Origin of the sequence: Sphingomicrobium nitratireducens, from assembly GCF_026157035.1 — a bacterium.
Lineage (GTDB): Bacteria > Pseudomonadota > Alphaproteobacteria > Sphingomonadales > Sphingomonadaceae > Sphingomicrobium > Sphingomicrobium nitratireducens.
Genome location: NZ_JANJZA010000001.1, coordinates 1,999,451 through 2,101,414, shown reverse-complemented (window position 1 = coordinate 2,101,414; position 101,964 = coordinate 1,999,451). Strand labels below are relative to the sequence as shown.

Below are 101,964 nucleotides of genomic sequence, written 5' to 3'. Positions count from 1 at the left end.
ATCATCTCGACGGTGGCGAAGCGCGACAGCGCGCTGGCGGGCGTGAGCTTCGGCGGCAAGGCCGGCAAGGTCGACGTGCGGGTCGGATACGAAGCGATCTTCAACGGTCGCGAAACGGTCCACTCGGGCGCGTTCCGCATCCGCCTGCCGCTCGGCGGCAGCCGCTAAGCGAAACCGCCTACACGGCCCAAACAAGAGGCCCGGGAGGAAACTCCCGGGCCTTTTTGTCAGCGGCATGGCCGGGCGTGGCTTTGCGGTCGCACCTCGCGCTCGCGCACCGTCCGACCGCCATTTCCCGCTCGGCCACGGTTGCCGAGGGGGAAAATGCAGCTTAGGACAATGAATTGAGGCGATTCCTCTTCGGGGACCGCCGGGCGGCAAGATCGCCATATCGTCAAGTGGGGGGAAGCCTAGTGCTCCTGGGGGCAACAGTCCGGATGCGCGAAACCCATGTCAGGGGCATGGGGCGTATGCGGCAGGTGAACGACCCCACCAGTTTCACCCGAAAATTCGAGATCGAACGCGTATGACCAAGACCAAGACCAAGACGGCGCCCAAGAAGGGGCCCGAGCAGAATGTCGACCAGGCGATCGCCAAGGCGCAGCAGGGGAACGTGAACGTCACTCCCGCCAAGGCGGTCGAGATGGCGGGCAAGCTCTACGCCGCCGGCAAGTACGGACAGGCCGAGAAGGTCTGTCGCCAGATTCTCCAGGCGCGCCCCGGAATCGCGGACGCGCACAACGTGCTCGGCGTGACCCTCCATGCGCTCGGCAAGCGCGAGGAAGGCGTCGCCTCCCTCAAGCGCGCGATCTCGCTCACCCCGCAGGCGGCGAGCTACCACGCCAATCTCGGCGAGGTGCTGCGCCAGCAGGGCAAGCTCGACGAGGCCAAGGAAGCGCTCGAGCGGGCGATCAAGCTCGACGAGAAGAACGCCCAGGCCTACAACAATCTCGGCATCATCGCCTTCGACCAGAAGCGCTTCAAGGATGCCATCGCGAGCTACCGCAAGGCGCTCGAGATCCGGCCCGAAATGGCCGAAGCGCACAACAATCTCGGCAATGCCCTGCGCATCGCGCGTGACTTCAAGGGCGCGATCGAGGCCTACCAGGATGCGCTCGTCCAGCGCGAGGTGTACCCCGAAGCCTATAACAATCTCGGCACCCTGCTCCAGCAGCAGGGCAAGACCGAGGAGGCCGAGCATGCGCTGCGCAAGGCCATCCAGCAGTCGCCGCGCTACGTCGAGGCGCGCAACAACCTCGCAGGGCTCTACGGGGCGCAGTCGAAGGACGTCGACGCGCTGCGGATCCTTTCGGAGACGCTCAAGTTCGCCCCGCAGGACGCTTCCGCACTGGTGCTCACCGCGCGCATCCAGATGCGCCGCAACGCCCACCAGGCCGCCGAACAGGCGCTCCGCCTCGTACTCAAGGCCAACGGCGACAATGCCGAGGCGCTCAGCCTGATGGGCCAGCTGCTGCACGAGACGGACCGCTACGACGAGGCGATCGAGGTGCTCGAGAAGGCGCTCAAGATCAATCCGCGCCAGCCCGAAGCCCGCAACTTCTATGGCGTCGCCCTGAAGTCGGTCGGCCGCCTCGACGAGGCGCGCGAGCACATGATGAGCGCGCTCGAGGAAAATCCGAACCTGCTCGGCGCCTATGCCAACCTCAACGACCTTGTCGACTTCAAGAAGGAAGACAAGCTGTTCAAGCAGATGGACGAGATCTTCGGCCGCGCTAAGAACAAGGAAGCGCCGGCGCTGCTGCCGCTCCATTTCGCCTACGCCAAGGCGCTCGACGATCGCGGCGAGCACGAGAAGGCGCTCGAGCACTACATCACGGGCGGCAAGATGAAGCGCGCCCAGCTCGATTATACCGAGGCCGACACGCACGGCTTCTTCGATTCGATCCGCGAAGCCTTCCCCAAGGAGGTGTTCGAGAACCGCAAGTTCGAAGGGCTCGACGAAGATCGCCTGGTCTTCATCGTCGGGATGCCGCGTTCGGGCTCGACGCTGACCGAGCAGATCATCTCCGCGCACGACGACATTTTCGGTGCAGGCGAGGTCAAGTATCTCTCGATGTCGCTCGGCCGCCTGCGCGACCGTTTCCCCTCGCTGCCGAAATATCCGGACATGGTCGAGGCGATGAACCCCGCGCAGATGAAGATCGTCGGCGAGAACTACGTCAAGCTGATCAGCCAGCAGGCGGGCGATTCCAAGCGCATCACCGACAAGCTCCTGACCAACTATTTCTTCGTCGGGCTCATCCACCTGATCTTCCCCAACGCGAAGATCGTGAACACGATGCGCAATCCGGTCGACACCTGCCTGTCGGGCTTCACCAAGCTGTTCAAGGACGACATGCCCCACAGCTACGACCTCGGCGAACTCGGCCGCTACTACGGCAAGTACAAGCAGCTGATGGACCACTGGAACGAAGTGCTGCCCAAGGGCACCATCCACACTGTCCAGTACGAGGAAATGGTGGCCGACACCGAGACCCAGGCCAAGGCGCTGATCGACTATATCGGCCTGCCCTGGCAGGATAAGTGTCTCGAATTCTACAAGTCGAAGCGCCCGGTGAAGACCGCCAGCGTGGCGCAGGTCCGCAAGCCCATCTACAAGGGCTCGGTCGAGCGCTGGAAGAAGTATGGCGACGGGCTCCAGCCGCTGGTCGACGCGATCGAGCAGAAGCCCGCGAGCTAAGGCGATCCGCCCCGACGCTCGTCAGGAACGGCGGGCGTCGGCGGCGGGCCGACAATCGGACGAGACCGGCATGGCCCATCTCACCCACCTGCAGCGGCTCGAAGCCGAGAGCATCCATATCCTGCGCGAAACGGTCGCCGAGACCGAGCGCCCGGTGATGCTCTATTCGATCGGCAAGGACAGCGCCGTAATGCTGCACCTTGCGCGCAAGGCCTTCCATCCCGGTCCGCTGCCCTTCCCGCTGCTCCACGTCGACACGACCTGGAAATTCCGGGACATGTACGCGCTGCGCGACAAGGTCGGAGCCGAGGACGGCACCGAACTCCTCGTCTATCGCAACCCCGAGGCCGAGGCGAAGGGCATCAACCCGTTCGACCATGGTCCGCTCCACACCGACATGTGGAAAACCGAGGGGCTCAAGCAGGCGCTCGACAAGTACAAGTTCGACGCGGCCTTCGGCGGCGCGCGCCGCGACGAGGAGAAGAGCCGCGCCAAGGAGCGCATCTTTTCTTTCCGCAGCGCCTCGCACCGCTGGGATCCCAAGCAGCAGCGCCCCGAACTCTGGTCGCTCTACAATGTGCGTCGCTCGAACGGCGAAACGATGCGCGTCTTCCCGCTGTCCAACTGGACCGAGCTCGACATCTGGCAGTACATCATGTCCGAGGGCATCGAGATCGTGCCGCTTTACACCGCGGCGAAGCGCCCGACGGTGGAACGTGACGGTCTGATCCTGATGGTCGACGACGACCGCTTCAAGCTGGCCGACGGCGAGCAGGTGGTCGAACGCTCGGTGCGGTTCCGCACGCTCGGCTGCTATCCGCTCTCCGGCGCGGTCGAGAGCGAGGCCGACACGATCGAGAAGGTGGTGCAGGAAATGCTGCTGACCGCGACCAGCGAACGGCAGGGCCGCATCATCGACCGCGATGCGGGCGCCGGCAGCATGGAGAAGAAGAAGCAGGAGGGCTATTTCTGATGAGCCGTCCGACCGTCACCGACCAGGCGCTGATCGAGAGCGATATCACGGCCTTTCTCGACCGCCAGCGCGAGAAGGAACTGCTGCGCTTCATCACCTGCGGGAGCGTGGACGACGGAAAGTCGACGCTGATCGGGCGCCTGCTTTACGACAGCCGCCAGATCTTCGAGGACCAGATGGCCGCGCTCGAAGCCGACAGCAAGTCGGTCGGCACGCAGGGCGAGAAGATCGACTTCGCGCTGCTCGTCGACGGGCTTTCCGCCGAGCGCGAGCAGGGCATCACGATTGACGTTGCCTACCGCTTCTTCGCGACCGACAAGCGCAAGTTCATCGTCGCGGACACGCCGGGCCACGAACAATATACGCGCAACATGGTGACGGGCGCGTCCACCGCCGACCTCGCCGTACTGCTGGTCGATGCGCGCAAGGGCGTGCTGACCCAGACGCGGCGCCATTCCTATCTCGCCCATCTCGTCGGGATCCGCCGCTTCGTGCTGGCGGTCAACAAGATGGACCTCGTTGATTTCGACCGCGATGCGTTCCTGTCGATCGTCGCCGACTATCGCGCCTTTGCCGAGCGGCTGGGGATCGAGGACTGGCAGGCGATCCCCGTTTCCGGGCTGGGCGGCGACAATATTGCGTGCAGGAGCGACAATACGCCTTGGTATGACGGGCCGAGCCTGATCGAGCATCTCGAGAACGTGCCGCTCGACGCGCAGGGCGAAGAGGCCAAGCCGCTGCGCATGCCGGTCCAGTGGGTCAATCGCCCCAATCAGGATTTCCGCGGATTTTCGGGACAGATCGCCTCGGGCGCGGTCAAGCCCGGCGATGCCGTTCGGGTCGTGCCCTCGGGGCGAACCAGCCGGATCGAGCGGATCGTGACGATGGACGGCGACCTCGACGAAGCGGTCGCGGGCCAGTCGGTCACGCTCACCTTCGCCGACGAGATCGATTGCTCGCGCGGCGACGTGATCGCGGCCGCCGACGCGCCGCCCGAGGCTGCCGACCAGTTCGAGGCGACCTTGGTGTGGATGGCGGACGAGCCGCTGCTCCCGGGACGCGGCTACTGGCTCAAGCTGGGCACCCAGACGGTGACCGCGCGCATGCAGCCGCCCAAGCACCAGGTCAACGTCAACACGCTCGACAAGCTGGCCTCGAAAACGCTCTCGCTCAACGAGATCGGGGTCACCGAGATCGCGACCGACCGCGACCTCGTGTTCGAGCCCTATCACGACGAGGCGGGCGGGCCGTCCAACCGCGTGATGGGCGGCTTCATCCTGATCGACAAGCTGACCAACGCGACCGTCGCGGCCGGCATGATCCACTTCGCGCTGCGGCGTGCGCAGAACATCCACCCGCAGGCGCTCGACATCGACCGCCAGACGCGCGCGATCCAGATGGGGCAGCGTCCCGCCGTGCTGTGGTTCACCGGCCTGTCGGGCGCGGGCAAGTCGACCATCGCCAACCTCGTCGAGAAGAAGCTGGTTGCGCGTGGGCGCCACACCTTCCTCCTCGACGGCGACAATGTCCGTCACGGGCTCAACAAGGACCTGGGCTTCACCGACGCCGACCGCATCGAGAATATCCGGCGCATCGGCGAGGTCGCCAAGCTGATGACCGAAGCGGGCCTGATCGTGCTGACCGCCTTCATCTCGCCCTTCCGCGCCGAACGGCAGCTGGTGCGCGACATGCTCGACGACGGGACCTTCATCGAGATCTTCGTCGACACGCCGCTCGATGTCGCCGAACGCCGCGACGTGAAGGGCCTCTATGCCAAGGCGCGCGCGGGCAAGATCAAGAACTTCACCGGCATCGACAGCCCCTACGAGCCGCCGCTCGAACCCGACGTGCAGATCGACACCACCCGGCTGTCCGCCGATCAGGCCGCCGATGCGGTTGTCGACGCGCTCGTGCGCAGGCTGGAGGATTAGGCGGAAACCTCGGCTTTTCGGCGCGTTGGTGCGGCGATGTATCGAAACAAACTCGGATGGAAGGACCGTGCCGGGTCCATTGCGCTTGTCGTCGGGCTGCACGTCGCGGTGGCTGCCGCCGCGCTGACCGCGGGCGGCGTGGTGACCGTTCCCACGGTCGACGAGGCGCTGCAGACCTTCGACGTGATCGTCCCCGAACCGCCCCCGCCGATCATCGAGGAGATTCCGGAGCCCGAGCCCAAGGCACCGCGCGAGGAAGGCGCCGCCTCGGCCAAGAATATCGAAAGCGACGCGACCCCGGTTGAGGCGCCCAAGCCGGTCATCAAGACCCCGACCCCCAATCCGATCGTCGCGTCGCCGACGCCCAACGAGGGCAATGACCCGACGCAGGGTGCTTCGGATGTGAAAGGCGAAGGGACGGGCGCCGGCGGGTCCGGCACCGGGACCGGTTCGGGCAGCGGCGGCGACGGCAAGGGCGGCGGCGGCGGGACGCGGCCGAGCGTCATCAACACGCTGCGGACAAAGGATTATCCCAAGCCGCTGCGCGCGCAGTGGAACCGCGCGGGGCCGGTCTTCGCGCGCTTCTGGGTCGACACGAACGGGCGTGCCAGCCAGTGCCGCATCGACCGTTCGAGTGGCAATCCGGCGATCGATGCCGAGACCTGCCGCCTGGTCGAAACGCGCGTGCGTTTCCGCCCCGCGACCGACGCCAGCGGCAAGCCCTACGGGACCTGGTACGGCTATATTCAGCGCCCGCTCTGATCGCCTGTCCGGGACGGACAACGGCTCGGTGGCAATTTGTCGGACGATGGGCCATTGAACCATCGAAGATGCCGCTGAGCGGCGTGGAAAGGGAATATTCGAGCGAATGACGGCCTCGCGCTCTTCGACATTGCTCCTGTTCGGGGCGACCGGCGATCTTGCCCGGCGCATGCTGCTTCCCTCGCTCTACGGCCTGTTCGCCGACGGCCTTCTGCCCGATGATCTGTCGGTCGTCGCCGCATCGCGGAGCGAGCTCTCCGACGATGAATTTCGCGAGCAGGCGATCGAGGCGCTGCGCACCCACCTCCCGCGCGACTTCTATAGCGAGGTCAACGCGCGCCGTTTCGCCAAGCGTATCCGTTACCAGCCGATCGATGTGACCACGCCCGAGGGCTATGACGAACTTGCCGCGAGCATCGATGTCGACAAGGGGGTGAGCATCTTCCTCTCGACCGCGCCGTCGCTGTTCAAGGACACGATCGAGGGGCTCGAGCGGGTCGGGCTGGCAGGGCCCACGGTCAAGCTGGCGCTCGAAAAGCCGCTCGGCACCGACCTCGCCAGCAGCCGCGAAATCAACGACGCGGTCGCTGCCGCCTTCCCCGAAGAGCGCATCTTCCGCATCGACCATTATCTGGGCAAGGAAACGGTCCAGAACCTCCTCGCACTTCGTTTCGCTAACGTTATGTTCGAGCCGTTGTGGAACGCTGCCCATATCGACCACGTGCAGATCACCGTCGCCGAGGAGGTCGGGCTCGAGGGGCGCGCGGACTATTACGATACGGCGGGCGCGGTGCGCGACATGCTCCAGAACCACATGCTGCAACTGCTCGCGCTGGTCGCGATGGAGCCGCCGGCGGACTACGATCCGACCGCAGTGCGCGAGGAGAAGGTCAAGGTGCTGCGCGCCTTGAAGCCGTTCACCGAGGCCGATGCGCGGCGCGACCTCGTGCTGGGTCAGTATGGCGCTGGCCGGATGAAGGGCGAGGATGTCGCCGCCTATGCCGAGGAACTGGGCGAGGCGAGCGATACCGAGACCTATGTCGCGTTGAAGGCGCATGTCGAGAACTGGCGCTGGGCGGGCGTGCCCTTCTACCTGCGCCACGGCAAGAGGCTGGCGCGTCGCAAGACCGAGGTCGTCATCCAGTTCAAGTGCGTGCCGCACTCGATCTTCGCCGAGCGCGGGGCGACGACCAGCCCCAACGAGCTGATCATCTCGATCCAGCCCGAAGAGAATATCCGGTTGAAGGTGATGGCCAAGACGCCGGGCCTCGACCGCGAGGGCATACGCCTGCGCGAAGTGCCGCTCGACGTGACGATGGAAGGCGCCTTCGCTGACTATCGCCGCCGGATCGCCTATGAGCGGTTGCTGCTCGACCTGATCGAGGGCGACCCGACCCTGTTCGTGCGCCGCGACGAGGTCGAGGCGCAATGGCAATGGATCGACGGCTTGCGCGGCGCCTGGAAGGCTGCTGGCATCAAGCCGCAACAGTATGAGGCCGGAAGCTGGGGCCCCGAGGATTCGGCGGAACTGGCGGCCGGCGATGGAAGGACATGGAATGATTGAGGCCGAATTCTGGGACTATGACGATTGCGAGGAGATGGCGGACGCGGTCGCGGGCGACATCGGCTTCATCGTCGACAGCGCGATCGAGGCGCGCGGCGAGAGCCTGCTCGCCTTCCCGGGCGGGTCGACGCCGGGGCCGATCCTCGCCAAGCTGGCCGAGAAGAAGCTTCCCTGGCGCAAGGTGACGATCATCCCGGGCGACGAGCGGCTGGTGCCGGTCGACGACGAGCGTTCGAACATCCGCCAGATCGCGCAGGCCATGCTGCCGACCGGCGCGCGCGTCTATCCGATCGTGTCCGCCGAGGCCGAGGATTACGTGATGGCAGGCCATGCCGCCGACGCGCGGCTCAAGAGCCTCAAGTGGCCCCCCGACCTGGTTTGGCTGGGCATGGGCACCGACGGGCATACCGCCTCGCTGTTCCCGGGGCCCGACCTCGACGACGCGATGGATGCGCCCAAGGCCAAGCTCGCCATGGGGATCAGGCCCGATCCGATGCCTGCGGGTGCCGAGGTCGACCGCGTGTCGCTGACCCGCGCCGCGATCCTCTCGGCACGCACGATCATCGTCACGATTACCGGGCAGGAAAAGCGCGAGATTCTCGAACGCGCGCTCGAGGATGGCCAATCGTCCAAGCTGCCGATCGCGCGCGTGCTGGCCGAAAGCGAATTCCCGATCGACATCCACTGGTGCCCCTAGGGACTTCATGACCCGCCTAGACCCCCGCATCGCTGCCGTCACCGACCGCATCATCGAGCGGTCGAAGCAGACGCGCAGTGCTTATCTCGATTTCATCCGCGCCGAAGACGAGCGCGGGATCGACCGCGGGCGCTTGAGCTGCGGCAATTTCGCTCACGGCTTTGCTGCGGCGGAAGGCGACAAGGCGGCGATCCGGACCTTCGCGGGTCCCAATCTTGGGATCGTCACCGCCTATAACGACATGCTGAGCGCGCACGCGCCATACTACCGCTACCCCGAGCAGATGAAGGTCTTCGCGCGCGAGGCCGGCGCCACTGCGCAGGTTGCAGGCGGAGTGCCCGCGATGTGCGACGGGGTGACGCAGGGCCAGCCTGGAATGGACCTGTCGCTGATGAGCCGCGACAATATCGCTTGCGGGACGGCGATCGCGCTGTCGCATGGCATGTTCGAAGGCATCGCGATGCTCGGCATCTGCGACAAGATCGTGCCCGGCCTTTTGATCGGGGCGCTGCGCTTCGGTCACCTGCCCGCGCTGCTGGTGCCGGCGGGGCCGATGCCCTCCGGGCTCGCCAACAAGGAAAAGCAGCGCGTGCGCCAGCTCTATGCCGAGGGCCAGGCGACCAAGGAAGAACTGCTCGCGGCCGAGAGCGCTTCCTATCATGGCATGGGCACTTGCACCTTCTACGGCACTGCCAATTCGAACCAGATGATGATGGAGTTGATGGGGCTCCACGTGCCCGGCGCCGCATTCGCCAATCCGGGAACGAAGCTGCGCCAGATGCTGACCCGCGCCGCCGTGCACCGATTGGCGGGGCTGGCCAAGGAGAAGGCGCGCCCGCTCGGCCACTGCGTCGACGAGCGCGCGATCGTCAACGCGATCGTCGGGTTGCTCGCCACGGGCGGCTCGACCAACCACGCGATCCACATTCCCGCCATCGCCCGTGCAGCCGGGATCAAGGTCGACTGGCAGGACTTTGCCGAGTTGTCGGCAGCCGTCCCCTTATTGGCGCGCGTGTACCCGAACGGTTCTGGAGACGTAAACGACTTTCACCACGCTGGTGGTTTGGCGTTCGTCACCAAGGAGCTTCTGGCCGCGGGGCTGCTCCACGGCGACCTGCTCAGCGCGGGTGCCGACGACTTCGCGGCCTTCGCGACCGCGCCGGTCGAGAAAGGCGACGAGATCGAGTGGCGCGAGGTCGGCGCGAGCGGCAACGACGCGTTGCTGCGCGGGGTCGACGGCGCCTTCAGTCCCGACGGCGGGATGCGGCTGGTCACGGGCAACCTCGGTCGCGCCATCTTCAAGACGAGCGCGGTCGATAAAGAGCGCTGGACCATCGAGGCATCCGCGCGCGTCTTTGCCGATCAGAAGGACGTGGTCGCCGCCTTCGAGGCGGGGGAACTCGACCGCGACGTCGTGGTCGTGGTGCGCTTCCAGGGCCCGCGCGCCAACGGCATGCCCGAGCTGCACAAGCTGACCCCGCCGCTGGGCGTGCTGCAGGATCGCGGCCACCGCGTCGCGCTGGTCACCGACGGGCGCATGTCGGGGGCGAGCGGCAAGGTGCCCGCCGCCATCCATTGCTGCCCCGAAGCGCTCGGCGGCGGGCCGCTCGCCATGGTGCAGGACGGCGACACGATTCGCCTGTGCGCGACCACCGGCAGCCTCGAGGTTGTCGGCGTCGATCTCGCCGCCCGCGAGGCCGCCGCCGCGCCGCCGCCGCCGGTCGGCACGGGCCGAGAACTGTTCGCGCTGATGCGAGGTCATGCCGACGATGCGGAAAAAGGCGGCAGCGCGATGCTCGCCGCGATGGAGGACCTGTTTTGAAACCCAGGAAAACGACCATCGACGATCTCATGCGCATGGCGCCGGTCATCCCGGTGCTGGTGCTCGACGGCAAGCTCGATCCCGTCGCGCTCGCCGAAACGCTGGTCGCCTCGGGCCTGCCTGTCATCGAGGTCACGCTGCGCACCGAGGGCGCGCTCGGTGCGATGGAGGCGATGGCAGGCGTCGACGGCGCGATCGTGGGCGCAGGCACCGTACTCGACGCGGTCCAGCTCTACGAGGCGATGGACTATGGCGCCCAGTTCATCGTCTCGCCGGGCCTCACCGACGGGCTCGCCAAGGCGGCGCGCGACAAGGGCGTGCCCTTCCTTCCGGGCGTCGCCAATGCCGGCGACATCATGCGCGGGCGCGACATGGGATTGAGGCGCTTCAAGTTTTTCCCTGCCGAGGCGTCGGGTGGCATCAAGGCGCTCAAGGCGCTTGCCGGTCCGTTCGCCGACCTGCGCTTCTGCCCGACCGGCGGCATCCGCGAGGACACGGCGAAGGACTGGCTCGCACTCGAGCAGGTGCTGTGCGTGGGCGGCAGCTGGATCGCGCCGCCGGGCGAAACCGACCTCGAGGCGGTCGCCCGGCGCGCGAGCGCGGCAGCGCGGCTCTAGGCCGGCCTTACGCCTCGTCGAGCGGTCGGCCGTGCCGCTCCTTCCAGAAGAGCAGGGCGCACACCACCGACAGGCCGACGAAGAAGATCGGATACCAAAGGCCCGCATAGATATCGCCGGTCGCCGCGACGATCGCGAACGCGGTGACGGGCAGGAAGCCGCCGACCCAGCCGGTGCCGATATGATAGGGCAGGCTCATCGCGGTGTAGCGGATGCGCGTCGGGAACATCTCGACGAGCGCGGCGGCCTGCGGCCCGTAGAGCGCGGTTGCGGCGATGGTGAAGACGATCAGCCAGAAATAGAGCGTCGCATGGTCGATCTCGTCGAGGTTGGCGGCCTCGGGATAGCCCGCCGCGGCCAGCGCCGGGGCAATGGCGTCGGCGCTCCCGTCGATCGCGACGATGTCCTCGCCCACGACCATGCGGGTCGCCCCGTCATCGCTCGCGACGCGCGCATAGGAAATGCCCTTGGCCGACAGCGCCTTCGACGCGACGTCGCACGGCGAGGAGAAGTCCGCCTTGCCGATCAGGTCGAACTGGACCGAGCAGCTCGCAAGGTCGGTCTCGAGGATTACCGGCGCGTCCGCCTGGGCCTGCGCGAGGCGCGGATTGACCGCATCGGCAATAGCGTGGAAGCCCGGCATGAAGGCGAAGAGGCCGATCAGCATGCCGCCGACCATCACCGGCTTGCGGCCGACCCTGTCCGAAAGCCAGCCGAAGAAGACGTAGAGCGGCGCCGAGACGATCGTGACGATGAGGATGATCCAGTTCACCTCGGCGCCCGGAAGGCCGAGATTCTTCTCGAGGAAGACCTGCACGTAGAAGAAGGCGCAGTACCAAAGCGCGCCCTGCGCGGCCATGAAGCCGAAGAAGGCGGTGGCGACCTTCTTGAGGCTTTCCTTTTCGGCGAAGGCTTCGCGCAGCGGAGTCTTGGTGACCGCACCCTCGTCGCGCAGTTTCTGGAAGGCCGGGCTCTCCGATAGCTTGAGCCGCATCCACACCGAGATGAGAAGCAGCAGCACCGAGGCGAGGAAAGGGATGCGCCAGCCCCATTCGAGGAAGGCGTCTTCGCCGATCGCGGTGCGCGTCGCGTAGATGACGACAAGCGCCGCGATCAGGCCGAAGGCCGCCGAGGACTGGATCCAGCCGGTCGCCGCGCCGCGCTTGTCGTCGTCGGCATGCTCGGCGACGTAGATCGCGGCCCCGCCATATTCGCCGCCCAGCGCAGTGCCCTGGCAGATGCGCAACAGGATGAGGAGGACGGGAGCGATCATGCCGACCGCGGCATAGGTCGGCAGCAGCCCGATCGCGAAGGTCGCGCCGCCCATCAGGCTGACGGTCGTGAGGAAGGTCGCTTTGCGCCCGACCCGGTCGCCCATCGCCCCGAAGATGATCGCGCCCAGCGGGCGGAAAGCGAAACCGGCCGCGAACAGGCCGAGCGCGGCAAGCACGCCGGCGGTCTCGCCGAGCCCGGCGAAGAACACCTTGCCGATCGTGCTGGCGAGCGCGCCGAAGATGAAGAAGTCGTACCACTCGAACGCGGTCCCCGCGCTCGACGCGGTGACCACCTTGGCCATCGACCAGTCCTTGGTCGGTGCAGTCATCTGTAATTCCCCCGAAAAAACCTCTCGGGGTTCGGTTTAGCGACCGTGCCTCAATCCGCAACCGCGCTGTTGGCGACGTCGATGACGAAGCGGTGGGCGATGTCGCCTTTCTTGAGCGTGTCCCACGCGCGCGAAATCTCGTCGCCAGTGATTACCTCGATGTCGGGAACGATGCCGTGCTGTGCGCAGAAATCGAGCATCTCCTGCGTCTCTGCGATCCCGCCTATCAGCGTGCCGGCGACCGAACGGTTGCCGAAGATGAGCGTGCCCGCGTTGGTGCCGGGCAGCGGCTCGGGCGCGCCGACGATGACGTGGGTGCCGAACGGGCGCAGAAGCGCGACGTAGGGGTCGATGTCGTGCCCCACCGGCACGGTGTCGAGGATCAGGTGGAAGCGCCCCGCCGCGGCCTCCATCGCCGCCGGGTCCTTCGACACCAGCACGTCGCTCGCGCCCGCTTTCTTCGCCGCGTCCGTCTTTTCGGGCGAGGTGGTGACGACGGTCACCTCGGCCCCCATCGCGGCGGCGAGCTTGACCGCCATGTCGCCGAGGCCGCCCATGCCGACGACGGCGACGCGCATGCCGGGCCCTGCGTTGAAGCGGCGGAGCGGCGAATAAGTGGTGATGCCCGCGCACAGGAGCGGGGCGGCGTGGGCCATGTCGATGCTGTCGGGCACGCGGCAGACGAACTCCTCGCGGCACACGATGTCGGTCGAATAGCCGCCCTGCGTCAGCTCGCCGTTGCGGTCGGGAATCCCGTAGGTGAAAGTCGACCCTTCGACGCAGAACTGCTCGAGGCTCTCGTTGCAGAACTCGCATTGCTGGCAACTGTCGACCATGCAGCCGATCGCGGCGCGGTCGCCGACCTTGTAGTGCGTGACCGCCGGCCCGACCGCCGTGACCGTGCCGACGATCTCGTGGCCGGGGATCATCGGATAGTGGCTCATGCCCCAGTCGTCGTGCGCGAAGTGGAGATCGCTGTGACAGATGCCGCAATGACTGATCGCGATCGCCACGTCGTTGTCGCGCAGGTCGCGACGCTCGAACGTCATCTGGTGTGGGGTATCCTGGGCGTTCTCGACGCCCCAACCGACGGTCTGGGTGGGCATGGACTCGTCTCCTCTTGCGGGGGAACTCGTCGCTTACCGTGTTTGGCCGCCTACCACCAGCCGATGAGCTTCCACCACGGCAGGCCGATGCCCAGCCAGACGACCATGTGGAACAGCGAGACGACGAAGCCGATGCGGAACCAGTCGGGGACGCTGTGATAGCCGAGGCCGAAGTAGATCACGACCGGGCCGGTCGAATAGTGCGTGAGGCACCCGCACAGGTTCGAGAAATAGGCGATCAGCGCGATCGACAGGAGAGGCGGGGCGCCCGCGGCGAGCGCGACCGCGATGAACGCGCCGGCCATTGCGGTGATGTGTCCGGTAAGCATCGAGAAACCGTACATCGAGTAGAAGTAGACGGCGGCAAGGATCAGTGCCGCCGACAGGGGCGCCAGACCCGAGGCGTAGGCGCCCGCACCGTTCGCGAACCAGTCGATGACGCCCGTCTCGCGCAAGTGGTCGGCCATCATCACGAGCCCGCCGAGCCAGACGAGCGCGTCCCACGCGCCCCAGGTCCCGGCCATGTCGCGCCAGCGCTGCGCGCCCGTGAATAGAAGGACGGCGATGCCGAGCAATGCGACGACCGTCGTATGGAGGCCGTGCAGCGGGCCGGTCGCCCACAGTAGGAGCAGCAGTCCGAGCGTAGCGAGCAGGATCTTCTCGGCACGGTCCATCGGGCCGAGTGCGGCCAGTTCGGCCTCGGCGGTAGCGCGCGCGGCGCTGACGTCGAGCTTGGGCGGCTTGACCAGCCTCTCCATCAGCAGCGGCAACAGGGCGATGGCGGCCAGCCCCGGGACGATCGATCCCAGCGCCCACTTGGCCCAGCCGAACTGGACGCCAGCGATCGTTTCGGCCGCTTCGCTGACGAGCGGGTTGGCGGCCATGGCGGTGAGGAACATCGCCGCCGTGACGAGGTTGAAGTGCGCGCCGCACGCGACGAGGTAGCGCGACACGCCGGCGCGTTCTTCCTCGCTGCCGAGCGACCGGCACAGGCTGTCGACGATGGGCGCGAGGATGCCGCCGCCGCGCGCCGTGTTGGACGGGATGACGGGAGCGAGAACGAGTTCGGCCGCGCCGATCCCGTAGGCGAGCCCGCGTTCGGAGCGTCCGAGCTTGTGGACGAGGCCCAGCGCGATGCGCCGCCCGAGCCCCGTGCGCACCACTGCCCCGGCGATCAGGAATGCGGCGACGACAAGCCAGACCGTGGTGTCGGCAAAGCCCGTCAGCGCGGTCTGCAGCGCGTCCTTCGACGTCGGGCCAAGCGCGCCGGTGACGATGAGAACGAGGATGCCGAGAAGGACGATGCTGGCCATCGCGAACGGCCGCAGCAGCAGGCCGAGGATGGTCGCCGCAAACACGGCGAGCGTGTGCCAGCCTTCGGGCGCGACGCCCTGCGGCACCGGCGCGATCCAGATGGCGAGGCCCAGCACGAGGCTGGGAATGAGGCGCAGCCAGCGCGCTTCGAGCGGCGTGTCGGAAGTTCCCCCGTTCATGGGCAGCGATTGGGACGCAAAAGCGGGGCTACGTCAAGCGCGGCACCACCGCTTGCGCCGAGCGCCGCTCAGTCGCGGGCGCGTTTGAGGAGGCGTTCGGCCTGCTTCAAGTGCGGGAGATCGACCATCCTGCCGCCGACCATCAGCACGCCCGCGCCCGCCTCTGCGGCGAACGCGTCGACGATCGCGCGGGCGTGCGCGACTTCCTCGTCCGAGGGCGTGAAGGCCTTATTGATAACGGGCACCTGCGCCGGGTGGATGGCCAGCTTGCCGGTGAAGCCTTCCGCTGCCGCGGCGCGCGCTTCGACTTCGAGCCCTTCGAGGTCCCTGACGTCGGTATAGACGCCATCGATCGGCTCGACCCCGGCGGACACCGCGCCCGCAAGGCACAATGAGCGCGCCATCTTGTAGGTGAAGGCGAGTTCGCCATTCGCGTCATACTTGCTCGACGCCCCGAGCGCGGCGGAAAGATCCTCCGCGCCCCAGCTCATCGCGGCCAGCGGCGAATTGTCGAGCCGGTACGAGAGCAGGCCGAACAGGCTCGCGGCGGTCTCGGTGACGATCGCGTGGATCGGGATGTCGCCAGTCAGGTGCGCGAGGTGGACGACGTCTTCGCCGCTTTCCGCCTTGGGCAGCACGATGCCCTCGAAGTCGGCATTGGCGATGAGCTTCAGATCGTCGCGGATGAATTCCGACCCGATCGGATTGATGCGCACCCACCAGCGAGGGCCGCCCTCGCGCCTCAATTCCTTGAGGATCGCGCGCGCGTCCTTCTTGGCGCCGGGCGCGACACTGTCTTCGAGGTCGAAGATGATCGCGTCGGCATCGCCTTCGATGGCCTTGCCGATCTTCTTCTCGCTGTCGGCGGGAACGAACAGCCAGCTGCGCGGGGAGGGGTGGCTCATGCGTCTTTCTTTTTGAGGAGCGCGGAACGCTTGAAGGTGCAGACCGTCTCGCCGCGCTGGTTCTTCGCGCGATGCTCCCAGGTGACGATGCCGGCATTGGGGCGCGATTTGCTCTCGCGTAAGCCCAGCACCTCGGTCTCGCAGGTCAGCGTGTCGCCGACGAACACGGGGGCGGGAAACTTGACCTCGTCATAGCCAAGGTTGGCGATCAGCGTGCCGAGCGTGGTGTCGCCGACCGACACGCCCACGATCAGCGAGAAGGTGAAGCAGCTGTTGACGAGCGGCTTGCCGAACTCGGTCTGGGCCGCGGCCTCGTGGTCGAGGTGGAGCGGCTGCGGATTGTGGGTCAGCGTCGAGATCAACAGGTTGTCGGTCTCGGTCACCGTGCGGGTGATGGCGTGGGTGATGCGATCGCCCACCTGCCATTCGTCGAAGAAGCGTCCTGCCATGAAGGCAGGCTTAGAGGTCAGGCCGCCTTCTCGCAACCGACGGGTTCGAGCACGCTCTTCAGCTTCATCTTGAGCTCGTGCATGCCGATATTCTCGACCGCATCGACCTGGTCCTGCGCGCGCACCACGTTGGCGATGTGCCCGACGATCTGCATCACGATGTCGACCGTCTGGAGCGCGACGCCATGGCTGGTGACGACCTCGATATCGGTCGCCAGCTCGTCACCCATCTCCTCGAGGAGGAGGCGGGCATGGTCGAGTTCATGGGCAAGGCGCTCGTCGAGCGCGGTCACGGTCCTGGTCATGATTTAAGCCCATAAGGGCCAAAGGGTTAAGATGGCGTGAGCAGGATCTCGGCAACCGCCTCGGTAATCGCCGCGCCGTCGAGCCGATAAGCCGCGTAGAGGTCGGACAGACTGCCGGTCTGGCCGAATTTCTCGACGCCCAGGGGCGCGACGCGGTGGCCGAGCACGCCGCCGAGCCACGACAGGCTGGCGGGCGCGGCATCGCACAAGGTGACGAGCCCTGCGCCGGGCGCGAGGCGCGCGAGCAATGTCTCGGCATGGCTGGGGCTGCGCTCGCCCTGCCAGCGGGCGGCCTGCGCCTCGGTCCAGCCACGGTGCAAGAGGTCGGGCGAAGTCACCGCGAGGAGGCCGAGGCCCGGAATGTCGGCGCTGAGCTCCTCGTGCGCCGCGAGCGCCTCGGGCATCAGCGCGCCCATCGCCACAATCGCCGCTTCCGCGCCCTCTGCGGGCTGCCGCAGCCAGTAGCCGCCGGCCAGCGCGCCGGCTTTCCAGTCGTCATTGTCGCGCGTCACCTGTTCGACCGGGCGGGTCGAAAGGCGCAAATAGGTCGATTCGCCGTGGGAATCGTCGATCAGGCGGAACGCCTCTTCCATCATCGCGGCGAGTTCGTCGGCGAAGGCGGGTTCGTAGTGGCGCAGGTTCGGCTGGCCCATCGCGATCAGCGGCGGGTTGATGGACTGGTGCGCGCCGCCTTCCGGCCCCAGCGTCAGTCCCGACGGGGTCGCGACGAGGAGGAAGCGCGCATCCTGGTAGCAGCCGTAATTGAGGCTATCGAGCCCGCGCGCGATGAACGGGTCGTAGAGCGTCCCGATCGGGAAAAGCCGCTCGTTCCAGTGATCGCCGGTGAGGCCGGCGGCGGCGAGCATCAGGAACAGGTTCGATTCGGCGATACCCAGCTCGATATGCTGGCCCTGGTCGTTGGCGCCCCATTTCTGCGCGCTCGGGATCTTGGCCTCGGCAAACACGTCGATACGCCTTTCACGGCGGTAGAGGCCGCGGCTGTTCACCCAGGCACCCAGGTTGGTCGACACGGTGACATCTGGCGAGGTGGTGAGGATGCGGTCGGCCAGCTCGCCGCCTTCCTTCGACAGGTCCATCAGGATGCGTCCGAAGGCGGCCTGCGTGGACTGTTCCTCGCCCTGCGGGGCGGGGAGCGAAGGGATGGGGACGCTGCCGAAGCTGCGCGCGCGTTTTTCGCGCAGGATTCGGGTTTCCTCGAGCACCGCTTCGACCTTGGCACGAAGATTGTCGCCGAGCCCCGCGAGCGGGGTGAATTCGTCGCCTTCGGCAATTCCCATCGCATCACGCAGCGCGTGCGCCTGCGTCGGGTTCATCAGCCCTGCGTGATTGTCCTTGTGCCCCGCGAAGGGCAAGCCGAACCCCTTGACCGTCCAGGCGATGAAGAAGGTCGGCGTGTCGTCCTTCTTCGCCTCCTCGAACGCCTCCACCAGCGTTTCCATGCAGTGGCCGCCAAGGTCGGTCATCAGCGCGCCCAGCGCCTCGTCATCATGGGCCTTCAGGAAATCGGAGGCCTTTTTGCCGAGGTCTGCCTCGAGCCGCGCGCGCCATGCCGCGCCGCCCTGGTAATGGAGCGCCGAGAAATCGGCATTGGGGAGCGCGTCGAGCCATTCCCGGACCGGCTTGCCGCCCTTGGCGCCGAGCGCCTTCTTCAGCTTGCGACCGTAGCGCAATTCGACCGTCTTCCACCCGCAGGCGGAAAACATCTCGTCGAACCGCTCGAACATCCGGTCGGCCGAGGTCGCATCGAGGCTCTGGCGGTTATAGTCGACGATCCACCAGAGATTGCGGACGTCGTGCTTGGCGCCTTCGATGATGGCTTCGTAGATATTTCCTTCGTCGAGTTCGGCATCGCCGATCAGCGCGACGAAGCGCCCGCGTTCTTCCTCGGCGAGCTTTCCGTGAGCGGTGAGATAGTCCTGCATCAGGCTGGAAAAGAGGGTGATCGCGACGCCCAGCCCGACGCTGCCGGTCGAGAAGTCGACCGGGATCTTGTCCTTGGTGCGGCTGGGGTAGGACTGCGCCCCGCCGAAGCCGCGCAAATTCTCGAGTTGTTCGCGCGTCTGGCTGCCGAGCAGATAGTGGATCGCGTGGAGCACCGGCCCGGCGTGCGGCTTGACCGCAACGCGGTCGTTGGGACCGAGCGCATGAAAGTAGAGCGCGCTCATAATCGCGGTCATCGACGCGCAGCTCGCCTGGTGCCCGCCGACCTTGACCCCGTCGGCCTTGGGACGGACGTGGTTGGCGTGGTGAATCGTCCAGGCGCTCAGGAAACGTAGGCGGTCGTCGAGCGCGGAAAGGGCGGCAATGTCGGGCTTGCTCATGGCGACTGCCCTACGGCCTCGCCTTGCCAGCGCCAAGTCCCCTGACGTGCGAAAGATTCCGTTAACGGGCGCCATCGAAGCGTGATATTTTGCGCGATCAGCCATCGTGGGGGACATGCCATGGCGACCGTTGCACCCAATCTACCTCGAACCGGGGACGCCGTGACCGTCAAGGGCATCGACCGGTGGATCTTCGTCGCCATGGCGCTGTGGTTCATCGCCATCGTGCTGGTCGGATTCATTCCCGACTCGCAGATGAAAATCGCGCTGATCGCGGCAGGCCAGCGCCCGGCCTTTCCGCTGGTCGCCCATCTGCACGCGCTGTGCATGGGCAGCTTCCTTGTGCTGCTGCTCGCCCAGTCCACGCTGATGGCGACGGGCCGCGGTGCCTATCATCGCCAGCTGGGCGTGGCGGCGTTCGTGCTCGTGCCCGTGCTGGTGCTCGTCGGTTTTCTCCTGGTGCGGACCAATTACGCGCTGCTGCTCGGCATGGCCGCCGACGCCCCGCCCGACGGCAAGGCTGAGGTGGCGGGCATGCTCAACGTTTGGGAAAACATCATGCTGCTCCAGATCAGGATCGGCCTGCTGTTCGCGATCTACATGACGATCGCGCTGCGCGCGCGCAAACGCGATTCCGGGCTGCACAAGCGGATGATGTTCCTCGCCATCGCGCCCGCGCTCCCCGCTGCCTTCGACCGGATGACGTGGCTTCCCAACACGATGCCCACCAGTCCGCTCGGCCCCGACCTGTGGGTGCTGTTCGCCATCGCGCCGATGTTCCTGTGGGATGTGGTGCGCAACGCCCGCGTCCACCGAGCCTACTGGATCTGGCTGCTCGTCGCTGCACCTTTCACGGTCTTCGTTCATACGATGTGGGACACGCCGTGGTGGCACGCGATGGTGCGTTCGATGATGGGTGCGTAGTGCCTAGGCGGCGCCGGTCGCCAGCCAGGCGATGTAGAGCGCGTAGGCCCCTAGGAAGGCGATCCCCTCGTGGCGGTGGATCGTCCAGCCGGTGCGCAGGAAGGCCAGCAGCATCGCAGTGGTGCCCACGAGCACCCAGACGTCGAAGTTCGCGATCTGCGCGGGTGCGGCGAGCGGGTGGACGAGTGCCGTCATGCCGAGAATTCCGAAGATGTTGTAGATGCCGCTGCCCACGATGTTGCCGAGCGCGACGTCCGGCTCCTTCTTGAGCGCGGCGGCGATACAGGCGACCAGCTCGGGGAGCGACGTGCCGGCCGCGACGATCGTGAGGCCGATGACGGCTTCCGAGACGCCCCAGCCGCGCGCGAGTTCGACCGCGCCGTCGACCAGGAATTGCGCCCCGAACACGACGCCTGCGATCCCGGCGGCGGTCATCGGGACGAGAAGCAGCAGGCGCTGGCCCTTGTCGGGCTTTTGCTTCTGGTTGCGCTCGTGCCGCTCGGCCTCGACGTCGTGCCGGTCCTTGTCGGTCAGGTAGGCGGCAATGATGTAGGTGACGAGCATCATCACGAGGAGGATGCCCGACAGACGGTCGAACCCGCCGATCAGCACGCCCGCCAGCACCGCAAGCGTGCCCATGCCGAGCGCGAACCCGTCGCGGTAGAAAGCGGGCGGCGCGATCGGGAGCGGGATGATCACCGCCGAGACGCCGAGGATCAGCAGGATATTGGCGATATTCGAGCCGACCACGTTGCCCACCGCGATGTCGGGCGAGCCGGACAGCGCGGCCTGGAGGCTGGTGACGAGTTCGGGCGCCGAGGTGCCGAAGCCGACGATGACGAGCCCGGCCAGCAGCGGCGACACGCCCGCGCGGCGCGCGATGCCTACCGTGCCGCGCACAAGCCACTCGCCGCCGAGCGCGAGCAGCACGAGGCCGGCAAGGATCGAGAGCCACACGGTCATTGCCATGGGGATTAGCGAGGGACGCGCGCCCGCGCCAGCGACATCGGCAGGGCGGACGGATCCGATTTCTTGACGACGTTATCTGTGGGGAGTTCGGATCGACAGATTGCTGGCGATTATCGACGCGGAACCGGAGCGCTGAACCTTCCTCCGGCGCGCGATCAGCCAAAGGCGAGGGCGGGGTCGTCGCGTTCGCGCTGGTCGGTGCCGAAGATGGCGACGCAATTGCGACCCTGGCGCTTGGCGCGATAGAGCGCGCGGTCGGCCCGGTCGAGGCACTCGGCGAGCGAATGGCGGCCGGAATAGGGGGCGATCCCGAAGCTGGCGCTGAGTGCGTGGTCGTCCGCCATGTCGGGCTGGCGATGGCGCGCGAACGCTTCGCGCAGCCGTTCGGCGATCTTCTCGCCTTCCGCGATCGAGGCGCCGGGCAGCGCGATCACGAATTCCTCGCCGCCCAGTCGACCGGCGAGGCGCGAGGCGCCCCCCATCAGCCCGGCGAAATGGCGGATAACCTCGTCGCCCGTGGCATGGCCGTAATTGTCGTTGATCGACTTGAAATGGTCGATGTCGGCGACCACCAGAACGCCGACGGAAGGGCGGTGCTGGCGGACCGCATCGGTGAAGGCGCGGCGGTTGAACAGGTCGGTCAGCCCGTCGCGTTCGGAACGGTCGCGGTAGGTGCCGATCACGCGCGTGACGATCGCGGCGATGATGAACAGGACGACGGCCGGCACCGCGAAACTGGTCGTCACCAGCAGGAATTCGGGCAGCCAGTCGGGCCCCAGGCCCGGATAGGCGCGGCCCGCATCGAGCAGGGTCGGGAAGAAGGGAATACGCACGACGTCCGTCAGCAGCATCACCCCCATCGACACGAACAGGCCGTCGCGGATGAACGAACGCGGCGAGCGCCAGATCGTGGACAGGGCATCGCCATAGGCGACGAGGCCAGCGGCCATGGCGGGAAGCGCCTCGACCCCGATCGGCGCGCCGACCGCGACCAGCGTCACCGACAGGCCGCACAGCACCGTCATGACCAGCGCCACGAGCGTCGACGAGCGCTGCTGCCCGATCGACAGGCGCACCGCCTGCGTCACGCAATAGAGCGTCAGCGGGTCGAAGACGTAGAGGGCGGCGCGCGTGGCGGGCGCCGTGCCGCCATTGGCGAACAGCCAGGTATTGACCGCGCCCACGCCGAGCGCCCCCACCAGCCAGCCGAGCGAGGCATGGCGCTGCGTTCCCATCCGCACGACCAGCGCGAGCAGCGCGAGCCCGGCGATGAGGCCGAGCATCAGCGTGTACAGGCTGACGGTCGTGTCCACGGGTCGGTCGGGCCCGGTTTCAGGCGCTCAGGAGGCGGATCGGATTTTCGATGAACGACTTCATTTCCTGGAGGAAGGACGCGGCGTCCCATCCGTCGACCACGCGGTGGTCGCAGGACAGCGAGAGGTTCATCTTCTTCTTGGCGACCAGTTCGCCGTCCTCGATCACGGGCAGTTCCTGCATCTTGTTGACCGCGATGATCGCGACCTGCGGGGGCGCGATGACCGGGGTCGAGGTGATGCCGCCCATCGGCCCGAGGCTCGACAGCGAGATCGTCGCGCCCTGCAAATCGTCGCGAGCGATCTTGCCCGTGCGCGCCTCGCCGGCGAGCCGGTTGATGTCGCGCGCGAGCTGCCACACCGACTTGCCGTGCGCGTCCTTGATCACCGGGACCATCAGCCCGCTATCGGTCTGCGCGGCCATGCCGAGATGCATCGCGCCGTGGCGCGTGATGACATTGGCCTCGTCGTCATAGGTCGCATTCAGCATCGGCCAGGCGGGCAGCGCCTTGGCCATCGCGGTGATCAGGAAGGGCAGGACGGTCAGCTTGGGATTGTCGCCGCGATCCTTGTTCATCATCGCGCGCGTGTCCTCGAGCGCGGTGACGTCGAATTCCTCGACCAGCGTGAAGTGCGGAATCTTGCGCTTGGCCGCCTGCATGTTCTCGGCGATCTTGCGGCGCATTCCGACGACCTTGATCGTCTCGTCGGCGCGGGTGGCCGAGCCGCCGTGGGAAACGCTGCCGCCATTGTAGAGGAGGTAGGCGTCGAGATCGGCGTGGCGCACGCGGTCGCTGGTGGTCTTCACCTGCGCGAGGTCGATCCCGAGATCGCGCGCGCGCTGGCGCACGGTGGGCGAGGCGAGGACGTGCGCGCCCTTCGCCTGCGGTTCGGGTTCGGGCTCCGGCGAAGGTGCGGGCGCAGGCGCAGGGGCCTCGGCCTTGTCCATCACCGGCAACTCTTCTTCCTGCGCCTCGGTCGGCTCCTCGGCGCCGTCGGCGATCGGCATTTCCTCGTCGCTCTCGGGGGCCGGCTCTTCGACGGGCGATTCCCCGTCGGTTTCGATCTCGACCAGCACCGAGCCGATCGCAATCTGGTCGCCGACCTCGCCCGCGAGCTTGACGACCTTGCCCGCGACCGGGCTCTCCATCTCGACGGTCGCCTTGTCGGTCATCATGTCCGCAAGGTGCGCGTCTTCCTCGATGACGTCGCCGACCTTGACGTGCCATTCGACGATCTCGGCTTCCGCGATGCCTTCGCCGATGTCCGGCAGCTTGAACTTGTACGTAGCCATCAGTCAGCCATCACCTTGTCTAGCGCCTTCTTGATGCGCGCAGGTCCGGGGAAATAGGTCCATTCGTAGGAGTGCGGGTAGGGCGTGTCCCAACCGGTCACGCGCTCCACCGGCGCCTCGAGATGGTAGAAGCAGCGCTCGGTCACCAGCGCCGACAGTTCGGCGCCGAACCCGCTGGTGCGCGGGGCCTCGTGGACGATGAGGCAGCGACCCGTTTTCTTCACCGATTGCTCGATCGCCTCGATGTCGAGCGGGACGAGGGTGCGCAGGTCGATCACTTCCGCGTCGATCCCGGCTTCCTCCATCGCGGCCAGCGCGACGTGCACCATCGTGCCGTAGGCGAGCACGGTCAGCGCTTCGCCCTCGCGAACGATGTTCGCCTTGCCGAGCGGGACGGTGAAATGACCTTCCGGCACCTCGGCCTCGGCGCGCTTGGTCCAGGGCTGGACCGGGCGGTCGTGGTGACCGTCGAACGGGCCGTTATAGATGCGCTTGGGCTCGAAAAAGACGACCGGATCGGGATCCTCGATCGCGGCGATCAGCAGGCCCTTGGCGTCGTACGGATTGGACGGGATCACCACCTTGAGCCCCGCGATGTGCGTGAACAGGCTCTCGGGGCTCTGGCTGTGCGTCTGGCCGCCGTAGATGCCGCCGCCATAAGGCGAGCGGATGACCATCGGCATCGTCCACTCGGCCGCGGTGCGATAGCGCATTTTGGCGATTTCCGAGACGATCTGGTCGTAGGCGGGGTAGATATAGTCCGCGAACTGGATCTCGATGACGGGCTTCAGGCCATAGGCCGCCATGCCGACCGCGACCGCCGCGATACCGTTCTCGCTGATCGGCGCGTCGAAGCAGCGGGTCTTGCCGAATTCCTTCTGCAGCCCTTCGGTGGCGCGGAACACGCCGCCGAAATAGCCGACATCCTCGCCGAAGACGACGATGTCCTCGTCCTCGCGCATCATTACCTTGTGGGCCGAATTGATGGCCTGGATCATGTTCATGACGGCCATTATTCGCCCTCCTTGAGCGCCGCATCGCGCTGCTCGGCAATGTGCCACGGCATCTCGGCGTAGACGTCCTCGAACATGGTCTCCTTGCCCTCGTCGCCCTGCTCGGAAAGGACGCCCAATTTCTCGGCTTCCTTCTGCGCGGCGCGCACGGTGGCACTGGTTTCCTCGAGCAACGCCGCCTCTCGGTCCTCGTCCCACTCGTCGAGCTTGACGAGGTGGCGGCGCAGGCGCTCGACCGGGTCGCCCAGCGGCCACATCTCGCCCGCTTCCTTGGGGCGGTAGCCAGACGGGTCGTCGGAGGTGGAGTGGCCTTCGGCGCGGTAGGTGAAGAACTCGATCAGCGTCGGGCCCTTGTTCGAGCGCGCGCGCTCGGCCGCCCAGTTGACCGCGGCATAGACGGCTAGCGCGTCGTTCCCGTCGACGCGCAGCCCCGCGATGCCGTAGCCGACCGCGCGCGACGCGAAGGTCGCCTGCTCGGCGCCCGCGATCCCCGAGAAGCTCGAGATGGCCCACTGGTTGTTGACCGTCGCGAGGATGACGGGAGCCTGGTAGACGCTCGCAAAGGTCAGCGCGGCGTGGAAATCGCCTTCCGCAGTCGCGCCGTCGCCGATCCAGCCCATCGCAATGCGGCTGTCACCCTTGATCGCGCTCGCCATCGCCCAGCCGACCGCCTGCGGATATTGGGTCGCGAGGTTACCCGAAATGGAGAAGAAGCCCTTCTCCTTGTCCGAATACATGATCGGCAGCTGGCGGCCCTTCATATGGTCGCCCGCGTTCGAGTAGATCTGGCACATCATCTTCACCAGCGGGTAGCCGCGCGACACGAGCAGGCCCTGCTGGCGATAGGTGGGGAAGTGGATGTCCTCGTCGTGCATCGCGGCGGCCGCGCTGGTCGCGATCGCCTCTTCGCCGGTGCACTTCATGTAGAAGCTGGTCTTGCCCTGCCGCTGGGCGCGGTACATGCGATCGTCGAACACGCGCACGGTGACCATGTCGCGGTAGATCTTGCGCAGCACCTCGGCCGAAAGGCGCGGGTCCCACGGGCCGACCGCATCGTCATTGTCGTCGAGCACGCGCACGAGGTGCGTTGTCAGCGGATGCGTTTCCTCGGCCGCGCACAGCGCGTCGGGGCGCGGCGCCTCGCCGGCGGCGGGCACCTCGATATGGCTATAGTCGGGCTTTTCGCCCGGCCGAGCGGGAGGCTCGGGAACATGCAGCGCCAGCGCCGGCCGGTTGGGGCGCTTTTCGGATCGGGCCATTCTATCCCTCTTTCAGGCCGCTACGCGGGGGTAGCGACGAACAAGTCGTCGCCCCCCTAACGAATGAAATGGCAAAAATGAAGCGTGGGCCTCAATCGCGGTGCGGGACGCTCTCGCCCGAACCGCCCGTATAGGCGTCGCCCGCTCCCTCCTGGAACCAGAAGGGCTTCAGGCCGCCTTCGCCGCCCGCGATGGTGGTGAGGGTCGAATCCATCAGGCGTCCGCCCAGCATCACCATGTTGACCGTGCGCGTGTTCTTGATGTCCTCGAGTGGATTGGCATCGAGCACGACGAGATCGGCGAGCTTGCCCGCGACGATGCTACCGAGTTGGTGGTCGAGCCCGAGCGACTTGGCCGGGTTGAGCGTGCCCGAACGCAGCGATTCGAGTTCGCTCATGCCGCCCAGTTCGAAGCTCCACATTTCCCAATGGGCACCGAGCCCCTCGCGCTGGCCGTGCGCACCGATGTTGGTCAAGACGCCCACATCGTTCAATTTTTTGGCAGTCGCGGCGACCCGCTGGAGGTTGTTCTCCTCGACCGGGAAGAAGGTGCCGCGGCGGCTCGATGCATCGAGATTGGCGCGCGGGACCCAGCGCGACAGGATCGGCTCGGCCCAGGGCTGGGTCGTCATGTACCACCACATCTCGCCCCACGGGCCGCCATAGGCGACGTTGAGCGTGGGCGTATAGGCGGTGACGTTGTCATCGCTCTTGCCGCCCCAGAAGTCGGTGACGTCCTCGTAGATGTTGGCGACCGGGATGGCGTGCTCGATGGTGGTGTGGCCGTCGGCGACCATCGTCATGTTGTGCATGAACAGGCTGCCGCCCTCGGGCACCACGTCCATCTGAAGTTCGCGCGCGGCGGCGAGCACCATCTGGCGCTGGTCGCGGCGCGGCTGGTTGTAGCTCTTCACGCTCCATGCCCCCATCGCCTTGAGGCGGCGAAGGTGCGAGCGCGCGTCGTCCATGCTGTCGATCTGCGCGGTGAAGGGCGTGGTCGCACCGTAAAGGATGGTGCCGGTCGAGAAGATGCGCGGGGCGAGGATACGCCCGGCCTTCTGGTACTCGGAGGCCGCGAACACGGTGTAGCTGTTGTTCGACGGGTCCTGCACCGTGGTCACCCCGTAGGCGAGCGAAGCGGCGTGGCTCCAGTTCTGCTGCGGAATCGTAAGTCCCGCGCCCATCGGCCCGTGCCAGTGCGCATCGATCAGGCCCGGGATGATCGTCTTGCCGGTGACGTCGATGATCGGGGTGCCGGCGGGATAGGTCATCGCGGCGGTGGGTCCGACCGCGCTGATCGTGTCGCCATCGATCAGGATGGTGCCGTTCTCGATCACCTCGTCGCCGTTCATGGTGATGATGCGCGCACCGGTCAGCGCGAGCTGGCCGGTCGGCTTCTTGAGCGTTGCCGCTATGGCGAGGTCGGCCATTTTTTCGGTCTTGCCGTCGGCAAGGCTTGCCGGGTCGAGCACCGCGCGGCGGTAGAGCGTGGGGCCTTCGGAGAAATAGAGCGTGCCTGAATCCGCCGACCAGTGGACCCAGTCGCCGACATCGGTGGTGACCTTGGCCTGCGGCAGCGATTCGTCCTTGGGGCTGAGCGTCTGGGTGCGGCCCGAGCGCGCGAACGGCAGGACATAGGTCTGGAAGCGTTCGGTGAAGGCGACCCAGTTCTCGTCGGGCGAGAGGCGGTAGTCGCCTGCGAACTCGCTCGAGAAATGGGTCTGCGTCTCGCGCGTCTCGAGGTCGACCGACTTGAGGACGGTCGCATCCTCCTCGCCGGTAACGAAGAACAGGCGCGAGCCGTCGCGGCCCCATTGCGGGTCGACGCCCGATTTGGACACGCGCATCGGCTCGCCGCCCGACAGGCGCGCGACGTAAAGCCCGGGTTCGCGGCTGTAGAGCGGGCTGGTGATATAGCCGCCGCCGGTGCGGCGATAGGCGATGCGGCTGCCATCGGGCGAGAAGGCCGGTTCGACATAATGGCCGGGCGGCAGCGCGAGCGCGCGGGCGCGGCTTCCGTCAGCGCGCGCGACCATGATGCGCGAAAGGTCGCGATCGTCCCATTCGACCCAGGCGATTTGGCTGCCGTCGCGCGAATAGGTCGGGTAGGACTGCATGCGTTCGGTGGCCGCGGTCAGCGGGCGCGTGCTACCCGAGGCCATGTCGCGGACGTGGAGCTTGCCGAGCGCCTCGAACACGGTGTGGCGCGCATCGGGGCTGACCGTGACGAAGCGCAGCGCCTTGGTGGTGAAGCTGTCGGGCGCGACTTCCTGCTTGAAGCGCACCGGGTCGGCGACGAAGCGCGTGCCCGAGACGTGGAACGGGATTTCGCGCACCGCGCCGGTGGCGACGTTGGCCCGGTGGATGCCGCCCTTTGCCCAGAAGACGATATCGCGCCCGTCGGGCGTCCACGCCATGTGCGGATAGACGCCGTGGACCGCCCATGTCTCCTGCATGTCGCGGTCGAAAATGTCGGTCACCGGCGTCATGCGCCCGCTGCCCAAGTCCATCACCATCAGCACGCTTTTCGCGCGCACGCGGCGGATGAAGGCGAGGCTCTTGCCGTCGGGCGAGGGGGTCGGGCGGATCGCGCCGCCTGCGCCCGAGACCATCGTCTCGATCTCGCCCGTCTCGCGGTCGAGGCGACGGATGACGTAGATCTCGCCGTTGACGTCCTTGCTATATTCGAACGTGTCGCCGGGCGTCGCGTCGTCGGAGAAATAGAGGTAGCGCCCGTCGGGCGAAAATGCGGGTTCGCCCGTATCCTTCTGGTCGGTGCGCCGCTTGGTCATCTGCACGCCGCCCGAGCCTCCGGACTTGTGGTAGAGCCACATCTCGCCCGCGCCCAGCGAGCGCGCGGAGGTGAAATGCTTGCGCCCAACGACATAGTCGCCGTCGGGCGTCCATTCGGGCTGGTTGAGCAAGCGGAAGCTTTCGTCGGAGACCTGCACCGGCTCGCTGCCGTCGCGGTTCATCACCCACAGATTGTCGCCCCCCGAGCGGTCCGACGTGAAGGCGATCTGGCGCCCGTCGGGGGAGAAGACGGGCTGCATGTCCCACTGGTGCCCGGTCGCGATCGGCACCGCCTCGCCGCCCTCGATGGGCAGGAGGTAGAGGTCGCCGAGGAGGTCGAACACGATTTCCCGTCCGTTGGGCGAGACGTCGAGGCTCATCCAGGTGCCGCTGGTCGTGTCGATCGCGACCTGCTCGCCCGGCCCGCGCAGGGCGGCGACATCCCAATCCTCGTCCTTCTCCTCGTCTTCCTCCATCGCCGCATCGATGGCCGGCGTCGGCTCGGGCCCCTCGTCATGCTCGTGCTGGGCAAAGGCGGGTGCGGCAAGAGCGATGCTGGCAACGCCGAGAAGAAGGATGCGCTTCATGATAGTCCCCCTGATTGTTGCGCGGGGTTATGGCGCAGGAAAATGCGAATTGGCAACGCACGCTTCGACCGACGGCAATTGACGCAGGCGAGCGGGCGGGGCTAGGGGCGGCGCATGACCGACGAGACCAACAAAGAGGGCGAAGGCACCGCCAGCCCCAAGACCGATTTTCCGGACCGCCTCAGCATGGATCCGCGCAGCCCGCATTTCGACCAGGAACTGCTCGAAAAGGGGGTCGGCATTCGTTTCAACGGGGTCGAGAAGGTCAATGTCGAGGAATATTGCCTGTCGGAAGGCTGGATCCGCATTGCCGCGGGCAAGAGCCGCGACCGGCACGGCAACCCGATGACGATCAAGCTCAAGGGCAAGGTCGAGCCCTTCTGGTACGCGGACCAGCAGAAGGAGGGCTAGGCCCTCTCAAGCCCTGACCTAGGCAGCGTAGAGGCGGTCGAGGAAATCGGCCGTGGCGTGCTGCAGCCGTTCGGCATTCTCCGACAGGCGCGCGGCGGCCTCGCTGACCTCGTCCGACAGGCGCGCGGCCTTGTCGGCGGCCTCGGCCACCCCGGTGCAGTGACGCGACATGCTGTCGACCGACAGCGCGCTCTCCTCGGCGGTCTGCTCGATCAGCAGCGACGTATCGCGCTGCTTCTCGACCTCGAATTCGAGCGTCGCGGCATGGTCGAGCAATCGCGCCATCGCCTGCGCGACATCGCTGAACGCGCCTTCCGCGCCCGCCGCCCCTTCGCCGATCGAGCCGATCAGCGTGGCGATTTCCTCGGTCGCGGTACCGGCCTGCGCGGCGAGCCCCTTCACCTCGCCCGCCACGACCGCAAAGCCGCGCCCCGCATCGCCCGCGCGCGCCGCCTCGATGGTGGCGTTGAGGGCGAGGAGGTTGGTCTGGTTGGCGACCCCGCGGATCAATTCCACGAACTGCTGGATGTTTGCCGTGCGTTCGGACAGCACCTTCAGCGACTGGCCGCCCCGGTCGGTCGAACCGCGCGCGGTCTCGCTCAGCGAGCGCTGCTCGCGGCTGGTGTCGGCGACCGACGAAATCGAGCGTGTCAGCGAGACCACGCCCTTGGTGACTTGGTCGGCGCTGTCGGCGGCCATCTTCGCCTGGTGCATCGCATCCGACGCCTGCTGGCCGGTGGTACGCGAGAAGTCGGCCATCGCGCCCGCGCTGTTCTTGAGCTGGGCGGCGGCAGCACCGACCGCAGTGATGATTTCCGAGATCGACCCCTCGAAGCTGGCGGCAAGGTCGTTGACCGCGCGGGCACGCGCCTCGCGCGCGGCCTTTTCCGCTTGCTCGCGGCGAACGCGCTCGTCCGCCATCTTCTCTTCCGCGCGGCGCTGCGCTTCGAGCGCCTCGCGCATCTCGCGGCGCGCCTCGTCGGCCTGTTCGGCCGCGCCGAAGCTGACCGAGCGCGCTTCGCCCTGCTCGTTCAACGCCTCGCTGAACATCGCCGCCATCTTGGACAAAAGCGCCGCCACGACCGCGATCGCGGCGATGTGAATGGGCGTGCGCGACAGCGCGATCCCGTCGGGATAGAGCCAGTAGGGAATGGCGTGACCGACGAGTAGATGGTGGAGCGCGATGCCGGCCGCGCCCAGCACCACCGGGCGCCAGTCGCACATCATCGTGGTCGCGGCGAGGCCGAGGAAAAAGAAGAAGTGCGCCTCGGTCTGCCAGCCCTGGTCCTGCATCATGTAGAGCAGGATTGCCGGCTGCAGCGTCGCCATCAGCGCGATCGTGGTCGAGGAGTAGAAATTGTAGCGTTTGCGCACGGCGGCGAGGTGCGCGATGGCGCTGGTCGCCGCCGACAAGGCAATCGCCGCATTGGGCATGTAGGTCGGCATGAACAGACCGATCGCGAAGAAGGTCGCGCTGCACGCCCAGCAGTACCACACGACCGCCATCATCCCGCGGATGCGGAAGTCTAGCAATTCCTCGTGCGTCTCGGACGCATGGCGGCCCGCGCCGACTATCCTGCCGAGCGGGCCGTCAAACAGTAGGGAGATACCGGAACGCGCCATGCGGCCATCAATGCCGCAAAATGGTTGCGGCTTCCTTTACCGCGGCGCCGGTTCCCGTAGGGAAGGGTTACAGGCCGGGCGTTGCGGGGGTCGCGTCGACCGGATAGGTGCGGACCTTTTTCGCGCGGCGATAGTCCATGTATTTCTTGGCAGCCCAGCCGGCGGTCAGTGCGACACCGAGCGGGCCGAGCCCGCGCTTGGCGATGAAGGGCAGGGCGGTGGCCGCGGCGGCGCCGATGGCCCCGCCGCCAAGCTGCTCGGCGACCCTGCGACCTGCGACGGCGGTGATGATGTTCTTCAGCATGTGAGCGCTCCTTTCGCGCGTGTTTCCATTTGCCAATACGACGCGCGTCTCGCCGATCCGTTCCTCCCCGTCCGCCTGGTCGGCGCAAAATCCCAACGCTTGGTGGGAATTTTCACCACAAGGCCCTTCCGATTGTGGCGCGTGTCGGAGAAAATCTTCATTTTCTGCCAAAAAATCCATTTGGCACGCTCCCTGCATTTGTTTGGGCGAGGCCCACGGCAACAGCCCGGCCTCGCAAAAAGGGAGAAAGAAAATGTTCGGTCACAAGCTCCAGCGCCAGATGCTCGCGATTGTCGCGTCGCTGCTGATGAGCACCATCGTCGTCGGCTCCACCGTGATGCCGACCGATGCCGTCGCCAGCCCGATCCAGAGCGCCACCTATGCCTGATTTGACCCCCATCGAAGCGAAGAAGAAGGTCCGCGTGGCCCAGATCGAGCGCATCGAGCCGATCGCCCCGCGTCCCGCGCCCCGCATGGAGCGCATGGGCACGCAGGTCACCTCGATCCTCTCCGGCCCTATCTTTACCCGGGCCCGCGACATCATCGCCGCCAACGTCAACGAGCTGCTCGACCGCAGCGAGGACCCGGCGAAGATGATCCGCATGATCATCGCGGAGATGGAGGAAGTGCTGGTCGAGGTCCGCGCCACTGCGGCCCGCTCGATCGCCGACATCAAGGAAATGCGCCGCGCCAGCGACCGCCTGCGTTCGCTCGAGACGAGCTGGACCGAGCGGGCCGAACTGGCGCTGTCGAAGGACCGCGAGGATCTCGCCAAGCAGGCCCTGGTCGAAAAGGCCAAGGTCAGCGAGATGATCGAGGGCCTCGGCGAGGAAATCGGCCAGATCGAGGAAGTGCTGCGCGGCTATGAGGCGGATATCGCCAAGCTGCAGAACAAGCTGCGCGAAGCCCGCGCCCGCCAGGCCTCGATCGCCTCGCGGATCGAGAGCGCGATGACCCGCGCGAGGGCCCGCGAAGTGATCTATGGTGAGCGTACCGAGGATGCATTCTCGCGCTTCGAAATGCTCGAGCGCCGCGCCGACCTCGCCGAGGGCCATGCCGAAGCGCTGGGCCTGTCGGGTCCCAAGAGCCTCGAGGACGAAATCGCCGAGTTGCGCACCGCCGAGAAGGTCGATGCCGAGCTCGCGAAGATGAAAGCCGCGCTCGCGGCGAAGAATTAAGGGAAGGAAAAGGGGAACATGGCCAAGGACTATCGCTACTCGCTGGCACGGGCCGACAAGAAACTCGCAGGTGTGTGCGCCCGCATGGGCGACCAGTTCGGGATCGACCCGACCTTCATCCGCGTCGCCTTCGCCGCCACCTTCCTGTTCATCAAGTGGGAAGCCGCGCTGATCGCCTATGTCGCGATGGGCATCTACTATTCGATCCAGCGCAAGCGCGAGGTCGATGCCGGTCGCGGTGCCTACGAAAGCGACTTCGAGAAGATGGCGCGCATCGGCAAGCGCCGTGGTTCGACCCACGACCTGCGCACCAAGCTCGACGATGCCGACCGCCGCATGATGGCGATCGACCACCACCTCAACAGCGCGGACAGCGACGAGCTCGCCCGCGAAATCGAAAAGCTTCGTGAGGAGAAGTGATGATGGATCCGCTCAGCATTGGAATCGTCGGCGCCAGCACCCTTGCAGGGCTTGGCCTCGCCACCTTCGCCGGCCTGCGCGGCTGGACCAACTGGATCGATTACAAGCGGCTCGAACTGGCGACCCGCGGCGGCGACCCCGACCTGCCCCCGGCAGGCGGCCGGATCGAGATCGCGGACCTGAGGGAGCGCGTGCGCAAGCTTGAGGCGATCGCCGAAGGGATCGATCTCTAGGTCTTACAAACCCCCGGAACGGACGCTTCCTCGCTTCCCGCGTCCGGTCCCATGGCGGTCCGGCCCCCTCCTGAAGGCCGGGCCGCCATTTTCTTTCGGCAGGGCGCCGTGCAGGCACGGTTCATCGCCCGCCCACCACGATCCTTCCGACCGTCCCTTGGCATGATACATAGTTACACCTATATCGCGGCCAAGACTGATCCACCCGGAGTTGTTCGTTGATCGTTTCGCTGCTGGCTTCGGCCTCCCTCCTCGCCATCCAGGATGTCCCGCCGTCCGAAGAGAAGGACCCGCCGGTCGAGGACGTGATCGTCATCACCGGCCACGTGATCGAGGGGCTCGACCTCTTGGCAGGCGCCTCGGTGCTCGACGGCGCGGCGCTCCAGCGCAACATGGAGCTCCAGGTCGGCGACACGCTTGCCAGCCTGCCGGGCGTCTCGGCGACCAGCTTCACCCCCGGCGCCTCGCGCCCGGTGCTGCGCGGTTTCCAGGGCGAGCGCATCCGCGTCCTCAATGACGGGCTGGGCGCGATCGACGTCTCCAACACCTCGGCCGACCACGCGGTCACGATCGACCCGCTCACTGCCGAGCGGATCGAGGTCATTCGCGGGCCCGCCGTCCTCATCTTCGGCAGCCAGGCGGTCGGCGGCGCAGTCAACGTGATCGACCGCCGCATCCCGCGCCGCGTACCCGAGGGCGGCTTTCACGGCGACCTGGTCGGCCAGCTTTCGAGCGCCGACGACGGCGTCTCGCTCGGCGCGGCGGCCGACGTGTCGTTGGGCGCAGGCTTCGTGGCCCACGGCGACATCAGCTGGCGCAAGACCGAGGACGTGCGTGTGGGCGACTACGTCATGACGCCTGCCCTGCGCGCGGACCTGCTCGCCCTCGCCGCCGAGGCGGACGAGGAAGGCGAACCCGACGAAGCGGCCGAGGCGCGCGAGGCGGCAGGCCTGCGCGGCGTGCTGCCCAACAGCGCGACCGAACAGACCAGCGGCGCGGTCGGCCTCGCCTGGATCGGCGACCGGGTCGAACTGGGCGCGTCCTACGGGCTCTACGACAGTTTCTATGGCGTCCCGATGCGCCCCGGCGCGGGCCATCACCATGGCGACGGCGAGGACGAGGCAGGGGCCGAAGGCGAGGCGCCTGTTCGCATCGACATGCACCAGGAGCGCCTCGACGCGCGCGCACGCGTGGAGTTCGAGGGCTTTTTCGAAAGCCTCACCGCGCGCTTCGGCATGGCCGATTACGAGCATGTCGAGCTCGAGGGCGAGGAGGTCGGTACGCGCTTTCTCTCCGACGGGATGGAAGGCCGCGTCGAGCTGAAGCAGCGAGACGCGGACGGCTGGCACGGCGCGACCGGCGCGCAATTCTATACGCGCGATTTCGACGCGATCGGGGCGGAAGCCTTCGTGCCCGCCAACACGACCGACCAGTGGGGTATCTTCACGGTGCAGGAATATGCACCGGGCCGCCTCGGTATCGAGGGCGGTGCGCGCATCGAATGGACCGACGTGACCGCCGACACGGTCTCGATCGCGCGCGATTTCACGACCATCTCGGCTGCGCTCGGGCTCAATTACGAGGTGACCGACGACTTCAAGGTCGGCGTCAACGGGTCGCGCGCCGAACGCGCGCCTTCTGCCGAAGAACTCCTGTCCGACGGCCCCCACGTCGCGACCCAGTCCTACGAGCTGGGCGATCCCGATCTGGTGGTCGAGAAGAGCTGGGGAGGGGAAGCGTTTGCTCGCTACGCCGGGCGCCGCGTCGCGGCCTCGGCGACGCTGTGGGCCAACTGGTTTGCCGACTTCATCTATCAGGCCGACACCGGGCTCGAGGAAGACGAACTCCCGCTGTTCGCCTATCGCCAGCAGGACGCGACCTATTGGGGCATCGAGATGGAGGCGAGCGCGACGCTGGCCGAAGGGCTCGACTGGGCGGTGAAAGGCGATCTCGTCGCCGATTATGTCCGCGCGACGCTCGCCGACGGCAACCCGGTGCCGCGCATCCCGCCCTTCCGGCTGGGGCTGGGCCTCACCGGTGAAGTCGGCAATTTCGACGGGCGCATCGAGGTGGAATGGGTCGCCGACCAGAACCGCACCGCAGCCTTCGAGACCGCGACCGACGGTCACACCATGGTCAATGCCTCGCTCGGCTGGCGCCCGTTCGGCCGTGACGAGGAAACGGTGATCTTCGTCTCGGCGAACAACGTCTTCGACGTCGACGCGCGCCGCCATGCGAGCTTCACCAAGGATTTCGTGCCCCTCGCGGGCCGCGACTTCCGCCTGGGAACGCGCTTCAGCTTCTAAGGAGCGGTGCCGGATGCAGGAGTCGAACCCGCGACCTTCGGTTTACAAAACCGCTGCTCTACCGGCTGAGCTAATCCGGCGACCGCGACAGGCGCTCTAGTCTCAAACCACGCCGAACGTCCAGCCCTCCGTGCGCGCGATCTCGCGCGTCAGGCCGCCGGGCATAAACGCGTCCGGTCGGCGCAGCATCCAGCGCATTCCCGCTGCCGTCACCAGCGCGTCTGTATCGTGGTCGCTGAGCGCCGCGTCGCCGTCATAGGGTGCGCTACCCAGCGCCGCCAACGCAGCGTCCAGGCTGGCCCGGTCCCTGATCTTGGTCCCGCGCAGCCCGGCCTTGCGGATGTAGAGCCGCCCGTAAATCTCGACGACCGCGCTGCCCGTCTCGGGGAGCGGGTCGAACGGCCAGACGGGAATGCGCCCGTCGATGCGGTGAAGCAGGCGCATGCCCGCAAAGCTCGCCTTGGCGACCTGCGCCGCGCCGATCGCGTCGTAAACCGTCGCTGCCTTGCCGCCCCCGCCCGCGTTGAAGCGCTTCTCGACGGCGCGGAAATGCATGTAGTCTGCCTTTCGCCCGTCGGCCTTGCCGAAATAGAAATGGGGGCGGTGGACCTGCTCCAGGAAACTTGCAGCGCCAAGATCCTCGTCTTCGCTGTTCGCCTCGACATAGGCCCAGAACGGCTTTGCGCTGGAGGGCACGTCCTCGCCCGGCAGATAGCTCCCGCGCTCGATCCGCGGCGGAGCGAAGGAGAAATCGAACCCGAACAGGGTCGGCTCCTGTTCGGCACGCTCTAGCAACCAGTCGAGCACTTCGCTGCGCGACCAGACATGGTCCGCACGTACGAGGCGCGGAGGATCGCTCCCCCGCGCTTCGGCAATCGAAATCCCCTTGTGGCGGCGGCCCTTCGCGCCCGACCAGTCGATCGCGACGGTCGACGCGAAGGGCGGAGCCGCGGTCACACCAGCGGCGGCTGGCTGTCGTCCTCGCTCGGCGCCTTGCGGATCTGGCGCGGCGGTGGCGGCGGCGCGGGCGGCGTGTCGTGATGCCATTCGTCGAGCATGCGTGCCGCGAAGTCGCGGCCGCCCAGCCCGAAGGCGAGCGCGGTCGCGACTGCGGCCGAGCCGAGGATCAGCCCGAACGCCATCATCACGATCTGGTCGGCCAGCCCCATGAAGGTCAGGCCGATCGCGGTGAACAGGGCGATGATCGCATATTTGACGATCGTCTGGGCGTAGGTGCCTTCGCCCGTGCCCGCACCGACGATGTTCGACAGGATGCGCGCGAGGAACAGGCCGACGACGATGATGACCGTGCCGAAGATGACCTTGCCGCCCAGCTCGGTGATCTGGAACAGCAGGATCGCGACATTGTCGCCGCCCAGCTGGCGCGCGGCTTCCATCGCGGCGACCAGCAGGATCGCGGTGAAGGCGATGAACCCGACAACGCGCGAGGGATTGGATGCGGTCGGCATCACGCCCAGTGCGCGCACGCTGTCGTCGAAGCCCAGGCTCGGCAGCACCGTCTCGATCAGCGTCTTGACCCACTTGCCGATCAGGAAGGCGATCGCCAGCCAGACGAGCGCGGCAAGCACGCGCGGGATGGCCAGCGCGATTGTGTTGAGCATCGCGGTCGCGGGATCGGAAATCGCGCTGATCTCGAGGATCTGGAGCGCGCCGATCGCGGCGAAGATGATGATCAGCGCCGAGACGGTCATGCCGACTGCCTTGGCGATCGAACTGCGCGCGGGCGCCTCGCCCTCGGTGGCGACGCCCTCGCCATCGACCTTGACCGGCGCGGCGCCGACCGAAAGCCCTGCGCGGCTGGCAAGCTTCTCGAGGTTGATCGCGCCCAGCGCCGCCTCGACGACGTGGCGCACGATCCGCGCGAGGATCAACCCGGCGAAGAAGAACAGGCCCGCGCCCAGCAATTTGGGCAGGAAGGCGAATACCTCGTTGGTGAGGTTGGTGACGGGGGTCAGCACGCCGGACAGGCCGAGCGGCTGGAGCGCCGCGATCAGCCCGACCAGCCACACCAGCCAGTAGGCGAGCCGACCCAACTCCTTACCGATGCTCGCGCCGCCCACGCCGGGATCGCGCTTCAACACCGGCATCTTGTCGATCAGCCGCGAGACCGCCCATTGCGCCGCCTTGGCGATGAAATGGGTGGCGATGAGGATGAGGATGGCGAAGAGGACCTTGGGCCCCCATTCGATCAGCTGGTCGCGCCAGTAGGCGGCCGGCGTTTCGGACTGGTACATGACTTCCCCCTTAGAAAGTTACGGGGTCATCATAACCGTTATTATCCGCCTGTCTGCCCCTTCTCGATCTCGGCGCGCCGCTCGTCCCAGTAGCGCAGCCGCTCGGCGATCTTGGCCTCGAAGCCGCGCGGGGAGGGGGCGTAGAAATCCTGGCGCGCCATCTCCTCGGGCCAATAATTGGCGCCCGAAAATCCGTCCTCGGCATCATGGTCGTACGAATAGCCCGCGCCGTAGCCGATGTCCTTCATCAGCTTGGTCGGGGCGTTGAGGATGTTCTGCGGCGGCATCAGGCTTCCCGTTTCCTTCGCGGCGCGGAAGGCGGCCTTCTGCGCCTTGTAGGCGGCATTCGATTTGGGCGCGGTGGCGCAGTAGAGGCAGGCCTGGACGATGGCGAGCTCGCCCTCGGGGCTGCCGAGGAAGTCGTAGGCGTCCTTGGCCGCAAGGCACTGGACCAGCGCATTGGGGTCGGCGAGCCCGATATCCTCGCTGGCGAAGCGCACCAGCCGGCGCAGCACGTAGAGCGGCTCCTCGCCCGCCACCAGCATGCGCGCGAGATAATAGAGCGCGGCCTGCGGATCGCTGCCGCGCAGGCTCTTATGGAGCGCGCTGATGAGGTTGTAGTGGCCTTCGCGATCCTTGTCGTAGACCGCCACGCGGCGCTGGAGCAGCTGGGCGAGCCCGGCCGGATCGAGCGTTTCTTCGAGGCCGAGGTCGAGCAGCGTTTCGACCTGGTTAAGGAGGAAACGCCCGTCGCCGTCGGCGCTCGCGACCAAGGCAGCCCGCGCGTCGTCATCGAGCGGGAGAGTCTTGCCGGTCTCGGCCTCGGCGCGCTCGATCAGGGTGGCGAGCGCCGCCTCGTCCAGCCGGTGGAGGATCAACACCTGCGCGCGGGAGAGGAGCGCGGCGTTCAGTTCGAAGCTGGGATTTTCGGTGGTCGCGCCGACCAGCGTGATCGTGCCGTCCTCGACAAAGGGCAGGAAGCCGTCCTGCTGGGCGCGGTTGAAGCGGTGGATCTCGTCCACGAACAAGAGCGTCTTCTTGCCCGCTTTGGCCATCGTCTTCGCCTCGGCGAAGGCCTTCTTCAGGTCGGCAACGCCCGAAAACACTGCCGAGAGGCTGGCAAAGCGCAGGCCCACCGCATCGGCGAGCAGCCGCGCGATCGAGGTCTTGCCGGTGCCGGGCGGGCCCCACAGGACGATCGAGGACAATTTGCCCGCCGCGACCATCCGCCCGATCGCGCCGTCGGGGCCGGTGAGATGCTCCTGGCCCACCACCTCGCCCAGCGCTCGCGGGCGCAGTCGGTCGGCCAGCGGCGCCCCATCGCCGGGCGTGTCATCGGCCTGCGGGTCGGGCGGGGAATCGGATGCGAACAGGTCGGCCATGTCCCCACGGCTATGCCGAGACTTTTCGACGAACGCCACGCCCGAGGAGTTGAAGATATATCTAGTCGAAGATATATCTCTTGGCGGGAAGCGGTGACGTGAAGAGGAAACACGCGATGAGTCACCATGAATGGAAGTCCGACATCAGGCGGATGAAGAAGCTGGCGCGCCTGGCGCGCGCCAAGGGGCGCGGGTTCGACATGGGATTCGGCCCCGGCGGGCTGCGCTTCAATTTCGATTTCGACGGGCACGGCCCCGGCCGCCATCGCCATCGCCATCGCGGCGAGGGCGGCGGGCGCAGGCGCATGTTCGACAGCGGCGAATTGCGGCTGGTCCTGCTCGCCTTGATCGCCGAGGAGCCGCGCCACGGCTACGACCTCATCCGCGCGCTCGAGGAAAAGACCGGCGGCGGCTATTCGCCTTCGCCCGGTACGGTCTACCCGACGCTGACCCTGCTCGAGGAGATGGGGTTCATCGAAGAGGCCAAGGCCAAGGGCAAGAAGAAGCCGTTCGCGATCACCGACGACGGGACCGCCTATCTCGAGGCCAAGGCCGACGATGTCGCGCGTCTGATGGAGCGGCTCGAACGGCATGGCGAACATCGCGAGCGCGCGGGTTCGCAGCCGATCAAGGCGTCGATCAAGCACCTCATGACGGCCTTCTGGCAGAAAATCTCGCAGGACGGCGCCGACGAGGAGACGATCGCCGAAATCGCGCGCATCCTCGACAAGGCGGCGCGGAAAATCGAGAAAATCTAGGCGGCGTAGCGTTCCGCAACGCGGCGATAGACGTCGAGCACGGCGGCGTTGATGCTGTCCCAGTCGCGGCCGCGCGCGCTTTCGAGCCCGGCCGCGCCATGGGCGGCGCGCAAGCCGGGATCGGCGGCATAGGCGGCGAGCGCGTCGGCGAGCCCCTCGATGTCGTAGGCGGGCGCAAGGCTCCCGCTGACCCCATCCTCGACGAGGCTGGTGGTGCCGGTCGCCGCCACCGCGACCACGGGCAGCGCGCACGCCATCGCCTCGAGCGTGACGTTGCCGAACGTCTCGGTGATCGAGGGGTTGAAGAAGACATCGCTCGACGCGAGCGCGCGGGCGAGGTCGGCGCCCTCCTGGTGCCCGACGAACACCGCGTCGTCGGGCAGCGCGCCCGCGAACCAATCGCGGTGCGGGCCGTCGCCGATGACGAGGACGCGGTGCGAAACGCCCTTCGCCTTCAGGGCGGCGATCGTCTCGGCGAATACGTCGAGCCCCTTTTCCATCACCACGCGGCCGAGGAAGGAGACGACCATTTCGTCGTCCCCGATGCCCTGCGCGCGGCGCCACTCCATGTCGCGGCGTTCGGGGTTGAACTGGTCTCGGTCGATGCCGCGGCTCCAGATCGAGATATCGTCGTTCATGCCCTGCTCGCGCAACACGTCGAGCGACGATTGGGCCGGGACGACCAGCGCGTCGCAGCGATTATAGAGGCGCTTCAATCCCTTGCAGATCAGGGGCTCGAGGAACTTGAGGCGATAATATTGGAAATAGGTCTCGAAACGCGTGTGAACCGAGCCGACCCGCCCGATGCCGCGCTTCTTCGCCCAGGTGACCGCGCGGTGTGCGGCGATGTCGGGGCTGCCGATATGGACGATGTTGGGAGCGAAGGCCTCGAGGTCGCGGCGCACGCGTGGCGGCAGGCCCATCGGGTATCGATACTCCCACCGGCCCGGGATCGGGAGCGCGGGGACGTGGACAAGATCGCCGGTCGCGGGAAAGGCGGGATTTTTCACCGTCGGCGCATAGACACGCACCTTGACGCCCTGGCGCAGCAGATAATCGACGAGGCGGTTCAGCGCCTGGTTCGCGCCATCGCGAACATAATTATAGTTGCCCGTGAAAAGGGCGATACGCATGTCGCTCGGCTTCATGGATTGGGGGCTTAGCGGCTTGCAGGGGCGCGCGGCAAGCATTGGCGCGACGGCGCGGCGCGGCTAGCCTTGCGCGATGGCAAGCGTCGCACTCAAGCAAGGACTTCCCCCGGTCGGCGCAGCGCGCCCACGCCTTCTCATTCTCGGGAGCCTTCCGGGCGAACGCTCGCTCGCCGAGGCGCGCTATTACGCCCACCCGCGCAATCTCTTCTGGAAGCTGCTCGGCGGGGCGATCGGTGACGAAATGGAAGCGCTGGACTACGAGGTGCGGCTGGAGCGACTGGCCGTTCGCGGCATCGCCCTGTGGGACGTTGTCGGCAGGGCCGAGCGTTCCGGCAGCCTCGACAGCGCGATCAGGCGCGCCGAGCCCAATCCGCTCGCCGACTATGTCGCCGGGCAGGAGCAGCTTCGCGCCATCGCCTTCAACGGCGCGAAGGCGGCAACGCTCGGGCGGCGCGTGCTTGAGGGCATCGAGGCGGCCCTTGTCGATCTTCCTTCATCCAGCCCCGCTCACGCGCGCATGACCTATGCGGCCAAGGCGGAAAAATGGGCCGTGCTCGCCGAACATGCTGGCGCTCCGCCGCGAGGGGCCTAGTATGGCGCTCATGGACGACACCGAAATCGACGATATCGAGGCCGAGGACGAGGAAGGCCGGCAGCGGCTGACCATGGTCGACGAGGCGCTGGTGGCGGGCAATATCGCCAATACCAACGGGCTCCTCGTGATCCTCGCGCGCCTCGTCGCGCGCGGCGTGTTCGACCAGGAAGACCTCCAGGCCTTCTCGGACAGCTATTCCAAGCCGCTAGACCATGAGGGCATGCGCGAGAACGAGCTGATCAGCCAGATGCAGGACCAGATGGAAGCGACGCTCGCCCAGTTGATGCATTTCCTCGCGGGGCAGGAGCAGTAACCATGTCCTGGCTGGCTGGGATCGGCTTGTTCGTGGCGACCGTCGCGGCGATGGAAGGCGTCGCCTATGTCGCGCATCGCTGGGTGATGCACGGGCGGCTTGGCTGGATCCTCCACGAAAGCCACCACCGCGAGCGGACGGGTCGGTTCGAACTCAACGACCTCTACGCCGCGATCTTCGCGGTGCCCTCGATCGTGCTGCTCTACGGCGGGGTGCAGGCGGGCTGGGGCGACTGGGCGACCTGGGTCGGCGCGGGCATCGCCGCCTATGGCGCCATCTATTTCGGCTTCCACGACGTCATCGTCCACAACCGCGTCGCGCACCGCATCGTCCCGCGCTCGACCTATTTCAAGCGGATCGTCCAGGCGCACCGCATCCACCACGCGGTCGAGAGCCGCGAGGGCGCGGTCAGCTTCGGCTTCATCTACGCGCCGCCGGTCGAGAAATTGAAGGGCGCCCTCAAGCGCCGCGACGAGGCCGAGATCAGGTCGCCGAGGGGCGCGTCCACAGCCCCGCGCGACTGACGTCCCGCGCCGGGGCCATCGCGTCACCGAACGCTCTTAGTACCAACCACGCCTTTTCGCCTTTGGGCACGACGATGCGGCTGTCCCAAGCCCTCTCGCCGAGTTCGCGCGCCTGTTCGGCAACGCGGCCGTAGATGCGCGCGGCGGCCAGCACAGCCCAGCGGCTGCGAAACGGCAGGCGAGCCGCCCCGACCTTGGAGGAGGCGCGATAGGTGTCGGCAAGATCGGCCAGCCGCCGCGCCATGCGCGCGAGAGCAGGGCGGTGGCCCGGGTCGGCAAGCTCGCCCTCCGTCAGGCCTTCCTCGCGCAGCCACTGGGCGGGCAGGTAGGTGCGCCCGACCTTGGCGTCCTCGACGAGGTCGCGCGCGATATTGGCGAGCTGGAAGGCGATACCGAGGTCTGCGGCGCGGTCGAGCGTGTCGGTCTCGTCCGGCTCGACGCCCATCACGTGCGCCATCATCACGCCCACCGCGCCCGCGACCTGGTAGCAGTAGGAGAGGAGGTCCTCGCTCTTCTCGGGCCGCCAACCCGCCGCGTCGCGCGCGAAGCCCGCAAGGTGATCGCGCGTCACTGCAGGCGGGATGCCGGTCTCCTCCGCCACCAGCGCCAGCGCGTCGAACGGGGCAAGCCCGGTCGGCTCGCCCGCGAGCGCGGCGGCGGTCTTCTCCTCGATGAAGGAGATGCGCGCCTGCGGGTCGGGCGGGGGCGCGGCGTCGTGGCCGAGCGTCTGCCCGTCGGTAATGTCGTCGCACGCGCGGCACCAGCTGTAGAGCAGCCAGCTGCGTTCGCGCGTGTCGCGGTCGAACAGCTGGCTGGCGAAGCGGAAACTCTTCGAACCGGCCGCGATGATGCGCTGCGCCTCCTCGACCAGCCGGGCGCGCCGCTCATCCATCGATCATCAGCCTTGCGGTCGCCTCGGCGCTGCCGACCACACCCGGGATGCCTGCGCCCGGATGCGTACCCGCGCCGACGAAATAGAGGTTGGAGATCTCGTTGTCGCGATTGTGGACGCGGAACCAGGCCGACTGGGTCAGCACGGGCTCGAGGCTGAAGGCCGAACCCAGATGCGCGAACAGGTCGCTCTCGAAATCGGCGGGCGTATAGTGGAAGCGGGTGCGGATACGGCTGCGGAGTTCCGGGATCAGCCGTTCCTCCAGCGTGTCGAGGATGGTCTCGGCATAGGCTTCGCCCTGGGCCTGCCAGTCGACGTCGGCGCGCCCGCGATGCGGGACGGGAGCGAGCGCGTAGAAGGTCGAGCAGCCCTCGGGCGCCATCGACGGGTCGGTCCTGGTCGGGTGATGGAGGTAGAGCGCCGGGTCGGGCGCCAGCCTGCCGCGGTCGTAAATGTCGCCGAGCAGCCCTTTGTAGCGCGGCCCGAACAGGATCATGTGGTGCGGGATTTCGGGGAAGCTGCCCTCGAGCCCGAAGTGGAGCACGAACAGGCTCGGCGAGAATTTCTTCTTCGCCAGCCGCTTCGCCTCGCTTTTCCCGCGCGCGTGATCGAGCAGTCGGTAGGTCGCGACCACGTCGCCGTTGCTCGCCACCATGTCGGCGTCCGCCGACCAGCCGCTGGCCGTCCTCACCCCGCTCGCGCGCCCGTTCCTAGTCGCGATCGACGTGACCGGATCGCCCAGTCGCAGCGTTCCGCCCAGCCGCTCGAACAAGGCCACCATCCCCGCGACGAGGCGGTTGGTGCCGCCTTTGGCGAACCATACCCCGCCATCGCGCTCGAGCTTGTGAATGAGGGCATAGATAGACGAGCAGGTGAACGGATTGCCCCCCACAAGCAGCGTGTGGAACGAAAATGCCTGCCGCAAATGTTCTTCGCGCACAAACTTTGCAACGATGGAATAGACGCTCCGCCACGCCTGGTAGCGCGCCAGCGCGGGCGCGGCCTTCAGCATGTCGGTGAGTTTGAGGAAGGCCTTGGTGCCGAGCTTCTCGTAGCCCTCGCGAAAAACGCCTTCCGAATAGTCGAGGAAGCGTTTGTACCCGTCGACATCGCGCGGCTCCAGCGCGGCGATCTGCTCCATCAGCCGCGTTTCGTCATTGGTGTAGTCGAAGCGCGTCCCGTCGGGCCAGTCGAGTGCGTAGAAGGGATCGACGGGCACGAGGTCGACATCGCGCGCCATGTCCTGCCCCGACAGCGCCCACAGCCGCTTCAGGCAATCAGGATCGGTGATGACGGTCGGCCCGGCGTCGAACACGTGACCGTCGCGTTCCCAGAAATAGGCCCGCCCGCCCGGCTTGTCGCGCGCCTCGACGATGGTCGTCGCGATGCCGGCGGATTGCAGGCGGATGGCGAGCGCCAGCCCGCCGAAGCCCGATCCGATGACGATGGCGCGCTGCTTGGAATCCTCGCTCACTCGCGCTCCAGGATAGCGCCGATGGCGCGGCCGATCGGCACGGGCGGTTTTCCGGCAAGGATGCGAAAGCGGTCCATTATGCTCGACCTGCCCGCATAGAATCGCGCTATCAACCCCTCCTCAAGCCCGTAGAAGCGTTCGAGGATGCGATAGCGGTCGCCCGGATCGGCCGCGCCGAGCAGCATCCGCGCGAGCACCCGCTCGAAACCCGACCGCCGCCAATGCGCCCGCGCCATCGCTCTCGCTGCCTTGCCGAGCGCCTCGCCCCCGACCGGCATGCGCTGCGTCAGCCACGAGGCGAAACGCACCGCATCGGGCAGCGAATAGCTGGTGAGGTGATGGAACAGCCCCGCGCGCACCCCCGCGCGAGCGAGCGGGTCGCTATCGGGCCACAGCGCGTCGAAATCGCCCGACTTCACCACCGGCAGCACGCCCGTTTCCTCGCGTTCGATCGCGTCGACCTTCCAGCCCTTCGCGGCGGCATAGAGGTCGAGCCGCCGCCCGAGCGCTGCCGCGTCCAGCTCGGGGCGGTCGTGATAATAAGTGTCCTCGACGAACAGATGCGTCTCGTCGAAGGGCAAGAGGTAGACGAAGCGGTATCCGTCGGACTGGTCGACGTCGGCGTCCATGATGACCGGCCGCTCGACGCCGTGCCCGCCCTCGATTACCAGCATCCGGCCGAGGAATTTCTGGTAGCCGCAGGCGATGCCCTCGGGCGGCTTGTCGAGGCCGCGCGCATCGAGCACCGCCTTGGCCTCGAGCCGCTTCCCGTCGGCGAGGACGACGTGGCCCGGCCCCGCCTCGCGCACCTCGCCCCGCAAGACCGCATCCGCTCCGAGTGCGGTCCGCACCACGCTGTCGAGCCGCTCGCTGGTGATGCTGTTGTAACCACTGGACAGGCGGCGCGTGCGATGGGGAAACCGGACTTCGTTCCCATTCCAGTGCCGAACCACCAGCGGGTCGAGCCAGGCGCGGTCTTCTTGCGCCACATCGCTGTCGAAAAAAGACCAGACATGGTTGCCGCCCAGCGCCTCGCCCTGCTCGACGAGCAGTACATCAAGGTCGCTCTTGCGGTCGCGAAGCGCCAGCGCCGCCAACGATCCCGCCAGCCCGCCGCCGAGGATGATGAGATCGTGCCCGCCTGCCATCGCATTCACCCTAGCGAGGGCCAGAGAGGTCGCCTAGTCTTCCCATGATGGCCATTGCGATTGTCCTTTCCATGCTGGCGATGACCGCCATCGTCGCGGTGCGCTACCTCGTCTCAAGCGGCCTGTTCGCGGCCTGGACCGCGCGCCGTTTCCCCGGCCGCCTTGCGGGGCAGGGCAAGCAGGTTCGCATGGAAATCGCCTACAGCCTCGCCTCCGCGGCCATCTACGGTTTCCCCGCAGGCCTCGTCGCGTGGGGCTGGCAGGCGCGCGGCTGGACGAAGATCTATACCGACTGGGACGCCATGCCCTTGTGGTGGCCGCCCGTCTCGGTGCTCGTCTACCTCGCCCTCCACGACACCTGGTTCTACTGGACCCACCGCGCGATGCACTGGCCGCCTCTGTTCAAGCGCGTCCACGCGGTCCACCACGCCAGCCGCCCGCCCACCGCCTGGGCGGCGATGAGCTTTCACCCGTGGGAAGCGGTGACCGGCGCGGTCGTGATCCCCGCGCTCGTCTTCCTCGTCCCCATCCACGCCGCGATGCTGCTCCTCGTCCTCACCGTGATGACGGTGATGGGTGTCACCAATCACATGGGCTGGGAATTGTTTCCGCGCGGTCTTGTTCATGGTTTATTTGGGCGAGGACTGATAACCGCGAGCCATCATGAGCTTCATCACCAGAAATATCGCTGCAATTACGGCCTCTACTTCCGCTTCTGGGACCATCTTTGCGGCACCGATCGCGGGCTGGGCGAATTCCAGGCGCCTCGTCGGCGCGATGCTGGCGGGGCTGGCCGTGTCGGCAGCAGGCCCCGCGCCCGCGCCGCAGCACGCGACAGCTGACCTCACCGTCGAAATCTCGAACCTGCGCAACGCCAAGGGCAAGGTGCGCGCCTGCCTGACGCGCGCCGACGATTTTCTCGACTGCAGCGAGGATCCCGATGCCTTTAAGCGTAGCGTCGGCGCGAGCGAGGCCAAGGTGCTGCGCTTCGACGGGCTCGAGCCCGGGCGCTATTATTTGCTCCTGCTCCACGACGAGAATGCCAACGGCCGCCTCGACCTATTCACAAAGATCCCCAAGGAAGGCTTCGGCTTTTCCAACAATCCCAAGATCCGCATGGGCCCCCCGCGCGGCCGCGACGTGGCGTTCGAACTGCCCGCAGGCGAGAGCGTCAAGCAGGTGCGGATGAAATATATACTCTGATCCTGCCGCCGTTCGACAAGTCGTTTCGCCTGCGTTAGGCAGGAATCCATGAATTCGGTCGAAGACAAGGTGGTTGGCACCACCGTGCGCCTGTTCGACGGGCTCGACGACATCGCGCTCGCGGTGGGCCATTTCCGCGTTTCCGTGCTCGACGTGCTCACGTGGAGCGTCGTCGCGGTCGGGCTGTTCCTCGTCTTCAAGATGTCGCTCTGGTCGGTCAAAAGGCTGATCCGGCGCGCCAGCCGCTTCGACGCCGCGCAGGGCCTGCTCGCGGAAAAGATCGCCTCGATCGTCATCTTCGCGATCGTCTTCTTCATCGGCATCGACCTCGTCGGCTTCGACCTATCCAGCCTTGCCTTCTTCTCGGGTGCGCTCGGCCTTGCGGTCGGTTTCGGGCTCCAGAAGACCTTCGGCAACTTCATCGCCGGGCTGATCCTCCTGATGGACCGCTCGGTCAAACCCGGCGACGTCATCGTCGTGAACGACTATTTCGGCGCGATCAGCAAGATCGGCACGCGCGCGGTCTCGATGATCACGCGCGATGGCAAGGAATTCCTGATCCCGAACGAACTGCTGATGACCGAGACGGTCGAGAACTGGAGCTACTCGTCCAAGAACGTGCGCATCCAGATCCCGGTCGGCGTCAGCTACAACAGCGATCTCAAGCGGGTCGAGGAAATCCTCATCGAGTGCACCGCCGCGTGCAACCGCGTGCTCAAGAACCCCAAGCCCAACGTGTGGCTCAAGGAGTTCGGCGACAACAGCGTCAATTTCGAGATCCAGGCGTGGATCAGGGACCCGGAAAGCGGCGTGGGCAACGTACGCAGCGAGGTCCTCAAGGCGATCTGGTGGGCCTTCAAGGACGAGGGCATCGAGATTCCGTTTCCGCAGCGCGACGTGCACCTCAAGAGCGTTCCGGATGGCATGGCGATGCGGGAACGGGGATAGGGACGAACACAGCCTTTTTCGCGGGAGGCGGTCTTGGTCGAGTACGATAGGCATTCCGATTTGGCGCGCCTCGACGGCTGGAAGGCGATCGCGCGCCATCTCAACCGCGACCGCGCCACCGTGATGCGCTGGGAAGCCTCGCGCGGCCTGCCGATCCACCGTATGCCGGGCGGCGGGCGGGCCAGCGTCTTCGCCTTCGAGAGCGAGCTCGACGCATGGCTGTCGGGCGAGGGCGGCGACAGCGCCTTGGAGAGCGACCGCGGGGTCGGCGGGATCGAACGCCGCCATGTCGTAACCGGGCTGCTTGCGTTGGCCGCGGGCGCGGGGACGGTCGGCATCGTCAACTTTCGACGCGGCAAGGTCGAGCAGCAGGTCAACGCGCTCCTTTCCCAGGCGCGCACGCTGTTGGATCAGACCACGCGCGACACCCAGAACCAGGCGATCGGCCTGGCGCTCGAGGCGGTCCGGATCGACGAGGGCAATGCCGACGCGTGGGGAACGCTCGGCTATATCCGCGCCGCCAGTTCGCGCTGGCATCCGGAAGCCGAATCCGTCCAGCTGCGCGAACAGGCGATCCTCGACGCCAACCGCGCGTTCGAGCTCGACCCCGGCAACGCCAAGGCCGAACTGGCGATGGCGGCGACGCTCCCGCTGCTGGGCGCGGACAACTGGCTGCCGCGCGAACTGGGCATGCGGCGATCGTTCGCGCGCGACCCGGACGATGCTGACGCGCTGATCGAGGAGGCATGGATCGCGCGCATGACGGGACATTGCGCCCGCGCGGTCGAGCTGTGCGGCAGGGTCCGCGCCGAGGACCGCACCGCGACGCTCTACAACATCCGCGCCCGCGCGCTGTGGAGCATCGGGCGTCCCGAGGAGAGCAAGCGGACCTTCGAGAAGGCGGCCCTGGTCTACCCCAACAACAAGATGCACTGGTATTCGAGCATGGAGGTCGCGGCCTTCAGCGGGGACATCGAGAGCGCCTCGCGTATCGCCGCCGACGTTCGCGGCCTGCCCGGCGCGGTGCGGGGCGAGGACGTCGAGACGTTGATGCGCGTCGCGAAGATCGTGGGGGGCGTCGAGCCGTCGGATGCGGAAGCGATGTACGCATCGCTACGCGCCCGCGCGCCGTTCGAGATCCGCACTGCCCGTAACGCCATGCGGCTGGCCGCGACGATCGGGCGGATCGACGAGGCGTTCGAGATCGCCAACGCCTATTATTTCGGCCGCGGGTTCACCGTCGACGGCCAGCTGGGCAGCGGGCTCGACGTGCCGCAGAACCAGCGGCACACCAACGTCGTGTTCGAACCCCCGCTCGCCGCGATGCGCGAGGACCCCCGCTTCGAGCGTCTGGTCGAGGAAATGGGGCTGGCGCGCTACTGGCGCCATATCGGCGAGTCGCCCGACTTCCGAAACAAAGTTTAAAATCGCAACATAACGCACGATAAGGTTTTTCGGGGCAATTGTCACCGGTCGAAGGCCGATTTGCGGCCAAATGCGGCATCATGCGGCATCATCTCACGTTGCCGCTGCGATACCATTCGAGAGGCGCGCAAGTTCGTGCGCGTATCGCATCGAAGGGGTGGTGCCATGTCTGTCAATTTCCGACTTTCGACGGCGTCGAAGGCGACGCTCGCGATCCTCCTGGGCGCGGCCCTGGCCTCGTGTGGTGGCGAGGGCAACTCGACGCCCGGGACCTCGGTCAACAACCCAGCGCCCGCGCCCGCACCGGCACCCACGCAATATGTCGAGACTGAGGTTCCCTTCGGCTTGACGAGCAACACGACCTTCGCGGTGTTCGGCTGGGACGACTGGTGGTTGGAGGGTCCGATCGCATCCACGATCGAAATGCGCTGGAACAGCGCCGAGAAACAATACGAGCTTCGGACCAACAGTGGCGCTTCCTGGAATCGCCTCCAGCGCATAGCCGGAGAGGATTTTATCTACGACGTGTTCGAGCCGGATGGTGCGATGGCCGAATACAATGCTCGCCTTTACGCATGGACCGCGTCTCATCAATTTGCCACGAAATATGTCGGGACTGTCGCATTGTTCGATTATCCGTCAGCCATTTCTTACGTGGCCTTCGGAATCCCCACGGCCACCGCCGACATGCCGACGTCCGGAACGCGCACGTGCATCTTCGGAGAGGACGAAGTCGGCGGCGGCGAGGTGACGATCAATTTCGCGACCGGAAACATCATGGGCACGGTCGAGCCCTTCTACGGTACGGACGTCTACGATCTGGAGGGCGCCGTTCTCAAGACGACCGGCTTCACCGCGGACTTCGGCACCGACACCGGCAACACGTTCGAGGCGAAGTTCTTCGGACCCGACGCCGCGAACATCGCCGTGCGCGCCCAAGGGCAAGTGGCCGGGATCATGACCGGGGTCTGCGAAGCCTGAGAACCGACCTTGCGTGACACGATCGCGCGAGGCGCAATTGCGTGCGCGAAATGAGGAAGGAGAAGCTCTGCCATGACCGTTCAGTTCAGACTTCCGGCGGCGTCGAAAGCGACGCTCGCGATCCTTCTGGGCGCGGCCCTGGTCTCGTGCGGTGGCGAGGGCAACTCGGCGCCCGGGACCTCGGTCAACAACCCCGCGCCCGCGCCTGCACCGACACCTTCGCAATATGTTTCGACGCCGGTTCCATTCGGCCTGACAGCCGACCAGACCTTCGACGTCTTGGGCTTGGACGATTGGCCCGCCAACCCCGTCAATTCACAAATTAACCTGCGCTGGAACAATGCCTCGAAAACATACGAAATCCAAAGGGGAGGGAGCGCCACCTGGAACGTCTTGCGACAACTCGTCGGCGGGACCAACGAGTTCGATGTGGTCGATCCGGGGGGTGCGCTCGCACCCTATCAGGTGTGGCTGTTGGCACGGAACCCGGCGAGTCTGTTTGGAAGATACACGGGGGAAGCGAGACTCTTCGATGGCACGACGGATCTCGCCTACATCGCATTCGGGATCGGCACCGCAGCCGGAGACATACCGACTTCGGGGACGCGAACCTGCCGTCTCGGCGATTACGATACGATCGAAGGCGAACTGACGATCAACTTTACCACCGGCAAGGTGTCGGGAACCATCGGCCCCTACATCTGGGGGACGACCTATCCGTTGACGGATGCGACGTTCAAGCCATCCGATGCAGTCTCCATCACTGCCGCCTACGGCGAAGACGCCGGCAACTTGTTCGAGGCAGCGTTCTACGGCCCTGACGCGTCCGACATCGCAATTCGGATGACGGGGGAGGCGAGTGGGGTACTGACAGGTCCCTGCACCGCCAGCTGACGACCCTGCCGCGGCGCCGCGGTAGGAGGGAAGCGCGGCGTCGGCGGTGGTGACCCCTACGGGACTCGAACCCGTGTTTTCGCCGTGAGAGGGCGACGTCCTAGACCGCTAGACGAAGGGGCCATGCCGGTCGGTGCGCGGCATATGGCGAGGCGGGCGGCGCGAGTCAATCGCGCCCGCGCGCCTCAGCGGAAATTGTCGGCGTAGGCCTGGATCTTGAGCTTGACCGGCCCGGCCTTGACCACGTGATGCGAAAGCCCGTTCTTCGTGCAATAGGCAATCGCCTCGTCGAGACTGTCGAAGCGCAGGCGAACTTGCGTCTTCGTGTCGCCCGAACCGGCCCAGCCGGTCAGTGGGTCGGGGCGCTGCGCCTCCGAGCGTTCGAATTCCAGGAGCCAGCTGCCCGCGCGGGCCTTGCCCGACTGGGTCGTCTTGCGCTGCTGCTCGGTGATGCGGGCGATGGTCATGCGCCGCATCTGGCGCGCCGCGCGGCCAAAATCAAGAGCGGCGCGCGCGCTTGGTGCGCAGGTCCGCGCGTGCATGGGCCGGGTCCTCGGGCCAGTCATGCTTGGGATAGCGTCCGCGCATTTCCTTGGCGACCTCGCCCCACGAGCCTGCCCAGAAGGCGGGAAGGTCCTTCGTCGTCTGGATCGGGCGATGCGCGGGGCTGGTGATCGCCAGCGTTAGCGGCACCGCGCCGCCCGCCACGCGCGGATGCTCGGCCAGCCCGTAGAGCGCCTGCGCGCGCACCTCGACGGTTGGTCCGCCCGGCGCCGCATAGTCGATCGCGTGGCTGGTGCCCGCAGGCGTCTCGAGCCGCGTGGGGGCGAGCCGGTCGACCGCCTGCTTGCCCTCCCAGCCGAGCAGCCCGTCGAGCGCGCCCTTGAGCTGCCCCTTGGAAAGGTTGAGGTCGCGCCGCCCGGCGAGCAACGGCGCGAGCCATTCCTCCGCGCGCTCGAACAGCGCCTCGTCCGACAGGTCGGGAACGCCCGCGTCATGGGCGCGCGCAAAGGCGGCGCGGGCGCGCAAGGCGGCGGCCTCCTCGGGCCAGGGGAGGATGGCGAGCCCGTGGCGGCGCACCGCGTCGAGCAGGCCCTGCGAAATCGCGTCGGCATCGGGCGAGGGATCGCGCGCCTCCTTGAGGCGGATGGCCCCCAACCGCTTGCCCTTGCGCGCGTCCATTTTCCCGGTGGCAGGGTCGAAGGCGACGGTGGAGAAGGCCTTGATCCGCTCGGCGAACAGTGCCTCGATTTCTTCCCACGTGATTGCTGCAGCCGAAAGGATGCGCGCGCCTGCCGCCGCGCCCGCGACCTCGGCGATGGCAAGCCATTCGGCGCTGGCGAGCGGGCTGGCGGGGTCGAGCCGGAAGCCGCGTCCGCCGACCGACTGCCACTGTTCGCCGGTCGCATCGCGGCGGCGCGCGATGCGGTCGGGAAAGGCGAGCGCAATGGCACTGGCGATGCGCCCGCGCTCGGGACTGTCGTCGGCAACGCGCCGGGCCCAGCGCTCGGCGAGCCCCCGCGCCGTCGCGGCGCGCGGCGAACGGTCGGCGCGGAAGCGGCGCTGGCGCGCTTCGATATCCTCGCCGCGCCCGCCCAGCCCGCGCTCGGCGAGCAACAGCGCGGCCTCCGCGGCATCGCGCGCGAACCCCCTCTTGCCCGCTTCGACCAGCATGTGCGCCAGCCGCGGCTCCATCGGCAGCGCGGCGATCGCGCGACCGTGCGGCGTGATGCGGCCCTCCTCGTCGAGCGCGCCGATCGCGCCCAGCCGCGCGCGCGCCTCGGCCAGCGCAGGGGCAGGGGGTGGGTCGAGGAACGGCAGCCGCGCAGGGTCGGCTTCGCCCCATAGCTGCGAGGCGAGGAAAAGTCCGGACAGGTCGGCGTCGAGGATCTCGGGCGGGTCATGGGCGAGCAACGCGGCGTTGGCGGCTTCTTCCCACAGGCGGATCGCGATCCCCGGCGCCTGGCGTGCGGCGCGGCCCGCGCGCTGGGTCGTCGCGGCGCGGCTGGCGCGCTCGGTGACCAGCCGCGTCAGTCCCGCGCCCACATCGTAACGCGGGCGGCGGGCGAGCCCGCTGTCGACCACGATGCGCACGTCCTCGAGCGTCACGCTGGTCTCGGCGATCGCGCTGGCGAGCACCAACTTGCGCGTGCCGGGTGAGGGCGGGGCGAGGGCGGCGCGCTGCGCCTTGGGATCGACCTGCCCGTGGAGCCGATGGAGCACGACATCGCCCGGCAGCGATCCGAGTGCGTCGGCGGTGCGTTCGATCTCGCGAACGCCCGGCAGGAAGGCGAGCAGCGAACCGTGATGTTCGCCCAGCGCCTTGCGGATCGCCGACGCCATCTGCGGCTCGACCGGGCGGGCGGCGTCGCGCCCGACATGCTCGATATCGAGCGGGAAACTCTTGCCCTCGCTTTCGATCAGCGGCGGTTCGCCCATCAGCGAGGAAAACGCCTTGCCGTCGAGCGTCGCCGACATGGCAAGGAGGCGCAGGTCTTCGCGCAGCGCTCCCGCCGCATCGAGCGCGAAGGCCAGCGCGAGGTCGTTGTCGAGGCTGCGCTCGTGCACCTCGTCGAACAGCACCGCGCTGACGCCCGGCAGGTCGGGCGCCTTCTGGATGCGCGCGAGAAACACGCCGTGGGTCATCACCGTGATGCATTTGCCCGGCTTGCTGTCGAGCCGCGTCGCATAGCCCACCGCCTGCCCCGGCTTCTCGCCGCGTTCTCGCGCCATGAATTCGGCTGCCGCGCGCGCGGCAAGGCGGCGCGGGACGAGCAGCAGGATTTCGCCCTCGCACCACGCCTCGTCGAGGAGGGCAGGGGCGACCCGCGTCGTCTTGCCCGCGCCCGGCGGGGCGACCAGCAGCGCGCGGGTCCCCTCTCGCAACGCGTCGCGCAAGGCGGGAAGGACGTCGTCGACGGGGAAACGGGCCGCCATGCCCCGGGCTCAGTAGGCGCGCGCGACCGCGAATTCGACCGCTTCGACCATCGCGCGGCGCGCGGCGCTGTCGGGGAAGATGGAAAGCGCGTCGATGGCGCGGCGGGCATAGCTTCGCGCGGCCTCGAGCGTGTCGTCGAGCGCACCGGTCGCGCGCATCAGCGCCACGGCGCGGGCGAGATCCTCGTCGCTGACCGCTTCGCCCTGCATCGCGGCCTTCCAGAAGGCGCGGTCGTCGGCGCTGCCGCGATGGTGCGCGAGGATTACCGGCAGTGTCATCTTGCCGTCGCGGAAATCGTCGCCCAGCCCCTTGCCCATCGTCTCTTCGTCCGACGTGTAATCGATCGCATCGTCGACCAGCTGGAAGGCGATGCCGAGGTTGCGGCCATAGGCCTCTAGCGATTTTTCCGCTTCCTCGCCGGCCTCGGCGACGACGGGAGCGACATGGCAGGCGGCCGCGAACAGCGCCGCGGTCTTGGCGCCGATGATACGCAGATATTCCTCTTCGCTGGTCTCGATCCGGCGCTGTGCGGTGAGCTGGTCGACTTCGCCCTCGGCGATCACCGCGCTCGCGCCCGAGAGGATCTTGAGGACCTTGAGGCTGCCGTCTTCGACCATCAGCTCGAACGCGCGCGAGAAGAGGAAATCGCCGACCAGCACGGTTGCCGGATTGCCCCAGATGAGGTTGGCGGCGGTCTTGCCGCGGCGCATCGCCGACCCGTCGACGACGTCGTCGTGAAGCAGGGTCGCGGTGTGAATGAACTCGACCGCGGCGGCGAGCTTGTGATGTCGCGTGCCCGGATAATCGAGCAGCCGCGCGCTCGCCAATGTCAGCATCGGGCGCATCCGCTTGCCCCCGCCCGCGATGAGGTGGCCGGCCAGTTCGGGGATCAACGCGACCTTGGACTGCATCCGCTCGAGGATGACGGCGTTGACCGCGTTCATGTCCTCGGCAACGAGCGCCAGCATCGGCTGGAGACTGGGCTGTGCGCGGCCCGAAATGGGAGTGACGGTGGCGGTCATGGCCTGCCCCTTAGCCCTCTTCCTCGGCGGCGGGAAGGGACAGGGTGACGAGCAGCCCGCCAAGGTCCTCGCTTTCGCCCAGTGCGACGCTCCCGCCGTAGATCTGGGCGACGTCGCGTACGATGGCGAGGCCGAGCCCGGTGCCCGGCTTGTCGGTGTCGAGCCGCGCGCCGCGCTGGAAGATGGCGTGGCGCTCGCTCTCGGGGATGCCCCGCCCGTCGTCCTCGACGAGGATGTCGACCATCGGCGCGGACTTCTCGACCGTCACGAACACGCGCCCGCCGCCATATTTTGCGGCATTCTCGATGAGGTTGCCGAGCATCTCGTCGAGGTCCTGCCGTTCGACCCGCACCTGCGCGTCGCAGTCGCCGGTAACGTCGACCGTGACCCCGTCGTAGAGCGTGCCGATCGCGCGCTCGATCGTGGCGAGGCTGGCGCCGACCTCGGCGCGTGCCTGCGCGGACGAGCGGCGCCCGATGGCACGCGCGCGGGCGAGGTGGTGGTCGACCTGGCGGCGCATGACCGTCGCCTCGCGGCAGACGATGTCGTCGAGCTTGGCATCGTGCGCGGTCGCCGCGTTGGTAATGACGGTCAGCGGGGTCTTGAGCGCGTGCGCGAGATTGCCGGCATGGCGCCGCGCTTCCTCGGCCTGCTCCTCGGAATGGGCGAGCAGTTCGTTGATCTCGTCGACCAGCGGGGTGATCTCGCGCGGGAAGTCCTCGTCGACGCGGCTCTTGCGGCCGGTCCGGATGGCGACCACTTCCTGCCGGACGCGGCGCAACGGCCACAGGCCGTAGACGGTCTGCAGCGCGGCCATCACGAGCAGCCCGAGCCCGAGGGCGGCAAAGCTCTGGATCAGCACTGCGCGCAGTTCGGCGATCTGCTCGTCGACCTGTTCGCGCGACTGGGCGACCTGGAAGCGCCAGCGCACGTTGCTGTCGGGCAAGAGCACGTCGCGCTCGACGATCCGCAGCGGTTCGCCCTCGAACTCGACGCTGTTGCGCACGTGAAGGTCGATATCGTCATGCTCGACCGACGCATCGAGGCGCCGGTCCCACAGCGAACGGCTGGGGAAGGTCTCGGCCCCTTCGCCCGACACCTGGAAATAAAGCCCCGAATAGGGTTCGATGAAGCGCTGGTCGGCGGGCGGGCGGTTGAAGCGTACCTCGCCGTCGGGGCCGATTTCCGAGGCCGCGATCATCGCGTTAAGGACATATTCGAGCTGCGAATCGAAATTGTCGACGATCGAGCGCGTCAGCACGCGGTCGAGCGCGAAACCGCCGCCCAACAGCAGGATCGCGATCCACAGCGCGGCAATACCGATCATCCGGCGGGTCAGCGATTCCCGCCGGTCCTCGCTCACCGCGACGGCCGAGGCCGCCTCGCTCATGCGTCCTGCGGCGTCCGGTCCTCGGGATCCTCGAGGCTGTAGCCGAGGCCGCGAATGGTGGTGATCGTGTCGGCGCCCAGTTTCTTGCGGATGCGCGTGACGAACACTTCGATCGTGTTCGAATCGCGGTCGAAGTCCTGATCGTAGATATGTTCGATCAGTTCGGTGCGGCTGACCACCTTGCCCTTGTGGTGCATCAGGTACGAGAGGAGCTTGTACTCCTGTGCGGTCAGCTTGACCGGCTCGCCCGCCCGCGTGACCTTGCCCGAACGGGTGTCGAGGCGGATGTCGCCGGCCTTGAGTTCGCTCGACGCATTGCCCGAGGCGCGGCGGATGAGCGCGCGCAGCCGGGCGATCAGTTCCTCGGTCTGAAACGGCTTGGCGAGATAGTCGTCGGCGCCCGCGTCGAGGCCCGCGACCTTGTCCGACCAGCTGTCGCGCGCGGTCAGCACGAGCACCGGCGTCTTCTTGCCGTCCTTACGCCAGCGGTCGAGCACGGTCAGCCCGTCGATTTCGGGCAGGCCGAGGTCGAGGACGATCGCGTCATAGGTCTCGTTGGCGCCGAGGAAGTGGCCGTCCTCGCCGTCGGTGGCGAGATCCACCGCATAGCCGACATTCTCCAGCGTCGAGCGAAGCTGCTGGCCGAGGCTCGGTTCGTCTTCCACAATGAGCACGCGCATAAGCGGCTGGCTCCCTTTTTCGTTTCGTTCCCGGTTGATGAACAACCCATGGCATGAACGGTTGCTTGATGCCACGCCACAAGATGCGGCGACGTAACGAAAAGGGCCCGCCGAAGCGAGCCCCTCGAGGTTGCGGGTGTGGTCGGACTAGCGCCCGGAGCGCCCGACGATGCGGCCGGTCTTGGCGTTGACGTCGACCCAGATCACGCGCCCGCCCTTGAGGAACTTGAGGCGGTAGACGTTGCCGCGAAACTCGGGGCCGAGATATTGCGATCCGCCCATGCGCGGCACGACACGGCGCTCGATCATCGGCAACGGCATCGACTGGCCCGACTGGGTCGCGTCGTAGGCGCGATCCTGGTCGCGCTGGCCGTCGTCGGCGGACGCAGTCGCTCCCGCCGGGCTCGCCAAAAGGGTCAGGCCGCCCAGCGCGGCCAGGATGATCGTCTTACGCATCGGCATACTCTCCAATGAAAGACGGTCTACGGCCGGGCCATTGAATAAGGTGTGAATGATGACGTTGTCCCCCATTCATCTTCACTTGCCGTTCCACCGGTTTTGCCCCGTGACGAGCGCGCCATGCTAGGCTAGTGGGCCGCGCATGGCACCCCCTATTCTTTCGCTCGAGGATGTCGCGCTCCACCATGGCGACGGCTGGCTGTTCGAGGACCTGACGCTGCACGTTGGCCCGCGCGACCGGCTTGCGCTGATCGGCCGCAACGGGGCGGGCAAGACAACGCTGTTCCGCATGCTGATGGGCGAGGTGGAACTCGACCGCGGCAGCCGCACCTCGGTGCCAGGCAAGCAGGTGGTGCTGCTCGAACAGGATCCCGACATGAGCGGCCACGAGACGCTCGCCGACTGGGTCGTGGCCGGCAAGGACGCGCCGCCGCGCCATGCCGCTGAAGCGATCGCCGACCAGCTCGGAATCGACCTCACGACCCCAGCGAAGACGGCGAGCGGGGGCGAGCGGCGCCGCGCCGCGATCGCGCGGGCCCTTGCGCTCGAACCCGACCTCCTGCTCCTCGACGAGCCCACCAACCATCTCGATCTTGCTGCGATCGACTGGCTCGAGGCGTGGCTCAACCGCTATTCCGGTGCTTTCATCGTCATCAGCCACGACCGCACCTTCCTCACCCGCCTGACCCGCTCCTGCCTGTGGCTCGACCGCGGATCGCTGCGCCGTGCCGAGGTCGGCTATGGCGGGTTCGAGAAATGGATGGAGGATGTCCTCGAGGAGGACCGCCGCCAGATGGAGAAGCTCGACGAGAAGCTGCGCCAGGAGACCGAGTGGCTCCACAAGGGGGTGACCGCGCGGCGCAAGCGCAACCAGGGCCGCCTGCGCAAATTGTTCGAACTGCGCGAGCAGCGCGCCGCGATGATCGGCATGCAGGGCAAGGCCTCGCTCGGGCTCGCCAAGGACGACGTCAAGACCAAGACCGTGATCGACGCCGAGCGGGTCACCAAGCGCTACGGCGATCGCACGGTGATCGGCGACTTCACGCTGCGCATCCAGCGCGGGGACCGGATCGGCATCGTCGGCGCCAACGGCGCGGGCAAGACCACGCTCCTGCGCCTGCTGACCGGCGAGATCGACCCCGACGAGGGCAAGGTCGCGCGCGCCAAGACCCTGTCGGGAATCGTCGTCGACCAGCAGCGCAAGCTGCTCGACCCCAAGAAGCGCGTGCGCGACATCCTCGCCGAGGGCGGCGACTGGATCGAGGTGCGCGGCGTCAAGAAACACATCAAGGGCTATCTCAAGGAATTCCTGTTCGATCCGGGCCTGTCGGAAGCGCTTATTGGGACGCTGTCGGGCGGCGAGCGCCACCGCCTGTTGCTGGCCCGCGAATTCGCGCGCGAGAGCAACCTCCTCGTCCTCGACGAGCCGACCAACGATCTCGACATGGAGACGCTCGACCTCCTCCAGGAAGTCATCTCCGACTACGAGGGCACCGTGCTGCTTGTCAGCCACGACCGCGACTTCCTCGACCGTACCGTGACGCTCACGCTCGGCCTCGACGGGTCGGGCAAGGTCGACATCGTCGCGGGCGGTTACGAGGACTGGGCCAAGCGCCGCAAGGACGGGCGCAGCGAGGCGAAGAAGGCCAAGCCCGACACCCCGAAGAAGGCCGCGCCTTCAAGCGCGCCGACCAAGCTCAGCTACAAGGACCAGCGCGATTTCGACCGTCTCCCCGCGGAAATCGAGCGGATCGAGGCCGAGATCGCCAAGACCGAAACCGCGATGGCCGACCCCGACCTCTTCACGCGCGACCCCGACCGCTTCGCCGCGCTTACCGCGTCGCTCGAAACACTCCGCGCCGACAAGGCCTCCGCCGAGGAACGCTGGCTCGAAGTCGCCGAAAAGGCGGAAGGGCTGGCCTAAACGGCGGCGTCCGGCACGATCATCGCCAGATCGAGTTGCGGCAGGTCGTTCAGCACCATCATCGGCTCTGCGGCCTCGAGCGCCATCGGCACGAGGTCGTCCAGTGCCTCGATCGCCATGTGCTCGCCCGCTTCGCCCGGCAGGGCCAGCTCGACCTCGCCCTCGACGAGCATATCCGCGACCAGCGGAAGCATCGCCACCGGCGCCGGCATGGCCACCATGTCGACCGGGATCGACACGGCCTCGGCCATCGCGACAGGCTGCGTATCCTGCTGCATCGCGTGGACGTCACCGCTGGCCTCCTGCGGCTGCGCGACGTCGACCTCGGCGTCCATCACCGGCATGTTCACTCTTACCGAAACGTCCGGTGCCGCGGGGCCATCCGACTGCACCGTTTCCGACCAGTCCGAGCGTGCCGAGAAGCTGGCCGTCGTGACGCCAAGCGACGATGAGAGATGCGTTTCCGCACCGCTCGTGACCGGGTGGGCGGCGGCGGTGGGCTCGGCATGGATCGGTTCCGCGAGGAGACTGGTCGCGACCAGCATCCCTGCCATCGCGGAGGCATTGACGCCGTTGCCGCGTCCCTTGCCGCCGCCGCCACCACCGCCGCCGCCGCCGCCGCCGCCCCGCGTAAAGGTCGCCAGCGTCGTCGAGCCGCCCGACAGATATTGAAACGTGACCTGGCTCGCCTCGTTGATCGTGGCCACCGTCGCCCAATCGTCGCCGCCGCCATCAAGGTCGACCTGGATGTCGCCGCCTGACGTGATCTGGAGGTAGCCGCCCGCGATCGGATCGACGCCTGCTTGAAGGTCGAGCAACTGCGTGACGTCGACCATGTCGCCCTTGCCGAAATCGCTGATCACGTCGGCCTGCGCCGGGTCGGCATAGGCGGACGGATCGAGCACGAACACGTCCTTGCCGCTGCCACCGACATAGATGTCACTTCCGCCCTTGCCGTCGAGCACATTGTTGCCCTTGTTGCCGACGAGGGTCTGCGAGAATTCGTTGCCCGTGAGGTCGATCGAGGCGCGCGAGCCGGCATTGGCGGTCTCGAGGATCTCGATCGCGCTGCCCGCAGCCAGCGTGAAGTCGACGCTGGTGCGCACGACGTCGGTACCGGCCCAGCCCGCACCTTCGAGGATCACGACGCTGCTGCTACTGACGTTGTAGACGTTCCCGCCATCGACCGCGGCGCCCGAGACGGCCGCGCCTTGCGCGACGTAGGAGCCGGTCATCATGCCCACGCCGCCGATCACCAGCGTATAGGTCCCGCTGGTCGGCGCGACGAAGGTCATGTTGGCATCGAAGCCCGCGCCGCTGTCATCGTCGAAGGCGATGATCGCGCCGTTGCTCGAGACCAGCTGGAGATAGCCGTCGCCGATCGACCCGGCATTGCCGAGCGAGGAGATGCCGAGCATCTCCAGCGTATATTCGGTGCCCGCGATCAGCGCGAACTCGACCGTGTCGGTCTCGCCGATCGCGCCGATGGTGGCGGCCATCTGGAACTGCGCATCGGCGGCCGACATGGGCAGCATCTCGACCCATGCTGTGCCTTCGAGCTGCGCGTACATGTACGAGCCCGCCAGCGCATGGACCTGCCCGGTCGGATGGAGGTCGTCGGGCATGAAGACGAGGTCGTGATACTGGAGGAAGTTGGCCTCCAGCTCTTCGAGGGTCAGTCCGTTGAGCGCCGCCAGCGTCGGCAGGATCAGGCTCAAGACGCCCTGGTCGATCGATCCGTCGGGGTTGGTATGGTCCATCAAGGGAACGTAGGTCACGTTGGCGCCGATCGCCTCGAGGAAGGGGAGGACCTCGTCGCGGATGGCCTGGTCGAGCATCTGCGAAAACAGGGTCGCGGCCTCGGCGCGCGCGGCTTCGGTGGCGTCGAGCACGCCATCGCCATTGGCATCGTAGCGCGCGACCTTGCCGACGTCGGCAAGGCCGGAGATCATGAGATTGCGCGCCCCGATCGAAACCATCTGCGCCAGCTCGTCGATCAGCTCGGCGACGATATCGTCGATGCGCGCCTGCGCTTCGGACAGCGACACGGGCGGACCGTCGGCAGGGGCGAGCTGGCGGATGTCGTTCCCGCCGATGACGAACAGATAGAGCGCGTTCGGATCGGCATTTCCGCCGACCGCGCTGCGGAAGGCGTCGGTCTGGTGGTCTAGGTCGAGTACGAACTCGCTCCCCTGGATGACCTGCGCGCCGCCATAGGCATAATTATGGTTGTTGCCGTCGGGGGCAGGTCCCCAGTTGACGATGGGCAGGGCGAATAAGGGGTCGACGAAACCGTAGGGAAAGGTCGCATCGGAAACGACGCCCAGATACTTGTTGGTGATCAGGTCGGCGAAAACATAACCGTCTGAGAAACGGCCCTGGAAATAGCCAGCCTCGGGGGTGGGCGTGCCATCGGGAAGATCGGTGAACGGCAAGCCGCCGTACCAATAGGCCAGGGCCAAGGCATTGCCGGTATCGGCGAGACTGTCGCCGAACGTGAAGACGCCACTGTAATTCGCCATGTTACTCTCCTCCAGGCACCGGACGGCCGTGAAGGTGGGGTGGCCGTCGCCCGGGTCGCGTCGGTATGCTCTCCTATTTGCTCGTGAATTGTCCCCTGATCATGCAACGCGACTCGCGCCGACAACGGTCGGCACGCGGAGCATCCCTCGAAATCGCAATGATTTCAATGGGGTGGTTAATCGACAGTGTGAAGCGAAGTTAAACTCAGGCGCTCAGCTTGTACTGCTTCATCAGGTCGTAGAGCGTCGGACGGCTGATCCCCAGGAGCTTAGCCGCGCCCGAAATATTGTTCTCGGTGCGGGTCAGCGCCTGCTGGATGACCTTGCGATCGGCGATTTCGCGCGCCGCGCGCAGGTTGATCGGCAGCGCGCCCTCGCCGTCGCTAGCGCCCTGGAGGTCGAGGTCGCCCGCGCTGACATGCTTGCCGTCGGCCATGATCACCGCGCGCTTCACCCGGTTCTCGAGCTCGCGCACGTTGCCGGGCCAGCCATAATCGTCGATCGCCTCGACCGCGTCGGGGGCGAGGCCGGAAAGGTTGCGGCCCAGTTCCTTGCCGTATTTGCCGACGAAATAGCGCGCCAGCAGCACCGCATCGCCGGTGCGCGCGGACAGAGGCGGGATCGGCACGACGATCTCGGCGAGACGGTAATAGAGGTCCTCGCGGAAGGTGCCGCCCGCGGTCATCGCGTCGAGGTCCTGGTGGGTGGCGCAGACGATGCGCGTGTCGACTTCGATCGGCTTCCTGCCGCCGATCCGCTCGATCACGCGCTCCTGGAGGAAGCGCAGCAGCTTGACCTGGAGGGGTAGGGGAATGTCGCCGACCTCGTCGAGGAACAGCGTGCCGCCCTGCGCCTGCTCGATCTTGCCCTCGGTCGTCTTGACCGCGCCGGTGAACGCCCCGCGCTCGTATCCGAACAGTTCGGCTTCCAGGAGGTTTTCGGGGATCGCGGCGCAGTTGATCGCGACGAAATTGCCCTTGGCGCGCGCGCTTTTGTCGTGGACCGCGCGGGCGAGCAGCTCCTTGCCGGTGCCCGACGCGCCCAGCAGCATGACCGAGACGTCGGCGCTGGCGACGCGTTCGATCGTGTGCGCGACCTTCATCATTTCCGGGCTTGCCGAGACGATCGAGCCGAGCACGGTCTGGCTCTCGCCGGCCTCGGATTCGAGGCGGCGGTTCTCGTTCTCGATCTCGTGGAGGTGGAAGGCGCGACCGACGATCAGGCCGAGCTCGTCGATGTCGACCGGCTTCCTGTAGAAATCGTAGGCACCCAGCGCGATCGCCTTCAACGCGCTCTCGCGTGCGCCGTGGCCCGAGGCGACGATCACCTTGGTGTCGGGCTTGATGGCGAGGATGTCGCGCAGCGTGGCGAAGCCTTCGGTGGTGCCGTCGGGATCGGGCGGCAGGCCGAGATCGAGCGTCACGACTGCCGGCTCGTGCAACCGCACGAGGTCGATCGCCTCGGCGCGCGTTCCCGCGATGACCACCTCGTAGCCCTCGTAGGCCCATTTGAGCTGGCGCTGCAGCCCCTCGTCATCCTCGACGATCAGCAGGGTGGGTAGGTCGGACTTGCTCATGCGCTTTTCCGTTCTTTGGCCGCGGTGGCGGCGGGAAGGTGGATGGTGAACTGGCTACCGTGGTTGAGGCGGCTCTCGACCGACAGGCGCCCGCCCATGGCGGTGACCAGCGAGCGCGCCTCGTAGGCGCCGATTCCGAACCCGCCCTCCTTGGTCGAGGAGAAGGGTTCGAACAGGCTGGCGCGGACGAAATCGCCGTCCATTCCGCGCCCCTTGTCGATGACGAGGATGCGCACTTCGCGAAGGTCGTGTTCGACCCGCACGGTGACGGGGACGTCCTCGGGGCTGGCATCGATCGCGTTCTGGACGAGGTGGCCGACCGCGGTCTCGAGCCCGTGCGGGTCGGCCATCGCGACGATGCTGGTATCGCCCAAGAGCTGCACTTCGTGTCCGCGCCTCTTGGCGGCGATCGCGAAGGCGAGCACGTCCTTCAATGGCGTCGGCTCGCAGCGACCCTCGCGCGCCGCGCTCTGCGGCGACAGGCGGGCAAGCAGGTCGTTCATCTTGCCCACCGAGCTCTTGAGCGTCGCGACCATGTCGGCGCGGAACTCGGCATTGTCGGCGTGGCGCTCGGCATTGCGCGCGAGCAGCGACAGCTGGCTGACGAGATTCTTGATGTCGTGGAGGATGAAGGCGAAACGGCGGTTGAACTCCTCGAAACGACGCGCCTTGGACAGCACTTCCTGCGTCAGCGCTTCGGCGATGTTCGAGGCGGCCTGGCGACCCGCGGTGCGCAGCAGGTCGAAATCCTCCCAGTCGAGCGGGCGACGATAGTCGGGCGCGGCCAGCAGGATGATCGCGGTCAGCCTGTTGTGGTGCATCAGCGGCACGCCGATCCACGCGGTCTCTTCGGCCAGCATCCAGCCCGGGAAGGGGAGCTTGAGGTCCTGCGGCTGGCTCCAGCCGTGGCGCACGCCGTCCAATTCGACGATGCGGCCCTCGCTGGCGATCGCGGCCCAGAAGGCGTTCTCGTCGCTGTCGCCGGTCACGGGCAGCGGCTCGCCCGGCCAGTTCCATTCGGCCGCCTCGACCAGTTGCCCGTCCTCGTCGCGCGCGATCAGCACGCCGCCTGGTGCATCGAGGATGTCGGCGAACGCCTTGACGGTGCGCTGGCCGAGGCTGAGCCCGCCCGGCCGCTCGCCGTCGCCGCTGCCGAGCGTCGCGGTGAAGCGCAGCCACTCGGCGCGATAGTCGTAGCGATGCTCGAAGAAATGCTTGGCGATCTTGACCTTGGCCCAGCTGCGCGCGCGCGCCGAGGGGAGGATCACCATCGCCGCGACGGTCAGCGCCGACAGGAGCGCCACCGCCAGCCCCGTCGCCCAGTCGCCGCCCGCGCCGCGCAGCACGGTGGCGAGCACCGCCATGACGGCAAGATAGCCGCAGATGCCGAGCAAGGAGAGCGACTGGAAGGTGGCCGCGCGCGACAGGCGGATGCGCCATGCATCGGTGCGCCGCGCGCCCATCGCGAAGAAGGGGGCGGTGGCCGCCACCGCAAGCCCGCGCCAGTCGCCGAGCCCCTCGGCCCAGGCCGGGCTGAGATAGGCGACCGTGTAGAGGTTGAGGTCGTAGATCCACAGCATCGCCAACGCGACCATCGCATAGCCGATCGCGGGGCGGCTGGCGGGGGCGGCCTGTCCGTAGATGTTATGGACGAGGACCAGCCCGCCTGCCGCCGCCGTGATGCGCAGCAGCGCCGCGGTGGTCGCGATCGCGGCCTCGGCGGTCGGGTCGGGCGGCATCAGGTAAGGCAGCGCGTCGGCGACCATCTGCAGCCCCAGCACGCCCGCGACCGCGCCATAGACAAGCCGGATGCCCTTCTGGCGTTCGCGCTCGTCATTGCTCATCGCGAGGCTGTGGAGCATCGCGATCCAGATGAGGTTGCGCCCGGTCTCCGAGCCCGCTGCGAGCAGGCTTTCGGGGCGCACCGCGGCGCACCACGCCCACAGCGCGGTCAGTCCCAGCGCGGCAAGCAGCAGCCGCTGCCCGGGCATGCGCAGCCCCGCGTGCAGCTGCCACGCGACGAGCGCGCCGAACGACAGCGCGGCGAGCGCATGGGTCCAGAAGCCGATCAGCGCGTCCACGCGTCAGGCCCCGACACGGGGTGTAAAGTCCACCGACATAGTGACACTGTCGCAAAACTTTACAAAAGAAGAGTGAACGCCAGCGAAGGAAGAGCCCATGGTCGAGAAGCGCGAAATCGGGTCGAGCGGCATCGAAGTGGCGCCGCTCGCGCTAGGCGGCAACGTGTTCGGCTGGACCGCCGACGAAGCGACCAGTTTCACGTTGATGGACGCGTTTCGCGAGGCAGGCGGGACGATGATCGACACGGCCGACGTCTATTCGGCGTGGGTACCCGGCCATTCGGGCGGCGAGAGCGAGCGGGTGATCGGCCAGTGGCTCGCCCGGTCGGGCGCGCGCGAGGAGATGGTCATCGCCACCAAGGTCGGCTTCATGGCCGGGCTCCAGCCCGACACGATCCGCGAAGGCTGCGACAAATCCCTGGAGCGGCTCGGGATCGAGACGATCGACCTCTATTACATGCACAAGGACGACGAGAGCGTGCCCTTGGACGAGAGCCTCGGCGTCTACGACGAGCTGGTGAAGGCGGGCAGGATCCGCGCCATCGGCCTGTCCAACTTCACCGCGCCGCGCATCGCCGAGGCGATGGAGGTCGCGGACCGCTGCGGTTACGCCAGGCCGCAGGCGCTCCAGCCCTGGTACAATCTCGTCGAGCGCGAGCGCTACGAGGACGAATTGGCCGCCGCGGCGCAGGCGGCGGGTCTCTCGGTCTTCCCTTATTACGGCCTCGCCAACGGCTTCCTCACCGGCAAATATCGCTCGAAGGACGATCTCGACCAGAGCCCGCGCGGCCTGCGCAATGTCGCCTATCTCGAGGGCAGGGGGCAGGACGTGCTCGCGGCGATGGACGCGATCGCGGCCGACACCGGCGCGCCGCTCGCCGCGATCGCGCTTGCCTGGCTGATGCGTGCCCCCACGATCACCGCGCCGATCGCCAGCGCGACAAGCCTTGCCCAGCTGAGCGAGTTGACCGCAGCGCTGACGCTCGACCTCACCGACGAGCAGGTCGCTTCGCTCGACGCCGCCAGCGGTTAACGGCTTATCGACAGGCCGCGCCAGCCTTGCGCCCGTCCGGTTAGGCGGGTGTTGGCGAACCTCCTATGTTCGTCGGCACAAGGAGTATCGCATGGCATGGATCATCGGGCGCGCCGCCGCCCTCTCGGACCCCGAACAGGCGCGCAGGAAGGCGCTCGAACGCCTCCATGGTCTTGCCGATCTCGACGATCCGGAAGCGTCGGTCGTGCCGATCCTGATCGAGGCCATCCTGATGGTCGAAAGCTATCGCGGCGCGCGCCACCAGATCAGCTTCCTGCCCGAACTTTCCGCGGCGGTCGACGGGATGCTGCGCGAACTCGAACTGACCGAGCGTACCGCGCGCTGGGCGGCCGAATAGGCGCTAGTCGACCGGGACGAGATCGATGATGTCGAGCCGCGATTCGTAGCGCGGCGCGGGCACGATCATGCGCCAGCGTTTCTCGCCGATCCGCTCGAGGATGGCGGCGATGTCGCGGTCGGGATCGGCGCCGTAGCGCATCGCCCGCTCCTCGTCGCCGAGCACCAGCGTGCCGAGGAAGATGCGCCGCATCGCGCTGTCCTCGAACACCAGTCCGACCGGGCGTTGCGAGCCTGTCAGCTTGGCGAACTGGATGAGGTCCTGCGCAGGCGCCATGCGGCAGCGGAAATAGGGATAGTCCACATAGGTCAGCGTCCCGTTGCCCTGCGAGCCGACCTTGATGATCCGGCACTTGTATTCTCCCGTCGGGGGCACCGAAAACGGCAGGGCCGCGTCGGGAACGGCGAGGTCGCCGAGCGCATCGAGCCGGCTCCCGTTGCCGTCCCGCCGTGCCTCGTCGAGCGCGGACACGAAATGTCCGCGCCAGTCCGCGATCCGCTTGCGATCGGCGTCGGTCGCGACCTGCCGCCAAGCGCGCGTCTCGAGCGTCTCGATCTGCGGACGCCCGGGCACTGCCGAACAACCGGCAAGGCCGAGCGCAAGAAGCAATGCGAGGGTGGGGCTACGCATGACGGCTCCCAGATTACTGCGCTGTCCAGCCGCCGTCCATGGAGATGTTCGCCCCCGTGATCGAGCCCGCCTCCTCGCGGGTCAGGAACAGCGCCAGAGCAGCGACCTCCTCGACGGTCACGAACCGCTTGGTCGGCTGCGCCTTGAGAAGCACGTCGTTCATCACTTCCTCGCGCGTCAGGCCCCGCGACGCCATCGTGTCCGGGATCTGCTTTTCCACCAGCGGCGTCCAGACATAGCCCGGCGAGATGCAGTTGACGGTAATTCCGTCCTCCGCCGTCTCGAGCGCGACCGTCTTGGTAAAGCCCGCGACGCCATGTTTGGCCGCGACATAGGCCGACTTGTTGGGCGAGGCGACGAGGCTGTGCGCGCTCGCGGTGTTGATGATCCGCCCGAACCCCTTCTGGCGCATCATCGGGATACACATGCGCGAGGTGTGGAACACCGCCGACAGGTTGAGCGCGATGATCGCATCCCACTTCTCGACCGGGAAATCGGCCACCGGCGCGACATGCTGCATGCCGGCATTGTTGACGAGGATGTGCGGGCTTCCCAGCTCGCTGGTGCAACGCGCGACCATCGCGTCGATCGCATCGACGTCCGTAAGGTCCGCGCCGTCGTGGAGCGCGGGCGCGCCCGACACGTCCTCCAGCTCCTTGCGGATCGCCTCGATCTCGTCGGCATCGCCGAACCCGTTGATCATCACGCTCGCGCCCTCGGCGGCCAGCGCCCTCGCGATGGCGAGCCCGATGCCCGATGTCGAGCCGGTCACCAGTGCGCGCTTGCCCTTCAGATGCATGTCATTCTCCCTTGCGCGCTTGATGGGTCGCAGCGCCCTGTTTTGCAACCGTTCCGGCAGCGAAGCATTGAGGCCTCAAAGAGGGAGAGAGCCAACATGCGTATCGGCGATCGCAACAGCAGCAATTTCGAGGACCGTACCGGCCAGCGCGGCATGGGCGGATTGGGCGGCGGCATGTCGGCGGGCATCTTCGCCCTCCTGTTCCGCTTCGTCGCCTCCAAATTCGGGATCGTCGGCGTGATCGTGCTGGCCTTGGGCTATTGCGCGCTCTCGGGCGGTCTCGGCGGCATGATGGGCGGCAGCCCGCAGGGTGCGACCAGCGAGGGCGAATCGACGCTCACCGCCGAGGAACTGGCGCTGCTGCGCGGCACGCTCGAATCCACCGATGACGTCTGGGGCAAGATGTTCCAGGCGGCCGGGGCCTCCTACAAGGAACCGACCCTCGTCGCCTATTCGAGCGGCACGCAAACCGCCTGCGGCATGGGTCAGGCGGCGATGGGGCCCTTCTACTGTCCCAACGACCAGAACATCTATATCGACCCCGATTTCTTCCATGAACTCTCGCGCCGTTTCGGCGCGCCGGGCGATTTCGCCGCGCGCTACGTGATCGCGCACGAGGTCGGGCACCATATCCAGAATCTCGAAGGCACGCTCGACAACGTCCAGCGCCAGCAGCAGCGCGCCAGCCGCAGCCAGGGCAATGCGCTCCAGGTCGGCGTCGAACTCCAGGCCGACTGCTATGCGGGCGTGTGGGCCGCGCAGACCGGCGCGATGGAAGAAGGCGACCTCGAGGAAGGCATGCGCGCCGCCGAAGCGATCGGCGACGACACGCTCCAGCGCAATGCCGGCCAGCGGGTGCAGCCCGAAAGCTTCACCCACGGCACCTCGGCGCAGCGCATGGAAGCCCTGAAGCGCGGCCTGTCGACCGGCAACCCGGCGAACTGCAACTACGCAGGCTAGGCGCTACAGCCGGGAGCGGTCGAGCTCGATGTCGGCATTGGCCCAGATGACCGCAAAGTCGGCCCTTGCCGCATCGGTCGGCTTGCCCTGTGCCTCGAGCGCTGAGATCAGCCCCGCCATCGACCAGCCGTTGCGCGGATAGTCCGCCAGGTCCTTGCGGTAGACCGCTTCGGCTTCCGCCGCGCGCCCGCTCTCGAGCAGCGCCTGCCCGAGCGACTGGCGCGTCGGGTAGTACCAGAAGGGCGGCTCCATGTAGGGCAGGGCGTCCTGCAAAGAGACTGCTTCCTTCATCAGCTTGATCGCCGTGTCGCTGTCACCGGCCGCAAGCGCCAGCTCGCCCGCCAGGAGGCGGTGCGCGATGTTGAGCAGCGTCGAGGCGGGATAGTCGGCATTGTCGAGGAAGCGGATCTGGACCGTGTCCTTGAGCGCCGCGAGCTTGTCTAGCTCGGCCCGCGCCATGCCGCTGTCACCCTTGTGGAGGAAGGCGAGCCCGCGCGCATAATGCATCAGCGCCTGCGAATAATCGCGCGGCGTGGGCGGTGCGTCGAGCGCGAGAATGTCGTCCCACTTGGCGAACTGGACCATCGTCAAAAGCGGGATGGTCTTGAAGAATTCGACCGTCGGGAAGGCTTCGATCTGTTCCATCCGGACGTTCTTCGCGAGCCGCTCGGCGGCCTCCATCGCCATCGCGCTCTGCCCCGACATGGACGAGGCCGCCCACAGGAAGTGGATGTTGTGCGGGTAATAGGCCGCCGGGTAGAAGCCCTGCGCGTTGCACGCCGCGATATATTCCTCGTCGATCGCGGCCGCGCGCACGTTCGATTTCGCCGCATCGTCATAGCGCCCCACGCGCCAGTAGATGTGCGCAGGCATGTGGACGAGGTGGCCCGACCCCGGCACGAGGTTCGACAGTCGGTCGGCTTCGTCCTCGGCTGCGCCCGGGTTGGACGAGGCCTCCACCGCGTGGATGTAGAGATGCAGCGCCAGCGGGTGGTTCGGACTACGCGCGATGATCCGCTCGAGCGAGGCGATCACCTTGCGCGTATCCTCCTTGGGCGTGTTCGGGTCCGACCAGTAATCCCACGGCATCAGGTTCATCAGCGATTCCGCGTACATCGCGGCGGCATCGTCATCCTGCGGATAGGCCGCGACATAGCGTCCCATCGCGTCGGCATAGGCCTGGTCGAGCGGTTCGCGCGGGCTCGCCGCGTTGCCGTCGTAGCGCGCTGCCTGCGCCTCGATCAGCGCGCGCTCGGCGGGCGTCGCATTCTCGCGCAGCGCCATCGCCTTGGTGATCGCGGCATAGGCATCGGCCCGCCCCTCGGGGCTCATCACGGCCTTGCCCTTGGCGGTCACGTTGATGTTGGGCCCGGTGGCGAGCGCCTCGCCCCAGAAGCACATCGCACAGCTCGGATCGAGCTTCTGCGCGGCGCGGAAGGAGCGGATCGCCTCGGCATGGTTGAACCCGAAGGCGAGCACCATGCCCTGGTCGAAATAGCGCTGTGCTAGCTCGCTCGAGGTCGTGATGTCGCGGTGATAGTCGCCCATGCCCTCGAACAGGGGCGCGCCGGCCTCCTGCGCCATCGCGACCGCGTCAATCGGCTCGCTCGCCGCCATCGGTGCCGCTGCAGGCGGCGCGGTCTCGGCGGCACAGGCGCCGAGCGCGGCAACCATTAAGGGTGCGAGCGACAGGCTCAGGGCGGTGCGTTTGGTCATCATGATGCGTCCCCTACTGGAGCCCCCGCGACGGGGACCCGTCGGGGCCCAATACCACTTCAGACCGCCTTTTGGCAGGGCAGGGCCCTAGAGCTTCACCAGCATCTTGCCCGTGTTGGCCCCCGAGAAGAGGCCGAGGAAGGCGTCGAACGTGCTCTCGAGCCCGTCCATCACCGTCTCCTGGCTCTTCACCTGGCCGCCCGCGATCATCGGGCCCATTGCGGCGTAGAATTCGCCCATGCGCGGCTGGAAATCGGTGAAGATGAAGCCCTTCATCTGAAGCCGCTTGCCGATGATGTAGGCGATATATTTGAAGCCGTAGGGCGCCTCGTGATTATAGCCGTCGATCATGCCGCACTCGGCAAAGCGCGCCTCGTTGTTGGCGATCGCAAAGGCGGCATCGAGATGCTCGCGCCCGACATTGTCGAAATAGACGTCAATCCCCTTGGCACCGATCTCGCCCAGCGCTCCCTTGAGCGCCTTGACGAGATTGCCCGCCTTGTAATCGACGCAGGCATCCGCCCCGAGGCTCCTGACGAATTCGCACTTGTCGGACCCGCCGGCCGAACCGATCACCTTCATCCCGCTGGCCTTGGCGATCTGGACGACCGCACTGCCGACCGCGCCCGCCGCCGCCGAGACGAACACCACGTCGCCTTCCTTGGCGCTCGCCACGTCCATCAGCCCGAACCAGGCGGTCCCGCCGGTGAGGCCCAGATTGGCGAGGAAATGATAGGGGTCGACCCCGAGCTCGGGCAGCTTGTTGACGGCAGCTGCCGGCAGCACCGCTTCGTCGCGCCAGCCCGCGAAGGTCAGCACCTTGTCGCCTTGCGCAAACCCTTCCGCCTTCGAGGCGACGACGGTCCCGACCGCGCCGCCGTCCATCGGCTTGTCGAGCCCGAACGCCTCGAAATAGCTCTCCGTGTCGTCCATCCGCGCGCGCATGTAGGGATCGACCGACAGCCAGTCGTTCTTCACATGGACCATCCCGTCCTCGAGCGGCGCGAGTTCGATCTCCTTGAGCGCGACGTCGTTCGTGGTGGGAAGCCCCTTGGGGCGCTGCATCAGGTGCCAGGCACGGGCCATGTCGGTTTCTCCTTGCGACTGTTCGCCCCCGCCTAGGCCTGCGCGGCGGCAAAGGAAAGGGCAGGACGGCCCGTCAGTCGGCAAAGATCGACAGGTCGACGCTCTCTCCCATCGCGCGCAGCGCCGGCGGCAGCGGATGCAGCGCGTCGGTCGCCCACCCGGGCTTGATGCGCGCGGCATCCTGGGGATCGCGCAGCACCTCGTCGAAACGCACGACATGGTCGAACTCGCCCGAGCCGAGGATCCACGCGTTGACTTCTTCGCGGATGCGTTCGCCCTCTTCGCTCCAGTAGAAGGCGCCCTTGAACGGGCCGATCGGCGCGCCGACCACTTTGATGTCGTGCGCATGGGCCTGCGCGATCAGCTGGCGGAACCCCGCGGTCAGCAGCTCGGCAGACACGGGCGCCTTGTCGAATTCCTGGAGGCGCGGGCTGGCCATGATGTCGGGCCGCGCGAAGCCGAGGTCGTTGACCCCGATGAACACGAAGAGGTGGGTCACCGACGGGAGCGCGAACACGTCCTCGTCGAGCCGGCCGAGCGCCGCGCTGCCCCAGCCATCGGCAAGCAGCCGATTGCCCGAGATGGCCATGTTGGCGACGCCGTAGTCGAGCCCGGCAGCGGACAGGCGCTCGGCGAGCACGTCGGGCCAGCGCGCGTGGCTCCCGATCGCGATGCCCGAGCCGTCGGTGATCGAATCGCCAATCACCGCAATGGTCCCCCGCGTGCCGGGCGAATAGGTGTCGACCCCCATCAAGAAGGCCCTGAGGTCGCTGGTCGCCACCGGCTCGAAATCCGCGCCGAGATGGTCGCCCGGCGGCGACACGAGCAGCGGGTCGAGCCCCATGAAATGGCATGTGCAGGGCCCCGTCGCCTGCGGAAGCGTGAATTCGACGCGAAGCCGGGCGAGGTCGGGCAGGGCGAGCACGACCGGATCGCTGAAGCCCTCGGCGCCCGGCGGGATGACGAGCCCCGGCGCGCCGCCGAAGGCGACGGCGGCTTCCTGGGCGCGGCGGCCGTGTCCGTCGAGATGGACGACCCGCGCCGCGCCGATCACCAGCGGCGTCCGGCCGTGGCGGTTGGAAAAGCGAAGGCGCAGTTGCTCGCCACCTTCGGACAGGCGCAGCTCCTGCGCAAGCGTGACATTGTCGACCTCGAGCGGGACCAGTTCGGGGTCTGAGACGCGGGGGCGCCAGATCTCGGGCGCTGCAGCCCAGCTGGTCGCCCACCGTGCTTGCGCGGGTACCGGTCCGAGGAACAGCATCAGCGCTGTCAGAAGGGCCCATGCTCGCATTTGTCCACTGCCCCTTTTAGCGAAGCGCGCAGCGCTTATGCGCGGTGCTTTCGACGTTGGCAATGAAAGGGCCCGGCGCCGCCGAAGCGGGCCGGGCCGTTCTCGCGCAGCGTCGATGCCGCGCTTGGTGGTCAGGGACTAGTAGGTGTCCGCAAAGCTGCGATTGAGCATGTGCGGCCCGTCCTGGCCCTGGTCCATCCGCTCGCCGAGCGCACGGCGCGTATCTTCATCGCGCCACTCGTTTTGCGCCTTGTCGGCGGTCAGGTTGAGCATCACCTTGTTGCCCTCGACACGGTCGAGATGGCGACAGTTCAGCGAATGGTGGTGACCGTCGTCGCTGTCCTTCTTGGTGAGGATCATGCGGTCGCCGACGATCTTGTCGATCGTGCCGACATGGGTGCCGTCGCAATCGACGACTTCGGCATGCTCGGGGATCGTGCGCATCATCTCGCGCTTGCTCATCCGCTCGCTGCGCCAGTTCGAGAATTCGTCGTCGAAGCGACGGGCATTCTCGGTGCGCCACTCGTCATAGTCGCGGTCGAGCTCGTCGATCTGGCGGTTGCGCCAGTTCGAATAGTCGCGATCGAAGCCGGTATATTCGGCCTGCGTCTGCCCGCGATCGAAGCGGTTCTGCGTGTAGCCGCGATCGAAATCGTAGCGGTCGCTACGGTCGAATTCGCTCGTCTCGAACGGCGTGCGTTCGTAGCGACGACCCGTGTAGGGGCGGCGATAGCCTTCATTCTCGAAGCGCGGACGCTGGCCCCATTGGCCTCGCTCGTCATAGCGCTCGTCCAGCTCGCGGCGGCGTCCGGCGCGGTCGTCCCCGAACCAGCTGCGGACCTCGTCCGAAGCGCGTTCGAAGAAGTCGCGGTCTGAGCGGTCGTAATCAAGGTCGCGATATCCTTCGCGACCATAACTGCGACCAAGGCTGCGGGGGCGGCGTTCCTCGTTACGATTCTCGCGCCTCGTCCTGGTGTCATAGCGATCATATGCCATGGTCGTTTCTCCCTTTACTGGTTACAAAAAGCCACGCGCCGAATGCGCGTAACAGTCGGAAAAACAACGGTTTTGCTTGTGATTGCGTTCCGGCGAGGGGGCGTGGAAACGCTGGGTCGAGGCAAACTGCCGATCAGGCGTTGCATGAGGCGCAAAGTGGCGCTAGAGAGCCGCTTCACCGGACGGGTGCGGGGCTGTAGCTCAGTTGGGAGAGCGCTGCAATCGCACTGCAGAGGTCGGGGGTTCGAATCCCCCTAGCTCCACCATCCGCACCGGGAAAAGCCGCCTTTCGGGGCGGCTTTTTTTGTGCCCGGGCCTAGCGGAACAGCAGGACGGGAAGCGGCAGCGCACGCAGCATCGCGGTCGTGGTCGACCCGACGATGAGGCTGCGAAGCGGGCTGTGCCCGTAGGCGCCCATCACCACGAGGTCGGCGCCGCGACCCGCCGCTTCCTGTTTGAGCTTGGCTTCGACATCGCCCGACAGGAGGTCGGACGCCTTCAGCCGCTCGCCCAGCGTCTCGCGCGCCCAGCGCAGCGCATCGCGCTGTTTCTTGTTGCTCGACCCGATCATCACGAGATGGACCTGCGTTCCCTCGAACAAGGGAGAGGCGGCGACGAATTCGACCGCCTTCTTCGCCGACGGCCCGCCGTCGAACGCGACCATCACGGTTTCGATCGGCTTGAAGGCGCGGCTGGCGACGAGCACCGGCTTGACGCTCTGGCGCACCACCCGCTCGATCTTGGAGCCCAGGTGCCCGCGCGCAAAGTCGGCATGTTCGCCGCGCTTGCCAATGACGACGAGGTCGGCGCCTTCCTCGCGCTCGATGACGGTCTCGACGATGTCGCCATGGCGCTGGAGCGTGGCGAGGTCGATGACCCCCGCGTCGCGCAGCCTGGCCGCCGCGCCTTCGAGCAGCGCGGCGCCCTGGTCGCGCTCGATGCGCGACTGGCTTTCCTCGATGCTGACCAGCTCTTCCATCAGGTTGGAGCGCGCGCCGAGGCCGATCGCGCCCGACAGGTCGCGGCGCGCCTCGAGCGCGTCGGCGCGCTGGAGGACGTGGAGCAGTTCGACCGACGCGTCGAGGCGCGAGGCGACCCACGCGGCATGGTCGGCGACGCTGGTCGCGTACTGGCTGAAATCGAGGCAGGCGAGGAGCTTCATGGGATGCTTGTCCTTACAGCGAGGCGAGCGCCTTGTTCTTGGTATCTGGGGTGCCGAACCGGTCGACCATCGAGGCGCTGGCGCGGTTGAGACCGACGACGAAGACTTCGGCGCCTTCGCGGCGGAACTTCATCACCACCTTGTCGAGCGCGGCGACCGCGGAAATGTCCCAGAAGTGCGCGGTCGACACGTCGATCGTCACGTGCTCGAGCACTTCCTTGAAGTCGAAGCCCGCGACGAAGCGGTCGACCGAGGCGAAGAACACTTCGCCGGTAACGTGGTAGGTGCGCGAATGCCCGTCGCCCGACAGCGCGCTGCCCATCGCGAACTGGCGCCCGACCTTGTTGGCGAAGAAGACGCCCGAAAGAAGCACGCCCGCGAGCACGCCCTTGGCGAGATCGTGCGTCGCGACGACGGTCACGACGGTCGCCAGCATCACCACCGAGCTGTGCCACGGATGGCGCCTGAGGTCGCGGATCGAGGACCACGAGAATGTCCCGATCGAGACCATGATCATCACCGCGACCAGCGCCGGCATCGGGATCTGCGCGACCCACGGGCCAAGCACGACGATCAGGAACAGGAGCACGCTGCCCGCGACGAAGGCCGACAGGCGCCCGTGGCCGCCCGACTTCACGTTGATGACCGACTGGCCGATCATCGCGCAGCCGCCCATGCCGCCGAGGAAGCCGGTGACGAAATTGGCGATGCCCTGGCCGCGCACTTCACGTGCCTTGTTCGAGCCGGTGTCGGTGAGATCGTCGACGATCTGCGCGGTGAGCAGCGATTCCAGCATGCCGACCGCCGCCATGGTGAGCGAATAAGGCAGGATGATCGACAGCGTTTCCAGGCTGAACGGCACCTGCGGCAACGCGAAGGTGGGCAGCGCGTCGGGGAGTGCGCCCATGTCGCCGATCCGGTTGACCGGAATGCCCATCGCGATGGCGACGATCGTCAGGAGGACGATCGCGACCAGCGGCGAGGGGATCGCGCGCGTGACGCGCGGGAACAGGTAGATGACGGCCAGCCCGGCCGCGACCATCGCATAGGTCTGCCAGGTGACGCCGATCAGCTGGGGCAGCTGCGCCATGAAGATGAGGATGGCGAGCGCGTTGACGAAGCCGGTGATGACCGAGCGCGAGACGAACTGCATCAGCCGGTCGAAGCGCAGGAAACCCGCGACCAGCTGGATCACCCCCATCAGCACGGTCGCGGCGAACAGGTAGTCGACCCCGTAGTCGCGCACCAGCGGGACGACCAGCACCGCGACCGCCGCGGTCGCCGCCGAGATCATGCCCGGGCGCCCGCCGACCAGCGCGATGATCACCGCGATCGAGAAGCTGGCGTAGAGCCCGACGCGCGGGTCGACGCCCGCGATGATCGAAAAACCGATCGCTTCGGGAATGAGGGCGAGCGCGACGACGAGGCCGGCAAGGATGTCGGCGCGCGGCGTGGCGAACCATTCGCGGCGGATGGCGGTCAGACTGGTCATGGCAAGGGGACGCATCCGGCGGGCAATGCCGCGCGCGGAGGCGAAAAGCTCTTCCGTTCAATGAATTAGGCCGCCACGCGGGCGGCCGGTCGGGCCCCATTTAAGGGCTGCGAGCCAGAATGCAACCGCCCATGAAAAAGCCCCCGACCGTTTCCGGCCGGGGGCTCTGTTCTCGCTTGCGCGAAGACGACGCTTAGTCGTCGTCGCGATCGCCGGTGAGGAAGGCCGGCGCGAACTCGGGTTCGCCCCGATCGCCGCCATTGTCCTCGCTCTTCTCGCGGCGCGGACCACGGCCACGGCCGCCGTCACGACCGCCGTCACGGCCACCGCGGCCGCCACGGCCGCCACGGTCACCACGATCGCCGCGGTCACCGCGATCGCCACGCTCGCGGCGCGGACCCTTTTCGCGCGGCGGGCGGGTGTCTTCAAGTTCCTCGCCGGTTTCCTGGTCGACCAGGCGCATCGACAGGCGGACCTTGCCGCGCTGGTCGATCTCGAGGAGCTTGACCTTCACTTCCTGGCCTTCCTCGAGGACGTCACGGACGTTCTCGACGCGCTCGTTCTTGATCTCCGAGACGTGGACCAGACCGTCCTTGCCCGGCATGAAGGTCACGAACGCGCCGAAATCGACGATGTTGGCGACCTTGCCGGTGTAGATCGTGCCGACTTCGGGCTCGACCACGATGCCTTCGATCCACTTCTTGGCGGCCTCGATCTGCGAGACGTCCGACGAGGAGATCTTGATCACGCCCTCGTCGTCGATGTCGACCTTGGCGCCGGTCTCCGCGACGATCTCGCGGATGACCTTGCCGCCGGTGCCGATCACTTCGCGGATCTTGTCCTTGGCGATCTGCATCGTCTCGATGCGCGGCGCGTGGGCCGACAGCTCGGTGCGGGCTTCGCCCAGCGCCTTGGTCATTTCGCCCAGAATGTGCGCACGGCCTTCCTTGGCCTGCTCGAGCGCGGTCTTCATGATCTCGGGGGTGATCCCCGCGACCTTGATGTCCATCTGCAGCGAGGTGATGCCTTCGCTGGTGCCGGCCACCTTGAAGTCCATGTCGCCGAGGTGGTCCTCGTCGCCCAGGATGTCCGACAGGACGGTGTAGTCGTCACCCTCGAGGATCAGGCCCATCGCGATGCCCGAGACGGGGCGCTCGATCGGAACGCCGGCGTCCATCATCGACAGACAGCCGCCGCACACGGTCGCCATCGAGGACGAGCCGTTGCTCTCGGTGATGTCCGACAGGATGCGGATCGTGTAGGGGAAGTCCTCCGCGGACGGCAGCACCGGGTGCAGCGCGCGCCAGGCGAGCTTGCCGTGACCGGTCTCGCGGCGGCTGGTGAAGCCGAAGCGGCCCACTTCGCCGACCGAATAGGGCGGGAAGTTGTAGTGCAGCATGAACGGCGAGTAGCTGAGGCCCTCGAGACCGTCGATCATCTGCTCGGCGTCCTTGGTGCCAAGCGTGGTGGTGCAGATCGCCTGCGTCTCGCCACGGGTGAACAGCGCCGAACCGTGGGTACGGGGCAGGAGGCCGACCATCGCCTCGATCGGGCGAACCTGGGTGGTCTTGCGGCCGTCGATGCGCTGGCCGTCCTTGAGGATGGCACCGCGAACGATTTCGGCTTCCAGCTTCTTGACCGCCTTGTTGGCGACCATCTGGGTCTGCGGCTCTTCCGACGCGAACGCTTCCTTGGCCTTCTCGCGCGCGGCGTTGAGGGCGTTGGAACGCTCCGACTTGTCGGTCAGCTTGTAGGCGGCGGCGATATCCTTGCCGATGATGCCCTTGAGCTTGTCCTTGATCGCCGACGTGTCGTCCGACATGTCGATTTCCCACGGATCCTTGGCCGCCTTCTCGGCGAGCTGGATGATCGCGTCGACGACCTTCTTGCTGGCCTCGTGCGCGAACTGGACCGCGCCCAGCATCTCGTCCTCGGTCAGCTCCTTGGCTTCCGATTCCACCATCATCACCGCGTTGCGGGTGGCGGCGACGACGAGGTCGAGACGACCTTCCTCGAAGATGCCGTCGAGCTTGGGGTTGAGGACGTATTCGCCGTCGACGAAGCCGACGCGCGCGGCGCCGATCGGGCCCATGAAGGGCACGCCCGAAATGGTGAGCGCGGCCGACGCGGCGATCATCGCCAGGATGTCGGGCTCGTTCTCGCCGTCATAGCTCAGCACCTGGGCGATGACGTTGATCTCGTTGTAGAAGCCTTCGGGGAAGAGCGGGCGGACCGGGCGGTCGATCAGACGGCTGGTCAGCGTTTCCTTCTCCGTCGCGCGGCCTTCGCGCTTGAAGAAGCCGCCCGGGATGCGCCCGGCGGCCGAGAATTTTTCCTGGTAGTGGACGGTGAGCGGGAAGAAGTCCTGCCCTTCGCGCACGCTCTTGGCGGCGGTCACGGCGCACAGCACCACGGTTTCGCCGAGGGTCGCGAGCACCGCGCCGTCGGCCTGGCGGGCGATACGGCCCGTTTCGAGCTTGAGGGTCTGGCCGCCAAGATCGATTTCAACAGTTTTCACATCGAACATATGTTTGTCACCCGGGGCCGGATGCCCGCGGGGCCTCTTTCAATTGACGGACTGACCGGTCCGTCGCGGTTCGGGGCGTTTTCTTTGGTGCCCCATCTTGGCCGTCCGCCGGATTGCGGGGGCCCGGATAAGCGAAGGGCGCCGCGTGGGCGCCCTCCGTGAAATTCGGTTTACTTGCGCAGACCCAGCTTTTTGATGAGGTCGGCGTAGCGCGCATGATCCTTGCGCTTCAGGTAGTCGAGCAGGCTGCGACGCTTGTTGACCATCATCAGCAGGCCGCGGCGCGAGTGGTTGTCCTTCGCGTGACCCTTGAAGTGTTCGGTCAGCGTCAGGATGCGGTCGGTGAGGATCGCGACCTGGACCTCGGGCGAACCCGTGTCGCCTTCGCCGCGACCATGTTCCTTGATCAGCTCGGCCTTACGCTCGGCAGTGATCGACATCGGCATACTCCTTATTCGTTCAAGTTGAACCCGCGGACCACGGCGACCTCGCCATTCTCCTCCACCTCGACCAGCGCGACCGGGACCTCTTGGTCCATCGCGAAATACTGGCCCGGCGGTGCGGGGTGCCCTGAAAGTCGCTGTCCGTGGCGGATCAGGCGGGCTTCTTCGGGCGAGACGGGCAAGGCCGGGATGTCGTCCAGCCCCGCGGTGAGCGGGATCAGCTTGTCCGTCAGATCGCGCGCACTAGCGATTTCGTCGAGAAAGTCCAGCATAATCGCCTTGTCGAGCCCGAACGGCCCGGCGCGCGTCCGTCGCAACATGGTGACGTGCCCTACGCTTCCAAGGGCGCGTGCGATATCCCGTGCCAACGACCGGATGTACGTCCCCTTCGACACGCTCGCGGACAGGGTTGCCGCCCCCTCTTGGAAATCGACGATCCGCAGCTCGTGGATCACCACCGTGCGGCTCGCGAGCGCCACCTCCTCGCCCTTCCTCGCGAGGTCGTAGGCGCGCTTGCCGTCGACTTTCAGCGCGGAGAAAGCGGGCGGTACCTGCTCGATCGTGCCGGTGAAGCCGGGCAGTACGTCCTCAATCTCCTGGAGCGAAGGAATTACGTCGCTGGTCGCGACCACTTCGCCCTCGGCATCGAGCGTCGAGGTCTCTTCGCCGAAGCGAACCGTGAACTCGTACGCCTTGGTCGCATCGAGCATCCGGCCGGCGAGCTTGGTCGCCTCGCCAATCGCGATCGGCAGCACGCCCGAGGCGAGCGGGTCGAGCGTCCCGCCGTGGCCGACCTTGGGCTTCTTCACCCCCAGCCGTCGGAGTACGCGCTTGACCCGCCCGACGCAGGGCGTCGAGCCGATGCCGACGGGCTTGTCGATGATGATCCAGCCATGCATCCCGCCCGCCTAGGCAGCAGGGACACGCGGCACAAGGGCTCAGTCGGTCGTAAGCGGGCTGTTGCTGTCGACCTGCGGCGGGGCGACGCTGGTGCGCACGGAATCGACGAGGCACACGCGCCGGTTCTCGATCCTCACGCTGTCATTGGCCTCGAGCCTCTTGTCGATGCCCGAATCCACTTCCATGAAGTGGATGTCGCCGTAGAACCTAGCGAGGCAGCCTTCGTTGAGCTGGATGCGGTACCACTGGTTGGTCCGCGAGCGCACGAACAGGCGGTCGCCCTTGGCCTTGTAATATTCGCGGATCGCGCCCGGCGCGAAGTCGATCGCGACTTCTTTGTCGCCGATCGCGGCCTCGTGGCCCGGGTTGGCGGCCAGCACGGCCGACGCGAGAAGCAGGGACAGCATGGCAATTTCCCTTTCAGGTCATAGCGTTGGCGAAACTTATGCCACAGCCGCAATGAAGCGCGGCTGAACGTTCAGGCGGCCTCCACCGCGCGCTCTTCCGCCTCGCGCAGCCGGTCGAAGAAGTGGCGCCGGCACAGGGCGACGTAGCGGTCGTTGCCCCCGATCTCGGTCTGTGCGCCCGCCGCGACCGCGCGGCCCTCGCCGTCGACGCGCAGGTTCATGGTCGCCTTGCGCCCGCACTCGCACACCGCCTTCAGTTCGACCAGCGCATCCGCCAGCGCGAGCAGCGCCGCCGAGCCCGGGAAGAGCTGCGCCTGGAAATCGGTCCTCAGCCCGTAGCAGAGCACCGGGATGCCGAGCCGGTCCGCGACGTCGGCCAGCGCCTCGACCTGCCTCTCGGTCAGGAACTGCGCCTCGTCGACCAGCACGCAGTCGAGCGGGCGCGCCTCATGCTCCATCCCGATCCGCGCGAAGAGGTCGGTGTCCTTCTCGAACCGGTGCGCGTCGGCGGTCAGTCCGATGCGGCTCCCGATCGTGCCCGCGCCCATGCGGTCGTCGAGCGCGGCGGTCCACAGCATCGTTTCCATGCCCCGCTCGCGATAGTTGAAGTCGGCCTGGAGCAGCGTGGTGGACTTCCCGGCATTCATCGCCGCATAGTAGAAATAGAGTTTCGCCATGGACGGCAGCTTAGCGGCAAGCCGCGCCACGGCAATCGACAAAAGGGGAGGGACGCGATGGCACAGGCGACGATGGAGACGAGCCGGGGCCTGCTCGGCTGGATCGAGCGCACCGGCAACAAGCTGCCCGACCCCGTCTTCCTCTTCTTCTATCTGATCCTCGGCCTCGTCGTGATCAGCGTCGTCGCAGACCTTGCGGGCCTCGCCGCCACCCACCCGGCCGAGATCGACCCCGACACGGGCGCGGCGCGCGTGATCGCGGCGGAAAGCCTGCTTTCGCCCGCCAACATCCGCCGCCTGTGGGTCGAAATGCCGACCACCTACACCCACTTCCATCCGCTGGGATACGTGCTGGTCGTGATGCTCGGCGCAGGCGTCGCGGAGCGCGCGGGCCTGTTCGGTACCGCGATGCGCGCGGGGCTACGCAACGCGCCCAAGGCGCTGCTCACCCCGCTGGTCGTATTCGTCGGCATGATGGGCAACCACGCCGCAGACGCCGGCTATGTCGTGCTGATCCCGCTCTCGGGCATCATCTTCCACGCCGCCGGACGCCACCCGATCGCGGGCATCGCGGCAGGGTTCGCGGGCGTCTCCGGAGGCTTTTCCGCCAACCTCATCCCGGGACAATTGGACGCGCTCCTGTTCGGCATCACCGAGGCGTCGGTCGAGACCGTGTTCGGCGACTATACCGCCAACATCGCGGGCAACTGGTACTTCATCGCGGCGATGACGTTCACCTTCCTGCCCGTCATCTGGTACGTCAACGACCGCATCATCGAGCCGCGGCTGGGCACGTGGGACCCCGCCCATGCCGACGAGAAGCTGGCCGCGCCGCAGGAAGACCGGCCGCTGACCGACGGCGAGAAGAAGGGCCTGCGCGGCGCCGGCTACGCGGTGCTGGGCGTGTGTCTCCTGTGGGCGCTGTTCGTGTTCGCGCCCGGCACCCCGCTGGTCGACCAGGCGGCGCCTGCCGAAGGCCGTCTCATCCCCTTCTACCAGAGCCTCGTGGCCTTCTTCTTCCTCCTCTTCCTCGCCGCGGGCTGGGCCTACGGACGCGGGGTGGGCAAGATTTCTAACCACCGCGACCTCGTGAAGATGATGGCGGGTTCGATGGAGGACATGGCCTATTACCTCGTCCTCGCCTTCGCCATCTCGCACTTCGTGGCGATGTTCGCCTGGTCCAATCTCGGACTGATCCTCGCGGTCGGCGGCGCGGATTTCCTCGGCTCGTCGGGGCTGCCGGCCTGGGCACTGCTCGCCGCGATCATCCTCGTCTCGGCCTTCATCAACCTGTTCGTCGGCTCGGCCAGCGCCAAGTGGGCGCTCTTGGGGCCGGTGCTGGTGCCGATGCTGATGCTGCTCGGCATCACGCCCGAAATGGCGACTGCGGCCTACCGCGTCGGCGACAGCGCGACCAACATCATCACCCCGCTGATGACCTTTTTCCCGCTGATCCTGATCTTCGCCCAGCGCTGGGACAGGAATTTCGGGCTGGGCAGCCTGGCGGCGACCATGCTGCCTTTCTCGATCGGGCTCCTCATCATGGGCGTGGCGATGACGATCGGCTGGGTGGTACTCGATCTGCCGCTGGGGCCGGGCGCGGAGGTATTCCTCGACCCCGCCAGCCTGACGGCCGATCCGACCGCACCGGCCGCTGCCGCCGCCCACTAGAGTTTTCCCCGGGCGTCAGGTTGCGAGGCGACGCGTTTCCCTGTCGAGAAGGGCGAGGAAACGCGGGTCCTCGCGCAGGCTTTCGAGGTCGCTGTCCTCGCGGATCCAGCTCAGCCCTTCGGCGCCCGCCATGGCGAGGACCGGATCGAGGATTCGTAGCGCCGTCTCGGTTTCTCCGGCGATCGCCAGACTGCACGCAGTATTGTAGAGCGCGTTCTGGTTGTCCGGATCGAGGATGAGCACGAGTTCCGTCCAGTCGAGGGCGCGCTCGCGCTCGCCCAGCACGAACAGCGCCCCGATGCCGAAGCCCAGCGCATTGCTGTTGTCCTGCCCGTATTCGAGCGCCTTCTCGACGCGGCTCAGACATTCGCGGGCGGCTTCCCGCTCGCCCTGCTTGTCGCCGAGTTCGCGATAGACCTGCAACATCATGCCGGGCGCCCAGAAATCGTCTAGGTCGGCCGAAGCGGCGGTTTTCAGATACTCGATACCCTCCTCGACGCGGTGCATGTAGATCGCCCAGCGGGCGGCGCCGACGTTGACCTCGTAGGAAAGCGGATCGATCGCGAGCGCGCGCTGGTGACTCTCCCACGCCTTTTCATACTCGCCGCGTGCGACGAGGTGCCTCGCCATCGCCGCGTGCGCGTCCGCCAGGTCCGGGTCGAGCGCCAGCGCCTTCTGTGCCGCGTCCAGCACGCGTTCGCTCGACGTGTTGGCGGTGAAGCGGATGTCCGCGAGGCAGATCGCGAGCAGCGCCCATGCGCGGGCGTATTTCGCGTCGAGCTCGAGCGCTTTTTCGCACAGACGGACAATCACCGGCATGTGGCGCGTCCATCCGACCATCCAGTATTTCCGGGCCATCAGGTAATAGCGGTAGGCCTCGGGGCTGGTGGTGCCGCGCCGCGCGATGGCATCGCTTTCTTCGGTGGCCAGGCGCACCTTCAGCGCCGACACGATCGAGCGCGAAATATCGTCCTGAACCGCGAAGATGTCGTGGAGATCGCGGTCGTAGCGTTCCGCCCAGAGGTGGGTGTCGGCGTTTGCATCGATCAGCTGCGCGGTGATCCGGACGCGATCGCCGACCTTTCGGACGCTTCCTTCCAGGACGTAGCGGACGGCCAGTTCCTTGGCGACCTTGGGGATGTTGACCGACTGGCCCTTGTAGTTGAACGAACTGTTGCGCGAGGTCACGTCCAGCGACGCGATGTGACTGAGGTCGGTGATGATGTCTTCGGTGATCCCGTCGCTGAAATAGGCCTGCTCGGGATCCCCGCTGATATTCTCGAAGGGAAGCACGCAGATCGAGGCGCGATCGTTGGTCGCCGGAATTTCCGGCGTTGCGGGTTGATCCGGACTCACGAAATGACGCACGGCCTGGGACAGCGCGCGGAAGGTGCCGTCCGCGCCATCGTGGCTGGTGTCGTTGAAATCGATCGTGTGGAGGGCACGAAAGTCGATCGGCAAGGTCGCCTCGTCGAAGCGGATCGGAACGAGGATGCCGCGGTCGGCAGCGTCGCGGGCTTCCCCGCGAACCCAGCGCGATTTGACCGATCGTTCGGTCCAGACGACGATCACGCTGCTTGCCTGCTGCAACTGTCGGTCGATGAGCTCGTCGAACTGCTCTCCGGCAGAGATGTGGGTGTCCCACCACACGCTGAACCCCTCGTCCTCCAGCCTGCGCACGATCGGCTCGACCCGCTCGCGGTCGGCACGTGCATAGGAGACGAAGATATCGGCCATGGAGGCTCAGCCTGCTCCCTCGAAAACGCGCATCCTACGCACAAAGCGGCGATCAGGGAATTCTATAGGGGGTTCCCGGGCTTTCCGTCCCATTCGTCGGCGAGGACCGAGAACAGCACCGTGTCGCGCACATGGCCCGTCCAGGTGATGCGGTCGGCGCGCATCACGCCCTCGCGCACCGCGAACTTGGCCATCGCGGCCTGGCTGCGCGCATTGCGCGCGTCGACCTTGAACTCGACCCGGCGAAAGCCTGCCGCGAAGGCGCGGCCGAGCATCATCGCCTTGACCCGTTCGTTGAAGCCGGTGCCGCGGAATTTGGGGCGGTAATAGGTGACGCCGATCTCGAGCACGCCGCGCTCCTGCTCGACGCCGAGGAAAGACGACATGCCCGCCAGTTCCTCGCCCTCGTAAAGGACGAAGGGATGGGAGGCGACCGCCATCAGCTGGTCGAACGAGCGGTCGAAGCCTTCCGGTCCGAAGTCGCGGAAATAGATTTCCCAGACGTCCGGGTCCTCGGCGCAGGCGGCGCGGAGCGGCTCGCGGTGGGCTTCGGTCATCGGCCGGGCGCTGCAGCCCTCACCGACGATTCGAGCGCCCAGCGCGGTCATTCCTCCTCGTCGTCCGCGGCGAGGTCGCGCGCGACGTGGGCGGTGCGCAGGATCGAATCGATATGGCTGCCCTCGTCGAAACTGTCGTCGACGATAAACTTGAGGTCGCAGGCATATTTGGTGTTCACCCGGCGCGACACTTCGCCGCGCAGGTAGCGCACGTTCTTCTTGAGCGCCTTGACGACCTCGGCCTCGTCACCGCCGAGCAGCGGCTTCACGAACACGGTGGCGTGACGCAGGTCGGGCGACATGCGCACCTCGGTCACCGACACCGTATGGCTGGCGAGCGTCTCGTCATGCACGTCGCCGCGCATGAGGATTTCCGAGAGGGCATGGCGCACCTGCTCGCCCACGCGCAACACGCGAACCGAGGGGCCTTCGCTGGACTTGTGGCGTGCCAATTAGAGCGTCCGTGCCCGTTCCTCGACCTCGAACACTTCGAGCATGTCGCCGGGCTGGATGTCGTTGGTATCCTCCAGCACGACGCCGCACTCGGTGCCCGCTTCGACCTCCTTGACGTCGTCCTTGAAGCGGCGGAGCGAGGCGATGACGGTCTTCGAGACGATGACGTCGTCGCGGGTGAGGCGGGCGTGGAAGCCCTTCTGGATGACGCCGTCGACGACCAGGAGGCCCGCCGCCTTGTCCTTCTTGCCGGCCGGGAAGACCTGCTTGACCTCGGCGCGGCCCTTGACGTGCTCGACGATTTCCGGACCCAGTTCGCCCGCCATCGCGTCCTTCACCCAGTCGGTGAGGTGGTAGATGACGTCGTAGTAGCGGAATTCGACCTCGTCGCGCTTGGCGACTTCGCGGGCCTTGGCGTTGGGACGCACGTTGAAGCCGATGATCGGCGCGCCGGTCGAGGCGGCCAGCGTCACGTCGCTCTCGGTGATCGCACCGACCCCCGAATGGAGGATGCGGACCTGGATCTCGTCGGTCGAGATTTTGTGCAGCGCCGCGTTGATCGCTTCGGCGGTGCCCTGCACGTCGGCCTTCACGATCAGCGGGAACTGGATGACCTGCGAACCCTTCTGCGCGAACATGTTCTCGAGGCTCATCGGGGCCTGCGTGGTGCGCTTCTCGTCGAGCTTGCGCTGGCGATAGTCGGCGACTTCGCGGGCGCGCGCATCGTTCTCGACCACGGTCAGCGGGTCGCCCGCCGCCGGCAGCGCTGACAGGCCGAGCACCTCGACCGGGAAGGCCGGGCCGGCTTCGTCCACGCGCTTGCCGTGATCGTCGATCAGGGCGCGCACCTTGCCGGCCGCGGGGCCCGCGACGAACGTGTCGCCGACCCTCAGCGTGCCGCGCTGGACGAGCACGGTCGCGACCGGGCCGCGGCCCTTGTCGAGCTTGGCCTCGACCACGGTCGCATCGGCGGCGCGGTCGGGGTTGGCCTTGAGTTCGAGCAGTTCGGCCTGGAGGTTGATCGCTTCAAGCAGCTTGTCGATGCCGGTCTTCTTCTTGGCCGACACCTCGACGTCCTGCACCTCGCCGCTCATCGCCTCGACGATGATCTCGTGCTGGAGGAGTTCCTCGCGGACCTTCTGCGGGTTGGCGCCGTCCTTGTCGACCTTGTTGATCGCGACGATCATCGGGACGCCCGCGGCCTTGGTGTGGTTGATCGCCTCGATGGTCTGCGGCTTCAGCCCGTCGTCGGCGGCGACCACCAGGATGACGATGTCGGTGACGTTGGCACCGCGCGCGCGCATCTCGGTGAAGGCTTCGTGACCCGGCGTGTCCAGGAAGGTGATCGGCGCGCCGCCCTTGGGCGTGACCTGGTATGCACCGATATGCTGGGTAATCCCCCCAGCCTCCCCCGACGCGACATCCGCACCGCGGATGGCGTCGAGAAGGGAGGTCTTCCCGTGGTCGACGTGGCCCATGATGGTGACGACAGCGGGACGTGCCTTGAGCGTCTCGGCGGCATCGACGTCCTCGGAGGTGTCGATGTCGATGTCGGCTTCGCTGACGCGCTGGATCTTGTGGCCGAATTCGGTGACGAGCAGCTCGGCGGTGTCCTGGTCGATCGTCTGGTTGACCGTGACCATCATGCCCATGTTGAACAAGCTCTTGACGAGGTCGGCAGCCTTCTCGCCCATGCGCTTGGCGAGTTCGGCGACGGTGATCGTGTCGGGAACGACCACGTCACGCACGGTCTTCTCGCGCGGGCCCGAATGCTGCTGGGCACGCTTTTCCTTCTCTCGCGCGCGCTTGAGGGCGGCGAGGCTGCGGGCGCGCCCGCCCTCGTCGCCGCGCAGCGCACGGCTGACGGTGAGCTTGCCCGAACGGCGGTCGTGCGGGACGCGGCCCTTGTCGGCCTTCTTGGGCTCGGGCTTCTTGGCAGCGACCGCGACCGGCGGCTTCTTGTGCGGGCGGTCGTCCTGGCGGGGCGCGGACGCGGCGGCCTCGACCGCCTGCTGGCGCGCTTCTTCCTCGGCCTTGCGCGCGTCCACTTCGGCCTGCTTCGCGGCTTCTTCTTCGGCCTTGCGATTGGCCTCGGCGCGCTTGGCCTCTTCCTTGGTCTGCTTGCTCTTGGCCTCTTCCTCGCGGCGACGCGCATCCTCGAGCGCGGCCATACGCGCCTCCTCGGCCTCGCGCAGCAGCTGTTCCTGCATCGCCTTGCGATCGGCGATCTCTTCGGCTTCGCTCTTCTTGCGGGCAGGGGCCTTCTTGGGCGCAGGAGCGGGCGCAGCCTTCTTCTCGGGCGCAGCCTTCGTCTCGGGCGCCTTGGCCTCTTCCTTCGCCTCGGGCTGCGCGGCCGCGTCGCCCGGCTTCAGGATGCGGCGCTTCTTGACCTCCACCACGACGGTATTCGAGCGCCCGTGGCTGAAGCTCTGCTTCACCTGGCCGGTCTCGACCGTCCGCTTGATGCCCAGCGGCGCACGCGTTCCCAGCTTCTTCTTATCGTCGCTCATACTATCCTTCGTCTCTACCATCGTGCGCCGACGCCTCGGCGGCAGCGGGGTTGCCGCCGTCTAGCCCAGCATCGGGTTCAAGAAAAGCTTGCCACCGGGAAAGGGCGTCGAGCACCCGCCCGGCAGCAGCGGCATCGGTCAACGCCGCATGTACCACATTTTCGCGTCCCAGCGCCATCGACAAGATGGTGCGGTCCACGGGAAGAACAAGGCCCCGGTCGCGCCCGAACGCCTCGCCGCCGCCCACGCGCCACGCCGCGTCGAGCTTCCTGCGGCCGCCTTCGGAGGCATCGGATGCATGGAGCAGGAGCCGCGCCTTTCCCGAACGACAGGCGGTCTCGACCTTCTCGGCCCCGTTGACCAACGTTCCCCCGCGCGCTTCGAGCCCCATGCGGTCGAGCGCATTTTTGGCGAGCGCTTGCTCGATCCGATCGGCCAGATCGTCTGGAACGCCCACGGGCTGCTTGAAGGCCCGCGCGAGCGCACCCTTCAGCTTGCCCTTGGCGATCGCTTCCTCGAGCACCGCCTTCGCGACGCCCAGATAGGCGCCCCGGCCCGGCGCCTTGGCGCGCACGTCGGGGTGAACCTGCCCGTCAGGGCCGAGCACCAGCCGCACGAGGCACGCCTTGGGCGCGGCCTCGCGGGACAGGATGCACGTCCGTGTCGGATCGGTGTCCGCTAGGCGATCATTGGTCCCCATCCGCAGCCGCGTCCTCCTCGGTTGCAGCAGCAGCGGAGGCCGCATCGTCCTCGTCCTCGAACCAGTGGGCGCGGGCAGCCATGATGATCTCGTTGCCCTGCTCCTCGGTGAGGCCGTACTCGCCCAGCACGCCGCCCTTGTCGTCGCTGCGCTTGTTCTCGACGCGGCGGCGCGGGGTTTCGCGCTTCTTCTGGATGAGTTCGTCGGTGGCGAGGTCGGCGACGTCGTCGAGCGTCTTGAGACCGGCTTCGCCCAGCGTCACGGCCATCGCTTCGGTGATGTGCGGCAGCTCGGCCACGGCATCTTCGACGCCCAGTTCGCGGCGCTTCTCGCGCGAGGCCTCTTCCTGGCGCTCGAGCGCTTCCTTGGCGCGGTTCTGGAGTTCCTCGGCAATTTCCTCGTCGAGACCCTCGATGGTCGAGAGCTCGTCCTCGGGAACGTAGGCGACTTCCTCGAGCGCGGTGAAGCCCTCGGCGACGAGCAGCTGCGCGAGCGTCTCGTCGACGTCGAGCTCGTTCTGGAACATCTCGGAGCGCTCGACGAATTCCTTCTGGCGCTTCTCGGAGGCATCCGCCTCGGTGAGGATGTCGATCTGGCTGTCGGTCAGCTGGCTGGCGAGGCGCACGTTCTGGCCGCGGCGACCGATCGCGAGGCTCAGCTGGTCGTCGGGCACCACCACCTCGATGCGGCCCTCTTCCTCGTCGATGACGACGCGGCTGACGGTCGCGGGCTGGAGCGCGTTGACGACGAAGGTCGCAAGGTCCTCGCTCCACGGGATGATGTCGATCTTCTCGCCCTGCAGCTCCTGGACGACCGCCTGGACGCGGCTGCCCTTCATGCCGACGCAGGCGCCGACCGGGTCGATCGAGCTGTCGTAGCTGATGACGCCGATCTTGGCGCGCGAGCCCGGATCGCGGGCGGCCGCCTTGATCTCGATGATGCCGTCGTAGATTTCCGGCACTTCCTGCGCGAACAATTTGCGCATGAAATCGGGGTGCGCGCGCGACAGGAAGATCTGCGGGCCGCGGGTTTCGCGCGACACGCGCAGGATCAGCGAGCGGATGCGGTCGCCGACACGGACCATCTCGCGCGGGATCTGTGCGTCGCGGCGGATGACGCCCTCGGCGCGGCCGAGGTCGACCACGACGTGGCCGAATTCGACGCGCTTGACGACGCCGGTGATGACTTCGCCGGCGCGATCCTTGAATTCCTCGTACTGGCGCTCGCGCTCGGCGTCGCGAACCTTCTGGAAGATGACCTGCTTGGCGGCCTGCGCGGCGATGCGCCCGAATTCGATCGGGGGCAGGGGATCGACGATGAAGTCGCCCACGGCCGCGCCCTTCTCGAGCTTCTGTGCACCCTTTACGTCGACCTGCTTGAAGTGGTCGTCGACTTCCTCGACCACTTCGAGGACGCGCCACAGGCGAAGGTCGCCGGTCTGCGGATCGAGTTTCGCACGAATGTCGTTCTCCGCGCCGTAGCGCGCGCGGGCGGCGCGCTGGATCGCGTCTTCCATCGCCTCGATGACGATGGTCTTGTCGATCAGCTTCTCGCGCGCGACCGCGTCGGCGATGGCGAGCAGTTCGGCCTTGTTGGCGGTTACCGCGGATGGCGTGGTGGCCATTGTCCTTACCCTTCTTCGTTGATCTCGTCGGCGCCCTCGGCGGAGAGCGGCTGGGTTTCCTGGAGCAGCTTCTGCGTGAACAGCAGCTTGGCATCCTCGATCATGTCGAACGGGATGCGGTGTTCCTTTTCGTGGTCGTCGGTCAGAAGGACGGTGCGCGTCGCTTCCTCGACGCCGTCGATCTCGCCCTTGAACTTCTTCTGGCCCTCATGCTTCGCCTCCAGCGTGATGCGGGCGAGGTGGCCCGACCAGTCGGCGAAATCGGCGAGACGCGTGAGCGGACGGTCGATGCCGGGCGAGGAGACTTCGAGCCGGTAGGCGTATTCGATCGGGTCGGCTTGCTCGAGCGGTTCGTCCAGCGCGCGGCTGATGTCGGCGCAATCGTCGATCGTCAGCTGGCGCGTGTCGGGGCGCTCGGCCATGACCTGCAGCGTCGGCTCGTCGGCGCCGCCGATCATCTTCACGCGCACGAGCTTGAACCCCATCTTCTCGACGATGGGTTCGATCAGCGCGGAAATGGCAGCGGTATCGACCAAGTTATCCAGAACCTCGTGTCCAAAATCCATATCCCTCAGGAGCCGGCCCCGACCCCGGGACCAGCCTCAACTTCGAACCAACGATGTCGAGGAGGTGAGCCGCATATAGGTGGAGGCTTGTCCCGAAGCAAGCCATGATGCCACCTAATTTGCACGGCCCGCGTTGGGCAGTCGAGAGGAGTGGTGCATGCGGATGACGATCGGCCTTGCGGCAGCAGCCCTGACTGCCTGTTCGTCCGGCACGTCGACCGCGGCAGAAGATCGCGTGTCGCCCGGGCGGCCGTTCGAAGTCGAGGAACTGGCGACATTCGAAGAGCCCTGGGCGGGCGCGTTCGTACCGGGCACGAATGTCCTGTTCGTGACCGAGAAAGTCGGTGGGCTACGCTGGATCGACGTGAAGGACGGGCGTCAGGGGCGCGTGACCGAGGGGCTGCCGACCATCGACTATGGCGGGCAGGGCGGGCTTGGCGACATCGCTTTCTCGCCGACCTACGCGGTCGAAAATCCCGGCAACGTCTACCTGACATGGGTCGAGGGCGGCCAGGACGGGATGCGCGGCGCGGTGCTGGGGCGCGGTCATATCCTATGCGAAGGCGACGATCGTTGCCGCCTTTCGGGGCTCGAAGTGCTGTGGCGGCAGGTGAAGACTCAGGGCCGCGGCCACTTTTCGCACCGCATCGCCTTCTCGCCCGACGGACAGTTCCTGTTCCTCACCTCGGGGGATCGCCAGAAGGGCGAACCCGCGCAGGATTTCGAGACCAATCTCGGCAAGGTGCTCCGCCTCACGCTCGACGGCAAACCCGCGCCCGGCAATCCCTGGGAAGAGATGGGCGGGCGCGCCGCCGAATTCTGGTCGATGGGCCACCGCAACATGCTCGGCATCGAGTTTGCGCCCGATGGCAGGCTCTGGGCGATCGAGATGGGCCCGCGCGGGGGCGACGAACTCAACCTGATCGAGGCGGGCAAGAATTATGGCTGGCCCGAAGTCTCCGAAGGCAGCGAATATAGCGGGATCGGCATTCCCGCCCACGACACGCGGCCCGGATTCGTGCCGCCCAAGGCGTTCTGGAACCCGTCGCTCTCGCCCGGCGGCTTCACCATCTATGACGGCGACCTGTTCGAGGGCTGGAAGGGCGATGCGATCCTTGGAGGTCTGTCGGGCGAGGCACTGGTGCGGGTCGACCTTGACGGGGACGGCGCGACCAAGCTCGACCGCTGGGACTTCGGGGAGCGCTTGCGAGCGGTGATCGAGGGGCCGGACGGCGCGCTCTACATCCTCACCGACGGCAACGAGGGCGAGCTGCTGCGGCTGACGCCCTCGGGCTAATCGACCACTTCGAACGGCACGTCGATGTCGACCGCGCGTTCGAGCCAGGCGGGAACTTCGAAGCCCTTTTCGCGCAGGAAAGCGGGATTGAACAGGCGCGAGGCGTAGCGCGTGCCCGGGTCGCACAAGACGGTCACGATCGTGTGGCCGGGGCCCATTTCCTTGGCCAGTCGCACCGCGCCCGCGACATTGACGCCCGACGACAGGCCGAGATTGAGGCCTTCTTCCTCGTTGAGGCGGAAATTCGTCCGGAGGCTCTCTTCGTCGGGAATGAAGAAGGCGTGGTCGACGGTGAGGCCTTCGAGGTTCCCGGTGATGCGGCCCTGGCCGATCCCTTCGGTGATCGAGCTGCCCTCGGCCTTGAGTTCGCCATGCTTGTAATAGCTGTAGAGCGCTGCGCCGGGCACGTCGGCGATCGCGATCCGGACGGCAGGGTTGCGCTCGCGCAGTGCCAGCGCGCAGCCTGCCAGCGTGCCGCCGGTGCCGACTGCGGCGACGAACCCGTCGACCTTCTCGTCGGCCTGGTCCCAGATCTCGGGGCCGGTCGTCGCGATATGCGCCTGGCGGTTGGCGCGATTGTCGAACTGGTCGGCGAACAGCGCGCCGTCCTCGCTCGTCTTCGCGAGCTGCTCGGCAAGACGGCCAGCGACCTTCACGTAATTGTTGGGGTTGCGATAGGGGACGGCGGGAACTTCGACCAGCTCGGCACCGAGATGGCGCAGCGTGTCCTTCTTCTCCTGCGTCTGCGTCTCGGGAATGACGATGACCGTGCGCAGGCCCAGCGCGTTTCCGACCAGCGTGAGGCCGATGCCAGTATTGCCTGCGGTACCGTCGACGATCGTCCCGCCCGGCCCGATTTCGCCGCGCGCCATCGCGTCGCGCACGATCGACAGCGCCGCGCGGTCCTTGACCGACTGGCCGGGATTCATGAATTCGGCCTTGCCGAGAATGAGGCATCCGGTCTCTTCGGAAGCGCGCTGGAGCTTGATGAGCGGCGTGTTGCCGATGGCGTCGAGGACGGAATTGCGGATGGTCATGCGTCCTAGCTAGGCATTGAACGGCCGAGAAAGAAGGGTCAGCCGCCGTTCACGCATGGCTCGATATCGCCAAGATCATGAAAAGGTTGGTTTCTTTCCTCTGCATCTCAATAGCGCTCGCTGGTCCCGCCCATGCAACGGGCGAACTTATCTGCGAGACCGCGTCCGGTGCGCCCACGACGATCAGCCTGGGGTTCGGCCACGCGCAGGTCTCCACCGGCATGTGGGCGAGCATGCGCGTCGAGGGCCACTGGGAGAAGATGGTCGTGGTCCAGTCGTGGCTCGATCGCGAACGGCTCTTGGTCGACCTTACCGACGAGACGCGCGACCAATTGTTCGCGCGCATCGATGCGCGCTGGAATGACGAGACGCACAGCTTCGACGGCACGCTCCGACAGGGCGAGACCGTACGCTGGGTGCGCTGCCGCGGCTAGCGGCGGCGATAGCGCAGGTAATAGGGTCGCCGACCCTCGCGACGGGCCTTAGCGGCATAGCGCGTGTCGACCCAGCCGCCCGGCTTTTCGAGGAAGCCCGCAGCGTCCTCGATCACCCAGTCGAACTGGTCGCGATGCTTGTCGCGCTGCATCACCAGCAGCGCCCATTCGAGATAGACCGGGTGGTCGGTCGCGACGCGAAATTCGCCGCCCGACTTGAGCTTGGAGGCGATCAGGTCGACCGGGCCGTCGTTCATCATGCGCCGCTTGGCGTGGCGCGCCTTGGGCCAGGGGTCGGGGTGGAGCAGATAGACGAAACTCAAGGTGCCGTCGGGCACCCGGCGCAGCACCTCGAGCGCGTCGCCCATGTGAAGGCGGACATTGGCGAGGCTGCCGTCGCGGATGTGAGTGAGCGCCTGCGCGACGCCATTTACGAAGGGCTCGCAGCCGACGAAGCCGTGGTCGGGGAGGAGATCGGCGCGAAAGGCGAGATGCTCGCCCCCGCCGAAGCCGATCTCGAAGTGCATCGGGCGCTCGTCGCCGAACATCGCACGGCTCGTGATCTCGCCGTCATCCGGCACCGCAATCTGGGGAAGCAGTGTATCGACCAGATCCTGCTGGCCCTTGCGCAGCTTGTGCCCGCTCGAGCGGCCGTAGAGGCGGTTGAGCGTGGTGGGGTCGCCGGTCTTGTACGCAGTCATGGCGCGCCGATTAGGCGTTGCGCCGAGAAAGGACAAGCATTGCCCCGCCGCAAAAAAGACGCCAAAGGGCGCCGGTCGGTGCGGGGCAGCATCGATTTTGTTGACCGATGTGGCTTTCCAGCACTTTCCAGCGCCTTTTCAGTCGGTTAGTGGAGGTGGCGGGATCCAGTTCGCGTAGGGGGTACGTGTCGTGGCCGATCTCCGGCTGTTCTTTTTCATGGTGCCCGGGATGTTCGTCCTGTTCGGCATCCTGCTCGGTGCCTTGGCAGTGGCCGATCGCAAGATGGTGAGCGCGCGCTGGGGGGCGGTCGCATTCTTCGTGGCGGGCGCGGGCATCCTGCTCGACGCGCTCCGTCCGGTCGACAATGACTGGCTGCGCCACGCCGCGCTGGTTGCGCATCTCGCTTCGGTCGGGCTGATCCTCAAGGCCTTCGTCGCGCGTCGCGACCGGCTTTTGCCCGTCGCGACCCCGGCGATCGGTGTCGTCGCGGCCATCCTTTTCATGCCGAGCAGCCCGGTCGGTCCGTCGGCCGAGGTCCGGCTCGTGCTCGTCCAGCTGGTCGCACTCGCGATGATCGTTCCCGTGCTGAAGTGGAAGACCGAATGGAAGCTCGGCACGCTGGTCGACCGGCTAGTGGTGGTCGCCCTGGCGCTTGCGGCCTTGTCCTATGCGATCCGGGGCCTCTTGTTTACCATCAACCCGGACGTCGACCACCCTGCCAACTTCTTCGACAGCTTCTACAACATCACCTTCCACGTCGCCTCCGCGCTGATCGGGTTCATGCTCGGACTGGTGCTGCTCGTCGCGATCGGCATCGACGCGATCCGGCGCGAAAGCCGCGCGTCGACCACCGACGCGCTGACGGGGCTGGGCAACCGCCGTGCGCTCGACCGCGCGATCGGGGCGGACGAACGCGGACGCTGGCGCTGCGGCGGGGTCATCGCGCTCGACCTCGACCATTTCAAGGACGTCAACGACCGCTTCGGGCACGAGGCGGGCGATGAAGTGCTGCGCGCGGTGGCGCGTGCGCTACGCGGTGCGATCGGCGACCGGCGCATCACCCGCTTCGGCGGCGAGGAGTTCATCGTGCTCCTCGAGGAAGAGCGCTGCGACCGGATCGACCAGCTGGCGACCCGCGCACTCGACGTCATCCGCGAATTGCAGTTCGAGGGCGCGCTCGCGGGTTATCGCGCCAGTGCCTGCGTCGGCTATGCCCGCCGCGAGGGCGATGCGAGCATCGAGGAAGCGATGCGCCGCGCCGACCAGGCCGTCTATCGCGGCAAGGAGAACGGGCGCGGCAAGGTCGTCTCGGCCGATGCGCCGCGCGCGCTCCAGGGAAGCGGCGTCGCCGCTTAGGCCGAAAGCGCCGCGCGCAGGTCGTCGACGAGGTCGGTCTTTTCCCACGGGAAGAAATCGCCGTCCGGCTCGCGTCCGAAGTGGCCGTAGGCCGCACTTTTCTCGTAGATCGGCTTGTTCAGGCCGAGAAGCGTGCGGATCGCGCGCGGGGTGAGCCCGCCGAGCCGGTCGATCGAGAAGATTGCCGCTTCGACGGCGTCGTCGGGAACGGTCCCGGTGCCGTGCGTGTCGACGTAGAGCGACAGCGGCTGGCTGACCCCGATCGCGTAGGCAAGCTGGATCGTGCAGCGCTTGGCGAGGCCCGCGGCGACGATGTTCTTGGCCAGGTAGCGCGAGACATAGGCGGCCGAGCGGTCGACCTTGGTCGGGTCCTTGCCCGAGAAGGCGCCGCCGCCATGCGGCGCCGCGCCGCCATAGGTGTCGACGATGATCTTGCGTCCGGTGATGCCGGCATCGCCGTCGGGCCCGCCGATCACGAACTTGCCGGTCGGATTGATGTGATAGGCCGTGTCGTCGGACAGCAGGCCCGCGGGCATGACCTTTGCGACCGCCTTTTTCACGTAGGCGTGAAGCTCCTCGAGCCTGGCGCCCTCGTCATAGCCCTCGACGTGCTGGGTCGACACGACGATTGCGGTGCAGGCCACTGGACGTCCGTCCTCGTAGCGCAAAGTCACCTGGCTCTTGGCGTCGGGTTCGAGGAAGGGCGCCGCGCCCGAATGGCGGTCGTCGGCAAGCTGCTGGAGGATCTTGTGGCTGTAGTCGATCGCGGCCGGCATGAAATCGGGCGTCTCGTCGCAGGCGAAGCCGAACATGATGCCCTGGTCGCCCGCGCCTTCGTCCTTGTTGCCGCTGGCATCGACGCCCATCGCGATATCCGCGCTCTGGCCGTGAAGGAAATTCTCGAAGGTCAGGCGATCCCAGTGGAAGCCCTTCTGCTCGTAACCGATGCGCTTGACCGTGGCGCGCACCTTGTCCTCGATCTCGCGCTGGATGCCGGGCGACCATTCACCGTCCTTGTCCATCACGCCCTGGCCGCGGATCTCGCCCGCGAGGATCACGCGGTCGGTAGTGACCAGCGTCTCGCACGCGACGCGCGCTTCGGGGTCCTTCGACAGGAACAGGTCGACGATGGCGTCCGAAATCTGGTCTGCGACCTTGTCGGGATGACCTTCGGAAACGCTTTCGGAAGTGAAGAGGTAGGACGTGCGCATGGCCGAGTGGCTAAACCTTCTGGGATGACGATGCCCGGGCCGGGCTTTCGAGATGTCTAACGACGCCCCCTGCCAAGGGCAATGGCGATCAGGAGCGAACCGGCGGCCAGCAGCAGCGGAAGGAGGTTGCCTAGCCGAGCGAAAGGGGTCGGGGCGAGCGCACCCGGCAGCACCCCGTCGATGATCCCGGCTTCGCGCCAGCCGATACGATCGAGCAGGCGTCCACGCGCATCGACGACCGCGCTGATCCCGGTCGGGGTCGCGCGGACGACGGGCAGCCCTTCTTCTGCTGCGCGTAGCCGGGCCTGCGCAAGATGCTGGGGCGGGCCGAATGCGCCGAACCATGCATCGTTGGAGGGATTGAAGATGAAGTCGGGGCGGTCGGAGCGGTCGACGACCTGGCCGGAGAAGATGATCTCGTAACAGACCTGCAGGCCGACCGTGCCGAAGTGGCCGAGGTCGAGGCTGCGCGCGCCGGGGCCGAAGGTGAAGTCGAGGCTTCCCGGCGCGAGCCGCGACAGGCCGATCGGCTCGAGGATCGTTCGCATCGGGAGATATTCGCCGTAGGGGACGAGGTGCGCCTTGTCGTACCGCGCGACGATCTCTCCCTTGGTGTCGATCGCGTACACCGAGTTGGTGGCGCCCGCGACCTTGTAGCCGTCGGTCGATTGGACGCCGAGCCCGCCGGTCAGAAGTAGGTCGCCTTCGCGCAGCGAGCGGATCGCGCGCAACCGCTCGAACCGCGCGGCGGGGGCGCCGTACAGTCGCTCGTCTTCTACCGGGTCGACCACCGCCGCCTCGGGCCACAAAAGGAGCGTCGGCCCTGCGCGGCCCTGCCGGGTCGACAGGGCATAGAGCTTCTCGGCGGCAACGCGGTCGAAGCCGTCGCGCCACTTGTCCGCCTGGTCGATGTTGGGCTGGACGATGCGGATCGGCGTGTCGGTGTAGGGGGTTGCGGCATGGAGCCCGCCGACCAGGCCGCACAGGGCGAGGAGTGCGGCCATCACCATCGCCTCGCTGGTTCGCCGTGCGAGCCCGAGCCACAAGGCGCCGCCCATCAGCACGCTCAGGAGCGAGAGGCCATAAGTCCCGACGAACGGCGCGATCGCGCGCCACGGCGTGTCGACCAGGGCGACGCCCGCCGGATTCCACGCGAAGCCGGTGAACATGGTGGCCCGCAGCCACTCCGCAATCGCCCAACCGCCCGCGAGCGCAAGAACCGCCGCCAGCGGGCGCGCGCGCCCGAAACGCCACGACAGGCCGGCTGCCAGTGCTGGATAGACGGCGAGATAGAGCGAGAGGAGGAAGACAGCGACCCACCCGAGCCAGGCCGGCATTTCGGCCTGGAAGGTGAAGGCGGTCGCGATCCAGTTGAGGCCGACAAGGAATTGGCCGACGCCGAACGCCCAGCCCAGCGCGAGCGCGCGTCTGAGGCGCGGCGCGGCCGACAGCAGCCAGAGCAAGGCAGCGAAACCGAACGGGACCAGCGGCCACAGCCCGACCGGCTGGAAGCCGAGCGCGCTCAGTGCGCCGAACAGGAGCGCGGCAAGCAGCCCCTTGCGACCGACCGGGATCGTCACGTTGCCCTTATTCCTCGGTCGGAACCGGAGCGTGGAGGCGGAAGCGGGTCATCTTCTTGGGTTCGGCGGCAATGCATTCGAGCGTCCAGCCGGTCGGATGCTCGACGCTCTCGCCCGGCTGGAGAACGCGCTCGGCCATGATGAGCGCAAGACCGCCGAGCGTGTCGACTTCGTCCTCTTCCCATGTGAGCGCGGAATCGACCTCTTCCTGCAATTCCTCGAGCTCGACGCGCGCATCGGCTTCCCACAGATGGTCGCCGAGCATGACGAGCATGCCCTCGGGTTCCTCGTCATGTTCGTCCTCGATCTCGCCGACGATCTCCTCGACCACGTCCTCGATCGTCACGAGTCCCTCGGTGCCGCCGAATTCGTCGATGACGATGGCGAGATGGACGCGTTCGGTGCGCATGCGCGCGAGGAGGTCGATCACGCCCATCGATTCGGGCACGAACAGCGGGTTTCTGAGCAGGCTCTCGGTAGTCTTGTCGCGACTTCCGACCTTGGCCTGGAAGAGGTCCTTGATGTGAATCATCCCGACGATCTCGTCGAGGCTGCCGCCGGTGACGGGCAGACGGCTATGTTCGGCATCGGCGAACGCGGCTTCGAGCTCGTCGAAGCTGGACGAGGCGGGAACCGAGATGATGTCGCCGCGGGGCACGCAGATGTCACCCGCGGTGCGGTCGCCGAAATGGAGCAGGTTGCGCAGCATCTGCCGTTCGTGCGGCGAGAGGTCGCCGACCTTGGGCGGCTCGGTGTCCGCCTCGTCGATCGCTTCCTCGATCGTGTCGCGAAGCGAGGCCTCGTGGTCGCCGCCGAAGATCAGCGCGCGCATCCCTCGCCACCATCGCGAACCGGTATCGTCTTCGGGCCGGGTCGCCATCAGCAGGCCTCCTGCCGGTCGGCATAGGGGTCGGGAAGACCGAGACCCGCCAGTGCGCGGATCTCGCGGCTTTCCATGTCATGCGCTTCATCGTCGTCGTGATGATCGTAGCCGAGGAGGTGCAGCGTGCCGTGGATCATCAGGTGCTGTGCATGGGTCTCGGTCGCGATCCCCTTGTCGGCGGCCTCGCGACTGCACACGCCGTGGGCGAGGATGATGTCGCCGAGCAGGAGCGGCGGGCCGTCGGCGGGTTCGTCAAGAATCGCCTCGACCATCGGGAAGCTGAGCACGTTGGTGGGCTTGTCCTTGCCGCGCCATTGGGCGTTCAGGGCGCGCACGTCCTCATCGCCAGTCAGCACCATCGACAATTCGACGGCGCGCGGCCCCTCGGCAAGTGGCGCGTGGGGGGTCTCGGAAAAGGCCGCGCGCACGGCGCGGTCGGCCAGCGTGGCCCAGTCGGTGCCGCTACTGTCCCATTCGGAATCGGTTTCGAGCGCGATGTCGAGCATCAGGCGCGGGGTCCCTCGTAAGCTTCGACGATGCGCCCGACCAACGGATGGCGAACGACGTCGGCGGCGGTGAAGCGCACCGTGGCGATACCGTCGACCTTTTCGAGCTTGGAGACCGCGTCGGCGAGGCCAGAGGCGCCGGGATCGGGCAGGTCGACCTGCATCGGATCGCCGCAGATCACCATGCGGCTGCGCATGCCGAAGCGGGTCAGGAACATCTTCATCTGCGCGG

Annotated in this window: 91 protein-coding genes and 3 tRNA genes (1 of these 94 running past the window's edge); 34 read left to right on the top strand and 60 right to left on the bottom strand. The window is 67.0% G+C overall.

Annotation, left to right across the window (positions count from 1 at the left end; translation table 11 throughout):
- The first annotated feature begins 526 nt into the window (after window positions 1–526).
- The 8 genes from NNY25_RS10640 to eda all read left to right on the top strand — a co-directional run bounded on the left by NNY25_RS10640 (window position 527) and on the right by eda (window position 11,067).
- A complete protein-coding gene (locus NNY25_RS10640; RefSeq protein WP_338112492.1) occupies window positions 527–2,701 on the top strand; it encodes a tetratricopeptide repeat-containing sulfotransferase family protein in 2,175 nt (724 codons plus the stop codon).
- A complete protein-coding gene (gene cysD / locus NNY25_RS10635; RefSeq protein ID WP_420854345.1) occupies window positions 2,646–3,674 on the top strand; it encodes a sulfate adenylyltransferase subunit CysD in 1,029 nt (342 codons plus the stop codon). The genes NNY25_RS10640 and cysD overlap by 56 nt, the downstream gene beginning before the upstream one ends.
- Entirely contained in the window at window positions 3,674–5,605 is a 1,932-nt protein-coding gene (cysN, locus tag NNY25_RS10630; RefSeq protein WP_265571415.1) for a sulfate adenylyltransferase subunit CysN, read from the top strand. Before cysD ends, cysN begins: the two co-directional genes overlap by 1 nt.
- 36 nt (window positions 5,606–5,641) lie before the next feature.
- The gene (locus NNY25_RS10625; RefSeq protein ID WP_265571414.1) at window positions 5,642–6,367 is read left to right on the top strand and encodes an energy transducer TonB; all 726 of its coding nucleotides are present in this window, start codon (window positions 5,642–5,644) and stop codon (window positions 6,365–6,367) included.
- A 106-nt stretch (window positions 6,368–6,473) separates the two neighbouring features.
- Window positions 6,474–7,931, top strand: a complete 1,458-nt coding sequence (zwf, locus tag NNY25_RS10620) for a glucose-6-phosphate dehydrogenase (RefSeq protein WP_265571413.1) — start codon at window positions 6,474–6,476, stop codon at window positions 7,929–7,931.
- Window positions 7,924–8,628: a 6-phosphogluconolactonase gene (gene pgl / locus NNY25_RS10615; RefSeq protein ID WP_265571412.1), complete on the top strand. Its 705-nt coding sequence runs from the start codon at window positions 7,924–7,926 to the stop codon at window positions 8,626–8,628. Before zwf ends, pgl begins: the two co-directional genes overlap by 8 nt.
- A 7-nt stretch (window positions 8,629–8,635) precedes the next feature.
- Window positions 8,636–10,450, top strand: coding sequence for a phosphogluconate dehydratase (edd, locus tag NNY25_RS10610; RefSeq protein ID WP_265571411.1), 1,815 nt, complete (start codon window positions 8,636–8,638; stop codon window positions 10,448–10,450).
- Between the two features lie 29 nt (window positions 10,451–10,479).
- The gene (gene eda, locus NNY25_RS10605) at window positions 10,480–11,067 is read left to right on the top strand and encodes a bifunctional 4-hydroxy-2-oxoglutarate aldolase/2-dehydro-3-deoxy-phosphogluconate aldolase (protein ID WP_276591824.1); all 588 of its coding nucleotides are present in this window, start codon (window positions 10,480–10,482) and stop codon (window positions 11,065–11,067) included.
- Window positions 11,068–11,074: 7 nt separating this feature from the next.
- On the opposite strand, the gene NNY25_RS10600 is transcribed toward eda, so the two are convergent.
- The 7 genes from NNY25_RS10600 to NNY25_RS10570 form a co-directional block, all read right to left on the bottom strand.
- Window positions 11,075–12,670 carry an MFS transporter gene (locus NNY25_RS10600; protein WP_265571409.1) on the bottom strand — a complete coding sequence of 532 codons (1,596 nt, stop codon included), beginning with the start codon at window positions 12,668–12,670 and terminating at the stop codon, window positions 11,075–11,077.
- A gap of 50 nt (window positions 12,671–12,720) precedes the next feature.
- On the bottom strand, window positions 12,721–13,776 hold the full coding sequence (locus tag NNY25_RS10595; RefSeq protein ID WP_265571408.1) for an NAD(P)-dependent alcohol dehydrogenase: 1,056 nt from the start codon (window positions 13,774–13,776) through the stop codon (window positions 12,721–12,723).
- 50 nt (window positions 13,777–13,826) lie between these two features.
- Window positions 13,827–15,269 carry a DASS family sodium-coupled anion symporter gene (locus tag NNY25_RS10590; RefSeq protein WP_265571407.1) on the bottom strand — a complete coding sequence of 481 codons (1,443 nt, stop codon included), beginning with the start codon at window positions 15,267–15,269 and terminating at the stop codon, window positions 13,827–13,829.
- A gap of 68 nt (window positions 15,270–15,337) precedes the next feature.
- Window positions 15,338–16,174, bottom strand: a complete 837-nt coding sequence (locus NNY25_RS10585) for an HpcH/HpaI aldolase/citrate lyase family protein (RefSeq protein WP_265571406.1) — start codon at window positions 16,172–16,174, stop codon at window positions 15,338–15,340.
- Window positions 16,171–16,623, bottom strand: coding sequence for a MaoC family dehydratase (locus tag NNY25_RS10580; RefSeq protein WP_265571404.1), 453 nt, complete (start codon window positions 16,621–16,623; stop codon window positions 16,171–16,173). Before NNY25_RS10580 ends, NNY25_RS10585 begins: the two co-directional genes overlap by 4 nt.
- A gap of 17 nt (window positions 16,624–16,640) precedes the next feature.
- Window positions 16,641–16,928, bottom strand: coding sequence for a hypothetical protein (locus NNY25_RS10575; protein WP_265571403.1), 288 nt, complete (start codon window positions 16,926–16,928; stop codon window positions 16,641–16,643).
- Between the two features lie 26 nt (window positions 16,929–16,954).
- A complete protein-coding gene (locus NNY25_RS10570; RefSeq protein WP_265571402.1) occupies window positions 16,955–19,270 on the bottom strand; it encodes a transketolase family protein in 2,316 nt (771 codons plus the stop codon).
- A 120-nt stretch (window positions 19,271–19,390) separates the two neighbouring features.
- Here NNY25_RS10570 and NNY25_RS10565 point away from each other — a divergent pair, with 120 nt between their 5' ends.
- Window positions 19,391–20,194, top strand: a complete 804-nt coding sequence (locus tag NNY25_RS10565; protein ID WP_265571400.1) for a hypothetical protein — start codon at window positions 19,391–19,393, stop codon at window positions 20,192–20,194.
- Window positions 20,195–20,197: 3 nt separating this feature from the next.
- On the opposite strand, the gene NNY25_RS10560 is transcribed toward NNY25_RS10565, so the two are convergent.
- The 6 genes from NNY25_RS10560 to NNY25_RS10535 form a co-directional block, all read right to left on the bottom strand.
- Window positions 20,198–21,163: a calcium/sodium antiporter gene (locus tag NNY25_RS10560; RefSeq protein WP_265571398.1), complete on the bottom strand. Its 966-nt coding sequence runs from the start codon at window positions 21,161–21,163 to the stop codon at window positions 20,198–20,200.
- 155 nt (window positions 21,164–21,318) lie between these two features.
- Complete coding sequence (locus tag NNY25_RS11615; RefSeq protein ID WP_265571396.1) at window positions 21,319–22,476, bottom strand: GGDEF domain-containing protein; 1,158 nt, start codon at window positions 22,474–22,476, stop codon at window positions 21,319–21,321.
- Between the two features lie 19 nt (window positions 22,477–22,495).
- Window positions 22,496–23,770, bottom strand: a complete 1,275-nt coding sequence (locus NNY25_RS10550) for a dihydrolipoamide acetyltransferase family protein (protein WP_265571394.1) — start codon at window positions 23,768–23,770, stop codon at window positions 22,496–22,498.
- The gene (locus tag NNY25_RS10545) at window positions 23,770–24,774 is read right to left on the bottom strand and encodes an alpha-ketoacid dehydrogenase subunit beta (RefSeq protein WP_276591822.1); all 1,005 of its coding nucleotides are present in this window, start codon (window positions 24,772–24,774) and stop codon (window positions 23,770–23,772) included. The genes NNY25_RS10550 and NNY25_RS10545 overlap by 1 nt, the downstream gene beginning before the upstream one ends.
- 8 nt (window positions 24,775–24,782) lie before the next feature.
- Complete coding sequence (locus NNY25_RS10540) at window positions 24,783–26,042, bottom strand: 3-methyl-2-oxobutanoate dehydrogenase (2-methylpropanoyl-transferring) subunit alpha (protein ID WP_265571391.1); 1,260 nt, start codon at window positions 26,040–26,042, stop codon at window positions 24,783–24,785.
- A 91-nt stretch (window positions 26,043–26,133) separates the two neighbouring features.
- Window positions 26,134–29,421: an amidohydrolase family protein gene (locus NNY25_RS10535; RefSeq protein WP_265571390.1), complete on the bottom strand. Its 3,288-nt coding sequence runs from the start codon at window positions 29,419–29,421 to the stop codon at window positions 26,134–26,136.
- Between the two features lie 114 nt (window positions 29,422–29,535).
- On the opposite strand from NNY25_RS10535, the gene NNY25_RS10530 reads away from it, so the two are divergent.
- Window positions 29,536–29,832, top strand: a complete 297-nt coding sequence (locus NNY25_RS10530; protein WP_265571389.1) for a DUF3297 family protein — start codon at window positions 29,536–29,538, stop codon at window positions 29,830–29,832.
- A gap of 18 nt (window positions 29,833–29,850) precedes the next feature.
- Here the strand turns inward: NNY25_RS10530 and NNY25_RS11530 are convergent, their stop codons facing one another.
- Window positions 29,851–31,455: a methyl-accepting chemotaxis protein gene (locus NNY25_RS11530; protein ID WP_276591673.1), complete on the bottom strand. Its 1,605-nt coding sequence runs from the start codon at window positions 31,453–31,455 to the stop codon at window positions 29,851–29,853.
- 67 nt (window positions 31,456–31,522) lie between these two features.
- A complete protein-coding gene (locus NNY25_RS10520) occupies window positions 31,523–31,759 on the bottom strand; it encodes a hypothetical protein (protein WP_265571388.1) in 237 nt (78 codons plus the stop codon).
- A gap of 253 nt (window positions 31,760–32,012) precedes the next feature.
- Between NNY25_RS10520 and NNY25_RS10515 the strand changes: the two genes are divergently transcribed.
- From NNY25_RS10515 to NNY25_RS10495, 5 genes are all read left to right on the top strand, one after another.
- Window positions 32,013–32,147 (top strand): hypothetical protein, encoded by a 135-nt coding sequence (locus NNY25_RS10515; protein WP_265571386.1) that lies wholly within the window; start codon window positions 32,013–32,015, stop codon window positions 32,145–32,147.
- A gap of 94 nt (window positions 32,148–32,241) precedes the next feature.
- Window positions 32,242–32,937 (top strand): phage shock protein PspA, encoded by a 696-nt coding sequence (gene pspA / locus NNY25_RS10510; RefSeq protein WP_265571535.1) that lies wholly within the window; start codon window positions 32,242–32,244, stop codon window positions 32,935–32,937.
- An 18-nt stretch (window positions 32,938–32,955) separates the two neighbouring features.
- Window positions 32,956–33,357 (top strand): PspC domain-containing protein, encoded by a 402-nt coding sequence (locus NNY25_RS10505; protein WP_265571384.1) that lies wholly within the window; start codon window positions 32,956–32,958, stop codon window positions 33,355–33,357.
- Window positions 33,357–33,590, top strand: a complete 234-nt coding sequence (locus NNY25_RS10500; protein ID WP_265571382.1) for a hypothetical protein — start codon at window positions 33,357–33,359, stop codon at window positions 33,588–33,590. Before NNY25_RS10505 ends, NNY25_RS10500 begins: the two co-directional genes overlap by 1 nt.
- Before the next feature lie 218 nt (window positions 33,591–33,808).
- Window positions 33,809–35,896: a TonB-dependent receptor gene (locus NNY25_RS10495; protein ID WP_265571381.1), complete on the top strand. Its 2,088-nt coding sequence runs from the start codon at window positions 33,809–33,811 to the stop codon at window positions 35,894–35,896.
- Between the two features lie 7 nt (window positions 35,897–35,903).
- Here NNY25_RS10495 and NNY25_RS10490 read toward each other — a convergent pair.
- From NNY25_RS10490 to NNY25_RS10475, 4 genes are all read right to left on the bottom strand, one after another.
- Window positions 35,904–35,976 (bottom strand) — tRNA-Thr (locus tag NNY25_RS10490).
- 22 nt (window positions 35,977–35,998) lie between these two features.
- Window positions 35,999–36,853, bottom strand: a complete 855-nt coding sequence (locus NNY25_RS10485) for a hypothetical protein (RefSeq protein ID WP_265571380.1) — start codon at window positions 36,851–36,853, stop codon at window positions 35,999–36,001.
- Window positions 36,850–38,151 carry a mechanosensitive ion channel gene (locus NNY25_RS10480; RefSeq protein WP_265571379.1) on the bottom strand — a complete coding sequence of 434 codons (1,302 nt, stop codon included), beginning with the start codon at window positions 38,149–38,151 and terminating at the stop codon, window positions 36,850–36,852. The genes NNY25_RS10485 and NNY25_RS10480 overlap by 4 nt, the downstream gene beginning before the upstream one ends.
- Window positions 38,152–38,192: 41 nt before the next feature.
- A complete protein-coding gene (locus tag NNY25_RS10475; RefSeq protein WP_265571378.1) occupies window positions 38,193–39,533 on the bottom strand; it encodes a replication-associated recombination protein A in 1,341 nt (446 codons plus the stop codon).
- A 116-nt stretch (window positions 39,534–39,649) separates the two neighbouring features.
- Here NNY25_RS10475 and NNY25_RS10470 point away from each other — a divergent pair, with 116 nt between their 5' ends.
- On the top strand, window positions 39,650–40,291 hold the full coding sequence (locus NNY25_RS10470; RefSeq protein ID WP_265571376.1) for a PadR family transcriptional regulator: 642 nt from the start codon (window positions 39,650–39,652) through the stop codon (window positions 40,289–40,291).
- Here the strand turns inward: NNY25_RS10470 and NNY25_RS10465 are convergent.
- Window positions 40,288–41,439: a glycosyltransferase family 4 protein gene (locus NNY25_RS10465; RefSeq protein WP_265571374.1), complete on the bottom strand. Its 1,152-nt coding sequence runs from the start codon at window positions 41,437–41,439 to the stop codon at window positions 40,288–40,290. The two genes, NNY25_RS10470 and NNY25_RS10465, sit on opposite strands and share 4 nt — an antisense overlap.
- A gap of 76 nt (window positions 41,440–41,515) precedes the next feature.
- Between NNY25_RS10465 and NNY25_RS10460 the strand changes: the two genes are divergently transcribed.
- The 3 genes from NNY25_RS10460 to NNY25_RS10450 are packed head-to-tail and all read left to right on the top strand — an operon-like array spanning window position 41,516 to window position 42,874.
- Window positions 41,516–42,034 carry a DNA-deoxyinosine glycosylase gene (locus NNY25_RS10460; RefSeq protein ID WP_265571373.1) on the top strand — a complete coding sequence of 173 codons (519 nt, stop codon included), beginning with the start codon at window positions 41,516–41,518 and terminating at the stop codon, window positions 42,032–42,034.
- 10 nt (window positions 42,035–42,044) lie between these two features.
- The gene (locus tag NNY25_RS10455; RefSeq protein WP_265571372.1) at window positions 42,045–42,350 is read left to right on the top strand and encodes a hypothetical protein; all 306 of its coding nucleotides are present in this window, start codon (window positions 42,045–42,047) and stop codon (window positions 42,348–42,350) included.
- 2 nt (window positions 42,351–42,352) lie between these two features.
- The gene (locus NNY25_RS10450; protein ID WP_265571371.1) at window positions 42,353–42,874 is read left to right on the top strand and encodes a sterol desaturase family protein; all 522 of its coding nucleotides are present in this window, start codon (window positions 42,353–42,355) and stop codon (window positions 42,872–42,874) included.
- On the opposite strand, the gene NNY25_RS10445 is transcribed toward NNY25_RS10450, so the two are convergent.
- Genes NNY25_RS10445 through crtY form a run of 3 tightly spaced genes read right to left on the bottom strand, consistent with a single transcriptional unit; the run spans window position 42,834 to window position 46,388 of the window.
- Window positions 42,834–43,766, bottom strand: a complete 933-nt coding sequence (locus NNY25_RS10445; protein WP_265571370.1) for a phytoene/squalene synthase family protein — start codon at window positions 43,764–43,766, stop codon at window positions 42,834–42,836. The two genes, NNY25_RS10450 and NNY25_RS10445, sit on opposite strands and share 41 nt — an antisense overlap.
- Window positions 43,759–45,240: a phytoene desaturase gene (locus tag NNY25_RS10440; protein WP_265571369.1), complete on the bottom strand. Its 1,482-nt coding sequence runs from the start codon at window positions 45,238–45,240 to the stop codon at window positions 43,759–43,761. The genes NNY25_RS10445 and NNY25_RS10440 overlap by 8 nt, the downstream gene beginning before the upstream one ends.
- A complete protein-coding gene (gene crtY, locus NNY25_RS10435) occupies window positions 45,237–46,388 on the bottom strand; it encodes a lycopene beta-cyclase CrtY (RefSeq protein WP_265571367.1) in 1,152 nt (383 codons plus the stop codon). The genes NNY25_RS10440 and crtY overlap by 4 nt, the downstream gene beginning before the upstream one ends.
- Window positions 46,389–46,435: 47 nt before the next feature.
- Between crtY and NNY25_RS10430 the strand changes: the two genes are divergently transcribed.
- From NNY25_RS10430 to NNY25_RS10405, 6 genes are all read left to right on the top strand, one after another.
- The gene (locus NNY25_RS10430; protein WP_265571365.1) at window positions 46,436–47,230 is read left to right on the top strand and encodes a sterol desaturase family protein; all 795 of its coding nucleotides are present in this window, start codon (window positions 46,436–46,438) and stop codon (window positions 47,228–47,230) included.
- Window positions 47,166–47,591 (top strand): DUF2141 domain-containing protein, encoded by a 426-nt coding sequence (locus tag NNY25_RS10425; RefSeq protein WP_265571363.1) that lies wholly within the window; start codon window positions 47,166–47,168, stop codon window positions 47,589–47,591. The genes NNY25_RS10430 and NNY25_RS10425 overlap by 65 nt, the downstream gene beginning before the upstream one ends.
- Before the next feature lie 48 nt (window positions 47,592–47,639).
- Window positions 47,640–48,539, top strand: coding sequence for a mechanosensitive ion channel family protein (locus NNY25_RS10420; RefSeq protein ID WP_265571362.1), 900 nt, complete (start codon window positions 47,640–47,642; stop codon window positions 48,537–48,539).
- A gap of 60 nt (window positions 48,540–48,599) precedes the next feature.
- A complete protein-coding gene (locus tag NNY25_RS10415; protein ID WP_265571361.1) occupies window positions 48,600–49,964 on the top strand; it encodes a tetratricopeptide repeat protein in 1,365 nt (454 codons plus the stop codon).
- Window positions 49,965–50,129: 165 nt separating this feature from the next.
- Entirely contained in the window at window positions 50,130–50,945 is an 816-nt protein-coding gene (locus NNY25_RS10410; RefSeq protein WP_265571360.1) for a HupA family protein, read from the top strand.
- A 72-nt stretch (window positions 50,946–51,017) separates the two neighbouring features.
- Window positions 51,018–51,839: a hypothetical protein gene (locus NNY25_RS10405; RefSeq protein WP_265571359.1), complete on the top strand. Its 822-nt coding sequence runs from the start codon at window positions 51,018–51,020 to the stop codon at window positions 51,837–51,839.
- A gap of 47 nt (window positions 51,840–51,886) precedes the next feature.
- Here NNY25_RS10405 and NNY25_RS10400 read toward each other — a convergent pair.
- The 7 genes from NNY25_RS10400 to NNY25_RS10370 all read right to left on the bottom strand — a co-directional run bounded on the left by NNY25_RS10400 (window position 51,887) and on the right by NNY25_RS10370 (window position 58,325).
- Window positions 51,887–51,962: transfer RNA gene (locus tag NNY25_RS10400), tRNA-Glu, on the bottom strand.
- Between the two features lie 62 nt (window positions 51,963–52,024).
- The gene (locus NNY25_RS10395) at window positions 52,025–52,306 is read right to left on the bottom strand and encodes an ETC complex I subunit (protein ID WP_265571358.1); all 282 of its coding nucleotides are present in this window, start codon (window positions 52,304–52,306) and stop codon (window positions 52,025–52,027) included.
- Between the two features lie 31 nt (window positions 52,307–52,337).
- Window positions 52,338–54,776 (bottom strand): ATP-dependent helicase HrpB, encoded by a 2,439-nt coding sequence (hrpB, locus tag NNY25_RS10390; protein WP_265571357.1) that lies wholly within the window; start codon window positions 54,774–54,776, stop codon window positions 52,338–52,340.
- Between the two features lie 9 nt (window positions 54,777–54,785).
- Window positions 54,786–55,799 carry a polyprenyl synthetase family protein gene (locus NNY25_RS10385; RefSeq protein WP_265571356.1) on the bottom strand — a complete coding sequence of 338 codons (1,014 nt, stop codon included), beginning with the start codon at window positions 55,797–55,799 and terminating at the stop codon, window positions 54,786–54,788.
- 10 nt (window positions 55,800–55,809) lie between these two features.
- Complete coding sequence (locus NNY25_RS10380; RefSeq protein WP_338112498.1) at window positions 55,810–57,126, bottom strand: sensor histidine kinase; 1,317 nt, start codon at window positions 57,124–57,126, stop codon at window positions 55,810–55,812.
- 59 nt (window positions 57,127–57,185) lie between these two features.
- A complete protein-coding gene (locus NNY25_RS10375; protein WP_265571354.1) occupies window positions 57,186–57,869 on the bottom strand; it encodes a response regulator transcription factor in 684 nt (227 codons plus the stop codon).
- A 147-nt stretch (window positions 57,870–58,016) separates the two neighbouring features.
- Window positions 58,017–58,325 carry a PepSY domain-containing protein gene (locus NNY25_RS10370; protein ID WP_265571353.1) on the bottom strand — a complete coding sequence of 103 codons (309 nt, stop codon included), beginning with the start codon at window positions 58,323–58,325 and terminating at the stop codon, window positions 58,017–58,019.
- A gap of 145 nt (window positions 58,326–58,470) precedes the next feature.
- Between NNY25_RS10370 and NNY25_RS10365 the strand changes: the two genes are divergently transcribed.
- Window positions 58,471–60,252, top strand: a complete 1,782-nt coding sequence (locus NNY25_RS10365; RefSeq protein WP_265571351.1) for an ABC-F family ATP-binding cassette domain-containing protein — start codon at window positions 58,471–58,473, stop codon at window positions 60,250–60,252.
- Here the strand turns inward: NNY25_RS10365 and NNY25_RS10360 are convergent.
- From NNY25_RS10360 to prsK, 3 genes are all read right to left on the bottom strand, one after another.
- Entirely contained in the window at window positions 60,249–62,774 is a 2,526-nt protein-coding gene (locus tag NNY25_RS10360; RefSeq protein WP_265571350.1) for an SGNH/GDSL hydrolase family protein, read from the bottom strand. The two genes, NNY25_RS10365 and NNY25_RS10360, sit on opposite strands and share 4 nt — an antisense overlap.
- A gap of 205 nt (window positions 62,775–62,979) precedes the next feature.
- Window positions 62,980–64,350 (bottom strand): PEP-CTERM-box response regulator transcription factor, encoded by a 1,371-nt coding sequence (prsR, locus tag NNY25_RS10355; protein ID WP_265571347.1) that lies wholly within the window; start codon window positions 64,348–64,350, stop codon window positions 62,980–62,982.
- Window positions 64,347–66,431 (bottom strand): XrtA/PEP-CTERM system histidine kinase PrsK, encoded by a 2,085-nt coding sequence (gene prsK, locus NNY25_RS10350; RefSeq protein ID WP_265571346.1) that lies wholly within the window; start codon window positions 66,429–66,431, stop codon window positions 64,347–64,349. Before prsK ends, prsR begins: the two co-directional genes overlap by 4 nt.
- 97 nt (window positions 66,432–66,528) lie before the next feature.
- Between prsK and NNY25_RS10345 the strand changes: the two genes are divergently transcribed.
- Window positions 66,529–67,464, top strand: coding sequence for an aldo/keto reductase (locus NNY25_RS10345; RefSeq protein ID WP_265571345.1), 936 nt, complete (start codon window positions 66,529–66,531; stop codon window positions 67,462–67,464).
- A 91-nt stretch (window positions 67,465–67,555) separates the two neighbouring features.
- On the top strand, window positions 67,556–67,822 hold the full coding sequence (locus tag NNY25_RS10340; protein ID WP_265571343.1) for a hypothetical protein: 267 nt from the start codon (window positions 67,556–67,558) through the stop codon (window positions 67,820–67,822).
- A 3-nt stretch (window positions 67,823–67,825) separates the two neighbouring features.
- On the opposite strand, the gene NNY25_RS10335 is transcribed toward NNY25_RS10340, so the two are convergent.
- On the bottom strand, window positions 67,826–68,452 hold the full coding sequence (locus NNY25_RS10335; RefSeq protein WP_265571342.1) for a DUF4893 domain-containing protein: 627 nt from the start codon (window positions 68,450–68,452) through the stop codon (window positions 67,826–67,828).
- 13 nt (window positions 68,453–68,465) lie between these two features.
- Window positions 68,466–69,251, bottom strand: a complete 786-nt coding sequence (locus tag NNY25_RS10330) for a 3-hydroxybutyrate dehydrogenase (protein ID WP_265571340.1) — start codon at window positions 69,249–69,251, stop codon at window positions 68,466–68,468.
- Between the two features lie 96 nt (window positions 69,252–69,347).
- Here NNY25_RS10330 and ypfJ point away from each other — a divergent pair, with 96 nt between their 5' ends.
- On the top strand, window positions 69,348–70,211 hold the full coding sequence (gene ypfJ / locus NNY25_RS10325; protein ID WP_265571338.1) for a KPN_02809 family neutral zinc metallopeptidase: 864 nt from the start codon (window positions 69,348–69,350) through the stop codon (window positions 70,209–70,211).
- A 3-nt stretch (window positions 70,212–70,214) separates the two neighbouring features.
- Here ypfJ and NNY25_RS10320 read toward each other — a convergent pair whose 3' ends face one another.
- The 4 genes from NNY25_RS10320 to NNY25_RS10305 all read right to left on the bottom strand — a co-directional run bounded on the left by NNY25_RS10320 (window position 70,215) and on the right by NNY25_RS10305 (window position 75,300).
- Window positions 70,215–71,930, bottom strand: a complete 1,716-nt coding sequence (locus NNY25_RS10320) for a tetratricopeptide repeat protein (RefSeq protein WP_265571335.1) — start codon at window positions 71,928–71,930, stop codon at window positions 70,215–70,217.
- 84 nt (window positions 71,931–72,014) lie between these two features.
- The gene (locus tag NNY25_RS10315; RefSeq protein ID WP_265571334.1) at window positions 72,015–73,013 is read right to left on the bottom strand and encodes an NADP-dependent oxidoreductase; all 999 of its coding nucleotides are present in this window, start codon (window positions 73,011–73,013) and stop codon (window positions 72,015–72,017) included.
- A gap of 73 nt (window positions 73,014–73,086) precedes the next feature.
- A complete protein-coding gene (locus tag NNY25_RS10310; RefSeq protein WP_265571333.1) occupies window positions 73,087–74,304 on the bottom strand; it encodes an SGNH/GDSL hydrolase family protein in 1,218 nt (405 codons plus the stop codon).
- Window positions 74,305–74,442: 138 nt separating this feature from the next.
- A complete protein-coding gene (locus NNY25_RS10305) occupies window positions 74,443–75,300 on the bottom strand; it encodes a DUF2171 domain-containing protein (protein ID WP_265571331.1) in 858 nt (285 codons plus the stop codon).
- 190 nt (window positions 75,301–75,490) lie between these two features.
- Between NNY25_RS10305 and NNY25_RS10300 the strand changes: the two genes are divergently transcribed.
- Window positions 75,491–75,566: transfer RNA gene (locus NNY25_RS10300), tRNA-Ala, on the top strand.
- 50 nt (window positions 75,567–75,616) lie between these two features.
- Here NNY25_RS10300 and NNY25_RS10295 read toward each other — a convergent pair.
- The 7 genes from NNY25_RS10295 to NNY25_RS10265 all read right to left on the bottom strand — a co-directional run bounded on the left by NNY25_RS10295 (window position 75,617) and on the right by NNY25_RS10265 (window position 82,908).
- A complete protein-coding gene (locus NNY25_RS10295) occupies window positions 75,617–76,462 on the bottom strand; it encodes a universal stress protein (protein WP_265571330.1) in 846 nt (281 codons plus the stop codon).
- Window positions 76,463–76,475: 13 nt separating this feature from the next.
- Window positions 76,476–77,954 (bottom strand): SulP family inorganic anion transporter, encoded by a 1,479-nt coding sequence (locus tag NNY25_RS10290; RefSeq protein WP_265571329.1) that lies wholly within the window; start codon window positions 77,952–77,954, stop codon window positions 76,476–76,478.
- Between the two features lie 193 nt (window positions 77,955–78,147).
- Window positions 78,148–80,481, bottom strand: coding sequence for a polyribonucleotide nucleotidyltransferase (gene pnp, locus NNY25_RS10285; protein ID WP_265571328.1), 2,334 nt, complete (start codon window positions 80,479–80,481; stop codon window positions 78,148–78,150).
- Window positions 80,482–80,651: 170 nt separating this feature from the next.
- The gene (rpsO, locus tag NNY25_RS10280) at window positions 80,652–80,921 is read right to left on the bottom strand and encodes a 30S ribosomal protein S15 (protein ID WP_265571327.1); all 270 of its coding nucleotides are present in this window, start codon (window positions 80,919–80,921) and stop codon (window positions 80,652–80,654) included.
- Between the two features lie 11 nt (window positions 80,922–80,932).
- The gene (gene truB, locus NNY25_RS10275) at window positions 80,933–81,823 is read right to left on the bottom strand and encodes a tRNA pseudouridine(55) synthase TruB (protein ID WP_265571326.1); all 891 of its coding nucleotides are present in this window, start codon (window positions 81,821–81,823) and stop codon (window positions 80,933–80,935) included.
- 39 nt (window positions 81,824–81,862) lie between these two features.
- Window positions 81,863–82,231, bottom strand: a complete 369-nt coding sequence (locus tag NNY25_RS10270) for a hypothetical protein (RefSeq protein ID WP_265571325.1) — start codon at window positions 82,229–82,231, stop codon at window positions 81,863–81,865.
- A gap of 71 nt (window positions 82,232–82,302) precedes the next feature.
- Window positions 82,303–82,908, bottom strand: a complete 606-nt coding sequence (locus tag NNY25_RS10265; protein ID WP_265571324.1) for a thymidine kinase — start codon at window positions 82,906–82,908, stop codon at window positions 82,303–82,305.
- Window positions 82,909–82,965: 57 nt separating this feature from the next.
- On the opposite strand from NNY25_RS10265, the gene NNY25_RS10260 reads away from it, so the two are divergent.
- Window positions 82,966–84,579: an AbgT family transporter gene (locus tag NNY25_RS10260; RefSeq protein ID WP_265571323.1), complete on the top strand. Its 1,614-nt coding sequence runs from the start codon at window positions 82,966–82,968 to the stop codon at window positions 84,577–84,579.
- 15 nt (window positions 84,580–84,594) lie between these two features.
- On the opposite strand, the gene NNY25_RS10255 is transcribed toward NNY25_RS10260, so the two are convergent.
- The 7 genes from NNY25_RS10255 to rimP form a co-directional block, all read right to left on the bottom strand.
- Window positions 84,595–86,316, bottom strand: a complete 1,722-nt coding sequence (locus NNY25_RS10255; protein ID WP_265571322.1) for a TIR domain-containing protein — start codon at window positions 86,314–86,316, stop codon at window positions 84,595–84,597.
- A gap of 62 nt (window positions 86,317–86,378) precedes the next feature.
- Window positions 86,379–86,924: a GNAT family N-acetyltransferase gene (locus NNY25_RS10250; RefSeq protein ID WP_265571321.1), complete on the bottom strand. Its 546-nt coding sequence runs from the start codon at window positions 86,922–86,924 to the stop codon at window positions 86,379–86,381.
- Window positions 86,921–87,325: a 30S ribosome-binding factor RbfA gene (gene rbfA, locus NNY25_RS10245; RefSeq protein ID WP_265571319.1), complete on the bottom strand. Its 405-nt coding sequence runs from the start codon at window positions 87,323–87,325 to the stop codon at window positions 86,921–86,923. The genes NNY25_RS10250 and rbfA overlap by 4 nt, the downstream gene beginning before the upstream one ends.
- Window positions 87,326–89,836 (bottom strand): translation initiation factor IF-2, encoded by a 2,511-nt coding sequence (gene infB, locus NNY25_RS10240; RefSeq protein ID WP_265571317.1) that lies wholly within the window; start codon window positions 89,834–89,836, stop codon window positions 87,326–87,328.
- A 1-nt stretch (window position 89,837) separates the two neighbouring features.
- Window positions 89,838–90,536 (bottom strand): RNA-binding protein, encoded by a 699-nt coding sequence (locus tag NNY25_RS10235; RefSeq protein ID WP_265571316.1) that lies wholly within the window; start codon window positions 90,534–90,536, stop codon window positions 89,838–89,840.
- A complete protein-coding gene (gene nusA, locus NNY25_RS10230; protein WP_265571315.1) occupies window positions 90,523–92,160 on the bottom strand; it encodes a transcription termination factor NusA in 1,638 nt (545 codons plus the stop codon). The genes NNY25_RS10235 and nusA overlap by 14 nt, the downstream gene beginning before the upstream one ends.
- 5 nt (window positions 92,161–92,165) lie before the next feature.
- Complete coding sequence (rimP, locus tag NNY25_RS10225) at window positions 92,166–92,726, bottom strand: ribosome maturation protein RimP (protein WP_265571313.1); 561 nt, start codon at window positions 92,724–92,726, stop codon at window positions 92,166–92,168.
- A 157-nt stretch (window positions 92,727–92,883) separates the two neighbouring features.
- Between rimP and NNY25_RS10220 the strand changes: the two genes are divergently transcribed.
- Entirely contained in the window at window positions 92,884–94,023 is a 1,140-nt protein-coding gene (locus tag NNY25_RS10220; protein WP_265571312.1) for a PQQ-dependent sugar dehydrogenase, read from the top strand.
- Here NNY25_RS10220 and NNY25_RS10215 read toward each other — a convergent pair.
- The gene (locus NNY25_RS10215; RefSeq protein ID WP_265571311.1) at window positions 94,020–95,060 is read right to left on the bottom strand and encodes a cysteine synthase A; all 1,041 of its coding nucleotides are present in this window, start codon (window positions 95,058–95,060) and stop codon (window positions 94,020–94,022) included. The genes NNY25_RS10220 and NNY25_RS10215 overlap by 4 nt on opposite strands.
- Before the next feature lie 77 nt (window positions 95,061–95,137).
- Between NNY25_RS10215 and NNY25_RS10210 the strand changes: the two genes are divergently transcribed.
- The gene (locus tag NNY25_RS10210; RefSeq protein ID WP_265571310.1) at window positions 95,138–95,494 is read left to right on the top strand and encodes a hypothetical protein; all 357 of its coding nucleotides are present in this window, start codon (window positions 95,138–95,140) and stop codon (window positions 95,492–95,494) included.
- Here the strand turns inward: NNY25_RS10210 and trmB are convergent.
- Complete coding sequence (gene trmB, locus NNY25_RS10205; protein ID WP_265571308.1) at window positions 95,491–96,195, bottom strand: tRNA (guanine(46)-N(7))-methyltransferase TrmB; 705 nt, start codon at window positions 96,193–96,195, stop codon at window positions 95,491–95,493. The genes NNY25_RS10210 and trmB overlap by 4 nt on opposite strands.
- A gap of 190 nt (window positions 96,196–96,385) precedes the next feature.
- Here trmB and NNY25_RS11610 point away from each other — a divergent pair, with 190 nt between their 5' ends.
- A complete protein-coding gene (locus NNY25_RS11610) occupies window positions 96,386–97,552 on the top strand; it encodes a GGDEF domain-containing protein (RefSeq protein ID WP_265571306.1) in 1,167 nt (388 codons plus the stop codon).
- On the opposite strand, the gene metK is transcribed toward NNY25_RS11610, so the two are convergent.
- The 5 genes in view from metK to NNY25_RS10175 are tightly spaced (at most 56 nt apart) and all read right to left on the bottom strand, a layout consistent with a single transcriptional unit that may run on beyond the window.
- Window positions 97,549–98,763, bottom strand: a complete 1,215-nt coding sequence (gene metK, locus NNY25_RS10195; protein WP_265571304.1) for a methionine adenosyltransferase — start codon at window positions 98,761–98,763, stop codon at window positions 97,549–97,551. The genes NNY25_RS11610 and metK overlap by 4 nt on opposite strands.
- Before the next feature lie 56 nt (window positions 98,764–98,819).
- Window positions 98,820–100,343, bottom strand: coding sequence for an apolipoprotein N-acyltransferase (gene lnt, locus NNY25_RS10190; protein WP_265571303.1), 1,524 nt, complete (start codon window positions 100,341–100,343; stop codon window positions 98,820–98,822).
- A gap of 7 nt (window positions 100,344–100,350) precedes the next feature.
- Window positions 100,351–101,223, bottom strand: a complete 873-nt coding sequence (locus NNY25_RS10185) for a hemolysin family protein (RefSeq protein WP_265571302.1) — start codon at window positions 101,221–101,223, stop codon at window positions 100,351–100,353.
- A complete protein-coding gene (ybeY, locus tag NNY25_RS10180; protein ID WP_265571300.1) occupies window positions 101,223–101,732 on the bottom strand; it encodes an rRNA maturation RNase YbeY in 510 nt (169 codons plus the stop codon). The genes NNY25_RS10185 and ybeY overlap by 1 nt, the downstream gene beginning before the upstream one ends.
- Window positions 101,732–101,964: the 3' portion of a PhoH family protein gene (locus NNY25_RS10175; protein ID WP_265571299.1), read on the bottom strand. The gene runs 766 nt beyond the window's last position; only the last 233 of its 999 coding nucleotides appear in the window; its start codon lies off the right edge, out of view — the gene reads right to left on this strand; it ends in the stop codon at window positions 101,732–101,734. Before NNY25_RS10175 ends, ybeY begins: the two co-directional genes overlap by 1 nt.

Bases quoted from the DNA above. Each gene is read 5' to 3' on its own strand.
- NNY25_RS10640 (WP_338112492.1), top strand. From the start codon at position 527: ATGACCAAGACCAAGACCAAGACGGCGCCCAAGAAGGGGCCCGAGCAG.
- cysD (WP_420854345.1), top strand. From the start codon at position 2,646: ATGGCGACGGGCTCCAGCCGCTGGTCGACGCGATCGAGCAGAAGCCCG.
- cysN (WP_265571415.1), top strand. From the start codon at position 3,674: ATGAGCCGTCCGACCGTCACCGACCAGGCGCTGATCGAGAGCGATATC.
- NNY25_RS10625 (WP_265571414.1), top strand. From the start codon at position 5,642: ATGTATCGAAACAAACTCGGATGGAAGGACCGTGCCGGGTCCATTGCG.
- zwf (WP_265571413.1), top strand. From the start codon at position 6,474: ATGACGGCCTCGCGCTCTTCGACATTGCTCCTGTTCGGGGCGACCGGC.
- pgl (WP_265571412.1), top strand. From the start codon at position 7,924: ATGATTGAGGCCGAATTCTGGGACTATGACGATTGCGAGGAGATGGCG.
- edd (WP_265571411.1), top strand. From the start codon at position 8,636: ATGACCCGCCTAGACCCCCGCATCGCTGCCGTCACCGACCGCATCATC.
- eda (WP_276591824.1), top strand. From the start codon at position 10,480: ATGCGCATGGCGCCGGTCATCCCGGTGCTGGTGCTCGACGGCAAGCTC.
- NNY25_RS10600 (WP_265571409.1), bottom strand. From the start codon at position 12,670: ATGACTGCACCGACCAAGGACTGGTCGATGGCCAAGGTGGTCACCGCG.
- NNY25_RS10595 (WP_265571408.1), bottom strand. From the start codon at position 13,776: ATGCCCACCCAGACCGTCGGTTGGGGCGTCGAGAACGCCCAGGATACC.
- NNY25_RS10590 (WP_265571407.1), bottom strand. From the start codon at position 15,269: ATGAACGGGGGAACTTCCGACACGCCGCTCGAAGCGCGCTGGCTGCGC.
- NNY25_RS10585 (WP_265571406.1), bottom strand. From the start codon at position 16,174: ATGAGCCACCCCTCCCCGCGCAGCTGGCTGTTCGTTCCCGCCGACAGC.
- NNY25_RS10580 (WP_265571404.1), bottom strand. From the start codon at position 16,623: ATGGCAGGACGCTTCTTCGACGAATGGCAGGTGGGCGATCGCATCACC.
- NNY25_RS10575 (WP_265571403.1), bottom strand. From the start codon at position 16,928: ATGACCAGGACCGTGACCGCGCTCGACGAGCGCCTTGCCCATGAACTC.
- NNY25_RS10570 (WP_265571402.1), bottom strand. From the start codon at position 19,270: ATGAGCAAGCCCGACATTGCCGCCCTTTCCGCGCTCGACGACCGCCTA.
- NNY25_RS10565 (WP_265571400.1), top strand. From the start codon at position 19,391: ATGGCGACCGTTGCACCCAATCTACCTCGAACCGGGGACGCCGTGACC.
- NNY25_RS10560 (WP_265571398.1), bottom strand. From the start codon at position 21,163: ATGGCAATGACCGTGTGGCTCTCGATCCTTGCCGGCCTCGTGCTGCTC.
- NNY25_RS10550 (WP_265571394.1), bottom strand. From the start codon at position 23,770: ATGGCTACGTACAAGTTCAAGCTGCCGGACATCGGCGAAGGCATCGCG.
- NNY25_RS10545 (WP_276591822.1), bottom strand. From the start codon at position 24,774: ATGAACATGATCCAGGCCATCAATTCGGCCCACAAGGTAATGATGCGC.
- NNY25_RS10540 (WP_265571391.1), bottom strand. From the start codon at position 26,042: ATGGCCCGATCCGAAAAGCGCCCCAACCGGCCGGCGCTGGCGCTGCAT.
- NNY25_RS10535 (WP_265571390.1), bottom strand. From the start codon at position 29,421: ATGAAGCGCATCCTTCTTCTCGGCGTTGCCAGCATCGCTCTTGCCGCA.
- NNY25_RS10530 (WP_265571389.1), top strand. From the start codon at position 29,536: ATGACCGACGAGACCAACAAAGAGGGCGAAGGCACCGCCAGCCCCAAG.
- NNY25_RS11530 (WP_276591673.1), bottom strand. From the start codon at position 31,455: ATGGCGCGTTCCGGTATCTCCCTACTGTTTGACGGCCCGCTCGGCAGG.
- NNY25_RS10520 (WP_265571388.1), bottom strand. From the start codon at position 31,759: ATGCTGAAGAACATCATCACCGCCGTCGCAGGTCGCAGGGTCGCCGAG.
- NNY25_RS10515 (WP_265571386.1), top strand. From the start codon at position 32,013: ATGTTCGGTCACAAGCTCCAGCGCCAGATGCTCGCGATTGTCGCGTCG.
- pspA (WP_265571535.1), top strand. From the start codon at position 32,242: ATGGGCACGCAGGTCACCTCGATCCTCTCCGGCCCTATCTTTACCCGG.
- NNY25_RS10505 (WP_265571384.1), top strand. From the start codon at position 32,956: ATGGCCAAGGACTATCGCTACTCGCTGGCACGGGCCGACAAGAAACTC.
- NNY25_RS10500 (WP_265571382.1), top strand. From the start codon at position 33,357: ATGATGGATCCGCTCAGCATTGGAATCGTCGGCGCCAGCACCCTTGCA.
- NNY25_RS10480 (WP_265571379.1), bottom strand. From the start codon at position 38,151: ATGTACCAGTCCGAAACGCCGGCCGCCTACTGGCGCGACCAGCTGATC.
- NNY25_RS10475 (WP_265571378.1), bottom strand. From the start codon at position 39,533: ATGGCCGACCTGTTCGCATCCGATTCCCCGCCCGACCCGCAGGCCGAT.
- NNY25_RS10470 (WP_265571376.1), top strand. From the start codon at position 39,650: ATGAGTCACCATGAATGGAAGTCCGACATCAGGCGGATGAAGAAGCTG.
- NNY25_RS10465 (WP_265571374.1), bottom strand. From the start codon at position 41,439: ATGAAGCCGAGCGACATGCGTATCGCCCTTTTCACGGGCAACTATAAT.
- NNY25_RS10460 (WP_265571373.1), top strand. From the start codon at position 41,516: ATGGCAAGCGTCGCACTCAAGCAAGGACTTCCCCCGGTCGGCGCAGCG.
- NNY25_RS10455 (WP_265571372.1), top strand. From the start codon at position 42,045: ATGGACGACACCGAAATCGACGATATCGAGGCCGAGGACGAGGAAGGC.
- NNY25_RS10450 (WP_265571371.1), top strand. From the start codon at position 42,353: ATGTCCTGGCTGGCTGGGATCGGCTTGTTCGTGGCGACCGTCGCGGCG.
- NNY25_RS10445 (WP_265571370.1), bottom strand. From the start codon at position 43,766: ATGGATGAGCGGCGCGCCCGGCTGGTCGAGGAGGCGCAGCGCATCATC.
- crtY (WP_265571367.1), bottom strand. From the start codon at position 46,388: ATGGCAGGCGGGCACGATCTCATCATCCTCGGCGGCGGGCTGGCGGGA.
- NNY25_RS10430 (WP_265571365.1), top strand. From the start codon at position 46,436: ATGGCCATTGCGATTGTCCTTTCCATGCTGGCGATGACCGCCATCGTC.
- NNY25_RS10425 (WP_265571363.1), top strand. From the start codon at position 47,166: ATGCTGGCGGGGCTGGCCGTGTCGGCAGCAGGCCCCGCGCCCGCGCCG.
- NNY25_RS10420 (WP_265571362.1), top strand. From the start codon at position 47,640: ATGAATTCGGTCGAAGACAAGGTGGTTGGCACCACCGTGCGCCTGTTC.
- NNY25_RS10410 (WP_265571360.1), top strand. From the start codon at position 50,130: ATGTCTGTCAATTTCCGACTTTCGACGGCGTCGAAGGCGACGCTCGCG.
- NNY25_RS10405 (WP_265571359.1), top strand. From the start codon at position 51,018: ATGACCGTTCAGTTCAGACTTCCGGCGGCGTCGAAAGCGACGCTCGCG.
- NNY25_RS10395 (WP_265571358.1), bottom strand. From the start codon at position 52,306: ATGACCATCGCCCGCATCACCGAGCAGCAGCGCAAGACGACCCAGTCG.
- hrpB (WP_265571357.1), bottom strand. From the start codon at position 54,776: ATGGCGGCCCGTTTCCCCGTCGACGACGTCCTTCCCGCCTTGCGCGAC.
- NNY25_RS10385 (WP_265571356.1), bottom strand. From the start codon at position 55,799: ATGACCGCCACCGTCACTCCCATTTCGGGCCGCGCACAGCCCAGTCTC.
- NNY25_RS10380 (WP_338112498.1), bottom strand. From the start codon at position 57,126: ATGATCGGTATTGCCGCGCTGTGGATCGCGATCCTGCTGTTGGGCGGC.
- NNY25_RS10375 (WP_265571354.1), bottom strand. From the start codon at position 57,869: ATGCGCGTGCTCATTGTGGAAGACGAACCGAGCCTCGGCCAGCAGCTT.
- NNY25_RS10370 (WP_265571353.1), bottom strand. From the start codon at position 58,325: ATGCGTAAGACGATCATCCTGGCCGCGCTGGGCGGCCTGACCCTTTTG.
- NNY25_RS10365 (WP_265571351.1), top strand. From the start codon at position 58,471: ATGGCACCCCCTATTCTTTCGCTCGAGGATGTCGCGCTCCACCATGGC.
- NNY25_RS10360 (WP_265571350.1), bottom strand. From the start codon at position 62,774: ATGGCGAATTACAGTGGCGTCTTCACGTTCGGCGACAGTCTCGCCGAT.
- prsR (WP_265571347.1), bottom strand. From the start codon at position 64,350: ATGAGCAAGTCCGACCTACCCACCCTGCTGATCGTCGAGGATGACGAG.
- NNY25_RS10345 (WP_265571345.1), top strand. From the start codon at position 66,529: ATGGTCGAGAAGCGCGAAATCGGGTCGAGCGGCATCGAAGTGGCGCCG.
- NNY25_RS10340 (WP_265571343.1), top strand. From the start codon at position 67,556: ATGGCATGGATCATCGGGCGCGCCGCCGCCCTCTCGGACCCCGAACAG.
- NNY25_RS10335 (WP_265571342.1), bottom strand. From the start codon at position 68,452: ATGCGTAGCCCCACCCTCGCATTGCTTCTTGCGCTCGGCCTTGCCGGT.
- NNY25_RS10330 (WP_265571340.1), bottom strand. From the start codon at position 69,251: ATGCATCTGAAGGGCAAGCGCGCACTGGTGACCGGCTCGACATCGGGC.
- ypfJ (WP_265571338.1), top strand. From the start codon at position 69,348: ATGCGTATCGGCGATCGCAACAGCAGCAATTTCGAGGACCGTACCGGC.
- NNY25_RS10320 (WP_265571335.1), bottom strand. From the start codon at position 71,930: ATGATGACCAAACGCACCGCCCTGAGCCTGTCGCTCGCACCCTTAATG.
- NNY25_RS10315 (WP_265571334.1), bottom strand. From the start codon at position 73,013: ATGGCCCGTGCCTGGCACCTGATGCAGCGCCCCAAGGGGCTTCCCACC.
- NNY25_RS10310 (WP_265571333.1), bottom strand. From the start codon at position 74,304: ATGCGAGCATGGGCCCTTCTGACAGCGCTGATGCTGTTCCTCGGACCG.
- NNY25_RS10305 (WP_265571331.1), bottom strand. From the start codon at position 75,300: ATGGCATATGATCGCTATGACACCAGGACGAGGCGCGAGAATCGTAAC.
- NNY25_RS10295 (WP_265571330.1), bottom strand. From the start codon at position 76,462: ATGAAGCTCCTCGCCTGCCTCGATTTCAGCCAGTACGCGACCAGCGTC.
- NNY25_RS10290 (WP_265571329.1), bottom strand. From the start codon at position 77,954: ATGACCAGTCTGACCGCCATCCGCCGCGAATGGTTCGCCACGCCGCGC.
- pnp (WP_265571328.1), bottom strand. From the start codon at position 80,481: ATGTTCGATGTGAAAACTGTTGAAATCGATCTTGGCGGCCAGACCCTC.
- rpsO (WP_265571327.1), bottom strand. From the start codon at position 80,921: ATGTCGATCACTGCCGAGCGTAAGGCCGAGCTGATCAAGGAACATGGT.
- truB (WP_265571326.1), bottom strand. From the start codon at position 81,823: ATGCATGGCTGGATCATCATCGACAAGCCCGTCGGCATCGGCTCGACG.
- NNY25_RS10270 (WP_265571325.1), bottom strand. From the start codon at position 82,231: ATGCTGTCCCTGCTTCTCGCGTCGGCCGTGCTGGCCGCCAACCCGGGC.
- NNY25_RS10265 (WP_265571324.1), bottom strand. From the start codon at position 82,908: ATGGCGAAACTCTATTTCTACTATGCGGCGATGAATGCCGGGAAGTCC.
- NNY25_RS10260 (WP_265571323.1), top strand. From the start codon at position 82,966: ATGGCACAGGCGACGATGGAGACGAGCCGGGGCCTGCTCGGCTGGATC.
- NNY25_RS10255 (WP_265571322.1), bottom strand. From the start codon at position 86,316: ATGGCCGATATCTTCGTCTCCTATGCACGTGCCGACCGCGAGCGGGTC.
- NNY25_RS10250 (WP_265571321.1), bottom strand. From the start codon at position 86,924: ATGACCGCGCTGGGCGCTCGAATCGTCGGTGAGGGCTGCAGCGCCCGG.
- infB (WP_265571317.1), bottom strand. From the start codon at position 89,836: ATGAGCGACGATAAGAAGAAGCTGGGAACGCGTGCGCCGCTGGGCATC.
- NNY25_RS10235 (WP_265571316.1), bottom strand. From the start codon at position 90,536: ATGGGGACCAATGATCGCCTAGCGGACACCGATCCGACACGGACGTGC.
- nusA (WP_265571315.1), bottom strand. From the start codon at position 92,160: ATGGCCACCACGCCATCCGCGGTAACCGCCAACAAGGCCGAACTGCTC.
- rimP (WP_265571313.1), bottom strand. From the start codon at position 92,726: ATGGATTTTGGACACGAGGTTCTGGATAACTTGGTCGATACCGCTGCC.
- NNY25_RS10220 (WP_265571312.1), top strand. From the start codon at position 92,884: ATGCGGATGACGATCGGCCTTGCGGCAGCAGCCCTGACTGCCTGTTCG.
- NNY25_RS10215 (WP_265571311.1), bottom strand. From the start codon at position 95,060: ATGACCATCCGCAATTCCGTCCTCGACGCCATCGGCAACACGCCGCTC.
- NNY25_RS10210 (WP_265571310.1), top strand. From the start codon at position 95,138: ATGAAAAGGTTGGTTTCTTTCCTCTGCATCTCAATAGCGCTCGCTGGT.
- trmB (WP_265571308.1), bottom strand. From the start codon at position 96,195: ATGACTGCGTACAAGACCGGCGACCCCACCACGCTCAACCGCCTCTAC.
- metK (WP_265571304.1), bottom strand. From the start codon at position 98,763: ATGCGCACGTCCTACCTCTTCACTTCCGAAAGCGTTTCCGAAGGTCAT.
- NNY25_RS10185 (WP_265571302.1), bottom strand. From the start codon at position 101,223: ATGGCGACCCGGCCCGAAGACGATACCGGTTCGCGATGGTGGCGAGGG.
- ybeY (WP_265571300.1), bottom strand. From the start codon at position 101,732: ATGCTCGACATCGCGCTCGAAACCGATTCCGAATGGGACAGTAGCGGC.